This window comes from Gammaproteobacteria bacterium (assembly GCA_009845905.1).
GTDB lineage: Bacteria > Pseudomonadota > Gammaproteobacteria > Steroidobacterales > Foliamicaceae > Foliamicus.
The window spans coordinates 344,314-459,656 of the sequence record VXYS01000009.1; the positions used below are offsets into that span (position 1 = coordinate 344,314).

A 115,343-nucleotide genomic window follows, 5' to 3' on the forward strand; every position below is an offset into this window, starting at 1 on the left:
AACGCTGGTGGTGATTGGCTTCCGGCGCGTCATCCACTGCCCGTAAACCGGTGCTCAGGGTGTATTCGGCCCCGGGCGTGGCGCTCAAAAGCCGCACCTTTGCCGCGTCGTCGTCCTTGTCAACCGGGTAGTCCAGGAGGATCGCTTCGACCAGATCGCCGCCCACCTTGCTGATGGACAGGTCGAACACGTCGGTGACCACCCGCACAGCCGGCGGCGCGGCGGAAAGGCGGGCGGGCGATTCCGCCCGGTCCTCCCCGGGCTCGGCGCCTGAAACCGAGGGAAGAGCCGGCAGGTCCGTCTCGACGGGCGCGGCCGGTGAAGACGGCGCCGGCAGGTCTCCGGAAACCGGCGCCGGCTCGGCGGCGCGGCGCAGCTGGTCCTGGTTCCACGCCTGCCAGCTGAACAACAGCATGGCGCCGAACATGATCCAGAGCGGGAACCTCAGTCTTTCCATTTGCCCTCCGCTTCGGCCGCCCGCACAACCTCGCTCCAAAGGCGCGGCAACCTGGGCCGGAGATCAATCGCCCCGCCGGCAGGGGGCCGGGAGAGGCTCACGACGATATCCAGCCCCTCCAGACGGTGCTGATTGACCCGGAAGCTCTCCCTGACCTGGCGCCGGACCCGGTTGCGGACCACGGCCTTGCGGGTGGCCTTCAGGCTCACCGCCAGCCCCAGGCGGGCGCGCCCCCTTTCGTTGGGGCGAAGACGGGCATGCAGGAGGCCGGCCCGGGCCCGGCGACCCGTGCGAAATACGGCGCGAAACTCGGTCGCCTTGAGCAGGCGGGCTTCGCGGGTGAAACGCAGCCGTTCTGGTGTCATGCCGTGCAAATGCCGTGGGAACCGCAAAGTGTTGATTTTCCGGCGATTCTATCGCTTGCTACCGGCCCGCCCAAAATGCCGGCAACCGCTAGCCGCCGGTTGCGGCGACTAGTGCGACAGCCTGGCCCGTCCCTTGCTCCTCCGCCTTTTCAGAACCAGCCGGCCGGCCCTCGTCGACATGCGGGCGCGAAAGCCGTGAGTACGCTTGCGTTTGATGCGGCTGGGCTGGTACGTGCGCTTCATTGCTCTTCAATGAAATCGCGGCGGTCACCGCCGCCGCACAAGGGGCGCTCAGCATAGCCTCTGGCAGGCGCAAAGTCAATGAAAGCAAGGGGTTTGATTCCGGCGGCGAGTTGTGGAATAAAGTGCCTTACGAGGCTCATCCGGGACCCCTTCGACCACCAAGCCCATGCCTGGCGCAACGCGTGAGAAAACTGATTTCTGGCACGAGGTTTGTCGGGAACTCAGACCCCTCCTGGCGGAGGAAAAGTACAACACCTACATCCAGCCCCTCGAGGCGCAGTTCGACAACGGCAGGCTGAGGCTCATAGCCCCCAACCGCTTCGTTCGCGGCTGGATCGAATCCAACTGCATGGACCTCCTCGCCGAGGCCTGCGAGCGGCAGGGCGCCGAGGCCGATGTGGAGCTCCTCGACCGGCCGATCCCGCGGCGGGCCCCCGCATCGGCGCCACCCGAGGCAGCGGCGCCGCCGCTGCCGGGTTCCAGGTTGACGTCCCACTTCACTTTCGATGCGTTCGTTACCGGGCCGACCAACCAGGTCGCCTACGATGCCGCCCGCCACGTGGCCCGCCACCGGGCCTACAACCCGCTGCTCATCTATGGCGGCGTCGGGCTGGGCAAGACCCATCTCATGCACGCTATCGGTCACCAGCTGCTGGCGGACCGGCGCGGGCTGCGCGTCGCCTATGTGCATTCGGACACCTTCATCAACGACTACCTGAGCGCCTTGCGCAAGGTGCGCGCGTCCTACGGCAGATCGGGCTCCGACCAGCTTGTCGAGCAATTCAAGCGCTCCTACCGCAGCGTGGACACGCTTCTTCTTGACGACGTGCAGTTCCTGGCCGGCAAGGAGAGTTCGCAGGAGCAGTTCTATCACACCCTCAACGTGCTGCTGCAGGACGGCCGGCAGATCGTTCTTACCTGCGACAAGCTTCCGCGCGAAGTGACCGGCCTGGAAACCCGCGTTATTTCGCGGCTCGGTTCCGGCCTGATGGTCAACATCGAACCGCCGGACCTGGAAACCCGCGCCGCCATCGTGCTTGCCAAGGCCGAAGCGGCCAGCGTGGATTGCCCCGAGGACGTGGCGATGTACATCGCGCAGCACGTCTTCTCCAGCGTCCGCGAACTGGAGGGCGCCTACCGCACCGTTGAAGCCATGTCGCGTTTCCGCGGCATGCCGATCGATCTCCAGTTGGCCAGGCAGGCCCTCAGGAATCACGTGGCTTCAGTGGCGCGCCGCATTACTCCGGAGGAAATTCAGAAGCTGGTCGCCAACTACTTTCAGATCCGTCCCTCCGACTTGCGGTCCGCCAGTCGCAAGCGGGCGATCGTGCGACCGCGGCAGATCGCAATGGTGCTGGCGCGTGAGTACACCGACTTGAGCTTGCCCGACATCGGCGAGGCCTTCGGCGGGCGGGACCACACGACCGTGATCAATGCGGTCCGCCGGATTCAGGAATTGCGAGGTTCAGACCACAATTTAGACCAGCAATACAAGAGTCTGGCCAGTATCCTTGCACAGTAGCTTCCGCATGGGAGTCGCCTGGGGACAAGGCCGGTCCTGTTTGTGGATGATTTGTTGAGCTGTCGTTCACCCACATTCCGCCCACAGGCGCCGCTACCGCAAGCACACCGATGCATCCACACCAATATGGAAATTAAGCTATTGATTTATAACATCTTTCTGGATATTCACACATATCCACCCACGTCATTATCATCATCGTCTTTATATATATGAGATGGTGATAAAGGAGGACTCATGAAACTCAGCATTCCGCAAGAGGGCCTGCACAGTCTTTTGCAATCGGTCACGAGTGCGGCACAAAGCCAGGCGGACACCATGGCAATTCTTCGCAATGCGCTGCTGGATGCGGCTGACGGGTTTCTGACCGCCACCTGCACAAACCTGGAGCTGACGCTGGTGGCGCGAGCGCAGTTGATCGACATCGCCACGGAAGGCTCGGTAACCGTGCCGGCGAAGCTGTTGCAGGGAATAAGCGCGTCCCTTCGCGGCGGCAGCAATATCGAGCTTGAGCTTGACGGAAACCAGCTATCGGTGAAGTGCGGACGCTATTCGGGCACGCTGGAGACCTTGCCTCCCGAGGATTTTCCGCGGCTGGATCCGGGAAACGATGTCGACGGAATCACGATGAAGTCCGCCGTGCTCGCGAAGATGCTGTCTGAAACCCACTTCGCCATGGCGCAATCCGATCCACGGTATTACCTCAATGGCATGCTGATCGAAATCTCGGAAGACGGCTTGCGGCTGGTGGCAACCGACGGCCATCGCCTGTCGTGCTCGGAAACGGCTGAATGCAAGGGATCCGGTGATACCGACTCAAGCAAGGGAATCGTCCCGCGCAACAGCATCAACGCGTTGCGGCCGCTGCTGGCGTTCAGCGACGACGTGGAGCTGGCGATTGGAGACAACCAGGTTCGATTCAGCCTGGGCGACCGGCACATGACGTCAAAGCTCATCGAGGGCCGTTACCCGGAATACCGGCGGGTCATTCCCGAGCGGCAGGAGAAACCCGTCGTGGCCAACCGCGAAGCGCTGGAATCGGCTCTGAGCCGCGTGGCGCTGGTGGCGCGCGAGAGCCGCGGGGTGAGGGATCAGCGTATACCGCTGGTGTCAGTACTCGTCAAGGAGAACATTGTGGGCATCAGCACCGAGGGAGGGCAGGGCGCACAGGCGCAGGACGAGATCGAGGCCAACTACCACGGCCCCGAGATCAAGGTGGGCTTCAACGCCATTTACCTGACGGACGTGCTGAGATCCCTGCAATCCGATGAGGTTGAGATTCATGTGCGCGACGGAAACAGCAGCGTGCTCGTCTGTGCGCCCGACGGAGAGGCCGTGCAGCACATCGTCATGCCCATGCGCCTGTAGCAGCCGGTGGCGAAAGCCGCCCGCACGCAGCGGGTGAGGCGTGGCGCAGCTGACGGAGCTTCAGGCGCGCAACCTGCGAGCCCTGGAAGACATTGACCTGGCCCCCGACGGGCGGGCCAACCTCGTCACGGGACACAACGGCGCCGGCAAGACAACCCTGCTTGAGGCAATCTACCTTCTGTCGCGAGGGCGCTCTTTCAGGGGCAGCGACTTGCGGCAACTCGTTGCACACGGGAAGCCGGCAGCAGCAATAAGCGGCACCGTGGCAGTGGGCGAGGCTGAGCGGCGACTTGGCCTGACGATTTCAGGACGGAGCGCGCGGGCGCGGTTGGACGGTGCGGACGCCGCCCGACGTCCGGAAATTGCCCGTTTGCTGCCGGTGCTGAACCTGGACGCGAGGCTCATGGACCTTGTGGACCGCGGCCCCGAGCGGCGCCGGCTGCTGCTGAACTGGGTGACGTTTCACGTGGAACCCGGATTTAACGCCGCCTGGAGGCGGTTTCGGCGCGCGTTGAGACAGCGGAACGCCAGTCTCAGGCAAGGCGCCGGAGCAAACGCCATTGCGGCCTGGGACGGCGAGTTTTGCAGGGCGGCGCTGGAAATGGAGGCGGTGCGGAAGGCAGTGGCGGAGCGGCTGAGGCCGCGGTTTGCAAAGATCGCGGCCAGGCTCACCGGAACGCCGGCGGATTGGGACTACCATCCGGGCTGGCCAAGGGAAGATTCTCTGGAGGAAATCCTCAGGGCGGGCCTGGACGGTGACCGCAAGCAGGGAAACACCCGCTTCGGCCCACAGCGGGCCGACCTGGTTCTGCGGCTGGGGTCCAGGCGGGCCCGGTACATTGCGTCGCGCGGACAACAGAAGCTGTTGGCCTCGTCACTGATGCTGGCGGCGGCGGAAGTGCTTGAAACGGAGGGCGCCAACAGGCCGGTTCTGCTGGTTGACGAGCCGTTGGTCGAGCTGGATGCGGACCACGGGCAGGAATTGCTCAAAGCGTTTGTCGAACGGGGCGCACAACTGTTCATCGCTGCGGTCGAAACGACCCCATACCGGCGTTGGATGGAAGCGCGGGAAATTCGCCTGAAAGAGGGCGCGCTGGTATAATTTCACACGTGCCGAGTGTCGTCTCCCGCCCGCTTGTGCAGGGCGATTCCTACGCTGCCATCGGCCGCTTTGCGGTCCACGGCTTCAGGGTCGACACTTTTTCCGCGGAACGCGCCGATGCCAGGCTCTAAGCGCCGGCAGGAACACCGCAGCAGCCCTGTCAAGGAAGATTTTCTTAGCCGATGACCATGCAAGAGCCCGCCGAAGAACGCACCATGCCCACGGGGCAAGCCCAGGGGGATGCTTCCGAATCGTACGGCGCGGACCAGATCGAAGTCCTGGAGGACCGGGAGTCGGTGCGCAAGTTGCCCGGGATGTATATCGGGGACACGGACGACGGCACCGGCCTGCATCACCTGATTTACGAGGTTGTCGATAACTCCGTAGACGAAGCCCTGGCCGGTTACTGCAGCAGGATCACCGTTCGCCTGCTTGCGGATGGCGGAGCGGAGATCAGCGACGACGGCCGGGGAATTCCCGTGGACAAGCATGCCAAGACCGGCCGCTCCGCAGCGGAATTGATCATGACGACGCTTCACGCAGGCGGTAAATTCGATGAAAGCGTGTACAAGGTGTCGGGCGGCCTGCACGGAGTGGGCGTATCGGTCGTGAATTTTCTTTCCGCAAATCTGGAGCTCGTGGTCCACCGAGGTGGCCGGCAATACCGTCAGAGCTATTCGACCGGTATTCCGGACGGCGCGCTGGAGGACGTCGGTGAGAGCGATCGGAGCGGCACCGTCATCCGCTTCCGTCCGGATCCGCAGGTTTTCGCCAGCCTGGAATTTGACGCCGGCACCCTGACCGGGAGGTTGAGGGAACTTGCCTTTCTGAACAGCGGCATCACGATCGAGTTCGCGGACGAGCGCGAGGGCGGAGAGCAGCGGACTTTCCATGCGGAAGGAGGAATCCGCGAATTCGTGCAATGGCTGAATCAATCCCGCGAACCCTTGCATGCGCAGGTGTTTCACGTGAAACGTGCGCAGATCGTGGAAATCGCGCGCCGCGAGGAAGGCGACGGCAACGGCGAGAACAGGGAGACTTCCACGGAGATGGAGGTCGAGGCGGCGATGCAATGGAACGCGGGATACCAGGAGCACAGTTCGTTCTTCACCAATAACATTCCCCAGAACCATGGCGGGACGCACCAGGAGGGCTTTCGCACGGCCCTAACCCGAACGCTCAACACGTATCTCGAGCAGCATGGCGGAAAAAGGGCCAAGGACCTTACGCTTCGGGGCGAGGATGTGCGCGAAGGTTTGACCGCCGTCGTTTCGGTAAAGATGCGGGATCCCAAGTTTTCCTCCCAGACCAAGGAAAGGCTGGTGTCATCGGAAGCCAAGACCGCGGTCGAGCGGTCCGTGGCCGAAGCCTTGCGAGAGTTCCTGCTTGAGAATCCCAAGCAGGCCCGGTCGATTACGGAGAAGATTGTCGACGCGGCGACGGCGCGCGAGGCCGCCCGGAAGGCCCGCGACATTGCCCGAAAGAAGAGCGACGTGGGCGGCCTGCCCGGAAAATTGGCCGATTGCCAGGAGAAGGACGCGAGCAAGCGCGAGATCTTCCTGGTCGAGGGCGATTCTGCCGGGGGCTCCGCCAAGCAGGCGCGCGACCGGCGCACTCAGGCGGTGTTGCCGTTGCGGGGAAAGATCCTCAACGTGGAAAAGGCGCGCCAGGACAAGATGTTTTCCTCCGACGAGGTGGCCACGCTGATCGCGGCGCTGGGATGCGGGGTTGGCCGCGATGAGGAGAACTTCGACGCGGAGAAACTGCGCTATGAACGAGTCATCATCATGACCGACGCGGACGTGGACGGTTCGCACATACGCACGCTGCTGCTGACTTTCTTTTTCCGCTACATGCCCGCCTTGATCGAACGCGGACACGTCTATATCGCCCAGCCGCCGCTCTACAAGGTAACGCGCGGGCGGAAGGAGCAGTACCTGAAGGACGATGACGAATTGCGCGAATGGACGCTGGAAGCGGCATTGAAGGACGCAAGCCTGCTTGCGGCCGGTCGCAATGCGCCCGTGCACGCGGAGGAATTGCGGCAACTGGCGCAGCGGTGCCTGCAGGCGCGAAGCTCCCTGGAAGGGTTTCGCGGAAAGGCCGACGAGCGAGTCCTGGCCTGCCTTATCGAGTTGCCGCCGGTCGACCACGAGCGCCTGGACGACTCGCGCTACATGGCCGACTGGGGTACGCAGTTCGAGGCAGCCTTGGCGAAGCACGATGCGCAGGCAGCCTGGAAGGTCTCGGTACAGGCCAACGGACGGACACCGGCCGCATTCTCCGTGGTGAGGACCGAAAATGGCGTGGACGAAGAGAGCGCGCTTGAGTTTTCGCTGTTCGACACCGCCGAATACCAGTCCGTAAGAGGCCTGGCGGCCGAACTGAGCAAGCTGATGGCGGGCGGCGCCGCCGCGCGCCGCGCTTCTTCAAGTCGGGAGGTGGGACTGTTCGGGCAGGCGCTGGACTGGTTCATGGACCAGGGCCGCCGGGGCGTTACGCTGCAAAGATACAAGGGCCTGGGCGAAATGAACGCGGCGCAGTTGTGGGAGACCACGGTGAATCCGGAGACCCGCCGGCTGGTGCGGGTGGAAGTGGCCAGCGAATTCGAGACCAGCGCCACCAGTAAGCTGTTTGCAACGCTGATGGGCGAGAAAGTCGAACCCCGGCGTGCATTCATAGAAGACAACGCGCTGAACGTCGTCAATCTGGATATATAGCGACCTCTAATATCCGCTATATTCCTTTATATACTAGCTATAATCCCTTATCTGATCTTATCTGATCTTATCTGTCTTACTTCGGATTCGATCCAGCTCTTCGCTTCCTCGGTAATTTTTCGGGCCCCGGCGCCGGTGGTGGCCAAGGGGCGCCCGATAACGATGCGTATGGCGCCGGGTTGCTTGGTTGCGGTGCGCCGGGGCCAATGGTCGCCCGCGTTATGGGCTACCGGAACCACGGGACAACCGGCGGCCGAAGCGATCATGGCGCCGCCGGGCGCGTAATGACCCACCTCTCCCGGGGCCACCCGGGTTCCTTCGGGAAACACGATGACCCACAGGCCCTCGTCCCTGATTCGCCCCTGGCCCTGGCGCACGACCGAGCGAATGCCCTTCGCCCCCCTGGCCCGATCGACGCCGATGGCGCGCATGCTCGCCAGTCCCCAGCCGAAAATCGGCACGAACATAAGTTCCCGCTTCAGCATCCAGGTTTGCCGGGGGAACAGCAGCGTCTGGACGATCGTGTCGAAAGCCGACGAGTGTTTCATCAGCACGACGCACGGGCCGGTCGGCAGGTTTTCCCGTCCGCTTGCCTCCCAGGAAACGCCGCACAGGACCCGCAGCAACCACAGGTTCGCCAGGGCCCAGCAACGCACCGCGAAGAAGTAGCGTACGCGGTGGGGCAGCGGCCACAGAACGACCGCCCATAGGCTGCCGGCAACGGTGTTGGCGACCAGCAGTGCGGTGAAAAGCAGGCCGGAAAGCCGTTTCATTCCACGGACCGAAGGAGCCACCCGGTAAATTCCGCCAGGTCGTCGAATACCGGAACCGCGCCTCCGGGAGGCAGCCGCTGCTCGGTGGCCGCCCCGAAGCCGGTGCGCACCAACGCCGGCCGGGCGCCAGCCGCGGAGGCGGCTTCAAGGTCGCGCATCGAATCGCCCACCATGTACTCACCGGCAACGGGCAGTCCCACGTCGGACTCGATCCGTTCCAGCAGGCCCGGGAGCGGCTTGCGGCAGCGGCAGCGGTCGGCCGGCGTGTGCGGGCAATGGAATACTCCGGCCAGCCCGCCGCCGGCCTCGCAAACCGCGGCTTCCATCCGGGCGTGAATGGCTTCGAGTTCGCCGGCGGTCAGGTATCCTCGGCCGACGCCCGACTGGTTGGTGGCCACGGCCACGGCAAGTCCCGCACGACACAGGCTGGCGATCGCTTCAAGGCTGCCCGGCAGCGGACGCCATTGGTCGACCGTGCGTATGTAGTCCAGGCGCTCTTCGTTGATCACCCCGTCGCGGTCGAGGATTACCAGCCGGTGACGCATCGGGACACGGCGCTAGCTTCGGCCGGGAAGATGCGAGAAATCGGCGAGCTGCAGCAGTGTCTCGCGGATGCCGGCCAGCAGGGCAAGACGGTTGGCCCTCAATGCGTCATCCTCGCTCATCACCATGACCTTGTCGAAGAAGGCAGCCAGCGGTCCCCGCAAGGAGGCCAGCAGTTCCAGCGCCCCGGCGTAATCGAAGTCGTCCAGCCGCTGCCGGTACTGAGGCAGCAGCAGCAGGAACGAAGCACGCAGCGTCTGTTCTTCCGGTTCGCGCAGCAGCGAGGCGTCGACGCCTCCGGAGCCGGCGCCGGAGGCGGAGCGAAGGATATTCGCGATCCGCTTGTTGGCGGACGACAGGTCGGCGGCCGCCGGCCTCGCGAGAAACGCCTGCAGCGCCAGCAGGCGGCGGTGGAAATCCAGCGGCGAAGCCGGTGACCGGGCTCGAACTGCCGCAAACAGTTCGGCGCTTACTTCGACGGTATCGGCCTCGGGGTGCAATCCGTCGAGATACCAGGCCCGCAGACGCTCCATGACAAAGCCGTAGAGTTCATCGACCAGACCCTTGGGGGCCTCGCTCCCGGCCGGCTGTAAGGCCAGGGCCTCGCCGAGCCGCGCCGGCAGGTTCAGGTCGATCCCACCCTCGATGCAGATTCGAAGCGTCGCCAGGGCGGCGCGTCGCAGACCGAAAGGATCGCTTGCCCCCTTCGGGCGTCGGCCGATAGCGAAAAGCCCGGCCAGCATGTCCAGCCGGTCGGCCAGCGCCAGCGCCCTCCCGCCCGGGCTGACCGGAATGGCGTCACGGGCATGGCGCGGCGCGTAGTGTTCGCCGATGGCGCTGAATATGTCCTCGTCTTCGCCGTCGTGACGGGCGTAGTGCTCGCCCATGACACCCTGCAGGCCGGGAAACTCGCCCACCATCCCGGTCAGAAGGTCCGCCTTGCACAACAGCGCCCCCCGCTGGGCAGTGGCGACTTCCGCGCCGGTATCGGCGGCCAGCTCCGCCGCCAGCTTCACCAGCCTCCCGGTCCGGTCGCCCAGCGAACCCAGGCCCTGCTGGTAGCGGACCCTGTCCAGGCCTTCGATCCGCCCGGCCAGCGGTTCGGAGCAGTCTCGTTCGAAAAAGAAATCGGCGTCCTTCAGGCGCGCCCGGACCACGCGCTCCGCGCCCGCGCTGACCGCCGCAGGATCGCGGCTCTCCAGATTACTGATGAGCACGAAGCCCGCTGCCAATGCGCCGGAATCGTCGCGCACGGGAAAGAAGCGCAAGTGCTCCTGCAGGGAAGCCACGATCACTTCGTCGGGGAGATTCAGGAAGCGCTCCTCGAAACGGCCGGTCAGGGCCACCGGCCATTCCACCAGGCCGGCGATTTCGTCCAGCAGTTCCGCGCTGCTCACCAGCGCCCCGCCGAGCCGGGCGGCTTCTTCCTCGGCCAGACGCACTATCGCGTCCCGGCGTTGGGCGAAGCCTGCGATCACCTTGCCCTGGTCGCGCAGCACGGCGGCGTAGTCAGTCGCCGACGGCAGGCTCAGCCGCTTCCGCCCCATGAAGCGATGGCCGCTGCTGCGCCGGCCGCTGCGCCGGCCGAGCAGCTGGCCCGGAACGACCCGCTTGCCGTGCAGCATGACGACCCAGTGCACCGGCCGAACGAACTCTTCGTCTCCGGACCCCCAGCGCATGGCCCTGCCCACCGGCAGCCGTTTCAGGGCGCGCGCGGCGATTCCGGGCAGCAGCGACGCGGCCGGCTCGCCGGCCCGGCGCCCGCGATACAAGAGCCACTCGCCCTTGTCGGTGCGCAGTGTCTCGAGGTCCTCCGGGCGGCAGCCGCAGGATTCGGCAAAGCCCTTTGCGGCCCGGCTCCAGTCACCGCCGGGGTCGCGCGCCCCGGTCAGCGGCGGTCCGCGCTTCTCCACGGCCCGTGCCGGTTGGCGCGCCGCAAGCTCCCGCGCCACGACCGCCAGCCTGCGCGGCGTGGCGAACGAATCCACTCTATCGAACTCGAGACCGGACTCCTCCAGGCCCTTTCGAATTTCACTGCGCAAGGCCCTGTCCAGCCCGCGCAGGGCCTTGGGCGGCAGTTCCTCTACGCCAATCTCCAGCAGAAAGTCGGACCGCGCGGTCACGGCCGCCTACTCCCCGGACCCAATCAAGGGGAAGCCCAAGGTTTCCCGAGAGGCGACGTAGCCTTGCGCGACCGCACCGGCCATATCCCGGACCCTGAGGATGTAGCGTTGCCGCTCGCTCGTGGATATGGCGCGTCGCGCATCGAGAAGATTGAAGGTGTGTGAAGCCTCCAGCACCTGTTCGTAGGCGGCGAGCGGAAGCCGTTCGGCGGTCAGCCGCGCGCACTCGCGCTCGCAGCTCTCGAAGCGCCCGAAGAGCAGGTCGATATCGGCCAGTTCGAAATTGAACTTCGACATCTCCACCTCGTTCTGGTGATAGACGTCCCGGTACAGCACTTTCCGCCCACGGGCCGACCACAAGAGGTCGAAGACGCTGTCCACGCCCTGCAGATACATGGCCAGGCGCTCCAGTCCATAGGTGATCTCGCCGGTTACCGGCCGGCAGTCCAGTCCGCCGGCCTGCTGGAAATAGGTGAACTGCGTGACCTCCATGCCGTTCAGCCAGACTTCCCAGCCCAGCCCCCAGGCGCCCAGCGTCGGCGATTCCCAGTTGTCCTCCACGAAGCGCACGTCCTCGGTATTCAGGTCGATGCCCAGGTGGCTCAAGGATTCGAGGTACCAATCCTGAAACTTCTCGGGAGACGGCTTCATGACAACCTGGTACTGGTAGTAATGCTGCAGCCGGAAGGGGTTGTCCCCGTATCGGCCGTCGGTCGGCCGCCGGCTGGGCTGCACGTAGGCGCTGTTCCAGGGCTCCGGGCCGAGCGCTCGCAGGAAAGTGGCCGGGTGGAATGTGCCGGCGCCCACCGGTTGGTCGAGCGGCTGCATGATGACGCAGCCGCGCCTGGCCCAGTACGCCTCCAGTTTCTGGATCAGCGTCTGGAAATCTGCCGGCCGCTTCGGCGGCACGACGCTAATCGCTTCGTCCGAAGACCGCCACGCTCACCACGCAGCGGGCCGGCTCGCCACCCAGGTTGTGGGTCAGGCCCAGGGTGGGCGACGGCAGTTGCCGGTCGCCGGCGCGGCCCAGAAGTTGCAGATACACCTCGTAGGCCATGCGCAGTCCCGATGCGCCGATCGGGTGCCCGAAGCACTTCAGCCCCCCGTCGATCTGGCACGGAGTGGCGCCATCGCGATCGAAGGCGCCGTCGAGGACGGTCCGCCAACCCTGGCCCTCTTCGGCGAAGCCCAGATCTTCCATCGTGACCAGTTCGGTAATCGAAAAACAGTCGTGGACCTCCATGAGGTCGATCTCGTCAGGGGCGCTGCGCACGCCGGCTTCCTCCAGCGCCCGCTGTCCGGCCAGGCGGCCGCAGTGGATGTAGCTTCCGTTCCATCCTCCATGGCCCGCCTCCGAGCCATTGCTCACCGCAAGCTGCAGGGCCTTGACCGTGACGATCTCGGTCCTGCCCAGTTCGCGGGCGATTTCGGGACGCGTGACGATCGCGCAGGCGGCGCCGTCGCTGACGCCGCAGCAATCGAACAGTCCCAGCGGCTCCGCCACCATGGGGGCGCCGATGATGGTGTCGAGATCGACCGCCCGGCGCAGGTGCGCCTTGGGATTGATGGCGCCGTTCCGGTGACTCTTCCAGGACACGTGCGCCATCGCGCGCTTCAGGTCCTCGCCCTTCACCCGGTGTTCGGCCCGGTAGGCCGAGGCCAGTTGGGCGAAGGAGCCGGGCGAGCTGGTGTTGGGGCGCCATTGCTCGGTAAAGGTGCCAGGCGTGCCGACCGGCAGGCCGCCGTAGCCGGTGTCCTTGAGTTTTTCCACACCCAGGGCCAGGGCGATGTCGCAGGCTCCCGCGGCAACCGCGTAGACCGCGCCCCGCAGCGCCTCGGTGCCCGTGGCGCACATGTTTTCCACCCGGGTGACCGGAATGTTCTTCAGTCTCAGGGCGTTGGCCAGCGGCAGGGCCGACTTGCCCACGCTGGCGTCGTCGAAATAGCAACCGAACCAGGCGGCGTCAAGGTCACCTGCCTCCACGCCGGCGTCCGCCGAGGCCTCCCGGAACGCTTCCAGCATCAGGTCCTCGGCGTCGCAATCCCAGCGCTCGCCGAATCGCGAGCAGCCCATGCCCACGATCGCCACCTTGTCGCATATGCCCGTCATGAAGCGCTCTCCTCAGTCGGCGCCGGCGCGCCCTTCCAGAAATACCGCCGGTAGCCTCTGTGCGAGTCTATCGCGTGAATCCGGAACACGAACCTCAGGCGCAAGCCTACCTGCATCTGCTTCAGCGGGCACTCGGTGAACTCCATCAGCACCCGCGCGCCGCTTTCCGTCGACGCCAGACCGTACTGCAGCGGCGGATGCGGGGTATAGGCCAGCCAGTCCTGCGTAAAAGAGGTGACGGTGCCCGGTTCGTCGGCAAGCAGCACCACTTCCTGCTCACCCTCGGCATTGCAGTCCGGGTTAACGCAGCGCTCGCTGCGCGGGAACTGGACCGTATTGCAGACGGGGCAGCGGCCCCCCGCAAACCCGGTCAGCTCGGCACGGTGCCGGTCGAAGACGCTGAGCTGGGTCTTGGCGTCCGCTTCGGCCCGCATGCCGAAATCCATCGGCAGCAGGCCGCTGAAATTCAGGTACTTGGTGTAGGCGCTCTCCGGCCGTGGCGGCGACAGCGCCAGACGGTGGGCGTTGCGCTGCTGCCACTGGGGCAGGTTTCCGGTGGTCTTCAGCAGCAGGGCGATTCCGCCCTGGGCAAAACCGATTACCAGCACCAGGTCGCCCGGCCGCGATTCCGCCAGCGCATCCACCATGAGCAGAAGCGGGTGCGGGGCGCCGGTGTCGCCGACATCGCCGAGCCGGCCATCCTGCACCGCTTCAGGCGGCAGGCCCAGCGCCTTCGCCATCGCGGCGGTCATTCGCGGCGGCGCAGCCGGCAGGACCAGGCGGGCCAGGTCTCCAGGCGATGTTCCGGCTTTCTTCAGAACGCCCTGAACCAGCCCGGGAACAATCTCGCGCAAGCCCCGGTCGCGGATCCAGCGCTCTTCCCAGCGGTAATCGAAGTCTTCCCCGCTGCCGCGGAACTGGTCCACGAAGTCCTGCGTCAGCCGGTACTCGGCCACGACGTCGGCGATGACGCCTTCGCGGCCCAGCAGCAGCGCCGCCGAACCGTGCCCGTATTGCAGTTCCTGGACGCTGGCGGGCTTTGCCCGGCGCGCGTCCGCGGCAACCACGATAGCCTGCCCGTCACCCCGCAGCGCTTCGCACAAGGCCTGCATCCCGGCGTTGCGGGAGTTTCCGAGGTCCACCGCGGCCAGTTGTCCGGACAGGTTCAGCGCTTCTCCGATAACGGTTGCGCTTTGCCTGTCCGCGAAGGGGGGCGTCGTTGAGGCGAAGTACAAGCGCCTGACGTCGTCCGGCGAGCGGCCGGCCAGGCAACGGCGTGCCGCCTCGACGCCCATGGTGAGGCTGTCCTCGTCCCAGTTGCAAATGCTGCGCGACCCTCTCGCCAGTCCCCTGAGCGCCGGGTTGGCCCAGGAATTGGCGGCGAAGATGGCGCCCCGGTCGAGCCGCATGGACGGCACATAGGCGGCCGCATCGACGATGCCCAGCCTGTTCACGACGGTCAGCCGCTCCCGGACGAGGTCTATCGCGCCCAGCCGCTAGCCGAAGGAAGCGGGGTTGGCCGTCAATTGTCCCGGGAACAGCCGGTCGGCGCGCTCGCGATAGGCTTCGGACACCTCGTCCACCGAATTCAGCTTGCAGCCGGACGAATGCCATATGAGGTGGCCGGGCTGGTCCTGCATGCCCATCCAGCGGAGCCAGGGCGAAAAGTAGGTCGAGGAAAAACTGCTGCGCAGGCTCTCGATGCCGGGATCGGCGAAGTCCTCCCTGCGGCAGAACATGGTCATCGCCTCCAGCCATGGTTGCGGCGCATGCGTCATTCCCCGGCTCGCCATGAGCCATACGTGCGGGCCGGATGCCTTCCAGTCCCAGTTCCAGCGCCGAAGTTCGCCGGAGGGATCGATATGCTCAGCGAAGATCATTCCCTCCTTCGTGTAGCGGGCGCCGTCGGGACCGCCCAGGATGTTGGGGCTGACTTCAATTGTCTGGCCGGTATACGGGTTCGTGAACTCGTCGAGCATTTCGTCGGTGGCGGGGTCCTTGAAGAAAGTCAGGGTGCGGCTGCTGATCGAATACTCGCCGTTGCCGAGCGGACGGGGCCAGTAGATTTCCGTGCCCTCCAGGTTCAGGATGTGGTTGGGGCGTTCCTCGCCCACCTGGGCGTAAATCCGTCCCATGTACCACCAGGGCGAGTCCTGCTCCCCGAGGCTCGCCTGAACGCGCAACCAAGCCTTCAGCCAGCCCTCCCTGTCGTCGGCCGCGGGGAAAAATCCGCCCCCGTCGTCAGCGCCCGCCTCGATGCTCAGCGCGCTGGCCAGGCCAAGCCCTCCCAGCCCTCCGATCATTGCGCGCCGGGACAGGGCGCAGGGCGCAGTTGAATTGTCGTGATTCATCCGGATTCTCCGCCGGCCTCCAGTACGGGCCGCGCGGCGCCAATGATATAGCCGCCTACTCGGTGATCGGGGGGACGCCGGAGGGCGCCATTCCCTCGTGGTGATGCACGATGCGCCAGCCGTTCGGCGTGCGCACAAGCACGTCGGTTATGCGAACCCGTCCTGAAGTCGCGTTGGGCGGCTCGTATGTGAATTCCAGCCAGTAGCGCGCGACGGCGACGTCGTCGTATACGTCCAGCTTCAGGGGATCGATGACGATGCTCAGGCCGCCTCGCGCCATCGACTGCGTCTTGTCGCGCTCATGAAAGGCTTCGCGCTCTTCCTTGCCCTCGATCAACTCGGGCTCGAACAGGTCCCAGAGCGTGCAATCGTCGTGCAGCAAGTCTTCCATGCCCTGTACGTCGCGCCCGGCAAAGGAGTCGAATACCCCCTGGATCAGGTTCCAGATCTCATGCTGTCCCGCTCGCCTGTTCATCTGAGCTCTCCGGTCCGCAAAGCAAGTCTAACCTCCACCGCCCGGTGCCGCAGCACGCAAGTTCTTCGCCGAAACACTAGACCTGGCGGGGTCAAACCCGCTACAATAGCGGGCCGTGCCGCGGGAGGGAGCCCCCGGCGCTGGTTTCGGTCTGTCCCCAGGTTTCTTCAGGCGCATTCTGGCGCGCCAATCAGGTGTGGGTGTGGGCGACCGGCGCGGGGCAAACTGCCGCTCCCCTGGAGAAACTTATCCGGCGTTTGGGGGCCGAATCGCAATGAAACCATCCGATGTTCTTAAATTGATAGAAGAAAAGGGCGTGAGGTTTATCGACCTCCGCTTTACCGACACACGCGGCAAGGAGCAGCACGTCAGCGTGCCCGCGAGCGTCGTCAATGAGGAGTTCTTTGTTTCAGGGAAGATGTTCGACGGGTCTTCCATCGCCGGGTGGCGGGGAATCGACGAGTCCGACATGGTCCTGATACCCGAGGCGGCAACGGCCGTCGTCGACGTATTCGCCGAGGACACCACGCTGCTGCTGCGCTGCGACGTATACGAACCGGTCACCATGCAGGCCTACGCGCGCTGTCCGCGGCTGACCGCGAAGCGGGCGATCGAATACCTACGCTCCACCGGCATAGGCGACGATGCCAATTTCGGGCCGGAGAACGAGTTCTTCATCTTCGACGACGTGCGCTACGGCAGTTCGCTGGAAAGCGCCTCGTATTACGTGGACTCGATCGAGGGAAGCTGGAATTCCACGCGCGAATTCGAGGAAGGCAATTACGGCCACCGGCCGGGCGTGAAAGGCGGTTATTTCCCGGTGCCCCCGGTGGATTCGCTGCAGGACATCCGCTCCACCATCTGCCTGGCGCTCGAGGACCTGGGCCTGCCCGTGGAAGTGCATCACCACGAAGTGGCCACGGCCGGCCAGGGCGAGATCGGGGTGCGTTTCAACAGCCTCGTGACCAAGGCCGACCAGGTGCAGATTCTGAAGTACGCAGTCATGAACACGGCCCATCAGTTCGGCAAGACGGCCACTTTCATGCCCAAGCCGCTGGTCGGCGACAACGGGAACGGCATGCACGTTCACCAGTCGGTCGTCAAGGACGGCAACAACGTCTTTACGGGCGACGGCTACGGCGGGCTGTCCGAGGCCGGCATGTATTACATCGGCGGGATCCTCAAGCATGCGCGCGCGCTGAACGCTTTCACCAACCCGGCCACCAACAGCTACAAGCGGCTGGTGAAGGGCTTCGAAGCACCGACGCTGCTGGCCTACTCGGCACGCAACCGCTCGGCCGCGGTGCGTATCCCATTTGTGGCCGATTCCCGGGCGCGCCGGGTTGAAGTGCGGTTCCCGGACAGCATGGCCAACCCGTACCTCGCGTTCGCGGCCATGCTGATGGCGGGCATCGACGGCATTCAGAACAAGATTCATCCGGGCGACCCGGTGGACAAGGACTTGTACGACCTGCCCCCCGAGGAAGAGGCGGGGCTGCCGACCGTGGCGTTTTCGCTGGAGGAGGCGCTCGACGCACTGCGCGCCGACAACGATTTCCTCAAGGCCGGCGACGTCTTTACGGACGACCTGCTGGAAGGCTATATGGAACTCAAGGACGAGGAGTGCACCCGCTTGCGGGCCACCACCCATCCGGTCGAGTTCGAGATGTACTACAGCCTGTAGTTCCTGTCGGAACGCTACACGACGGAGTCCAGGGAGGACCATGAAGACAGGGTTGGCAGGCCTGCTGTTGATGGCGGGCCTGCCGCCCGCATTGCAGGCGCAGGAAATCTGGTGCCATGTCGATGAGCGCGGTTCCGTGCGTTATGCGGACCGGCCCTTTGCGGGGGCTGTTCCGGCGGAATTGCCCGAGGCGTCCCGCTGGGCCGGGCGAGAAGCAGATGCGTCCGGCAATGAGCAGCGTGGGCCGAAGGCGGTCGGATCGCGAGCAGGTGCAGGACCCGAACTTGCGATCGTGCAGCCTGCTCCTGAAGAGACGGTCCGGGGACCCGACGGCGCGCTCGACGTCATGATCGCAGCAGGCCGGGAGTTCGAGCCCCGCAGCCGCCTGGTGCTGGAACTGAACGGCGTCGAGACCGCATGGCGCGGCGAGCCGCCGAAAGTGACGCTAAGCGAGGTCTGGCGGGGCGAACATCGCTTGCGCGCCCGTCTGCTTGACGCACGGGGCAGGGAACTTGCCTCCAGCGAGGAAATCCGCTTCTACAAGCGGGAAGCATCGGTGATCAAGCCGGGGGAGCAGGCCCGCGGAGACAGACAGCTGTTTCCGCCCGAAAGCCGGAACGCGAAGTTCTAGAACAGAACGCGCAGGACGGTCGTTCGCATGTCGATCAGCCGGACAGCGGACTGTCCTCGACATCCGGTTGCAGCTTGAGCGCTCCGGTGAGTTCACTCACGTTGCCGATCCCGTGCTCGTCGAGGTATTCGGCGATGCCCGCGTTGATCTTCCTGCACACCAGAGGATCGTAGAACAGAGCGGTCCCCACGCCGACCGTGGTGGCGCCGGCCAGCAGAAACTCGATTGCGTCGGCGGCATTCATGACGCCGCCCTGGCCGATGATCGGTGCGTCGTACTTTCGCGCCACCTGATACGTCTGGTAGACCTTCAGCAGCGCCAGCGGCTTGATGGCCGGTCCCGACAGGCCACCCTGCACGTTTCCGATCACCGGGCGGCGGCTTTGCGCGTCGATCGCCATGCCCATCAACGTATTGATCACGGCCAGGCCGTCGGCGCCCGCTTCCAGGCAGCGTCGCGCATTTTCGGCGATATCGGTCTGGTTGGGCGAGAGCTTTGCGATCAGTGGCTTGGAGGTCGCGGCCCGGCACGCCTCCACCACCCTCGCGGACATGTCCGGATCGTTGCCGAAAGCCACGCCGCCTTCGCGCACGTTGGGACAGGAGATATTGATCTCCATGCCCTGCATCGGCGTATCGTCAAACCGCCGCGTCACTTCGGCGTACTCTTCGACCGTGCTGCCGCAGATGTTCGCGAACCAGCAGGTTTCGTCGTAGTCGAGTCCGGGCGCAATGTCGCGAACGACCGCGTCCACACCCGGATTCTGAAGACCGATGGCGTTGAGCATCCCGCCGGGGGTTTCCCAGAGGCGGTGGCCCCTGTTCCCCAGGCGCGGCTCCAGCGTCGTTCCCTTGCACACGATGGCTCCCGCGTCGGCGTTGGAGAAACCTTCGACGCGGGTGTACTCGTCGCCGAAGCCCACGCAGCCGGACAACAGCACGATCGGCGAGTTGAGCCGCAGGCCGCAAAAGTCGACGGAGAGCGCGGATTTGCTCATGCTCCCGCCACCGGCACTTCGTCCTCGGATTTCAGCGGCCGGCTCAAGAGCGCCTTGAGCACCGTTCCAGGGTCCCGTCCCCGGTGCAGCACCTGGTAGACCTGTTCCGAAATCGGCAGGTCAAGCTTGAGGCGGCGCGACAGACGATGCACGGCATCGGCGGCATAAAGCCCTTCGGCGACCTGTCCGAGTTCCTCCAGCGCCTGCTCGACCGGTGTGCCGCGGGCTACCTTCAGCCCCAGTCGCCGGTTGCGGGACTGATCGTCGGAGCAGGTAAGCGCCAGGTCGCCGAGGCCCGCCAGGCCCATGAAACTGCCGGCGCGCCCCCCCAGCGCCACGCCCAGGCGCACGATCTCCGCCAGGCCGCGGCAAAGCAGCGCGGCCCGGGCATTGGCGCCGTAACCCAGGCCGTCCGACAGGCCGGCCCCGATCGCAATCACGTTCTTTGTGGCGCCGCCCACCTCGACGCCGGTCAGGTCGCCGGAAACATAGGCCCGCACCGCGCCCGAGTTGAGCTTTCGGGCCAGCCAGCGGGCCAGTTCGGCGCTCCCGGAAGCCACCGTAATCGCGGCAGGACGACCGGCGGCGACTTCGGTGGCGAACGTGGGGCCTGAGACCGCCGCCAGCGGGAAATCGGGGCCAAGCTCGTCGGCCGCCACCTGGTGCGTGAGCAGCCCGCTTTCGACCTCCAGGCCCTTGGAGGCGCAGCACAGCCGCGTGCCGCGAGCGAGCAGTGGCTTGAGGCGGCGGAAAGTCGCCCGCAAGGCCGAGCTGGGCGTCACCAGCAAGACGCACTCGGCGCCCCGGACGGCGGTTTCCAGTTCCTCCACGGGCTGCACGCAGCGCGGGAGGGAAACGCCGGGAAGGTATCGCTTGTTTTCCCGGTGCGACAGGAGATTCGCGATGTGCCCGCGGTCAATGTCCCAGAGCTTCCCGGGGCAGCCTGCCTTGCCCAGGTGAACCGCCAGCGCCGTGCCCCATGCGCCGGCGCCGATTATCGCGAACATGGAATTCGGCGGACTATTTCCGCCGGCCCCGCCCAACGATCACCGGCAGGTTGTCCCGCTGCCAGGCGGCCAGCCCGCCCTTCAGGCAGAACACCTGTTCGGAACCCTTCTTGCGCAGATCCTGGGCCAGCCGACCGCTGGCCGAGCCGTTGTCGCACACCAGCAGCACCGTCTTGCCGGACTTGAACTTCGGCGCCGCCGGCACGTCCACGGCGCGAATATTGCGGGCATTGGGAATATGGCCCTGGCCGAAGGCTTGCGGCTCCCGCAAATCGAATATGGCCGCGCCCTTGTTGATGGCCTGTACCGCAACGTCGGGGGTGAGTGCGCTCACGCCCAGGGCCCGCAGGCGCACTTCGTTGAACAGCGCGGCCAGCAGAGTGCCCACCACGCCCAGGCTGAGCCAGGGGTGGGCGGTTGCGAATTCGATCAGGCGTCCCATTTCGGCGGAGAAATTATAACGAGACCGATATAATTTCCGCGCCTCCCCTCCCCATTCCGCAGCAAACGCCTCATCGCCAAGCCGAGTCCCTACGCCGCAATGAGAGGCGCCATCGCAGGCCTTCTCGCCGTTCCGCTCCTGGCCGCCGCACAGGATGCCGGCGGGGACCGGGAACTGGCCGAACTGCTCGGGCGCATTGAGGTGATCGAGCAGGAGCTCGACCGGGACATGCGGGCGAAAGGTCAGGCGGAAGCCGAACTCAGGGATGCGGAAACCGAAATCATGCGCTTGCGGGAAGAGTCCGCTGAAGTGGAGCGGCAACTCGCGGCCAGCCGACAGAAACAGTCCCGGCTGGAAGCCGACCTGACCCGCAACGTAGACGATCGCCGCCAGGCCCGGCAGGCCTTGACAGCCTCAATGCGCCTTGCCTGGCGCTCCGGCAGGCAGGAAGAGTTGAAGGCGCTGCTGAGCGGCGAGAGCGCCGGAGAAGTGGACCGCCGGCTGGCCTGGGCCGGCATGCTGGTCCGGTCCTGGGCGCGGCGGGCCGGAGATTCGGCCCGATTGGCGGGAGAGAGACGTTCATTGACCGAGGAATCGGGCAGCGTGGAACAGGAGCTGGCGGGCTTGCAAGCGCGACGTGCCGGACAGATTCGCAGGCTGGAACAGGCCGCGGCCCGGCGCAGGGCCACTGTTGCGGAGCTCGCTAGGCGTATAGGCGCGGCCGGGGACGAGATCGGGAGGCTCAGGAGCCGGGCGGCCACGCTGGCTTCCCTGGTCGAGAATCTGGGAGAAGCGATAGAGGCGCACCCGCCGGCTGCGCTGCCCTCGATCATCGCGGCGCGCGGTCAACTGTCCTGGCCGGTGGACGGCTCCGTCGTGCGGCGTTTCGGGGCCGGGCTGGGCGCGGGCCGCGCCAGCTGGGACGGCATCCTTCTCGAGGCTTCGGAGGGCGCCGAGGTGCGGGCACCGCATGCCGGTCGCGTGGTGTTCGCGGACTGGGTGCGCGGACTGGGATTTCTGCTGGTGCTGGATCACGGAGAGAACGTCCTGAGCCTGTATGCATACAATGACCGGCTCGTGGGCAGGAAGGGCGAAACGGTGGACAAGGGACAGGTAATCGCCCATGCCGGAAGCTCCGGGGGGCGTCCGCAACCCGGCCTGTATTTCGAGATACGCCGTAACGGCAAACCCGAGGACCCGATCCGGTGGCTGAGCAGGTAAGCGCGGGAGGAATGACCGGCTGGGAACAGGCCGTCGGCCTGTACACCATTCTCCGCAAGGAAGCGCGCCGCATCCTGCGGATCTGGGTGCAGACGATCGTCCCGCCCGCCATCACGATGTCGCTGTACTTCATCATCTTCGGGCAACTGCGTGAGCGCATCGGTTCCATGTCCGGCTTCGACTACACCCAGTTCATCGCGCCCGGGCTGATCCTGATGTCGGTGATAACCAATTCCTACGGCAACGTCGTGTCCTCGTTTTTCAGCGCCAAGTTTCAGCGCCACCTTGAGGAAATGCTGGTCTCGCCCCTGCCCAACTACGTGATCATCCTGGGGCACGCCGCCGGCGGCGTGATGCGGGGCCTGATCGTGGGCCTGATCGTAACGACCGTCGCCATGGGTTTTACCGATCTCGAGATCCGTTCTCCCGTGATCGTCGTGTTCACCCTTTTCTGCACTGCAATCACGTTTTCGCTGGGCGGCATGATCAACGCCATCTTCGCGCGCAAGTTCGACGATGTGTCTCTGATTCCCGCTTTCGTCCTCACACCGCTGACCTACCTGGGCGGCGTGTTCTACTCGGTGGACCTCCTCCCGGGGATATGGCGCACGCTCAGCCTCTTCAACCCCATCCTGTACATGATCAACGCCTTCCGCTACGGCATGATCGGCACGACGGATGTCGATCTGAACACCGCCTTCATCATGATGGGCGTGTTCGTGTTCGTGCTGTTCGGGGTGTGCGCCGTGCTGATCCGCAAGGGCGTGGGCATCCGCGACTAGACTGCAGCTTCAGGCAGCCCGGGTCTCAGGGGCCGGGCGGACAGGCAGTGCCGGGATGGCGGCGGCGAGCAGAGCTCCGGGACCGGCGTGGGCGCTCACGACCGCGCCCAGTTCGGTCACGTAGCTCGACACGAGGTTCGGGACGCTTTCCACCAGCAGTTCGTGCAGTCGTTGCCCCGATTCCGGGCGGTTGGCGTGCGCGACCGCAATCCGCAACGGCTGGTGAGTGGGAAAGCGCTTGAGCACGTACCGCGCAAAGCGTTTGACCCGGTCGCCCGACCGGCGCTGCACGCCGCATGCCTTCACGGTTCCGTTGCGGCCGATGCCGAGCAGGGCGTCCACCTTGAGCAAGTCACTGAGTTGCTTGATGCGTGGCGAAATGCGTCCGCCGCGCACGCCGTGGGAAAGGTCCTCGATCACACCGAAGGTTCGGGCGGCTTCCAGCAAGGGCGGCAGTGCCGCGATGATTTCGTCCGCGCCCGCCCCCTGCCGCGCCCATTCGGCTGCGTGCTGAACGATGAGGCCATGGCCGATCGAAACGTTGACGCTGTCCACGACCCGTACTTTCCCGCCGGTCATTTCCGAAGCCACGCTGCGCGATACATCGGCGGTGCCGCTCACCGCGCCGGCCAGCGTGATCCACACGGACTCGGGGAAATGTCCGGCCAGAAATCCCATTACCCGTTCCATGTCGCCGCGCGGCGGCGTGGCGGTCTGCGCCCTCTCGCCATGATCCTCCATCGCCCGCCACAGCCAGTCCGCCGGCAGCCCCAACTCGTCGAGATAGCCTTGCTCGCCCAGGTGGATGCGCAGCGGCGCCGTCGTGATCCGCAGGTCCCTGACCAGTTCCGCGGGGATGTCCGCGCCGCTGTCGCAACCGATGGGAACTCTCGAGCCGTTCAGCAGCGCGAATTGCACGTGCATGTCGTCGGCCTTCTCGCTGCTGACTTCACCGTGCTCCTGTGCAACGGCGAATACCTCATGCGGCCTGTCCGTGTGTATGTGCAGGCGCACGATGCGGGCGCCGCCCGCCACGACGATGGAATCGCCCAACGGCTGGATTTCCTCGCGTATGCCGGCCGGCGTCAGGTCCTGGCCGGAGATCATGCACTCGGTGCAATAGCGGAATTCGGATTCCTCGCCCAGATCGTGCGCGTGCGCGGTGCCCGCCAGGGCTCTTGCCGCGCCGGCAAACTCGCCCGCCTCGGCGCCCCGCCCTGTCCTGACGAGCTGCTCGATGCCGCCCAGCAGCTGCGCCAGGCCGGCGCCGCCGGCATCGACCACGCCGGCGCGCCGAAGCACTTCGAGCTGTTCCGGGGTTTTCTGCACCGCGTCGTCGGCCGCTTCCCGAGCGGCCGACAGGAGGGCGGTGAGCTCTCCCTCGGGCGAAACGTCAAGCGCGCCGATGCCGACCGCGCTCATCACGCTCAGGATGGTCCCCTCGCGTGGATTGCTCAGGCCGTTGCGGGCGGACTCGGCCGCCGCCTTCAACCCCAGTGCGACGTCGCGCGTATCCAGGCGCGCCTTGTCCTCCCAGGCCTCGGCCAGTCCGTGCAGGAACTGAGCCAGGATCACGCCGGAATTCCCGCGCGCGCCGTATAACGCTCCCCTGGCCGCGGACTGGGCCACTTCGCCGGCGCTCCGCGACGGTGACTCGGCCAGCGCAAGGATCACGGCTTGCGCCGTATGCGCCATATTCAGGCCGGTGTCGCCGTCCGCCACCGGAAACACGTTGATACGGTCCAGCTCCTCGCGGCTGTTTTGAAGCTGCAGCATGCCGGCAGTGATGGCGCGCGCCAGCCGCCGTCCATCGAGATAGTGAATGCCCTTCATCGATCCATTGCCAGAAGGACGTTCTTCCCCTGATAGGCCAGAATCACGCCGTGAGGGGCTATTTCCAGCACCTCCGGACCGTCCTCCAGGCGTTCGCCCACGCGATAGTTCCGCCCATTGATCTGCACGAAACTGCGACCGCCTTCCGGGCCGTAGAAGAGCATCTGCAGGGTGAGTTCCGGCCAGTCCGGCGGCGCCATTTCCAGCGGAAGTTCTTCCGCCGGCAGCAAGGTAGGCGTCGCAGGCGCCGGCTCGGCCGCGGTGGCGGGGATCGGGGCCTCGAGCGAAGGCTGTTCCTCTACGATCGAAGCAGACGGGCCGCCAGGGGCTGCCGGGCCGAGGCCGCGGGACATCTCCAGGCCGTTGATCGTGTCGGGGCGCGTCGCGTCGGGTTCGGTTGCCGCGGACATGTTGGTGTTGTCGGCCGGCGCGGGGAGTGGAGCCGGAGACGGAGGAGCTACCAGGCGCCACGCCAGGAAGACGCCGGCAATGATCGGGGCGGCCGCGAGCACGGCAATCCAGCGCCTCCGCCTGCCGATCCGATGTGCGGGAGGAGGATGGGCGTACACCGGCCGGGCGAATCGGGACCGACGCTTCTCGGAAAGCTTGAGTGCGTCGAGGACGAAAGACATCGGATCAGCCGGTCGCGCCGCTCCAGAGCGCCCCTGCCGGTGCGCCCTGGCGCCCGTAAATCTCGCGCGCCGCCAGCCGCACCAGCTGCGGACCGATCTCATGTTCCCTGCGAACGAAAGCCCCCAGCAGGGCGCGGTCGGCCACGACGTTGATGATCCTGGGAATTCCGCGGGATATCCGGTACAAGCGGCGTCTTGCGCGGGAATTGAATACCTCACGGCTTGAACCGGCCACCTTCAGCCTGTGCCGGAGGTACTCGCCGGTTTCCGCGCGCGACAACGGCCCCAGGTGGCAGCGCGCCGTGATGCGTTGCGCCAGTTGTCGCAGGTCCCGCCTCGCCAGCGTTTCGTGCAACTCCGGCTGGCCCACCAGCACGATACCCAGCAACTTGTGCCGGGCAGTCTCGAGATTGGTCAACCGCCGCACCTGCTCCAGCAGGTCCGCGCCCAGCGCCTGGGCCTCGTCCACGATCAGTATCGTCCGCCTTCCGGCGGCATAGGTTCGCAGCAGCTTGCGATTGAGCGCCGCGCCCAGGGAGGAGGGATTCTCCGCCCAGCGGGGCGTGCGCATTCGCAATTCACGGCAGATGGTTTGCAGGAACTCGATGCGGGTAGCGGGCGGGTCCAGCACGATCGCGGTGTCGGTCCGTTCCGGCAAGCGTTCCAGCAGGCACCGGACCAGCATGGTCTTGCCGGTACCCACCTCGCCGGTCAGTTGGGTGAAGCCGCCGTTCTCACGCACCCCGTACAACAGGTGGGCGAGGGCCTCGGCGTGGCGCGTGCTCAGGTACAGGTAGCGCGGGTCGGGCGTAATGCTGAAAGGCCTTTCGCTCAAGCCGTGAAATTGCTCGTACATGGCCCCCAGGATCCGCCTTGGTGTTCCTCTTCGCGCTATTTCATTGTAGAGGCGGAGTGCGTGCCGCGCATGAAGCCGATCAGCCACTGCAGTCCGCCCGCCCGATCCCCGAAATCCTCGCATGCGGAGCGCATGATCGCCGTCAACTCCCCAATCCGCTCTCGCGCCGCCTGCGTCCCGAAACGCTGCACCCAGGAAGGCAGGTTGGCTCCGCCGCCTTGTGGTTGCTGCCGCCGATCGGTATCCCGGTCCGCCAGGTCGTCGCGTATCTGGAACGCCAGGCCGAGGGCGTCGGCGAACACTTCCAGCGAATGCCTCTGGCGCACCGCCAGATCGGGGCGCACGCAAGCCGGCGCCAGCGCCGCGGCGCGGAAAAGAGCTCCGGTCTTGGTGCGATACGCGTGTTCCAGTTCCGCTACATCGGGTCGATCGCCGCCGCTCAGATCCAGGTCCTGCCCGCCCGCCATGCCCACCGATCCGGCGCATTCCGTCAGCAGATCCATCAGGCGCACCCGGGCGCCGTCGTGGCCGTTCAACGAGGAGTGGGTTGCCAGGACCTGCCAGGCCAGGGTCTGCAGCGCGTCGCCGACCAGCAGCGCGGTGTCCTCGCCGTACATCTTGTGAATGCTGGGCTTGCCGCGCCGGAAGTCGTCGTCGTCCATGCAGGGCATGTCGTCGTGCACCAGCGAATAGCAATGAATCAGTTCGATTGCGGCGGCCGGCGCATCGACGAGCGAGTCGGGGACGCCGGCTGCTTCGGCGGCTGCATAGCAGACCAGCGGCCTCAGGCGCTTTCCGCCGCGCATGACCGCTTCGCGCATTGCGCCGTGCAATCGCATGGGCGTCGTCGCCGCGCTCGGCAGCACGCGCTCGAGCAAGGCGTTGACGCGAGCCTGGTAGCCGGCCCGCCTGTGTTCAAAGTTCTCGCTTGAGTCCATGCTGGCGTCGGGTGATCATGTCGCGCGCTGCCCGCCGCCACGGGGCGGCTGCTGAGGAAGGAACGAATTTTATGTCGCGCCCGCCCGGTGTTCTCCTAAAATCCCGCAAGGAGATTCTCGGCCGAGGTAGCGCCGTGTCAAGCGAGGACATCATGCAGGGCAGCGCCATCGCGCACCCCAACGTAGCGCTGGTGAAATACTGGGGCAAGCGGCCGGCCCGCGGCAACCTGCCGGCCATGGGGTCGCTGTCGCTGACGCTGGGGTTCCTGGCGACCCGCACGACGGTGCGCTTCGACCCGGCCGGGGGTCGGGACGCGCTGACGCTGAACGGCCGGCGAAACTCCAGGGACCTCAAACGGATGCAGGACTGCCTTGCGCCCCTGCGCCAACGGGCCGCCGAGTCCGGGTCCGCGACGGTGGAATCGCGCAACGATTTTCCTACCGGCGCGGGCCTGGCTTCGTCCGCCTCCGGGATGGCGGCGCTGGCCGTGGCCGGCGCATCGGCGCTTGGCCTGGCCGAAGAACTTGACCTCGTCGGGCGGTCGGCAATGGCGGGTTCGGGGTCCGCGCCCCGCTCACTGCATGGCGGAGTCGTGTTGCTGTCGATCGATCCCCAGGGAAACTGGTCCTGCACGTCAGTGCTTGCGCCGGAGGAATGGCCGCTTAAGGTGGTTGTGGCGGTTACGCAAACCGGGCTCAAGCAAACGGACTCCCGCTCGGGCATGGAACTCACCCGGCGCTCGTCGCCCTTCTACAAGGCCTGGCTCAAAAGCCAGAAGGCCGACCTGGAGGATGCCGGCCGCGCCGTGGCGCAACGTGATTTCGAGCGTCTTGCCGAACTGTCCGAAGGCAATTGCCTGAGAATGCATGCCACCGCCATGGGCGCTTCGCCACCCCTGATGTATTTCAATGGCGCCACCATCGAGTGCATGCACCGGGTCAAGGCCCTGGCGCGCGACGGCCGGCCGGTGTTCTTTACCGTGGACGCGGGACCCCAGGTCAAGGCGGTCTGTCTCCCGGACGTGCTCGACGAAGTATGCGATGCGCTGGGCCAGGTTCCCGGAGTGCAACAGGTGCTCAGCGGCGATCTGGGCGGCGGAGCTCGGCTCGTCCCGGGCTAGCTGGCCTCGATGCCGGTATCCAGGATCCAGGCCCGGGCCCCGGGCAAGCTGTTTCTTTCCGGCGAGTACGCGGTGCTGCTGGGCGCGCCGGCCGTTGCCTGCGCCATTGGCAGGCATGTCGATGCGCGCTTCCTGTCCGGCGATTCCGCCGAGGATCCCGAAGCCGCGCGCTGGCGGCTGGCGGCCGGCGAGATTCTGCTCCGGCACGGTCTGGATCCGGCGCCGGCCGGCCGGCCGCTTGAGATCGACAGCAAGGCGCTGTACTCGGACGGCGGAATCAAGCTGGGTTTCGGATCCAGCGCCGCCGTGGCCGTAGCGGTAACCGGCTTGCTGCTTGCTTCGCAGGACCGGGGCCGCCGGTCTCCCTCCATCGACCGGTTGCGCATCGCCGATGACCTGCACAGGGAACTTCAGGGCCCGGGAGGGAGCGGCGTTGACGTGGCGGCGAGCCTGCACGGCGGAGTGATTGCGGTAGAGGGTGATCGGGTCGAGAGCCTTCACTGGCCCGAAGGCCTTCATTGCGAGGTGATCTTCACCGGCCGCGATGCGGACACCGCCCATGCCATCGGGCGATTCCGGGAAGCGCTGCAGGGCGGGAAGGGCGCGCACTTCAGCGCGCTGTGCGCCGCCGCGGAAGCGGCCCGGCGGGTCTGGGATCGAAGCCCGGATGCGATCGTCGCGGCGGTGCAGGAATACGCGGCGGCCTGGCGGAAACTGGATCGCTCGGCCGGGTTGGGCGTATACAGCCGCGAGCATCTGCGATTGGAAAGTCTGGCGCGCGCAGCCGACTGCGTGTACAAGCCGTCCGGGTCCGGCGGCGGCGACTGCGGCCTGGCCTTCTCGACCGACCGGGGGAAACTGCTCGCCTTGCGCGAGGCCGTCCGGGAAGCGGGGTTCCCGCCGCTGGCGGTCGATCTCGGCGTGGAGGGCTTGCGGGTCCGGCGTCAGTCCGACCGCGCGTAGCGCTTCACGCCCTAGTTCGTCACCTCAACCGTAATGACTTCGGACATTACCGGCGGCTCGTGGGGGATGTGCAGGTCGTCGCCCAGCAGCAACTGCAGCGTATGGGTGCCTGGTTCCAACGACAGCTCGACGCTGGTCTGGGCCAGGCCGAAGTGCATGTGGGCGTCGTCGGTGATGATTGGCAGGTCCATGCGCGGCAATGGGGTGTTCACCAGCAGGTGATGATGTCCGGTGTGCTCCCCGATCTCTCCGGCGGGCAGCAACTCCATGCCCTCCAGCCCGAACTCCACCGTGAACGGGGAAGTCAGCACGGCGCCGTCCCCGGGGGAGACGAACCATACGCTCGCGCCTTCGGGCGAGGGCTTGCGCGGAGGCAGTGCGACTTCAGGCGCCAGCGCCGGCGCGCTCGCCGCATCCGCGTCCGGCGCGGCCTCTTCCTGCTGCCCGGGGCTTCCGCAGGAACACAGAAGCGCCGCTGCCAGCAGCGTTGCGAAAGTGGTTCTGTTCATGGACAAAGCGCTTGCCTTGGATAAATCGATCATAGCCTGACCTCCCGGGCCATGGGGTACTACAACATGAGATCGCTTGCCGCCGCCCGCTCGTCAAGCAATTCCTCGCCCGTGATGCGTATTTTCTCCTGCGAGAAATCGTCCAGGTCCAAGCCCCGCACAATTTCCCAGTCGCCGTCCTCGCAGCGAACGGGATAGGAGAAGAACACCCCTTCGGGCGAATCGTAACTGCCGTCGCCGGGCACCGCCATGCTTACCCAGTCGCCCTCGGGCGTGCCCTGTGACCAGTCGCGCATGTGCTCGATGGCGGCGTTGGCGGCCGAGGCGGCGCTGGACGTGCCGCGCGCCTTGATTACGCTGGCGCCCCTCTGCTGCACGGTGGTTATGAATTCACCCCGCGCCCAGTCCCTGTCGACGAGTTCTGCAGCCGCCTTGCCGTCAACGGTCGCCTGCGACAGGTCCGGATACTGGGTGGCGGAATGGTTGCCCCAGATGGTCATCCGCCTGACGGCGCTGACGTGGTGGCCCGTGCGCGCCGCCAGTTGCGCGCAGGCGCGGTTGTGGTCCAGTCGGGTCATGGCCGAAAAATTGCGCGGATTCATGTCCGGTGCGTTCGACGACGCGATCAGCGCGTTGGTGTTGGCGGGGTTACCCACCACCAGCACCCTGGCGTGCTCGTCGGCATGCTCGTTGAGCGCCGCTCCCTGCCTTGAGAATATGCGCGCGTTCTCGGTCAGGAGGTCGGAGCGCTCCATGCCGGGTCCACGTGGCTTTGCGCCGACGAGGAAAACATAGTCGGCGCCGCGGAAACCCTCCTCCAGGCGGTCCGTGGCGACCACCGCCTCAAGCGAGCCGAAGGCGCAGTCTTCGAGCTCCATCGCGACGCCCTCGAGCGCCTGCATTGCGGGAGCGATTTCAATCAGCCGCAACGTGATCGACTGGCCATGGCCGAGGAGTTGCCCCGAAGCGATGCGGAACGCGAGCTGGTAGCCGATCTGACCGGCCGCCCCGGTGATGGCGATCTGCGTGGATGCTGACATTTCTCTAAGGCTTCAGTCGGAGGACGGGCATTGTATCGCCGACGCATCCATTTGGGGGTCGGGCGGCATCTATGTAGCGAGTTTGGAACACGGCACGAAGCCCTGAACAAGGGCCGCCGTCGACACAGAGGAGCACAGCGATGACTTACGGTACGGCATTTTTCTCCGCCCTGGCTTGCGCGTTCGCCCTTGCCGCGAGTCCGGCGGGCGCCGGGGTGGCTTCGGACGCCGGAACGGCAATGGGAACGGAACGGATCTCAAGCGACGAGATCGGGGAACTCAAGGAACTGCTGGTGGCCCACGGGATACCCCCGGCGCGCCACCTGGCCGCGGAAATCAGCCGGGAAATAACCGGGAGCAATCGCGAGGCTGCAACGGCGGCGCTGTTCCGCCCGCCCGTCGTGCAAACGCCGGGAGCCGCGCCGGCGCCCGCCGCGGTCGCCCAGGCCGGAAAAGCCGGAGGCGCTGAGCCCGCCCGTGCAGGCACGCCGAGCGGTACCCAATCGCCTGTTCGCAACTTGCTGCGAAGGGTCCTGCGCTTCCTGAATTTTTCGAACTAGAATGCGAGGCGCCGCGAGGGACGTGACGTGCCCTCGCTCCCGCGTGTTCCGGGCTGGCTCAGTCGTCGCTCTGGTTGATTTCGTTCCACAGGCGGATCTGCTCGTTCATCTGGTCCGCCAGTTGCTGCTCACGGTCCACGGAACCGTCATAACGCCTGACAAACAGCTCCCTGCGTTCGTCGGTCTTGGAGTCCTCGTCCAGAGATTCGAAGTCGTCCTCAAGACACTTCCGATAACCTTCCAGCGCAGTCTGGAATTCCCGGAACTCGGCGATCGCGGACCTGAATTCATCGATAGTCATTTCCTCCGCATTCGGCGTCGTGGGCTCGTCGGGATAGTCGCACCCGGCCCAGGCCGCTCCGCCTGCCAGAACCAGAGTCATTACGGAAAGTGTGGCGATACGTTGCATTGTTTCCTCCTTCGGACTACCCGCTCTTGCCGCGGGCCGCGCAGCACTGTCTGTGGGCCGATGGGCCATCAGAGGGCCGCTGCCCGGCCCATTATGCCCGAAGCCCGGGCGCCGCAAACCTGACCCGACACCTGTCCCGGTGCGCTTACAATTGGCTGCCGCACAGCGCCGCCATCGCGTGGATACACCGACAGGTCACCCCTCGAAATGCAACCTCATCTTCCCAGCGCGGCGCCCTCCCGGTAGGTCCGTCTCACGGAGCGCGGAGCGCCAATGCAAGGCGCAGTCATCAGGCAACGAATAAGTCGGCTTACCCGGCAGCAGCTTTCGGGCGGGCTCAGGGGCGTCGAGAGGGAATGCCTGCGCGTCACCCCGGCCGGCCGGGTCGCGCCCACGCCGCATGGCGAGGATCTCGGGTCGGCCCTGACCCACCGCTATATCACCACGGACTTTGCCGAGGCGCTGCTGGAACTGATAACTCCTCCCGTCAAATCCACCCACGACGTCAGCGACTGGCTGGCGGCGCTGCACGAATTCGTCCTGGCGCAACTGGACGGCGAACAGCTTTGGACGCCCAGCATGCCGCCCGCGATTTCCTCCGACCGGCAACTTTTGCCGGCCCGGTACGGAAGCTCCAATATCGGCATGCTCAAGCATATTTACCGTCTCGGGCTGGCCAACCGCTATGGCCCGCGCATGCAGGCCATCGTCGGCATCCATTTCAATTACTCGCCGCCGCCCGATCTATGGAGGTCGCTGCCGCACCTTGAGAGCCCGCCCTCCGGAATCGTCGCGAAGCGCTCCGCCTGGATCATGGGCCAGATGCGCAACGTGCGGCGGCTGGCCTGGCTGCCCACGTATCTGCTTGGCGCTTCGCCGGCGTTTCACGACACCCTTTCACAGGTGCGCACCGCCGACCTGAAGAAGGGGCGCAAGGGAACGCTCTATGCGCCCGATGCGACATCGCTGAGAATGAGCAGCCTGGGCTATACCAGCGCGCTGCAGGCGGGCCTTGTGATTTCCGCCAACAGCGTTCACGAGTACGTTCGCGACCTGGAGGCGGCGGTCCATGCCCGGCATGCCGAGTACAGCAAGATCGGCGTGCGCGTGCGCGGCCGGTACCGGCAATTGTCCGACAGCGTCCTGCAGGTGGAGAACGAGTACTACTCGGCGGCGCGGCCCAAGCGCCGGATTCGCAGGGGCGAGCGCGCGGCAACGGCGTTGCGCAGGCGGGGAGCGGAGTATCTCGAATTGCGGCTGGTCGATGCCGATCCGTTCGAGCCGCTGGGCGTCAGCGAAGCCTCCATGCGTTTCCTGGAGGCTTTTCTTCTTTACTGCCTGCTGGAGGAAAGTCCTCCGATGGCTGCCGACGAATACCTGGCCTGCGTGTCGAACCTCGACCAGACCGCCTGGCGCGGGCGCGCCAGGGGCGTCCGCCTGATCCGCAAGCGGCGACGGATTAGACTCGACAACTGGGGCCTGGAGGTGTGCAGGGCGATGAGGCCGGTGTGCGAAGCGCTGGACGGCGGGGCGGGAGGCGAATATTCGTCCGCGCTCAAGGCGGCCAGGGCTTCCCTGCGCGATCCGGGGCTTACCCCGGCGGCCAGGGTGCTGGACGAGCTCGGCGATGCGGGCTGGGACCATCAGGCCTGGGGCATGGAGAAGGCCCGACTGGCCTCGCGCCCGCCACGGGCTCGGCCCAATGCCGCCAGGCGACGGGCCCTTAAGGACGAGGCGCCGGCCTCGCTAGCGAGGCTGCTGGCCATGGAATCCGCGCCCGAACCCCCGTTCGACGAGTTCCTGGCCCGATACCTGGACCAGGGCTGATCCGATGACCCCGCAGGCCAGCCGCAAGCGCCACCCGGCCTCGCTGCCGGCCGACAAGCGGCGCAATATCCGCTTTTCCAAGACGGAAGTTTCCTTACGGCAGGACGTGCATCAGCTCGGCGGCCTGATCGGCGCCATGATCCAGGATCGGGGCGGCGCGGAACTTTTCGATGCCGTTGAATCGGCGCGCAGCCTGGCGATTGCACGCCGCAATGGCGACGCCGGCGCGCACGACCGTCTGCAGGAATTGCTCGCGGGGCTGGACGACCGCCGGGCCCAGGACGTTTCACGCGCCTTCGCCACCTGGTTTCAGGCCACGAATACGGCCGAGCAACTGCACCGCGTTCGCCGCCGCCGTGCCTACCTGTACGACGCCAGCCAACCGCAACGGGGCGGCCCCGAAGCGGTATTTCAGCGGCTTCGCAAGGACGGGACGAATCTGGCGGGCGCCGTCGGACTTCTGAACACGATCCGGCTGCATCCGGTGTTTACCGGCCATCCGACGGAGCCCACGCCCACCGCGGTGCTGCGTCAGCAGCGTGAAATCGCATTGAACCTTGAGGAACTCAAGAATTCCGACGCCGCTCCCCGGCAGGTCGATGCCCTGTTGCGGTCGATGCAGCAAAAGATCACCGCGATCTGGCACTGCGAGGAACATCCGCACGAGGAAACCACGATTGCGGCGGAGCTGCAGCAGTTGCTCTATTTCGTGACCGAAGTGATCTACCCTGCGTTGCCGGACTTCTACGACTCGTTGACGGAGGCCATGGCGATCGCTTTCGGGGAACAGGCCCGGGACGCGCACATCTCGAGCCTGCTTCGCTTTCATTCGGCCATCGGCGGGGACCTCGAAGCGGACGTGGAAATCACGCCACGCTTCATCCGGCAGCTCTTCGACCGTCAGCGGCTGGCGGTTCTGAACCTGTACCGCGAAGAGTGCCTGCAGCTTGCCGAGACACTTACCCATTCGGCCCGGCGCATCGACCCAGGGGGAGAAATCCGGCGCCGGATCAGGGTTTATCGGGAGCATTTCCCGGACATATACGCGGAACTCGGACCGGACCAGCGGGACATGCCCTATCGGCTCCTGTTGCTGCTGATGGCGGCGCGCCTGGAGGCTACTGCGCTGGACAGCGCTTTCCACTACGACTACGAGCATGAGTTGCTTGACGACCTGGAGGTGCTCACGGACAGCCTCATCGAGCAGGGAGGAATGTTCGCCGGAAGCCGGGGCGTGCAGCGGCTGGTCCGGCGCGTGGAAACCTTCGGTTTTCACCTGCTGTCGGTGGAATTTCGCCAGCGGGCCGTGGTCCTGCGCCGTGTTCTGGGGAAGGCGTTCGGCGGTAAACGGTGGGAGACTCCCGCGTCGCGGCTGAAATGCCTGCGCCTGGCGCTGGAGCAGGATCTGGGCCGTCCGGAGGGTCTCGGCAACGAGGGCTTGCGCGCACTGGCGGTGTTCGACGCCCTTCGTTACCTGAGGGGGCGCTACGGCAGGAAAGCGTTGGGCGGGCTGCTGCTGGGCGGCGTCAAGGAGCCGGCGGACGTGCTCGGCGCGTTGCTGCTGGCGCGCTGGGCCGGATTTGAACGGGCCGACGGACACACGCCCCTGGACCTGATTCCGGTGTTCGAAAGCGATATGGACGCCCGCCAGTGCGCTCGCGTGCTCGGTCAGTTGCTGAAGGAACCTGCGTATCGCCGACACCTGGAGAGGCGAAACCGGCGGCAGTTCTTGATGGTGGATCACGCCCGCTCAAGGCTGGTGTTCGATCTTCCGTCCGAGCAATGGTCGATCCGCGGGCTGCAGAAGGCCGCGGTGGGGGCGGTGGCGAATTCGGGAATTACGCCGGTGCTGCTGCAGGCGCGGGGAAGCGCCTATGAACGCAGCGGCCGCCGCAGCCTGCTGGCCGACATTCCGTCCGAGCAGCTTCGGCAACCCTTCCGGTACGCCGAGGCGGGAGAACGGGCGGGACTGCGCTATGGCATGCGGGGTATCGTCCTGCGGTCGCTGGAGCTTGCGATCGGGGAATTGTTGCTGGCCCGGGCCGGCCGCGAGGGAAAAGAGACGGCCCGGCGAGCGGAGGAATTGCTGGAATGCCTGGCCAAGGCGAGCGTGCGGGCCCACAGCGAGTTCCCCGGCGGCCCGCGCGGCATGGCCGATTATTTCGAACTTGCCACGCCGGCGGACCTGCTGGCGCGCATGCCCACCACGGCCAGGCGCAGCGGCATGCGCGAGGGAACGGCCGTGGAACTGCCCCGTCCGCTGGTGACCTTCTGCTGGGCCCAGAGCCGCAATCTGTTGCCGGGCTGGTACGGGTTCGGCGCCGGTTTTGTTGACGCCATCGAAGAATTCGGCCTCAAATTCATTCGCGGATTGGCCCGCGACTGGCCCTATCTGCAAGGCATGCTCCGCGACCTGGAACTGGTACTGGCCCGGTCCGATCTCGAAATTGCCATAGGCTATTCGCGTCTGGCCGGGGATTTGCACGAAGCCTGTTTCGCCGCGATACAGCAGGAGCATGAACGAACGCTGGACGGCCTGATGAACATACTTGGGCAGAAAGTCCTGCTTGAGGACCAGCCCGCCTTGCGGCGTTCGATCCGGTTGAGGAATCCCTACGTGGATCCCATCAACCTGCTGCAGGTGCGGCTTTTGTCCCGCTGGCGGGCGAACGGCCGAGTCTGTTCCGGGGAACTCTACGCGGCGCTCAAGTCCACCGTTTACGGCATCGCCCGCGGCGTGCAGGAAGCCACCTGACCGGTCAGTCGCCGCGCAGTACGCTCATCAGGGGGGCGTTGAGGGCGCCGCGCACGGCAAGCATTCCGGCCAGACCGATCAGGACGGCGCCCGCCGCCACGCCGGAGGCCAGCAGCAGGGGATCGAGGCTGTAGTCGAGTTCGAATACGCGGTCGGCCAGCAATAGCCCCAGCACGCTGGCGGCGCCTGCTCCCAGCAGCCCGGCCACGGCGCCCAGCACGCCGAACTCCACGGCCAGGCTCCGCAGTATGACGCCTCTGCGCCCGCCGAGGGTTCGCAGCACGGCCGTTTCCACCGACCGCTCACCGCGATTCGAGCGAACCGCCGCAAGCACCACGACCACGGCCGCCAGCAGGCTGAAGGCGAACACAAATTGCACCGCCAGGCCGGCGCGGTCCAGTATCCGCCGCGCCTGACCGATGATGGCGTCCAGGTCGATGATGGTCACCCCGGGATAGCGCTTGAGCAGGGCCATCAGAATCTGCCCCTCCTCCTGCGGGATGTAGGCGCTGGCGATCATCGTATGCGGCAGATCGGCGGCGTCCGGCGAGAGCATGAGCTGAAAATTCGGATCGAAGGTGTCCCAATCGACGCTGCGCAGGTTGCTGAGTTCCGCCTGCAGGGCCACACCGCCGACGTCGAAGGTCAGGCGATCCCCAAGGTCCACTCCCAGGCGGGCCGCGGTCTGCGAATCGGCCGACAATTCCGGCGGTCCGGCGTGCGCTTCGTCCCACCACTCCCCGCGTATTACGCGGTCGCCCTTCGGGATGCCGGCCGACCAGGAAACGTTGGAGGCGCGCTCGATGAAGCGGCGGCCTTCGGGGTTCGGCAAGGGCCACTCTGCGGCGGGGATGCCGTTGATTTCCGTAAGCCGCGCCCTGATGAAGGGCAGCGCTTCGGACAGGTCCGGGACTCTTTCGCCGAGCAGATCGCGCATGCCCGGCCATTCCTCGGGCGCGATATTGATGAAGAAGTAGTTGGGTGCGTCTTCCGGCATGGATTGACGCCAGGCGTCCAGGAGATCGGTGCGCATGAGGCCCAGCAGCAGCACGGCCATCAGGCCGAGGCCGAACCCCGCGACCTGCGCCACGCTCTCTCCACCGCCGCGGCGGATATTGGCCAGGCCGTGCCGCCAGGCCACCCCGCCGGCGCCCCGCACCGCCGACAGCGCCCGAACGAGCAGCCAGCCGAGCAGCATGCCGGCCCCCGCCGTCAGCGTCAGGCCCAGGCTCATCCACAACGCCAGTTCAGCATCGCCGGCCAGAAGCGCGACGATGAGCAGGATGACCGCAATCGGCGCGCCCTGGCGCAGCAGCGGTCCCGGCCCGCGCATGGGCAGGTCCTGCCGAAGAACGCGCAGCGGCGAAGTCCTCGCCAGGCTGCGCAGCCAGGGGACGACGCAGGCGCCGGTGACCGCAATGGCGATCGCCGCGCCGGGCAGCAGGCTGCGCAGGCTGGCCGGAGGCAGGCTCAGGTTGATGACTTCACGCGCGTAGGCCGAAAGCGCGAGGTGGGCGGCGTAGCCGGCAATGCTGCCCATGCCGATACCCAGCGCCGACACGATGAGTACCGGGATCAGGGAACGCCGAAAGACCTGGCCCTGCGTGGCGCCGAGGCATTTCTCCAGCGCCGCGGTCACCAGCCGTCGGCGGGTATAGCTGCGCGCGGCGAGGACCGTGGCGACGGCCGACAGGATCACGCTCACAAGCGCGGCCAGCGCCAGGAAGCTTCCCGCCCGGTCCACGGCGGAAGCGAGGGTCTGACTCGCCTCCTCAAGGTTCTGGATGCGCTCGTCGGAACGCAGGCCGGGCTCCTCGGCCGCGCGGAATTCAAGCACCCGGTCCTTTTGCCCGGCGAACAACTGACGGTAGGAGACCCGGCTGCCCGGGCGCACCACGTCCATCTCGGGAACGTCCGACAGGTTGGCCAGCACCGTCGGGCCGAGCTGCTGAAAGCCGGTTCCGGGATCCGGCCGATAGCGCAACACGCGCGTCGCGCGCAGGTCCCTGGAGCCGACCCGCATGATCGCTCCCACGTCGATGTCCAGTTGTGCAAGCAGGGCAGCGTCCACCCATGCTTCCCCCGGCGGCGGGATGCCTTCCGCGACGCTGTCGGCGCCATAGGGTTCCGCCGAAGTGCGGACCTCGCCGCGCAGCGGATAGTCGCCGGTAACCGCCACCACCGAACTCAAGGCGGTCATTTCATCGGCCACCGCGACCGTGGCGAAGGACCAGGTCTCGGCGCTTTGCAGAGAATAGGCGCCCGCTCGCTCGAGCCGGCCGGGGTCGGGCCGCACCGGGGCGGCGACGGCGAGGTCGGCCGCAAGCACTTCCGCCGCCTGCTGCCGCACGGCCGCGCCTATGCGCTCGGTCAGGAAACTCACCGCGGCGACAGCCGCCACCGAAACGGTGAGCGCCGAGAGCATCACGGTGAATTCGCCGGCGCGGAGTTCGCGCAGCCATCTCCGCCATCGCGTTGAGTGTGCAATGGTCATCGCGGCGGGAACTTTCGCATATACTGCACGCCCGCTCAAGGCAAAGCCGCAAGTTCAGGGGCCCTCGCGCCAAGTGAAAGTCCATTTCCTGCCCTGCCTGGCCGTGGCCGCGCTTACCGCCTGCGCTGCCGAGGACTCGCAAATGTCCGAAGACCAGACACCCGTCGAGCCGCCGGTCGCGGACCGCCGTCCCCACTCCTACAGCCATCACGGCGTCACCATCGAGGACCCCTACCACTGGCTGAGGGACCGGAGTTACCCACAGGTGGACGATCCGGACATCCTGGCGTACCTGGAGGCGGAAAACGCCTACTTCGAGAGCGTGATGGCGCCCCGCGGGGAGCTGGTGGATACCCTGTTCGAGGAAATCAAGGCTCGCCAGAAGACCGACGACGCCGGCGTTCCCTTCAAGGACGGGGACTGGCGCTACCAGTGGCGTTTCGAGGAAGGCGGGCAATACCGCATCTGGCAGCGCTGGCCGGCGGGGGACGCCGAATCGACGGACTCTCCCGGCGCCAACGCCGAAACCCTGTTGAACGAACCGGAGCTGGCGGCCGGGCATGATTACTTCCGCCTCGGCGCGCTGTCGGTCAGCCACGGCGGCGACCTGCTCGCCTACAGCACCGATACCGACGGCTCGGAGCGTTACCGGCTGTTCGTCAAGGACCTGAAGACCGGCGAGTTGCTGGAGGACGCCATCGAGAACACCCTGGGCGGCGCGGTCTGGGCGGCGGACGATTCCGCGTTGCTGTATGTGGTCGTGGACGAGAACTGGCGTCCCTACCAGGTGCGCAGGCATGTGCTGGGCCAGCCCGTGGAAAGCGACTCCGTCGTTTACGAAGAGCACGATCCCGGCTTCTTCGTGCGCCTGTCGGAATCGGCCTCCGAGCATTACATATTGATCCACACCACCGGGCATACGTCGTCCGAGGCCTACGTCATTCCCGCCGATGCAAGCGACGCGGAACCGCTGCCGGTGGCGCCCCGGCGCGCCGACCACGAGTACTTCGTGGACCACCAGGAGGACCGGTTCGTGATCCGTACCAACGACCGGCACAGGAACTTCCGCCTGGTGATCGCTGCCGGCGACGATCCATCCGAGGAAAACTGGACGTCGCTGCTTGAAGGAACCGCGGAGCTCTACATTCGCGGTTTCGACGTTTTTGCCGATTTCGTCGCAGTGGTGGAGCGAACCAACGGCCTGAACGCCATCCGGCTCATCGGCAGGGACGGGACCACGACCCGCGTGGAACTGCCGGAAACCGTCTGCTCTGTGGTCCTGGGCGACAACGCGGAGTACCGGACGGGAACGTTGCGGCTGGAGTACTCGTCCATGATCACGCCACCCACCGTATTCGACTACCGGGTCGATTCAGGCGAGCTCAAGACCCTCAAAGTTCGCGAGATTCCCAGCGGCTACGCGAAGGAGCTATATCTGACCGAACGGCTCATGGCGCCGGCCCGCGACGGCGCTGAGATTCCCGTATCGCTCGTGCGCCGCAAGGACACCCCGGCCGAGGGCGCCGCGCCTTTGTACCTGTACGGATACGGTGCGTACGGGTTTGCCGTTCCGCCCTCATTCTCCACCAGCCGGCTGTCGCTTCTCGACCGGGGCTTCATCTTTGCGATCGCCCACATTCGCGGCGGCGACGATCTCGGCTACCACTGGTACGAAGCCGGCAAGCTGGATCGGCGCGTCAACACCTTCAACGATTTCGTGGACGTGGCGCGCTTTCTGATCGACGCCGGCCACGCAGGGAAAGGCCGCATCGCCATAGCCGGCGGCAGCGCCGGCGGTGAACTCATGGGCGCGGTCGTCAACCAGGCCCCCGAGCTGTGGGGCGCGGTGGCGGCTCACGTGCCGTTCGTTGACGTGCTCAATACCATGCTGGACGAATCCCTGCCGCTTACGCCCACGGAATGGCCGGAGTGGGGCAATCCGATCGAGGACAAGGCCGCGTTCGAGCTCATCCGGTCCTATTCCCCGTACGACCAGTTGGTCGCCCGCGAGTATCCGCCGATGCTGGTGACTGCCGGCCTGAACGATCCGCGGGTGACCTACTGGGAACCGGCCAAGTACGTCGCCAGGCTCAGGCGGCTGAAGACCGGCGACAGCCCGTTGTTGCTGAAGACCAACATGGGCGCCGGGCATGGCGGCAGGTCCGGCCGCTATGACTCCCTCTACGAGGTTGCCGAGGAATACGCTTTCATGCTCTGGTCGCTGGGGCTGGCCGACTAGGGACTGGCGCGGCGCTTGACGCCGGTTTCGCTCAGTATGGTGCTGGAGATTTCCTCGATGGAGCGATGCGTCGTGTCGATGTAGCTGATGCCGTGCTGCCTGAACATTCTCTCGGCGCTGCGCAGTTCGAAACGAACCTGCCTCGATGAGGAATAGCTGCCGTCCGGCCGCCGTTCGCGGCGGATCTGGATCAGGCGGTCCACCGAAATCGTGAGCCCGTACAGCTTTCCGCGGTGCTTGAGCAGTGGCTTGGGCAGCCGGCCCGATTCCATGTCGTCCTCGGTGAGAGGGTAGTTGGCGGCAAAGACGCCGTATTGCAGCGCCAGGTACAGGCAGGTGGGCGTCTTTCCCGACCGGGAAACTCCGGTAAGTATCAGGTCGGCCTCGTCGTAGTGGATGATTCCGTGGCCGTCGTCGGAATCCATTGCGAAGTGGGTTGCGTCAATCCGGGAGTTGTAGCTGGTCGCGTCCGACATCCCGTGCGTTCGCCCCAGTGTGTGCGAGGACTTGACCCCGAGTTCCTCCTCCAGCGGCGCCAGGAATTCCGCGAAATAGTCCAGAACCAGACCCCTGGAGCGCAGCAATGGCGCGCGGTTGGCGTTATGCACGAAACTGGTGAAGACGATCGGCCGGCAGCCCGTGCGTTCGGCTTCCCAGTCGATTCGCCTCGCCACCTGGACCGCCTTCTCGACGCTGTCGATGAACGGAACCGTAATCGGCACGAAGGTGATTCCGTCGAACTGCGTAAGGAGGCTGTGGCCCAGCGTCTCAGCGGTGACGCCGGTGCGGTCGGACACGAAAAATACCGTGCGCTCTGCCATACTACGCTATCGGGTTTGGGGGCGAGCGGGAGTATAGCTTGCGCGAGTACGTAATCGGCCTTTCGGCCATCGGGAAGGACGATCTGGAGCGCGTCGGCGGGAAGAACGCGTCTTTGGGCGAAATGATCGCCCACCTCGAAGAACTGGACATACGCGTTCCCGACGGCTTCGCCACGACATCGGACGCATTCTCGGAATTTCTTTATCAGGACGGGCTGGGCGAGGCCATCCACGGCATGCTGGACGGCCTGGACGTGGAAGATGTGGAGACGCTCGGCCGCACCGGCGCTCATATACGCGAACTGATCGGCAAGGCGCCGCTGCCTGGCGGCCTCGAGCGGTCGGTCCGATCGGCTTTCGAGCGGCTTTGCGATGGCGCGGAGATCGGTGTCGCGGTCCGGTCCTCGGCAACGGCGGAGGACTTGCCCGAAGCGTCATTCGCCGGACAGCAGGACACCCTGCTCAACGTGCGCGGGCCGGACCACGTCGTTGCGGGAATTCGCGAGATTTACGCCTCGCTGTTCAATGACCGGGCCATCGCCTATCGGGTCCACCAGGGATTCGATCACCGCCGGGTTTCGCTTTCGGTGGCCGTCCAGCGCATGGTCCGCAGCGACCTGGCCAGTTCCGGCGTGCTCTTCACGCTGGATACCGAGTCGGGGTTCCGCGACCTGGTGCTGATTTCCTCGAGCTACGGACTGGGCGAAACCGTAGTGCAGGGCGCGGTCAACCCGGACGAGTTTTACGTCTACAAGCCGGGTCTTGCCCGTGGCCGCAAGGCGGTGATCCGGCGCAACCTGGGCAGCAAGGCACTGAAGATGGTCTATTCCGACGGCGACGGCGGGCGCGTTTCCACCGTGGAAGTACCGAGGGAGCAGCGCGACCGGTTTTCGCTCTCCGACGCGGACGCCGAGGAACTGGCCAGGCAGGCGGTGGCGATCGAGCGGCACTACGGCCGGCCCATGGACATCGAGTGGGGCAAGGACGGCGAAGACGGCCATCTTTACATCCTGCAGGCGCGCCCGGAGACGGTGAAGAGCCGGGCGGACCAGACCCTGGTGCGGTTCGAACTCAAGGAGCGTTCAAAGGTGCTGAGCAGCGGGCGCAGCATAGGCCAGCGCGTGGGGGCCGGCGTCGCGAGGATCGTATCCAGCGTGGAGCGGATGAATCTCATTCAGCCCGGGGACGTGCTGGTGGCGGACATGACCGACCCCGACTGGGAGCCGGTCATGAAGCGGGCGGCGGCGATTGTGACCAACCGCGGCGGGCGCACATGCCACGCTGCGATCATTGCCCGCGAACTGGGCATTCCGGCGGTCGTGGGTTGCGGGAACGCGACCAGCGATATTCCGGACGGGACGGAAGTAACGGTTTCCTGCGCCGAAGGCGACGAGGGATTCGTCTACCGGGGCAGGCTGCCTTACGAGGAACGGTCCATGCGGCTGGGCCGACTTCCGGAAATCCCGGTGCGGTTGGCCATGAACGTGGGCAACCCCGATCGCGCTTTTGCCTTCGCGGCCATTCCCAATCACGGTGTGGGCCTTGCCAGGCTGGAATTCATCGTCAACCGGATGATCGGCGTGCATCCCAATGCCATCCTCGAATTCGACCGGCAGGACCCGGATGTGCGGGAACTGATCGTAGAGCAGATGGCGGGTTACGCCGATCCCGTTTCCTTCTACGTGGAGAAATTGGCCGAAGGCATTGCCTGTATCGCCGCGGCCTTTGCTCCCGAGCCGGTCATCGTGCGGCTGTCGGATTTCAAGTCCAACGAGTACGCCAACCTGATCGGCGGCGCGCGCTACGAGCCGGTGGAGGAAAATCCCATGCTCGGCTTTCGCGGCGCCGCGCGCTACGTGGACGAGCATTTCAAACCCTGCTTTGAACTGGAGTGCCGGGCGCTGTTGAAGGTTCGCCGGGACATGGGACTGGAGAACGTCCAGGTGATGGCGCCCTTCGTGCGCACGGTTAAACAGGCGCGCGAAGTGGTCGGGTTGCTGGCCGCGAACGGCCTTGAGCGCGGTGTGGACGGTCTGAAACTCATCATGATGTGCGAGCTGCCCGGCAACGCCCTGCTGGCCGGGCAGTACCTCGAATTCTTCGATGGCATGTCGATCGGCTCCAACGACCTGACCCAGCTCACGCTCGGCCTGGACCGCGACTCGGGACGGATAGCGTCGCTGTTCGACGAGCGGGACGAGGCCGTCAGGCGCCTCCTGGAGATGGCCATCGATGCTTGCCGGGCGCAGGACAAGTACGTGGGCATTTGCGGCCAGGGGCCGTCGGACCATCCGGATCTGGCCCGCTGGCTGGTGGAAAAAGGAATCGACAGCCTTTCGCTGAATCCCGATTCGGTACTGGATACCTGGCTCCACCTGGCCGAGGCGGAGTCTGGGAATGGAAAAGCCTCGCGCTAGAGGCGGCCGCCGTTAAGGCGGCAGATGCGGTCGCAGCGTCCGGCCAGCTTCTGATCGTGGGTAGCGAGCAGCAGCGTGGCGCCGGCCAGCTCGTTCATCTCGAACAGGATGTCGCCGACCCTCCGGCCGGTATCGGCGTCGAGGTTGCCGGTCGGCTCGTCCGCCATGAGCACCTGGGGGCGGGTCACGAAGGCGCGCGCGATGGCGACGCGCTGGCGCTCGCCTCCGGAGAGATGGCGCGGATAGTGGCGCCGCCGTTCGGAAAGTCCGACGCGGCCAAGGGCCTCGTCGGCCGCCTTGCGCGCTCCCCGGCCGCCGTTCAGTTCCAGTGGCAGCATGACGTTCTCGATCGCGGTCAGGGATTCGACCAGGTGGAAGGACTGGAACACGAAACCCAGGTGCTGTCCGCGCAAGCGGGCCCGTCCGTCCTCGTCGAGCCGGGAAAGGTCCTGGCCGCACAGCACGACCCGGCCTTCGGTGGGATGGTCGAGTCCGGCCAGGAGCGCCAGCAGCGTCGTCTTGCCCGCTCCGGACGGACCCATGAGCGCGCAGGACTCGCCACTTTCGAGGCGCAGGTTGATATCCTTGAGAATCTCAAGGTCCCCCTCGGGGCTGGACACGGTCATGCCCAGGTTCTCAGCGCTTAAGACTTCAGTCATTCGTTGCCTTACAGCGGTCGCCTTGTGCCTTGTGTTTGCCGGCGCAGCCGCCAGGGATGCGCCCGTATTGCTGGTTTTAGGCGACAGCTTGAGCGCCGCCTACGGAATGCCCCTGAGCCGGGGCTGGGTAAGTTTACTAGAGCAACGCCTCGGTAATGCGAACCGGCCCTGGCGAGTGGTCAATGCCAGCATCTCCGGCGATACCACCTCGGGCGCCCTGAAACGCCTGCCGAAGCTGCTGGATCTGCATGCGCCGGAAGTGGTGATTATCGAACTGGGCGGGAACGACGGCCTGCAGGGCAAGCCGCTGGACGCTATCGAGTCCAACCTGAGTGGCCTGATCGGCGTTGTACGCGGTGCGGGCGCGCAACCGGCGCTGGTCGGCATGCGGATTCCGCCCAACTACGGCCGCTACTACACCGGTGAGTTCGAACGGCTGTACGAGCAAATTGCGGAAAGGGAGGAGGTTCCTCTGCTGCGGTTCGACCTGGAGGGGCTGGCGAGCACCGAAGGCATGATGCAGGAGGACGGAATTCATCCGGCGCCGGAAGCGCAGGGACGGATGCTGGACTCGCTGTGGCCGGACCTGAACGCCCGGCTGCTCAGCCTGGAGCGGGACCGCCAGTCCCGGGAACAAGGCCCCGGCTCATGAATCAAGCGCCAGGGCCCGGCAACGCCGGCTGGCGTAACGGTCCGTCATTCCCGCGATGTAGTCGGCTACCGCCCGCGCCAGCGCTCCGGCGCCGCACTCCCGGTCCGGCGAATGCCTGCCGGGCATTTGGTCCGGGTGGTTGATGTAGTGGTTGAACAAGGCGTCGACCACGGCGCCTCCCCTCGCGTACTCCTGCTGCATGCGAGGGTGATGGTATAGCCGCTCGGTCAGGAAGCGGGCCAGCTCCCGGTGACGTTTGTCGGCCGGGTCGCTCAAGCCCACCAGCGGCATCGAACGGCTGCGGACCGCATCCGCGTCCTCGGGCATGGCCTCTTTCAGATTGGCGCTGGTGGTCTCGATCAGGTCCGAGACCACCCGGTCGATCATTCCCCGTATGGCTTCCGACGCCAGCGAGCCGCCGTCGGCGGTGGGAAATCTGCCGGCCGCTTCGTCACGGGATTCGCGGAACAGGCGCACGTCCATCAGCTCGCCGGGGTCCAGCAGGCCGCTGCGCAAACCGTCGTCGAGATCGTGATGGTTGTACGCGATCTCGTCGGCCACATTGGCCAGTTGCGCCTCCAGGCTGGGCTGGCTGCGCCGGATAAACCGTTCGCCCAGGTCTCCGAGCGCGCGGGCCTGGCGTCGCGAGCAGCGCTTGAGCAGGCCTTCGCGCGTTTCCCAGCACAGGTTCAGTCCCGGGAACCCCGGGTATCGGTGCTCCAGCATGTCGACAATGCGCAGGGCCTGCAGATTGTGTTCGAAGCCTCCATGGTCGGCCATGCAACGGTTCAGCGCAGTCTGCCCGGCGTGGCCGAACGGCGGATGCCCCAGATCGTGTCCCAGGCAGATCGCTTCCGTTAGATCCTGATTGAGGCGCAGGCAGGCCGCGACGGTGCGCGCGATCTGGGCCACCTCCATCGTGTGCGTAAGCCGCGTGCGGAAGTGATCGCCTTCGCCGGCGACGAACACCTGGGTCTTGTGCATCAGCCGCCGGAAAGCCCGGCAGTGGATGATCCGGTCGCGGTCCCGCTGAAAAGGGCTCCTGTAGGGGTGGCCGGGTTCGGCGTGAACGCGGCCGCGCGTCTGCTCATCGCGGACCGCCCAGGGGGCAAGAGTCGTGTCGCGCCCTCGCCACGCCGCGGCCGTCGTCAAGGCGTGCGTCCCGACAGCACGACGTCCAGCGCATCCATCGAGAAGTCTCCGGTCAGGTGCGCGTCGCCCAGGCCGCGGGGCAGGATCAGCCGGATCCGCCCTCCGGCATTCTTCTTGTCGCCGAGCATCGCCCTCTTGAGGTCTCCGGCGTCCAGATCGCCCGCATTCACCGGCAGCCCCAGACGCGTCAGAAGAGCCTCCAGGCGCCGTTGTTCCCCGCGCTGCAATTTGCCTTCGGCCACCGCCAGCCTGGCGGCCATGCACATTCCGGTGGCCACGGCCTCGCCATGCAGCCAGCGTCCGTAACCTGCCGTGTGCTCGATTGCATGCCCGAAGCTGTGGCCGAAATTCAGCACGGCGCGCCGTCCGCTGCGGTCGTGCTCGTCCTCGCCGACGATCGCGGCCTTGATTTCTATCGAGCGCCGAACCGCATGACGCAGGCAGTCCGGATCGCGAGTCAGCAGCGCGCCAGCATTGTTTTCCAGCCACCCGAGAAACTCCTCGTCGGCAATTGCGCCGTATTTCACGACTTCCGCCAGCCCGGCCTTCAGTTCCCGGTCGGGCAATGTGTCGAGAACGCCGGTGTCGCAGATTACCGCCCGCGGCTGGTGAAAGGCGCCGACCAGGTTCTTGCCCCACTCCGTATTGATGGCGGTCTTTCCGCCTACGGAAGAGTCCACCTGCGCGAGCAGCGTGGTGGGAAGCTGGAGGTAATCCACGCCGCGGTGATAGCAGGCGGCGGCAAAGCCGGTAACGTCGCCCACACAGCCGCCGCCCAGCGAAATCAGCGTGCAGCCGCGATCCAGCCCCAGGCGGGTCATACGGTGCAGGATTCGCTGCCAGTGCCTGATGTCCTTGGCTTCTTCCCCGTCGGGAAGGACCAGGGACTCGAAGCGATCCCCGCCCGCAAGCACGGGCAGGCGATCCAGATACAGGTCCGCGACAGTGCGGCTGGTCACCGCGAGCACGCCCCCGTCCCCGACCCATTCGTCCAGGATTCCGGGACGGGAGAGGAGGCCCTGGCCCACCAGCACGGGGTACGTGCCGGATGCCGCCTGAACTTCTATTCGATCGACGTTCATGCCTGCTTTGACGCGATGCCGCGTTCCTGGTTTTCCTTCAACAACTGCAGGATATCCTGTCCGACCTGCCTGACCCGGCGCCCGGTGGTATCCACGACGTGGCTGGCCACCTCAAGGTACAGCGGGCCGCGTTGCAGCATCAGATCCTTCAGAATGTCACGTTTCGGGCCCGAGGCCAATAGCGGACGATTGCGGATGTCGCGGGTCCGGCGCACCTGCTCGTCCAGGCCGCACTTGAGGTAGACCACGCTGCCGCCGGCCCGCAGTGCTTCGCGGTTGCTCTCGCGGAGAACGGCGCCTCCGCCCGTGGCCAGAACAATGTTCCGCTGTGCGCACAAGTGCTCGAGCGCCTTCTCCTCGCGAGCCCGGAACCCTTCCTCGCCCTCGATTTCGAATATCAGCGCGATGTCCACGCCGGTCTGTTCCTCGATATACCGGTCGCTGTCGGCGAATTGCAAACTGAGGCGCCCGGCCAGCCAGCTTCCGACCGCGGACTTGCCCGATCCCATGGGACCTACCAGAAATATGTTTCGCGACGTTGGCATGGCTTGTGGTCGTCCCGGCGCAGGAGATTGCGGGATTGGCCGCAAATGGTACCCACAAACCGCTTTGCTATTGCTGCGGCTCGATGATTGTCGGTGTTACGAAAACGAGGAGTTCAGTCTCGTTGGAGGAATTGATGCTTGAGCGGAACAGACGTCCGAGCCCGGGAACGGACCCGAGCCAGGGCACGCTGGATTGGGTGTCGGCATTCTCGGTTTCCCGAATTCCACCCAGCACGAGGGTCTGGCCGTCCTGCACCAGAACTTCGGTTTCGATCCGGCGCGTATCGATGGACGGAACGGCGCCCCCGCGCTCGGTGGCGACGATCTTTCCCACGCTGTCCTTGGTTACGAGCAGACGGAGGATGACCCGGCCGTTGGGCGTAATCCGGGGCGTGACCGTGAGCCCCAGCGCGGCGTGCTTGAAATGTGTAGTTGTGGCGCCGCTGGAAGCCGCTTCCTGGTAGGGGATTTCCACGCCCTGGCGGATGCTCGCTTCGCGCTGGTCGGAAGCGAGCACGCGGGGCGCGGATATGAGCCGGCCATGGCCCTCGGCCTGCATCGCCGCCAGTTCGAGGTCCAGCATGTAGTCGGGATGCAGCAGTGCAAGGGAAAACCTTCCGGCGGCCCCCGCAACCGGCAGATTGACGCTGTAGCGGTCGGCGACATCCGCGGCGGTCAATGCTCCTTGCCCGCCCTCGGGGTTTTCCAGCGTTTCGGCGATGCGGCTGGTGGCTTCCCCGGTTCCGGAAAGCACGAGCGAGCGGCCCTCGCCGCGGCGGTCCGCCGCCGTAACGCCCCAGCGCAAGCCCAGGTTGCGTCCGTAATTCCGGTTGGCGACCACCACGCGCGACTCGATCAGCACCTGCCTGGCTGGCAGGTCCAGTTCGGCCAGCAATTGCGCCAGCTTCTCCAGGCGGTGCGGAGTATCGTGAGCGATCAGGCTATTGGTCCGCTCGTCCACCTGTATCGTCCCCCGTTCCGAAAGCAGCGTAAACTGACCGCCGGCGATCACGGTGGCCAGTTCGGAGGCCGCGGCGTAATTCACCCTGAACTGGCGCAACTGCAACGTCGCCAGGGATTCCTGCGCACGCTCGGCATCGCGGCGGGCGGAGTCCCGCGCGAGGAACTCTTCGGGGGTGGCCACCACCCAGACGCCGCGGTTCATGCGCGCCTTCAGCCCCCGGGTGTCAAGTACCAGCGCGAGCGCGTCGTCATGGGCCATATCGGCGATTTCCAGGGTGATGTTGCCCGTCACGGAATCGGACACCAGCATTTGCATTTCTCCGGCCTCCGCCAGAAGCTGCAGGGCGGCGCGGACGGGCAGTTCCCTGAAGCTCAGGGATATGCGCCCGGCTTCGTCCGCCTGCGAGAGACCGGCGCAGGCGATCGACAAGACCGCAAGCAGCCCGTGGCCGGCGGCGCGCCACCGGCGCGTTGCTCCCCGCTGCATTCGCCCGCGCCCGGTCATGGCGTGTCCGGTTGCAGACGCGGCCGGCCCTCGGGGTCGTCCACGATCCGGTAACGTCGGTCGCCCACCCGTATGAAGCCGCTTTCCCGTAGCGGCTCCCGCTCTTGCCCGCCGACGTCCGCAGCGAGGTCGCCGTTCTCCCGTGGCAGCGCGCCGAAGGGAGAGGGGAGGCCCACACTCGTGGGCGGTGCTTGCGGCCCTGTCGTCTCGCCCGCGCCGATGTCGGGAAGCCAGTCGGCGCTTCTCGCTTCGGCAAAGTAGGCCAGCAGACGCGCGTCGGCGCGCAAGCGGCTATTGTCCGGACTGCCGTCCGATTCGATCGTGAACTCGACCAGTTCACGCAGTTCTCCGGCCGTGAGAACATGGCCGATGGCGCCGATGATCTGTCCGTATTCGCCGGCCAACTGCATTTCCGCGCCGAGGTGCGGGAACCGGCGGGACAATTCACCAGGCGGCTCCCAGGGCCGTACTTCCTCCACGGGCGACCCGGCCCAGGCAGCCGCAAGCGACACCGCCAGGTCCACAGACCCGGCGCCGCGCGGTATCCTGACCCCTGTTTGCCGAAGCTGCTCTTCGAGTTGTTCCAGTTCCATGCGCAGCAGTTGCGATCGCCGCTGCGCACGGCGCGCTTCCTGCAACCTTTCTTCCAGATCGGGAAGAGTCTCCGCAGTCCCGGACAACTGCGGCAGCAGCTTCCCCCGTACGCGGACCTGAAGCCCGACTGCCGTTATCAGTATCAGGAGGGAGCACGCCAGCGTGACGCTTACCCGCCTGCTCCACTGGCCCGGCTTTCCGGGCTCCACGTTGCGCAGTTCATCAAGCAGCGTCATTCCGCGAACACTCCCGTAAGCGCGAATTCGCGTGCCTGGCCCGATTCGCTGCGTAAATGTTCAATGCGGGATTCCGATACGGTGGGCATGGCCCGGATCGTTTGAAGCAGTTGCGCCGCCGGTTCCAGGTTGCCGGCCACGCCCTGCAATTCCCAAACCGTTCCTTTGATCGAGAGCCGCGTCAGGCGCAATTCGGGAGGGACCGCTTCGGGCAATTCCTCCAGCCAGGCCCGCACGGCCCGGTTGTGGCGACGGACTCGCTGCATTTCGGTCAGCACTGCGCCCATGTCGGCATTTCTTGCCTGCAGGTTTCGCTGTTCGGCGGCGGTTCCCCGGTGAACGGCGATGGCGGCCTGCAATTGCGCCGCCCGGCGCTCGACTTCGCGCAATTTCCGGGCGAAATGGAACTCGGTTGCGGCCACGACCGCCATTCCGGCGACAAGCCCGCAGAGCAGGGCGGTCCAGGCGTCGCGCCGCCGCGTCCTTTGCATCCGGTCGCGCCAGGGAAGCAGGTTCAGCGAACGCATCGCCCTTTCTACGCTCAGGGTAGCCATGCTTGCCGCTCAGGCGTGATCATTTAGCGCCAGGGCATACGCCCCGAACAATGCGGGCGCGAATTCCTTCGCGCCGTCGCCGGTGCCGCAAACCGGGGGCCCAATTGCTTCAACGGGCAGGTCCAGTTCCTCGCTCAGGGCGGTGCATGCGCCGTGAAGCAAGGCGGCGCCGCCCCAGAGAAGCATCCTCCGGGGCGGCGCGGTGTTTGGTCGCGCAGCCTGATGCAGTTGCATCGCGCGCGCGGCATGCCGGGCGAGGTCCTTGAGGAACGACTCCCTGATCCGGGCGGCGCTCCCGCCGGGCAGGGCGCATTCCGCAAGCGCCTTGTGCGTGTCGCTGTCCGACAGCCCGTAGGCGCTGCTCAGGCGGCCGGCCAATTGAGCGCAGCCGAAGGGCTGGCTGTGCTGAAAGACGGACTCGCCTCCCGAGTGGACCGTCAGGCGCAATTGCCGGTGGCCTCCGTCAAGGACCGCCAGCGGCGCATCCCGGCCGGCCATCGCCGCAATCGCGGCCTGGACCGCGAACGTCGTGACGTCCACTGCGGCGACGGACATGCCGGCCTGCGCGACTGCCCGGCACAGCGCGTCTACGGTTGCCGAGCGCGCGATCGCCATCCGGAAACCCTGCGTCTGTCGGCCTGCCGTTTCCGCCACGTAATCGAAGGCGGCCTCGCCGAGAGGAAAGGGTGCGGCCTGGCCGGCCTGCAGGCGTGCCTGCTCTTCCGCTTCCGCGGGCGGAAGGTCTTTCGGCAGGTTGAAGCGGTGCACGATGACGTCGGCGTCATCGAGACCGACCACGGCCCGCCGGGCGCGCGGGGCGGTCCTGCGCAGGGCGTCCTTTATCACGCCTGCATGGGAATCGTGCGAGGAGTCCTCCGCGTGCGAGCGAAGCGAGAGGGCGCAGGATCGTATGGCCCCCCGGCTGAGTTCGACCACCTTGACCGCGCCCGCGCCGATGTCCAGCCCCAGCACTGCACGTGTTGGCCGCAATCCCTGCATGGTCGCCTGATGTATTGAAACCGTCCGGGTCGAGGGAGATTCGTGCGGGCTGCCTATAATGGACAGTCGAGTCCCGCACAGCCTGGAACGTATCCTGTGATTACGCGGCTTCTACAGTCCAGATCGTTTATCAACGCATTCGTGAAGATATGCGTCCTGGGCGCATCGGGCGCCATCATGGGACTGATTGCGCTGGGCATGCTGATCGCCGGCGCGTATTTCTACCTCGCCCCGGGCCTGCCAAGCGTGGAGAGCATCCGCGAGGTGCCGCTGGAGATTCCCCTGCAGGCGAACACCCGGGACGGACGGATGATCGGCGAAGTCGGCGAGAGGTTCAGGACTCCGGTTGACCTTGAGGATGTGCCGGATCTGCTCTGGCAGGCCTTTATCGCCGCCGAGGACGACCGCTTCTTTGAGCATCCGGGCTACGACTACCAAGGCCTGGCGCGCGCCGCCCTGAACATGATCCTTACGCAATCCCGCAGCCAGGGGGGCAGCACCATTACCCAGTTGCTCGCCCGCGAGTACAACTACGTGGGGCGTGAACGCACGTTCGTCCGCAAGGCCAGGGAGCTGTTCCTTGCCCGGCGGCTTGAGCGCGAACTGAGCAAGGAAGAGATACTCGAGCTGTATCTCAACAAGGCTTTCCTCGGCCAACGCGCCTATGGCGTAGCGGCCGCCGCCCAGGTGTATTTCGGCAAGAACCTCGATGAGCTGAATATTGCCGAGACAGCCACGCTCGCAGCATTGCCCAAGGCGCCGTCGGCCATCAATCCGGTAAGGAACCCTCGCCGCGCCACGACTCGACGGGCGTATGTCCTGCGCAGGCTCAGGGAACTGGACTTCATTTCGGAAGCGGAGCGAAGGGAGGCCCTGGCGGTGCCCATGGAGTCCAATCGTCACGGCCCGCGCCAGGAGGTCGGGGCCCCCTGGGTCCTGGAGATGGTGCGCAAGGAAGCGATTGCCCGCTATGGAATGGAAGCGCTGACCGGCGGATACCGGGTAACGACCACGATCGATGCCCGCATGCAGGCCGCGGCCGAACGGGCCGTGCGCCGCGGTTTGCGGGAGTACGATCGCCGGCACGGATACCGTGGCCCGGTGCAGGCCGATCTGCTGCGCGATCTGCGGGCCGAGGGGCTGCGGACGGACGCGGAACTGCTGGAATACCTGGATTCCCTGCCGCAGGTCGCGGATGCGCGGCCCGCTCTTGTGATGTCCTTCGGCGAGGCAGGCGAGGTCGAGGTCCTGGTCCAGGGTGCGGCCCGCGCCGAGCTGCCGTGGGAGCGGGTGCGCCGTCGGCCCTACGTCTCGGAGAATGAAGTCGGCCCGCAGCCCGACGGGCCCGCGGACATGTTTGCCGTGGGAGACCTGATACTGGTTCGCAATGCCGACGAAGGGGGCCTGGAGCTGACCCAGCGGCCGGAAGTCCAGGGCGCCCTGGTGGCCATCAATCCGCACGATGGCGGAATCGTGGCGCTTGTTGGCGGCTACGACTTCCGCCACAGCAAGTTCAATCGGGCCGTGGACGCCCTGCGTCAGCCCGGCTCCGTGTTCAAGCCGTTCATTTACTCGGCCGCTCTGGATCACGGACTGACCGCCGCCACGGTCGTGAACGACGCCCCCGTGGTCATACAGGACCCCACTTCCGAGACGGTTTGGCGCCCCAAGAACAATTCGGGAAGTTTCAACGGCCCTACCCGTTTGCGCGAAGCTCTCGTGCGTTCGATGAACCTCGTGTCGGTTCGCGTTCTCCAACGCGTGGGCCTGAGCGACACCATCGGCCACATCGGCGCTTTCGGCCTGCCGGATTCCTCGCTGCCGGAAAGCTATTCCCTGGCGCTGGGCTCCGGCGGCGTCCCTCCACTTGAAATTGCCCGCGGCTACGCTGTTCTGGCCAATGGCGGATATCGCGTCGAGCCCTGGCTGATCGAGCGCGTGGAGCAGGACGGCCTTCGCTACCAGGCCGATGCGGCCGTTGCCTGCCGATTCTGTGAATTGAAGGCGGAACACGTGGGTACAGGGTCGGCCGGCGCCGCCGAGTGGCTGAACGGTGGCGAACCGCGTATGCCGACCCGCCTGGCGTATACGTTTGCCCGGGTCGATCGGCTTGCGGCGCTTTACCCCGTCGCCGAGGACTCTTTCGATCCCTACGAATCGGTGGCCCAGATGCAGGCGGCGATCCTGCAGCGCAATCCGGACGTGTCCGACAGGCCCGAACTGTTCGCGGACCAGAAACTGGCCCCGCGCGTGGTGAGCGCCGAGAACGCCTACATCGTCTACGACATGATGCGCGATGTGGTTCTGCGCGGTACCGGCAGAAGGGCGCGTGCGCTTGAGCGGCAGGACCTGGCCGGAAAGACCGGCACGTCGAACGACAACCGGGACGCCTGGTTCAGCGGCTTCAACGGGGACCTGCTGGCGACCGTGTGGGTGGGCTTCGACCAGGAACGGTCGCTGGGACGCTTCGAGGAAGGCGGGCGTACTGCCTTGCCGATCTGGATCTACTTCATGGAGGAGGCGCTGGAAGGGGCGCCCGAAGCACCCCTGCCGCGCCCGCGGCGTATCGTTTCCGCCCGGGTTTCGCCCGAGACCGGTTTGCTGGCGCCGCCGGGAGAGGCCGATGCGATCTTTGAACTGTTCAGGGAGAATGCCCTTCCCGGCGCTTCGAGGGGAACATCATCCACCGACGCCGACGAAGAAGAAGAGGAACTCTTCTAAGCCTTCAGCGTTCCTCCAATGGAGCGTAGCTACGCGCCGTGGGCCCGAGATAAAGCTGGCGGGGCCGGCCGATCCGGGACTCGGAGTCCCCGTGCATTTCGCACCAGTGCGCCGCCCAGCCCGCGGTCCTGCCGATCGCGAACATGGGCGTAAACATGGTCGCCGGCAGCCCCAGCGCGCGGTAGATGATGCCGGAATAAAAATCCACGTTGGGATACAGGCGCCGGTCCTTGAAGTAGCTGTCGCTCAGGGCGATCTCCTCCAGTTGCCGCGCCAGCGTGAACAGCCGCCCCTTGCCGGTCTTGAGCTCCTGCAGCACTTCATGGCAGATGCCCCGGATGATGGTCGCGCGCGGGTCGAAATTCTTGTAGACCCGGTGGCCGAAGCCCATCAGTCGGAAAGAATCTCCCGGGTTCTTGGCCTTTGCTACGTATTCCCCGATATTCTCCGGGGTGCCGATCTCTTCCAGCATCTGGATAACGGCCTCGTTGGCGCCGCCGTGCGCGGGACCCCACAGCGCTATGCACCCGGCGGCGAGCGCCGAGAACGGATTGACCCCGGAACTCCCGGCCATGCGCACGGTGGAGGTCGAGCAGTTCTGCTCGTGGTCCGCATGGAGCACCAGCAGCGTGTCGAGCGCCCTGGCCGCCACAGGATTGGGCTCTTCGCCGAACATCATGTAGAGCAGGTTGGCGGCGTAGCCGAGATCCTTGCGCGGCGCTATGGCCGGCTCGCCGATTGCGTTCCGGTAGGCCGCCGCCGCCACGGTCGCGATATTGGCGATTGCCCGGTGGCTGAAGCGCTGCCTGTGATTGGCGTCGCCCGGGTTGGCGCACTCGGGATATACGGCCGGCATCACCGACAGCGCGACCGTCAGGGTGCTCATCGGATGGGCGCCGGCGGGCATCGCGGCGATCGCATCGAGCACTTCCGGGGCGCAGTCCCGCAGGTTTGCCAATTCCTCCGAAAACGAAGCCAGTTCCCTCTGCGACGGCAATTCTCCGTTCAGGAGCAGCCAGGACACCTCAGTGAAGTTGCTGTGCTGCGCCAGGTCGTCCGCGGCGTAACCGCGATACATGAGCACGCCCTTTTCGCCGTCGACGTACGTGATCCGGCTGGTGCAACTGGCGGTGGACGCGAAACCCGGGTCGTAACTGTAGGCGCCGGTCGCCGGTGGGACGGCTTTCAGTTCCAGCGCGTCGGCGCCGAGCACGCCCGCACGGCGTGGAAGGGACACGGAGTGCCCGTCGCGGCTTACAAGTCTGTCGCCCGAATCGGTCATGCAACTGCCTTGTTCCAACCCGGCAGGACGGATGGCGCAGGCGTCACGAAACCGGCTCTCCGAACACCGGGATTGGCGCTCCGTTGGGGGGTGACGCCAGCCTAGGAAAGACGCGGCCCAGAATCTGGGCGTTCGCGCCACAAACCGATATTATAGCCCAGCCGCCCGATTGGCGAAAAACCAGCTTGTATGAAGGGTTTAAGCGGACTTTCCTGAACCGTACCGGCGGCGGAACTTCTCGATCTGACCGGCCGATTCCATGATTCTCTGCGAACCGGTAAAGAACGGGTGGCAGGCAGAACATACTTCCACCCGAATGTCCTCACTCAAGGTCGAGCGAGTGACCAGTTCCCGGCCACAACTGCAAGTGACCTTGATCTCGTTGTACTTTGGATGTATTCCGGACTTCACGGATTGCGGCCCCGGCCGACGGCACGAGCGGGGTGGAAGCATAACCGAATAGCGGCCCGTCTTCAATCCGGCCGGACCTGCCGGAGGAGCGCGCATCATCGCGCCATTGCTGCGCTATGGTATGTTTATTTTCCTGCATCGAATTGAATAAGACCGCGAAACGCAAGGCCCGCAGCGCAAGGCGAACTTGAGGAATGAACAGAGAATCCGAACAAATCCGGCAGGCGCCGATTGAGGTTCCGGCCCATCTGGGCAGCCTCGAGGCGGTCAGGCATGAAGTGCTGGGCTCACTTCTGACGGGCTGTCCGCCGGCAGGCGTTTCGCAAGCCATATTCGCCCTGGGCTGTTTCTGGGGAGCGGAGCGCAGGTTCTGGCAAACGCAGGGCGTGCACGGCACGGCCGTGGGATACACCGGCGGACATCAGGCCGATCCGGACTACTATTCCGTTTGCTCCGGGGTTACCGGTCACACCGAAGCCGTGCTGGTGAGCTACGACGTGTCCTCGGTCAGCTACGAGGCGCTCCTCGCCGTGTTCTGGGAAGCGCATGACCCAACCCAGGGAATGCGCCAGGGCAACGATATCGGCACCCAGTACCGTTCCGGCATCTATACCCTCGGCGCCGACCAGCAGGGCCTGGCGCTGGCGAGCCGGGAGGCCTACGGAAACGCGCTCCGGGCGTCGGGTTTCGGTCCGATTACCACGGAGATTGGCCCCGCGGGCGTGTTCTATCTTGCCGAGGAATACCATCAGCAGTACCTGGCCAAGAATCCCGGGGGCTATTGCGGTCTTGGCGGAACCGGCGTGGCATGCGAACTCGGATCCGGTTTGCTTGAGAGGGCGGCGTTGGCGGAATGATCATGAAGCCCCTGGCATTGATCTTCATCCTGGTGCTGGGCGTCCCGTCGGCTTTCGCTTCGGGGGTGGCGCCCGACGCCTCCACGGAAAGGAACCAGGTGTGGCTGGCCGAGCAGCGCCGCATGAATCAGCGCTTCGTGGAATTATTCAGGGAGCGGCGTTACGAGGAAGGCGAAGAACTTGCCCAGTCCCTGCTGCTCAGGGCCGAGGAGAACTACGGCTACGATGCCACCGAGTTGCTTGCGCCGCTCATCAACCTGGCGACGGTGCAGCGTGTGCAGGGGCGCTACAGCGATGCGCTTTTTCACTACGAGCGGCATATCGCGATCGCTGGACGCAGGCTGGGCTACGACGCACTCGAACTTCTCAACCCGCTGCATGGAATAGCACGGACACACATTCGAATGGGCGATTACGAGGCCGCGATCGAACCGCTTGCCCGCGCATTACGGATTACGCATGCCAATTCCGGCATCTACAGTCTGGAGCAGGGCGCGACGCGCGACCTCCTGAGTGACCTGGCGCTGGCCGAAGGCGACCTGGAGCAGGCAAATCTGCACCAGCGCGTCCAGGTCCGGGCGCACGAGCGGCGCTACGGCCCGGGCGATCTGCGCACGGTGCCGGCTCTCTACAAGCTGGGCGAGTGGTATGAACGCACGCGCCAGACGGCACTCCAGCGCCGTGCCTATGCGGCGGCCGACCGCATCATCCAGTCGGCGAGCGGCGAGGGCAGCCTGGAGCGGGTGCAGGCGCTTCGCGGGCAAGCCAGCAGTTTCCTGAGGGAGTCACGGCGCGAAAAGGCCGAAGAGTTCTTCAGGAGAGCCTTGAGCATCGTTCGCGCCCACCCGATTCAGGACATTCTGCAGCAGGCCAGGCTGCTGATCGACATCGGAGACACGCACACGATCTTCAATCGCCTGCCCAACGCGCGGGAGACCTACCGGGAGGCCTGGGAGCTGTTGAGCGCGGATGACGAGGCGCTGGATTTGCGTGCAGAACTCCTGCAAAACCCTGTGATCCCGCTCCGCAGCGCAAGACTTCCCGTGCAAGTGCCCCGCGAAATGTCCAACTCGTCAAGATACGAATCCCAACCGCGGGCGGGGTCCGTTGTGCTGCAGTTGACGATCGAGCAGGATGGGACCGTTTCGGGGGCGCAGGTCATGGAATCCGAACCCTCCGGCATGATCGACGATCTCGTGGTTGCCCTGATCAAGGGCGCCAAGTTCCGCCCCCAGATGCGGGACGGCGAGCCCGTGCGCGCGGAGGAGGTCCTCTACCGGCATCGCTTCCGCTGGTACAAGCGGCGCGACCCGGAACCTGACGAGGGTATGCCCGCGCCGTCGGAGCCGGTGGATGAGGAACGGCCGCTTGAAGTTCCGGGCGCGGCCGAAACGTAGCCTTTTCGGCGTTTCCTCGCCCTTCGTTCGTCCCCCTCCTCTTGGGAGACGCCATCCTGGCTCGATTCTCGCTGTCCTGCTCCAACGCTCCCAAGAGAAGGGGGACGAACGAAGGGCTTTAGCTGGCGCCGCCCGGGCTGTTCGGCCCGTCGGCAGCTTTAGTTGGCTGCCTTCTGCTGAGCGAAGGCGGCCTTTCCTTCGGCGATAGTATCGAGCACCAGGCGTGATTGTCCGCCCACAGCTCGGGCGAGTTCCTCCGGCACATGGTCCACCGCGGCCGCCCACTGGTCGCGTTCGGCCCGTTCCGGCCAGCGTGGCGTAATGCCGAAGCTCTGCGCGTTTTCAAGATCGCGCTGTGCTTCCTCCCGCGTGCCCCTGCGGGTTTCGGCGATGCTGGGGTAGGCGTGGGCGATGATCTCGCGGTCCGCATCCGCCAGTCCGTCCCACCAGACTTTGTCCGCCAGGATGAACGACATGCCGAAGCAGTGCGCGGTGAGCGTAACGTGCGACGCCTCGCCCGAAGTTCCGGTTCGCACATACAGGGTCAGGGAATTTTCGCCTGCCTCGATCAGCCCGGTTTGCAGCGAGGGTACGATTTCTCCAAAGCCCAGCGGTATGACGTCCGCGCCCAGCGCTTCGCCAAACAGTCGCGAGGCGTCGCTCGCCGAAACGCGGAAACGGCGCCCCCGCATGTCGGCCGGCGACAGCACCGGCGTGACCGAGTAGATGTGGTGGAAACCGATTTCGCTCCAGGACACCAGGTGCAAGTCCTGTACCGCCAGCAGCGACGAAAACACGTCGGTCAGGAAGTGGTCATAAACAAAATCCGCTTCTTCCTCGGATTCGAACAGAAACGGCGCGTACAGCATTGCGGCTTCCGGCACCAGCGTGGAGGTCATCGTCGCCGACAGGTTGCCGATCTGCACCCGGCCGCGCCGCAGCCCGGCCGCAATCTGCTCCTCGGAAAATTGCCCATGCACCAGCATGCGGACCCTGAACCGTCCCTGAGTGCCTTCCTCCACCTTGCGCTGGAACGTGAACCAGTGCGTTTCGCCGATCGTGTTCGGAAATGCCGTGCCGGCCGCCGTGATTTCCGTAACTTCGGCCGCTTCGTCCGCTTCCCGCGGCGCGTCGGCGGGCGGCCCGCAACCCGCGGCGACAGCCAGCGCCGCGCAGCAAGCAAGAAGCAGGCCCCGCATCATGCCCTTTGCCGCCGCATCAGCACGTACACGCACACCACCGCGATTGCGCATAGCACCATCATTACGGTGAAGCCGGCGGTGAACGATGCGAATTCGTCGGCGGACCAGGCCAGGAAAACCCCGCCGATGGAGCCCGCTAGGGAGTCGATCAGGAGGAAGATGCCCAGGTAAACGCCGTAGTTGCGCCCGGCGTAGTACTCGGCGATCATCAGTTGAATCATCGTGAACGCACCGGCGTATCCCACGCCATAAACGATGGCGTAGGCGAGCGGCCAGGTCACGTCGCCGGGGACCGCCAGGAACAGCAGCGCCAGGCCGAGGGCAAGGTTCAGCACGCTGGCCATCATGACCTTCAGCTTGTCGAATTTGTCGGCCAGGTAGCCGAACAGCACCTTGCCGACGATGGCGGCGAAAAAGAAACTGCTGTAAATCCCCGTGGTGCTGGTGTCGTCCAGCAGCATTTCCTGGCGGAAGAAAAGCGCCTGGTTGTTGAGCATGGCCACGATGCAGAACCAGAGCGTGCCGGTGGCAAAAGCCAGCAGGTAGAAGAGCGGCGAGCGCAGAAGGTTCATCAGCACCTTGTCGAACCGGTCGGGCCTGGGTCTGACCTCCGGTTCGGGATCGGCTACACCGTCCGCGGCCAGTCCCTTGTCCCTCGGATAATTGCTGACCATAAACAGCGTCGGCAGGACCATCATCGCGCCGCCCAGCACGGCGAGCACCCACACCGCCAGCCGCCAATCGGGCAGGAAGTAATTGACCAGCCAGGGGAAGGCCGCGCCGCCCAGGCTGGAGGCCATCATCAGAATTCCGAACGCCAGTCCGCGATAGCGCACGAACCAGCGCGACAGCAGCATCAGGCTGGGGCTTAGTCCGGCCAGCGAGAGCGAGAACGCAAACAGCACGTAGAGCGCCATTAGCTGCCAAAGTTCCGCCACCATCGGGAACAGGGCCAGCACAACGGTTATTCCCACGGTGCCGATCAGCATCAGGCGTCGTATGGAGTAACGGTCCAGCAGCCATCCGGCCACCGGATTCAGGAACGCGACGAGCGCGAAGAACATGTTCGCAGGCCGCGTGACCTGCTCGTTGGTCCAGCCGAATTCGGTCGCCAGGTTAGGGAAGATTCGCGGCATCGTGTTGAGGAGGATGCCGTTGGAGGCGGCGTAGATCAGAAACAACCCGACGAGCACCCACCAGCCGTAGAAGATCCGGCCGCGCAAAGAAACTTCCTGCATTGTTATCCTCCCCGTAACAGCCGGCCCTTCAGGGGCGACCACCAAAAGCGCAAGCCCAGCAAGAGGGCGAGAATGGCGCAATATACCAGCGGCTCGATCGTGTCGGCCTTGACCTGCCAGTAGAAATGCCAGCAGGCCAGGATAGCGGCCGGGTAAATCAGTCGGTGCAACCGGTTCCAGCGCCGGCCCAGTCGCCGCTGCCAGCCCCGGGTGGAGGTGATCGCCAGAGGGATCAGCAACAGCACCGCGCCCATGCCCACGGTGATGAAGGTCCGCTTGAGCAGGTCCTCGCCCAGGTGGGCGAAATCGAGCTGCAGATCAAGGAGGAAATAGGCCAGCGGGTGCAGCGTGCAGTAGAAGAAGGCAAACAGGCCCAGCATCCGGCGGAAGCGGTACAGCCGCGGCTTCTTCAGCAAACGCGCCGCGGGCGTAACGCACAGCGTCACCAGCAACAGCCGCAGCGCCCATAGGCCGAGTTCGTCCTGAATTTCCTCGGCGGGATTCGCGCCCAGTCCCGGTTCGACCACTCCGGCTATGCGCAGCACAAGCCAGGTCACGGGCAGCAGGCAGGCGGCGAACAGCAGCGGCTTGTACACCCGCACATTCATCGATCAATCACGCTTTTCCTTGTCCCCTGCCACCGGGGGACGCATAAATCCATCCATGGAGCTCTGTTCCGCCATCCTTGGCTCACAAGCCCCCGGAGGCAGGGGACAAGGAAAAGCTCGGCATCGAAAAAGCGAGGTTGGGTCAGTAATTGCGGCGCAGGTCCAGACCGGAATACAGGTGGGCCACCTGCTCGCCGTATCCGTTGAACATCTGCGTCGGGATGCGGCGCGCGAACAGCCCGGAAAAACCGGAGCCGATCTGCCGCTCGGTTGCCTGGCTCCAGCGGGGATGGTCCACTTCCGGATTGACGTTGGCGTAGAAGCCGTATTCCTGCGGGGCGGCGATGTTCCAACTGGTGGGCGGTCGCCGTTCCTGCAGGCGGATGCTCACGATCGACTTGATGCCCTTGAAACCGTACTTCCACGGTGCGATCAGCCGCAGCGGGGCGCCGTTCTGGTTGGGCAGCGTGACCCCGTATACGCCCACCGTCAGCAAAGTCAACGGATTGGTCGCCTCTTCGATCGTCAGGCCCTCCACGTACGGCCAGCGGAGAACGCGACGCCGCTGTCCCGGCATTTCGTCGGGACGTAAAACCGTCTGGAACGCGACATATTTCGCGCGGGACGTCGGGCGGAAGCGCTTGAGCACTTCGCCCAGCGGCACGCCCACCCACGGGATGATCATCGACCAGGCTTCGACGCAACGCATGCGGTAGACCCGCTCTTCAAGTCCGATGCCCGAAAGCAGGCCCTCGACATCGAACTCTCCGGTCACTTCCGCTTCGCCTTCCACCCGAACGGTCCACGGCTGGGGCTGGAAATCTCCCGAGTTACGGTGCGGGTCGTCCTTGCCGGTCCCGAACTCGTAGTAATTGTTGTAGGTGGTGATGTCCTCGTAGCTGTTGGGCGGCTCGTCGGTGCTGAAGGGGCCGGACGTTACGCCCGGCAATTCCTTCTGACCGGTGCCGGCCGCGAGATTGGCGGGCGCCGCGCGGGCCGTGCCCACCAAGCCTGCCGCGGCGAGGCCGGCGATGACGGAACGGCGATTGAGGTAGGTGCTTTCGGAGGTTATTTCCGAGGATGGAATATCGGTCTTATTGCGTATCAACATCCCACAATACTAACGCAGGAAATGGCCTCCTGCGCTTGCGCTGCTGCCGGCATCTCCCGTCCGGAAGACGCATGAACCCGTCCATGGGGCTTTGTTCCGCCATCCCTGGCTCACAAACTCCCGGACGGGAGATGCCGGCAGCAGCGCCCACCCAGCCAACCCCGTTCTCGTGGAGTTTGTAAGCCGGGGAAAAGGGATTAGCGGCTGTAGCCGCGCTCTTCGTGCTGGGTGAGATCCAGACCCTCGATTTCGTCCTCTTCGCTCACGCGCAGCGGCGTGATGAGTCCGACGACCTTGAGGATGACCCAGGTGGCCACCGCGGTCCATGCGAATGTCGCCACCAGGCCTATCGCCTGGACGCCGAGTTGCGAACCCAGATTCATGCCCTCCGCATAGCCGGCGCCGCCCAGGTTGGCATTGACGAACACGGCGCAGAGCAGCAGTCCCAGGGACCCGCCCACACCGTGGACCGGGAACACGTCCAGCGAATCGTCGATCACCAGCACCCGCTTGATGATGCGCGTCGCATAGAAGCACACGACGCCCGCGGCCAGGCCGATGATCATGGCGCCGATCGGGCCGACGAAGCCGGAGGCCGGCGTGATCGTGCCCAGCCCCGCGACCATGCCGGTCACGACGCCCAGCACGCTGGGCTTGCCGAACTTGATCCACTCCATCGCCATCCAGCCCATGGCGCCGGCCGATGCGCCGATATGGGTCACGAGCAGGGCCATCGCCGCGGCGCCGTCCGCAGCCAGCGCGCTGCCTCCGTTGAATCCGAACCAGCCGACCCAGAGCATGCCGGCACCGGCTACCGTGAGCGGCAGACTATGCGGCGGCATCGGCTTTTGCGGAAAGCCTGTTCGCGAGCCCAGCACCATGGCGGCAACCAGCGCTCCGACGCCCGCGGTCAGATGCACGACCGCGCCGCCGGCGAAGTCCAGGAATCCCATGTCGGCCAGCCAGCCGCCACCCCAGACCCAGTGACAGATCGGGGCATAGACGAGCAGCGACCAGAGTATCGAGAACAGCACCATTGCGGAAAACTGCATGCGCTCGGCGAATCCGCCCACTATCAGGGCGCAGGTGATGATCGCAAAGGTGAGCTGGAAAGCGATGAAGATCGTTTCAGGCGCGGTGCCGCTGAGCGAATCAACGGTCACTCCGGCCAGAAACGCGCTGCCGAAGCCGCCCACCCACTGATTCATGGCGCCGCCGTCGCTGAACGCCAGGCTGTATTGCACGATGACCCAAAGGAACGTGACGATCCCGGCGATCGTGAAGCATTGCATCAGCACCGACAACACGTTGCGACGGCCCACCAGACCGCCGTAGAACAACGCCAGCCCCGGCAGCGTCATGAACAGGACCAGGGCCGTGGAAGTCAGCAACCATGCGGTGTCTGCCTTGTCCAGCGTGTCGGCGCTCGCCACGCCCGACACCAGCAACCCGGCCACAGCGATCAATATCGCTCTCTTCATAGAAAATTCCTCTTTTGAAGGGACGCCGGCTACCCGCCGGGGCCCCGATAAGCTACGCCCGCTACAGCGCCGAGTCACCGCTCTCCCCGGTGCGGACCCGGAAGGCCTCCTCAAGATCCATCACGAAGACTTTGCCGTCTCCGACCTTGCCGGTCTTTCCGGAGTCCATGATGGCCTCCACCACCCGCTCGGCCAATTCGTCGGTACACGCAACCTCGATCTTGGTCTTGGGGATGAAGTCCACCATGTATTCGGCGCCCCGATACAGCTCCGTATGGCCACGTTGTCGCCCGAAGCCCTGCACCTCGGAGACGGTCATGCCGTTGATTCCAAGGTCGGACAAGGTGTTGCGTACATGATCCAGCCTGAACGGCTTGATGATGGCCATTACTAGTTTCATTGAAGCCTTCCTTGCGGCTTGGCGCGGCAGTGAATTGCCGGGCGCGGATTCTATCAATGCCGGCTCAGCGATGTCAAAAGTTGGCCGTGCGCTTCCTCGCCCGGACCCTTGGCCGCCAGGGGGTGCTCGAGCAGCGCAACGACGGCGAGGCGGCGGCCGCTGTCGGCCAGGACATAGCCGGCGATTGCCGACACTCCATTTAGGCTGCCGGTCTTGATGTGCGCTCGCCCGCCGAACGCAGTGTCGCTGTAGGTTTTCGTAAGAGTGCCGTCGCGCCCGGCGATCGGGAGGGAGGCGGCGAGTTCGGGGAACCGGGGGCCCTGGCCGGCATGCACCAGCAGTCTTCCCAGGTCGGCGGCGGATATCCGGGAAACCCGCGACAGGCCGGACCCGTTGTCCAGAATCAGGCTTGGAAGTTCCAGTCCTTCACGTTTCAGGATCTCGCCGGCAGCCTTACGCGCCTTGTCCAGCGTTGCAGGCGGCCCGAACATCTCCGCACCCAGCGTCAGCAACAACTGGCGCGCCATCACGTTGTTGCTGTGCTTGTTCATGAATCGCACCGCCTGGAACGCGAACTCCGACTTGAACTCCAGCCAGGGCTCGGCGTCCTGCGGCGCACTGCCCAGGCGATATCCGCCCGAAATTTCGCCGCCCCCTTCCCGCCACAAGGCCTCGAACAGCCCGTGGGCGTAGGCCGGACCGGAAAGCGCCCGACGCGAAATCGAGTAGCTGTTGCAGCGGCGGCTGTAGTTCCCGTCCAACTCGACGCGGCTGTCGCCTTCGCCGGCGATGCGCACTGCCACTCCGCGCTGAAATCCGCCGCATCGTCCGCTGCTCAGCCGTAGCCGGTTGACCAGTTCCAACCCGGACAGCGGTGGCTCCACCCGGGCATGAACGCGGCCCCGGGCGTGGTCCGGTTCAACGATTACCCGGATCGCCTGAAAGTTCATCAGCAGCGCGTAGGGAGATGCGCTGAAGGAGCGGTGACGGTCGGCTTCGAAGCCGGCAACCGGCGAATCATCGGCCGGCAGCCACCGATCGTCGAGCACCAGCGGTCCGTCGATCCGGCGCAGGCCTTTTTGCTTCAACTGCTGCAGCAGCAGCCAGACGCGTTCCATGACCAGGTGCGGATCCCCACGCCCTTCCAGAATCAATGGGCCGTCAAGCACGCCGTCGCGCAGTTCGCCGCCCAGATGGACGCGCGTGATCCAGCGGTATTCCGGCCCGAGCCCCTCCAGAGCCAGCCAGCCGGTCAGCAGCTTGATTACCGATGCCGGCTTTCTCGGAACGTCCGCATGGTGACTCAGCAAAGGCTGGTCCTCACCCATGTCCCGGACCCAGACGGAGTAGTTTTCGCGCGGGATGCCGTAGTGCGCGAGGACGCGATCGACCGCGGCCGGGAGGGCGTCCTGGGCACCCCCTGCCGGCGGCCAGCACAGCAGCGCGCTCAGCGCCAGAGCGCGGACTGACTTGCTAGGCAGAAGCACGAATGCGCCCGCGAGCCGGCGATCCGATGACTTCCCAGCCCTTTTCGCCCGCGATCGCCGCCAGCGCCGATTCCGGATTGACCGCGACCGGAAGGCCGCAGGCGCCCAGCAGCGGCAGGTCGCTCAGCGAGTTTCCGTAAGCCACGGCATCCGCAAGGCTGGTTTCGAACCGCGCACAGAGGTCGCGCGCCGAGGCCAACTTGGCTTCGCCCACGCGATGCACGATCGGTGGCGCGAAGCCGTAGCGTCCGGCGCGCACCGCGCATTCGGTTGCGACGACGTTGCCGACGCCCAGTCTTCCGGCGATCGCGTCGGCGAGGACGCTCGGCGTTCCCGATAGCAGCACGACGATATCGCCTTCTTGTTGATGCGCCCGCAGGCGTTCAAGGCACGGTCCATAGAGCGCCCTGTCCAGCCCGTCGGCGGCCCACTCGCGCGCCAGCTTTTCCGCGCTGCCCACTGTGCGCCGCCAGAGCAGCGACTTGTTCTTGGCGAACACTCCCAGCCCGTATCGGGGATAGTGCCGCAGGGCAAACAGGGCGTAGGCCAGCAGCCTGACCGGGCCGATCCGTCCCTTGAGGAAGAGCCAGAGCATGAAGCGCTTTTCGCTGCTGGGCTCGTTCAGCAGCGTGCCGTCGATATCGAACAGCGCGAGACGCGGCACGGACTTGGCGCCATTCATGGAGTTCCGCGATTGCGGGAGAACAGGGACCGCCGCTCTTCGGCCAGAAATTCCATGATCACCGGCATGCCCCGCAACAGGCACAGCGCAACGGCAAGGTAAGTGAAAGCCATGGCCAGCCACTCCCAAATCGGTTGGAGCAACGCCCAGATTTCCGTCAGCGAAGGCAGCAGCGATTCCACTCCAACGGGCAGCGGCTCGATCATGAACAGGCCGACAAACGCGCAAGCCTTGATCGTGGCGTAAAACCCGCGCATGAAGCGGCCCGCGACCAGCCACCGGGCCGCGGGCGAGTTCAGCAGCGCAAGAGGGCTGCGCCGGTCGGCCTGGACCTGGCTGGCCCGGATGGCGTCCACCAGCACGCCGCGCACCACGAACACGATCGGAATCCAGATCGGTATGAGGTCGAGGTCCGCCAGCACGATCCACAGCGTGAGTTCGACGATGCGATCGACGGCGATATCGAAAAGCGCCCCGAACAGGCTTTCCTCGCCTCTGCGCCGGGCGACCCAGCCGTCCAGCCCATCGGATATGAAGACCACGGCGAGAATGGGCCACAGCCACAATTGCAATGGTGAAACCGGCCGGTAGGCGATGACCACCACGACGAGCAACAGGACAAGGCGGCTCAGCGTTATCAGGTTCGCCATGGCCGAATTATAGACAGCGGAAGCCGATCTTATAATTGCCGCCTTCGTCGCGGGCTTCGGGTAAATGGGCGCAATTTCTTTTCTGCTTGGCACGGTCGCGGACCTGTACATGTTGTGCTTCGTGATTCGTCTGGCGCTGTACTGGCACGGCTCCGATCCGCGTAATCCCGTGGCCGCAGTGGTGCTGCGCCTGACCAATCCGGTGGTTCTGCCGTTCAGATTGCTCGTGAAGCCTTCGCAACGGCTGGAGACGCATGTACTGCTGACGTTTCTGACGCTGCAATGCCTGCTGGTGTGGCTTACGGTCAACGCGGGGTGCCTGGTCGAGCCCTCGCTGTTCCAGCTCGTGGGCTTCGGCCTGATCCGCGCCATGCGCCTGGTCCTGTGGTTCTATCTGCTGGCGGTGGTCGCCTGGGCCCTGCTGAGCTGGTTCTCGCCGAGCGGATACAACCCGGTCGTGGGCGTGCTGCATCGGATCTGCACGCCCGCGCTGGCGCCGATCCGGCGCATTCTCCCAGGGATGGGCGGCATCGACTTCAGCCCGCTGGTGTTCATCCTGGGCGTGCAGTTCGTGCTGGCCTTTCTGCCGGGCGCGGAAGTGGCGCGGGCCCTGAGTTGCACCCCGGGCTTCTCGCCTATCTAGTGGTCCATCCCGGTGCCGCGGAAAACCGGCGATCCCGAACGCACAATGAAACGCGCGATCTTCGGTGCCGTACTGGCCATCGTGCTCGGAGCGGCGACTGCCTTTGCGCAGGACCCTCTGCCACGCGCCCAACCCGCCGATGTGGGGATGAAGGGGTCGGGTCTGGACGCGCTGGCGGCGTCCATGCGCGGTCTGGTCGACGAAGGCCGCCGCGCCGGTGTCGTGTGGGGCGTGGCTAAAGACGGCAAGCTGGTGCAACTGGAAGCGTACGGATACCGCGACCGCGAAGCAGGCCTTCCGATGGAGGCGGACACCGTGTTCCGGATCTATTCCCAAAGCCGGGCGGTCACCGGCGCCGCCATCCTCACGCTGGTGGACGACGGGGCCATGGGTCTGGACGACCCCGTTGCCGATTACCTGCCGGAGATCGCCGCCATGCCGGTGATTGCGGAACTGCGCCGTAACCGGGTCGTTCGCACCGTGCCGCAGGACCCACCCATGACCATCCGGCACCTGTTCAATTACACTGCCGGACTTGGCTATGCCGTCAGCTGGCCCGCCGGCGTCGGCATCGAACAGCGGGAAATTCTGTCACTCGAGCACACGCTGGAGGCCATGGTCGACAAGTTGTCCACTTATCCGCTCCTGGCCCAGCCCGGCGAGAAGTGGATTTACGGCTTCCATTCCGATGTGCTCGGAGCCCTGGCGGAAGAAGTGTCGGGAAGCGACCTCAACGAGTTCCTCGACCGTCGCATGTTCACGCCCCTGGGTATGAAGGACACGGGGTATTGGGTCCGCCGGGGATCCAATGACCGCCTGGCCATGGTGTATGGGCCCGACGACACCGGCGCCCTGGTGCGCCGCGATGCTCCGCCCTCCAGTTCCTACACGGAACCGGGAATCTTTTTCTCTGCCGGCGGCGGCCTCGTTTCGACGGTGCCCGATTATCTCCGTTTCGGTCAGATGATCCTGAACGGCGGCGAGCTGGACGGGGAACGCATTCTCAAGGCCGGGACCGTGGCGGAAATGGGAACCAACGCCCTGGGACCGACCCAGGGGACGGTTTCCTTCGGCGACGGTTTCGACCCGCCCAAACCCTTTGCCGGATACGGCTGGGGCCTGGCCATTGGCGTGCGCCTGGCCGACGGCGTGCACACGGTGCCCGGATCGCCGGGGGACCTGATCTGGGGCGGTCTGGCCAACACCACCTTTTTCTTCGATCCGGTCGAGAACATCGTCGCCGTGGCCATGACGCAGTACCTCGGGCCCGACTCCGCCGAGCTGGTCTTCCGCCTGCGCGAAGGGGTTTACGGTGCGCTCGCGGATTAGGTTCGTTGAGGAGCGGATCATGAAGCACCTGCTTAAAACTCTCGCGCTTGTCTGCGCTCTTGCCGCGACAGGCGTTTCCGTGGCGATGGAGCCGGCGGACCCGCGGGACGTGGGCCTTTCTCCGTTGGCCCTGGACCACCTCGAGAAGGCCATGACCGCGCTGGTGGAGACCGAGCGGCGCGCCGGCGTGGTCTGGGCCGTGGCCAAGGACGGCAAACTGGTCACCCTCAAGGCGGCAGGGTTTCGCAACAAGGAAGAAGGCCTGCCCATGGAGACGGACTCCCTGTTTCGCTATTACTCCATGACGCGCACCATCACAACGGTCGCCGCGATGATCAATTACGAAGAGGGCCGGTTCGACCTCGACGATCCGGTTTCAAAGTACATCCCGGCCTTCGCCGACACGCCGGTGCTGAAGGACCGCAAGGGCACGGAGACCCAACCCCAGGCCACGCCGCTGACCATCTATCACCTGCTGACCTACACGTCCGGTCTAGGTTATCCCTTCGACTACGACCCCTCTCTCGAAGTGACGTTCGAGAAAACGTTGTGGCCCGGGTTGACCATCCAGGAGGGCGTGGACTATCTCGCCACCCGTCCGCTGCTGTTTCAGCCGGGCGCCCGCTGGTACTACGGTTATTCCAGCGACGTGCTCGGGCGGTTGGTGGAGATCTGGTCGGGTCGGCCCTACGACGAATTTCTGCAGGAACGGGTGTTCGATCCCCTCGGCCTGACAGACATGGGTTTCACGGTGTCCGATGACGACTGGCACCGCATGGCCGAGGTTTACGCTCCCGGCGAAGACGGCGGACTGGTGAACGCCACGGCGCGCGTGCCCAACATCAATTCCTTCCGCGACGGTGAAACCATGTTCTCAGGCGGCGGCGGTCTCGCCGGGACCGCCATGGACTACCTCCGCGTGGCGCAAATGCTGCTGAACGGGGGCGATCTCGACGGCGCGCGCCTCCTCAAGACCGAGACCGTTGCGTTGATGACCCGCAACCACCTTACCCCGGACCAGGGCCCGCTCAACTGGTACGCCCAGGGACGCTTTGCCGACAACGACCCGTGGAGCCGGCTCAACGGCTATGGCTGGGGCCTGAGCGTCGGCGTGCGCGCCGAGGGAGGCGATCACGCCATCGCCGGCGGGCAGGGCGAATTCAAATGGGACGGTCTCGCCAACACCACGTATTTCGTCGATCCGGAAAATGCCATCGTTGCGGTTGCGCTCACCCAGTACCTTGGCCCTGGCCAGGATGATCTGGAGATGGCCCTGCGCACATCCTTGTACGGAGCGGTACTGGATTAGAGTTCCGTCCCGCGCACATGCTGCTGCGCGCGGTGCAAGATCCGGGCTGGACGAAGGACGTCTTACTCGGCTTCGGCTTCGGTTTCGGGGTTGTCCGGCGGGGGCAATTCCAGCCCCTCGATCGTTTCCATCACCACGTCGTCAAGCGGGATCAGCGCTTCCGGCGCAGGCAGCACTATTTCGCCTTCCGCCGCCTCGCCGATCGGAGCGAGGGGATCGGTACTGACCACGATAGGAGTGTCGGGACGAATCGAAGGCAGCGGGTCCGGAATGGGGCCCTGGGCTTCGGCCTGGGCCACCTCCTCGGGGGTGGCGAGACGCACGGCAAAGTTCACGATGCGCACGAAACCTTCTTCGTATTCCTCCTGGAACATTGCGCCGAGGATCAGCATGGCCAGCACGACGAAACTGGCGATGACGGCCGAGAAGCCGAAGCGGATCGCGGTGCGCTGCTTGCGCCTGGCTTCGCGCGCGCGGCCGTCGTCCGGCTGGGGAGGCTTGAGGTGCTTCACGCCTTGCTGAACCGCAGCGACGCGGAGTTGATGCAGTAGCGCATGCCGGTGGGCCGGGGCCCGTCTGGAAAGACGTGGCCTAAGTGGGCGCCGCAATTCGAGCAGACGACTTCGACCCGCTGCATGCCGTGGCTGCTGTCGACGTGCTCGGCCACCGAGCCGTCGGAGGCGGGCTGGAAGAAGCTTGGCCAGCCCGTCCCGGAGTCGAACTTGGAGTCGGAACGAAACAATTCATGTCCGCAGCAAACGCACTCGTAGGCGCCGGTTTCCTTGTTGTAGAGCAACTCCCCCGTAAACGGGCGCTCGGTGCCCTTCTCCTGCGTGACGTGGTACTGCTCCGGCGTCAGTCGCGTCTTGAGTTCATTGTTCTTCGGGGCCTTGTGCATGGGGTGATTGTAGACCCAATGGCCCCGCACCCGGTCAGGCTTCGAGCAGGCGGTTTACGCGGCGGACGAACTCGCCCGGGTTGTCGAGATCTCTCCCCTGGGTCAGGACTGCCTGCTCGTGCAGCAGGCGGGTAAGGTCCTCGAACAGATCGGCGTCGCCTTCGCGCAAGGCCAGGCGCCTGAACAGGCCGTGGCGGGTATTGATCTCCAGGACCGGTTTGGTTTCCGGAAGCTCCTGGCCGCTGGCGCGCAATATTCGCTGCATCTGCACGCCCATCTCGTATTCTCCCAGCGCCAGGCAGGACGGCGAGTCCGTCAGCCGCGAGGTGGAGCGCACGTCGGAGACTTCGTCGCCCAGCACGCTCTTCATCCGCTGCAGTAAGGTATTGGCATCCTCGCCGTCAATGCCGTCCGCCGTCTCGACCGGCGCCGTTCCCGGCAACTCGTTCGCAGCCATTGCGCCGCGGGTGATGTCGCGGAATCGCAGTCCTTCGTACTCGCCCAGATGCCCCACGACCCATTCGTCGATCGGGTCAGACAACAGAAGCACTTCCAGGCCGCGCTGGGTGAACACCTCGAGCTGCGGGCTGGAACGCGCCGCCGCGGGGCCGGCCGCGGCAATGTAGTAGATCTCCTTCTGATCGTCCGGCTTGCGTTTGACGTAGTCCTCGAGAGTTTCGGTCTGCCGGTCGTCTTTCGAGTCCGTGGAGGCAAAGCGCAGCAGGGCCAGGATCCGGTCCCGGTTGCCCGGATCCTCGACCACGCCCTCCTTGAACACGCGGCCGAATTCGTCCCAGAAAACCTGGTAGTTGTCGGCGTCGTCCCCGGCAAGCCTGTCCAGCATGTCCAGCACCCGGCGCGCCAGCGCCTGGCGCATTGCACGCACGTCGTCGTTCTGCTGGAGGAGTTCGCGCGAAACGTTAAGCGGCAGATCCTTGCTGTCGACTACGCCTCGGACAAACCTCAAGTACAAAGGCAGGAACTGCTCGGCGTCGTCCATGATGAAGACCCGCTGGACGTACAGCTTTACCCCCCGCGGCGACTCGCGGTTGAACAGGTCGAACGGCGCCCGCCGCGGCACGAACAGCAGGCTGGCGTATTCGCGGCGTCCCTCCACCTGGTTGTGCGCGTGACAGAGCGGATCCTCGGTGTCGCGGGCGATGTGCCGGTAGAACTCCTGGTACTCCTCGGGCTTGATGTCGCGCTTCGGTCGCGTCCAGAGCGCCTGGGCGGTGTTGACCACTTCCCGGGGCGGTTCGGCGTCCGTCTTGTCGTCCTGCTCCTCCCCGTCTGCCGTGCCTGGCATGGTCACGGGGAAGGCGATGTGGTCGGAGTAGCGGCGAATCAGCGAACGCAGGTAATGGGGTTCCGCGAATCCCTTCTCTTCCTCCTTGAGATAAAGCCGCACCGATGTACCGCGTTGTTCCTGCGGGGCCGAACGCACCGTGAACTTGCCCTGGCCTTCGGACGACCAGCTCACGCCCTCCTCGGAGTTCAGTCCCGCGCGCCGCGTGCGCACCTCCACGCGCGAGGCTACGATGAAGGACGAATAAAAACCCACTCCGAACTGGCCGATGAGCCGGGCGTCCTCCTGCTCGTCCCCGGACAGCCCGGCCAGGAAGTCGCTGGTGCCGGACTTGGCAATGGTTCCGAGTTGCTGGATTACCTCGTCCTCGGACATGCCGATGCCGTTGTCGCTGACTTCGACCCAGCCCTCGTCGGCATCGAAGTCCACCGCGATCGCGAGGTCGGTATCGTCGGCCAGGAGTTCCGGGTGGGAGATGGCCTCGAAACGCAAGCGGTCGCAGGCGTCGGAGGCGTTCGAGATCAGTTCGCGCAGGAATATCTCCTTGTGGCTGTACAAGGAGTGGATCATCAGCTTCAGGAGCTGGCGGACCTCGGCCTGAAAGCTGCGGGTGCGCGCCCTGCGGGTCTTCCTTGCAGAAGTGTCTTGCGCCATCTTCGGCTGCCCTAGGGTCTGATCGTGATCGGAGTGCCGATGCGGGTCATCATCCATATCTCCAGCATCGCGGCGTTGCTGACGGCGATGCAGCCGTCGGTCCAGTCACGCGTCGAGTAATAGTTGCGGTCCCGCCCGTTGGTGGGCCTGATCGGACGACCATGCACCATGATGAGTCCGCCGGCAGGCACCTCGGCCTGTTCGGCGCGGCTCCGGTCCGATTCGTTGGGATAGGAGATCTGCAGGGCCAGCATGAAACTGGAATCCGGCTTGCGGGCCGAAATGTGGTAATCGCCCTCGGGCGTGCGGTAGTCGCCCTCGCGCATCTTGTGGCCCCTGGGCGCCAAGCCCAGGGCGATCGGAAATGTGCGAACCGTTTCTCCATCCTTGATGAGATATAGCCGGCGTAGCGATTTATCAACCATGATCGAATCGATTACCGGCAGCACGGCGGGCTCGGCCGCCGGCGCCGCGGCGGCGCCGAGGCAGATTCCCAGCAGCAGACAGAACGCCAGACGCACCGCCGTAGCCCTTCCATACCCCCTGCCTCTGGGGGCGTCGGCGGCAGGAGCCGCCGCCGAGCCCCATGGATGGGTTAATGCGTCCCCCGGAGGCAGGGGGTATGGAAGGGCGGAATCGAAGTTCCAGCCGTTCATCGGTCAGGAGGGCGCCGGAGCGTTCTTCGCCTGCAGCCTGGGGAACATCAGTTCGGCGCCGACCTCCAGGGTGTCGGGATCCAGGCCCGGGTTGTACTGACGCAGCAGCCACATCGGCACGTCGTTGCGGCGCATGAGTTGCCAGACCGAATCCCCCCGTCGCACCCGGTACTCGCTGACCCCCACGACGTGGTAGTCGGAGAAGAACGCTTGCTGCAGTTCGTGGTGGAAAGCCACGCGGCGCTGAATGAACGTATCCCGGCTGACCTTGCTGAAGTCCAGGCGCAGGCGCTTGCCGATACTCACCGGCCTGCCGAAGCTCAAACCGTTCAGGTCCCGCAGGCGCTGCGTCCGCACTTCCAGCCAGTCGGCGTAGTGTCCCAGCGTTTCCGCGGCCTCCACCTGCACCCGATCGCCGTCCAGCACCGTATAGTCGTTGGGGTCGGCCAGGCTGACCACGCCGAAGGACGGGCCCGTGGGGGCGGGCTCCACCGCCGGCGCCGAAGCCACGATACCGTTGTCGTCGTCGGCTGCCGGTTCCGGCGCCTCCGCGGCCACCGGCGGCTGCGGAATCGGAAGATGTGCCGATGTCAGGCGAAGTTCCTGTCCCACGTATATCCGGTTCCTGTTCCCTATGTCGTTCAACGCAAGCAGCTCGTCCTCGGACAGGCCGGCCCGGCGGGCGATCCTGCCGACCGTGTCGCCGCGACGCACGCGGTAGGTTTCGGCGCTGTCGGGTATCGGTTCGCGCGCCGCCAGCCCCGGGATCTCCAGCGTCTGGCCGGCGCGGATGCGGTGCATGTTGCGCAGGTTGTTGGCTTGCATCAGCCTTGTCACGCTCGTCCCGTAGCGTTGCGCGATCAGCGACAGCGTGTCGCCGGGTTGTATGACGTAGTTGCGGTCGCGGATCTGGCTAGCGAATCGCTGATCGCTCGAGATCGCCGCGACGCGGACTTCGGCGTCCGCCATCGGGGGCACCCGCAGCAGGTAGTTTCTTGGAACGTATTTGGAATCGCCCAGCACCGGCTGACGCAGGCCGGGGTTCAGGCTCGCCAGCATGGAGGAATCCACGGACAGGGCGCCGGCCAGCGTGCTCAGGCGCATGTAGTCCGGCACCTGCACCATCGCGTATTCGATCGGCGGATCCAGGGTTACCGGCCCGAACAAGCGTTCGGCTTCCTCCTCCACCTCGATCGCGGCAATGAGTTCGACGTAGAAGTTGCGTCCGGCAAACTTGAAGGTCCGCCCCTTGTAGCGGCGGACCACGGTCTCGATGTCCTTGGTGCCCAGTTGTCTGGCCGCCCGCAGCATCGCGCCCACTCCCTGGTTGTAGGCGGTGATCGCCAGCGGCCAGCTGTCGAGCAAGCTGTGGTTGTAGGTCAGCAGTTGCGCGGCGGCGACGGTCGCCCGCCACGGATCCAGCCGTTCGTCCATGACGTTGTCGATGCGCATGAACCGTCGCCCGGTGGACCGGGTGAATTGCCACATCCCCAGGGCTGCCGCCGACGAGCGAGCATGCGGCTGAAACGAGGACTCCACGTGCGGCAAGGCGGCCACCCCCGCGGGCACGCCGTTTTCCTTGAGCGTCCTGAGAATGTGGTCGCGCCAGCGTCCCGATCGCACCAGGCCGTCCCTGAATTTCTCGGCCACTCCCTGCTGCACGCGGAGGCGCCCCGCCGCGGCCCTGAGCGTGGCGCGCGACGGGTCGGGACCCCAGGCGTCAAGAACCCGCTGTTCCTTTTCGCTGAGTTTTCCGGGCCTCCGGTCCGCCAGTCGCAGCAGCACATCGCGGTAGTCGCGCACGGCCGCCCGTATCGCGCTGCGCCGCGCGCGCGGCGAAAGGTCCTTCAGGGATACTTCGCCGTAAACGACGCCCACATACAGGTTGTCGTGCACCAGGCCCGTATCGCGGCCCGTGGCCCCGAATACCCGCTTCCAGAAGTCGATTTCGGTTCGCAGCCCCTCCGGAACCGGCAGGCCCCCGGCAGCGAATGCGGTTCCCGGGTGCAGGGCAAGAGCCAGCATCATGGCAAGCGCCGGCAGCACGGCGAGTGTTCTGGCTGGCGCCCTCATATTCGGGCAGACTTTCTACACGAAAGCCGCCAATTTCGCAATGCGCCGCGCCGGTTACGCACCCAGTCCCTGAGACATCTGCGCAAAGCTGGTCAGGGGAAATCCGCACCTCCGGTCCCAATCCGACTGGTCGATCACCGGCGCGTTGATCAGGCCGATCATTTCATCGAACTTGCTCAATGCGGCACAGCCCACGGCCGCCGGATCCGTGGCGCTTCGGTAGGTCGGCCAGGCGCGGTCCCGGGCGTGGCGCCAGAACGGGCTGTCGTACCGGGAACCGCAGCTGTAGTGCCACCCCACAAACAGGCCGCAGGTGAGCGTGTCGTTAATCAGGAAGCGGTTGACGACCGGCACGTCGTTTTCCTGGTATTCGGCAGGCCGGTTGAACCGCATCTGCAGAATCATCCCGACCTGCATCTCGGCCAGCCGGATCGCGGTGGCCTCCAGCGGTTCCATGAAGCCGCCCGCATTGCCGATGCGGGCCACCGCGCCGTCGTAGATCCGACGGTGGACGAAATTGGGAAAACGCAGTACGGCGCGTTTTTCGAATTCCGTCACGCCGTCCTGCGCCAGCAGTTCGTCGAAGTCCTTTTCGACTTCCTCCAGGCCGGATATGTCGCGGTTGAAGATATAACCGTATGACGTGTGCGCGGTTAGCGGGATAACGAACACCCATCCGTGCGGGCGCGCGATCGCGCGGGTGTAGGTGTGTTTGAGGACCGGCCCGTCGGGCGGTTCCTCGATGATCGCCGGACAGCGGCGGATCACCGCGGTATTCGTCGGGATGAAGGAGATTTCGATGTGCTCTGCGGGATCCAGTCGCTTGGGAAATCCGCGCGCGTCAAATACCAGGTCGTAGCGCTCGGGCGGCAGGTCCTCGAACTCCACCTGCGCTCCGCCGTCCACCCTCTTGATGTCCAGCACCCTGGCGTCGATGTGGCGGGCGCGCGTGCCCTCGCTCAGCAAATCGCCCATCACGTCGGCCGACAGGTGGTAGGCGTAGGATACTTCCTGCGGCGTGAAATAGTGAATGAACTCGCTCTTCCGCCGGCCCCATCCCTCGAACTGCACACCGTACTTGCGGGTCGCGTTCAGGCGCTGCTGAACCTTCTCGTGCGGCAATCCCGACAGCCGATGCAATTGCTGGACCAGGCTGGGCCAGCTTCCCTCGCCTACGCCGATGACCGGAATGCGCGAGTCGTAGATATGGTGCAGTTCATGGTCCTTGTCCGGGTGCAGCCGGGACACGCTGGCGGCGGCCAGGGCGCCCGCGGTCCCGCGCCCGACCACGGCGATCTTCCTGCACGAGTTACTGCCCGGCATCGTCACGGCTGGGGTCCCCCCGAAACCACCTATCTCAACATGCCCGAAGGCTGATTCTACTTGAGCGCGTGGAATCGGCCATCCGATGGACAATGACTGCCGGCCGACCCTATACTCGGCTGCATTCAATGGGGGTGGAATGAGCGGTTCTCGTCGCGAATCAATGCGTACGGCAGTGCTCGTGTTTCAGGTTCCGTGAGCGGGCCGGACGCGGGCAAGGGGCGATTCGAGACCCGATTTGCCGAATGGGTGGTCGCCTTTCGCTGGCGGGTCATCCTGGCCGCGCTGTTCCTGGTGGCGGTCGCGTCCAGCGGCATTCTGCGCCTCGGTTTCTCGGGCGACTATCGCATCTTTTTCGACGAGGACAATCCGCAGCTCCTGGCGCTGGAAGCGCTTGAGGGCACCTACGGCAAGAACGAAAACGTTGTATTCCTGATCGTCCCGGACGATGGAAACGCGACCTCGGAGACCGCGCTCTCGGCGGCAGTCTGGCTCACGGAAGCCGCCTGGCAGACACCGTATTCCCGACGGGTCGATTCGTTGACGAACTTCCAGTACACGACGGCGGAAGGCGACGACCTGTATGTGCGGGACCTCGTTGACCCGCAGCAACTGACCGATCCCGACGCGCGATCGCGCATACGTGCAATCGCCCTGGCCGATCCCCGTGTCGAGGGCAGCATCCTGGCGACCGGCGGCGACGTGAGCGTGGTGAACGTAACGGTGGAACTGCCCGACGGGGACCAGTTGGAGGCGGTCGCCGAAGTCGCAGGCTTTGCTCGCGAGATCGCCGCACAGGCGGAAGAACAGTTTGCCGGCATGGACCTTCGCGTGGTCGGCACGGTCATGATCAATCAGACCTTCCTGGAAGCATCGATCGAGAGCCAGATGATTTTCCTGCCCGCCAGCCTTGCGCTCATGGCCCTGATCCTGGGGGTCCTCATCCGCGGCATTGCGGGGGTAGCGGCGACCGGGACGGTGATCGTCTTTTCCATTCTCGCGTCGATCGGCCTGGGCGGTTGGGCCGGCCTGCCTTTTTCCCCGCCCATCTCGCCGGCGCCGACCATCGTGTTGATGATTGTCGTGGCCAACTGCGTTCACCTGCTGGTGACATTGCAGCAGCACATGCGCGCCGGGAACTCGAAGCGCGATGCCATCGTCCATTCCGTCAGCCTCAACCTGCACCCGGTGTTCCTGGCCAGCCTCACGACGGCGCTCGGATTCCTGAGCATGAACTTTTCGGAGGTCCCCCCCTACCGCCACCTCGGCAACTTCGTCGCTTTCGGGATCGGCATGTCCTTCGTTCTTTCCGTCACATTTCTGCCGGCCGTGCTTTCGCTGCTCCCGGTCCGACCCGGGTCGGACCGGCGCCTGGTCGGGCCGCTGCTTGGCTCCATGGCGGACTTTGCGCTGCGGAGAAGAAAGGTGCTGCTGTGGGGATGGGTGGTGGTGGTGATCGCAATGATCGTGGCCATTCCGCGCAATGAACTCAATGACGTGCTGGTCCATTTCTTCGATGAGAGCGTCGAGTTCAGACGCGACACCGATTTCATGGACGAGCGCCTGAGCGGCAACACCGTGCTCGATTACTCGCTGGAGGCGGCCGACGCGGGTGGCGTAACCGATCCCGAATTCCTCGTCGAGGTATCGGCCTTCGCCGAGTGGTTCCGCGAGCAGCCTTCCGTGCGCCATGTCTCGGTCATCACCGACACCTTTCGGCAACTCAACCAGAGCATGCACGGCGACGATCCCGCGTATTACCGGATCCCCGAGAGCCGGGAACTGGCGGCGCAGTACCTGTTGCTCTACGAGCTTTCACTGCCCCAGGGTCTGGATCTCAACAACCAGATGGACACGCTCCGATCGGCTACGCGCATGACGGTATCGTCCACGACGCTGTATTCGCAGGACCTGCTGGATCTGAACGCGCGTGCCGATGCCTGGCTCAAGGAAAACGCGCCTCGGATTGTCGGAGTCAACAGTTCCGGTCCCTCGGCGCTGTTCGCCTACATCGGCCAGCGCAATATCCGGGCCATGCTGCTGGGCACCATCGTCGTGCTTGTCGCGATTTCCGCCATTCTCCTGGCCGCCCTGCGTTCGCTGCGGCTCGGCCTGGTCAGCATCGTGCCCAATCTGCTCCCCGCCGTGATGGGTTTCGGTGTCTGGGGACTGACGGTCGGGCAGGTCGGGCTTTCGCTGTCCGTGGTGGTGGCCATGACGATCGGCATAGTCGTGGACGACACCGTGCATTTTCTCGCCAAGTACCGCCGTGCGCGGCGCGAATACGGCCGCGATCCCGAGCAGGCCGTGCACTATGCTTTCGAGACGGCAGGCCGGGCCCTGTTTACGACCACGGTCGTGCTGGTGGCCGGTTTTCTTATATTCGCATTCTCTCCGTTCCTTCCCACGGCCCAGGTGGGGATCCTCACCGCGATGGTTATCGGCTTCGCGCTTATCGCGGACCTGTCCCTGCTGCCCGCGCTGTTACTGGCAATCGACAAGCCGTCCGGCGGACAAATCGCGCACAAAAGCGCCCTCGTGCCATAATTTCGCCGGGTCACACCGGGCGCCGCCGTGTTCAACAATCCATTCGACTCCTTTCACAAGACCGTTGGCAAGGCCAAGAAAGAGCGCGAACGACTCGACCGGCTGCTGACCATTTCCACCCCGGGGGAACTTGCGCTGGTGGCGGTCACCGGGCTGGTGTTGCTCCTTTTCGTGGCGTGGCTGTTGTTCGGCAGCGTGGCCCGCAGCGTCACGGTTGAAGGCGTGCTTGTAGCTTCCGGCGAGCAAAATCCGGGTGACGGCTCGTCCCTGCAGGCGGTGGTATGGATCGAAACAGAGCTTGCGCGCCGGATCGAGTCCGGCATGCCGGCCTCGCTGGAAGTCGATATCGCCGATGGACGGGCACGCAGTCATCCGGGCGTGGTCTCGGGCCTCGCCGCCGTACTCCCGGCCGACGGGGCATCGCCGGTCGAGTCGGCGGCGCCGGTGACCATGCATCGCCTGGAGATCGCCCTCGACCAGGGCCGGGAATTCCCTTCCGCCGATGGGCCGGCGTGCCGGATCGTGATTGAGCTCGGCAGTCAATCGCCGCTGGCTTTTTTCGTACGGAGGCAATCCTGAAATGCCGCCGCGCGCCTCTACAGGGGCGAAAGCGAAGGCCGCATCGGCACCCCTAAAACGCAGGGTCACCACGCCGCTTCTGCTGCAGATGCACGCAACCGAGTGCGGCGCTGCCTGCCTGGGCAGCATCCTGGCCTATTACGGGCGCTGGGCGCCGCTTACCGAACTGCGCGAAAAATGCGAGGTGAGCCGTGACGGTTCCAGCGCCGCAAGCATCCTGCGCGCCGCCCGGCACTATGGTCTCAAGTGCAGCGGACTGAGCCTGACCAGCGAGGCGCTCAAGAAGGTGGAATTGCCCCTGATCCTGTTCTGGCAGTTTCACCATTTCCTGATTCTCGAAGGATTCGACAGAGACAATTTCTACCTCAACGATCCCGCCACCGGGCGCCGCACGGTTTCGGCCGAAGAGTTCGACAAGGGCTACAGCAACGTTGCCCTGAGATTCGAGCGTACGGCGGATTTCCGTCCGGGCGGCGAAAGACCGGGCCTGTTGAGGCAATTGACGGCCTGGCGCGCGGAATCCTGGGGCGTGGTTGCCGGGACGGTCGCCTGCGGACTGATGCTGGCGCTGCTGGCTCTCGTTATTCCCGCAAGCGTCAGTGTTTTCGTGGACCATGTTCTGGCAAACAACCGGCCCTGGGGGGGATTGGTGACGGCTTTTCTGGGCGCCGGCATCCTGGTTTACGTACTGTCCCTGCTCAAGCACCGTTTCCTGAACCGTCTGGCGATCCGCATCTCGGTGGTCGGCTTCAACAGCGGCTTGACGCGGCTGCTTCGCCTGCCGGTCGAGTTCTTCCAGCACAGGCTGGTGGGCGACCTGACCGACCGGGTCACCTCCATCGACCGGATCGCAAAGAACCTGACCGGCCAGCTTCTGGTGCTCATTATCGACATGGCGATGAGCGCGGTATTTCTGGTGGCGATGCTGGCCTACGATGTCTGGCTGGCGCTGACCGTGCTGGCTCTGGCGATCGTGAACGGAGTGCTGGCTTACTTCGTCAAGTCGCTGCGCGCCGATCGCAGCCATGCGATGAGGCGTGAGCAGGGAATGCTGATCGGCGTTGGCATGCAGATGCTGAGTCATGTGGACAACCTGCGCATGACGGCCACGGACGATCGGTTCTTTTCACGCTGGAGCGGCCAGCAGGCGCGCGAACTCGGTGCGCGCCGGCGCTATTCCGAATTGGGCTATCTCGACGCCGCGCTTCCGGGCCTCATCGCTGCGCTACGTGCCGCGGCGATCCTCGGCATCGGAGCCACCCGGGTGATGGCGGGAGACATCACGCTGGGCACGCTCGTCGGACTCTACATTCTGGCGGAGATGTTTCTGGCGCCTATCGGGCGCTTCCTGGAACTCACGGACAAGCGCCAGGCGCTCGAGACGGACATGCAAAGGCTGGAAGACATCTCCAGGGCGGAGGAAGATCCCGTTTTCGCCCGCCGCAGTCCCGAGTCCGAGTCGATCCCCACGTTCAATGGCCGACTGCAGCTTGCAGGCCGCGTCGAATTGCGGGAGGTCACCTTCGGCTACAACAAGGCCAGGCCGCCGTTGATCAAGGACTTCAACCTGGTAATCGGGCCGGGGCGCCGGGTGGCCGTGGTCGGCCCCAGCGGTTCCGGCAAATCCACCCTGTCGCGGCTGGTTGCGGGCATCTATCAGCCCTGGTCCGGCGAAATCCTGTTCGATGGCCATCCGCGGCATGAGATTCCCGAGGAAGTACTGCGGCGATCCGTTTCCATGGTGGATCAGGACGTGGTGCTTTTTTCCGCTTCCCTGCGCGACAACATCACCTTGTGGAACCCGGCCGTACCGGACGAAGCCGTCATCGCCGCGGCGCGGGATGCCTGCATCCACGACGAGATTCTTCGCCGGCCGCAAGGCTATGCCACCCGGGTCGAGGAAGCCGGCGTGAATTTCAGCGGCGGCCAGCGTCAGCGGCTGGAAATCGCCCGCGCGCTGGTGGGCAATCCGACCGTGCTCATTCTGGACGAGGCCACCAGCGCGCTGGATGCGGCCACGGAGGAATACGTAGATGATGCCTTGCGGCGCAGGGGCGTGAGCTGCCTGATTGTGGCGCACCGGCTGAGCACCGTCAGGGACTGCGACGAAATCATCGTGCTCGACAAGGGCGTCGAAGTGCAGCGTGGCAACCACGACCAGCTGATCGCGGACAGGGAAGGCACCTATTACAAGCTCGTCAAGGCTGGTTGAAGCGATGTCAGGTCCGGAATTCACGTCGATTGCGGAACTCGCCGGCCAACCCGTGCCCTGCGCCGGCAACATGCCGGTGAAGCTGGACGACCCGGACAGCGTCTGGTTCATCGATCAGGGCGCCGTCGATCTGTTCCTGATTGAATTCAAGGACGGTGTGGAGCAGACGGCGCCGCAGCATCTCTTGCGCGCGGAGGCCGGCGGCTTTCTGCCGGGCGTCGCGCCGGATGAGGACGACACGACGTTCAGCCTGATCGCGAAGGGATTGCCCGGTACGTTCCTGAAACGGCTGCCGGCGAGCATGCTCTCCAGGTTGGACCCGGCCGAACTGGCCGAACAGACCGATGCCTGGCTGAGCGGCGTTACCGACACGCTGTTCCGTTATGCAACCCACAGTCCGCGCCCCGATGCGCTGGTCGAACCGGATCAGACACGAACCCTGGGCCCGGGGACGGTGTCCGTCAGGCGTGGAGTCGTATGGGTATCCCAGCCGCCCGCAGGCGCCAGCCTTTTCATGGACCTGATCGACTGTGCGGAACTCAGCGGGGCAGGCGGCTCGCAAGAGGCCGTGATTCCGCTGACTCAAACCGGCTGGCTCACCCTGTCCGAAGCCGCGGAACTTTCCGCCAGATCATCCGAGACGCTGGCGGCGGAAGGCGCGCTGCTATCGGCGCTGGCTTCCTTTCACGCCGTTGCCTTTGCCCTTGAGCGGCTCAATCGCCGGCTCGCGGTAGTCGATAGCGCGAACCTGGAGCGCGCGCGGACGAGCAGCCGCCGCGTGGCCGAGGAAGTCGCCCGGCGCCGGCTGTTCAATATCTATGACCTGCCGGACGATCGGAGCGCGGACGCGGACGATACGGCTCTTGCCGATGCCGTGAAGATCGTCGGCCGCCGCGAGGGCATCGAATTCAGGGTTCCGGCGCGCTCCGGACCTTTCGATTCACCGGTCGGGCTGGCCGATATCCTTGATGCCTCCGGCGTACGTGCCCGGCGGGTGCGATTGAGCGCCGACGACAACTGGTGGCGGGGCGACAGCAATGCGATGCTGGCCTTCCGGGCCGAGGACGGCCGTCCCGTCGCGCTGCTGCCGGGAGCGTTCGGGCGCTACAGGGAAATCGATCCGGTCAGCAAGCGCAGCAGCAGGGTAACGGCGGAGCGCGCGGGCGCACTGCAGGACGATGCGTGGATGTTCTATCCGCCCTTGCCGCCGGGCAGCGCGGAACCGGCCGATCTTTTCCGCATCGGTCTGCGAGGATCGGGCGCGGATCTGGTGCGGCTGGTTTTTGCGGGACTGCCGGGCGGTCTGATCAAGCTGGCGCCGGCCTTCGCTCTCGGCTTCGTCGCGAACCATATCGTCCAGGGCGGAAGTCCCGGCGCGCTCTACGCGGTGGCCTTGGCGCTGGCGGGTCTGGGCCTGCTCGGCGCACTGCTGCACCTGCTTCAGGGTACGGCGATGATGCGGCTGGAGAACCGCTCGTCGTCGCGGATCGAGGCCGCCTTCTGGGACCGCCTTCTGCGGCTGCCCCGAAGCGTTTTGCGCCGCTACCCGGCCGGCGATCTGGCCATGTCGGGGATGACCTTCCAGAATCTGCGCGACGGATTGCAGGGAGCGCTCGCGGACAGCGTGTTGTCGCTCATTTTCCTGCTCCCCGTTTTTGGCGTCATTTTCTTTTACGACGCAACGCTCGGAATCATCGCCCTTGTCTTCAGCCTGACGTCGCTGCTGGTGACGGTAGCGCTCGGATCGGGTCAGGTTTCATCCCACGGCCGCATGGCCGGCGCAGTACGCCGCGCAACCGGGAACCTGTTCCAGATCATCAAGGGGATCGCCAAGCTGCGTGTCGAGAACGCGGAAGGGTCGGCTTTCGCCATGTCCGCCAGGGATTATCGCGAGCAAAAGCGCGCGGAGTACGATTTGGGCACGATGCAGGGGCATTTGCAGGCCTTCGGCGCCGCGCTCCCCTTCCTCGCGGGCGCGGCACTGCTTTTCGCGGTGGCGACGACCGGCGACCGGACTGTCCCGGTCAGCGATTTTCTCGTCGTTTACACAGTGTTCATTGCCTATCAGGTTGCCGTTGCCCGGCTGGGCGAGTCATTCGGCGTGATTGCCGGCATGCGGCCGGCGTTCGACCACATGCGCCCCCTGCTCGCCGCGGCTCCCGAGACCGCGGTCGAGGGCGAGCCGATCGAATACCTGGCCGGGGAGGTTCTGTTCGACCATATCTCCTTCCGCTACGATCCCGACGGCCCGCTGATTCTCGACGACGTCACGATACGCGCCCGTCCCGGAGAGTTCGTCGCCATTGCCGGCGAATCCGGGGCCGGCAAGAGCACGCTGTTCCGGCTTGCGCTGGGCGTGGACCAGCCATCCTCCGGATCGGTCTATTACGACGGACGCGACCTGCGGCGCCTGAACCTGAAACAGCTGCGCCGGAAAATAGGCGTGGTCCCCCAGTCGGTTCAACTTCATCCCCAGGACCTTTGGGACAACATCGTCGCCCACCACGACGAAGCGTCCACCGAGGAAGCATGGCAGGCGGCCCAGACCGCCGAAATCGAGCGCGAGATCAAGTCCATGCCCATGGGCATGATGACGCTGGTCGGCACCAGCGGCGCAGTCCTTTCAGGCGGGGAGAGTCAGCGCATCACGATCGCGCGCGCGCTGATGCGCGGACCCAGGATTCTGCTGCTGGACGAAGCGACCAACTGGCTCGACAACGAGAGTCAGGCCCAGGTCATGCAGAATCTGGCCGTGTTGACCTCGACCCGGATCGTCATCGCCCACCGCCTCTCGACGCTGGAACACGCCGACCGCATTTACGTGCTGCAGGCCGGCAAGGTCGTGCAAAGCGGCGCCTTTGGGGAACTCATGGAGGTGGACGGGGTATTCCGGGACCTGGTCAAGAGGCAGATCGCTTAAGCGGAATCCGTTGAAGAAACCCCTCAACGCAGCGAAATATCTCGTCGAAAAAGCCGGTTCCGATGGCCCGTTTCGCCAACGCCTGCTGGCGGCGCCGAAAGAAACGATCGAAACGGAGCTGGGCGTGACGATGGCCGACGGCCATGAGATACATGTTCACGAAAACACGAACACCGTCACGCATCTCGTCCTTCCGCCGCCGAGCAGGCTTAGCGAGGAAGAGCGCGAAGCGGCCAGGACCGGCGTGGCGTCGCTCGAGTATCTCCGGAAGACCATGTACGATCCCGCGCCCGACATTCGTCCGCCGGCCGGACAGCCGGCAACGATGCCGGGCGGCTCCCCTGCGTCCGGGACGCTTGCGGCAGCGGGCAGGGAGAGCATTCGCCGCGGCCTTGCGTTCCTGGATTCCGCAGTGGACTCAAATGGCGCCTGGCACTGCATCCGGTTCAGCACGGCCGACCCGGACATTCCGCGGCATTTCGAGAGGCCGGCTTTCGTATCCGCTTTCTGCGCGCTGGCTCTGGAAAGTTGCGGGGAGGCGGTAGCCAGGGCCATCTGCAGCCGCACGAGGCAGTATCTGGTCGACACTATCGAATACCCGGGATTGTGGCGTTACTACCGTCATCTGCCCCGGGACCTTGACAGCTCCAGTCTCTGTTCGCTCGTTATCGCGGACCACCCCTGGATTGTTCTTGGAAGGAACGTTTCCCGAATGCTGGCCAACCGCGACGAGCAGGGACGTTTCCTGACCTGGTTGCTGGAGGAAGGAGAACCTGATGTCGTTTCGCGCTTTCGCATCGAAGCCGACCCCGTGGTCAATGCGAATGTCATTGCCTGCCTGGGCGACCATCCCGAAACCAGGGACGCTCAAGCCTGGCTGACGGACCTGGTCACAGAGGGCCGTGTCGAGGGTTCGTCCAAGTGGTATCCCGACGCGGTTGCGACCTACTATGCAACCGCCCGGGCCCTGGTTCGCGCCCGGCCCGCTTTCGAGGGTCTGCGTCCGGTGCTTGCCGACGCCATCCTGAAACTGTGCGACGGGGAGGAAGGGTTCGGCAACGTCCTGCAGACCGCTCAGGCGGTGTCGGCGCTCCATAACATCGGATGCCTTGAAGCAGCGAACGTGAGACGCCTGGCGGAAAGGTTGATCGGATCACAGCACGAGGACGGCAGCTGGCCGGAACTGCTGGCATTTGGCGACCAGACGTTGAGGTGGGGCACGGTAGGGCAGATAGGACATGGCTCCGAGGCCATGACCACCGCGTTTTGCATCGAAGCATTGGAGCGCCTGATCGAAATCCTGGCCGGATGAAGGATTTGCGACGATGTCATGCGGTGCTAACATGAACCCCGATGTAAAGCGGGGGTGAACATCCCGTAGAGACGCTGCCATGCCGCAGGAAACAGCCGCAAGCGGTGGCTTTGGGCCACACAATGCCGATGTCTCAAAGCTGATCGAGCCTTCGATCCGAACGGCCCTGCCGCACTATCTGCCGCTGGGCGTATTTCCTCTGATTCTCGCCGCGGCGGCCTATGGAGGCTGGTGGTTATTGCCGCCGTTTCTGTTCTTTGCCGCCGCCACGCCGCTCGATCGGGCGTTGGGTCTCGACGGACGCAACATGGATCCGGCCAGAGCGCCGGGTCGCCGCCTGATCTGGCACAACCTGCCGGTCTGGTGCTGGGCGTTTCTTTGGCCTGTCACTCTGGTTTTCGGCCTGTGGCAGATTCTGGTTGCGAGTCCGTTTGCAATCTGGGAGAACGTGATACTGGCGATCATCCTGACGATGGAGGCGCAGGCGGTCTTCATTGTCGGTCACGAACTGGTTCACCGGCGCACTCCCTGGGAACGACGGTGGGGCGAATTCCTGCTTGCCTCGGCCTCCTATCCTCAATACGCCACGGAACATGTCTACATCCACCATGCGCAGGTGGGCACGCCGCACGATGTGGGGTCCGCACCCAAGGGCGAGAGTTTCTGGAGTTATTTTCCGAAGGAAATCGTGAGCAACCTCACCAACTCGTGGAAAATGGCAAGCCAGCTCCTGGCGCGCCGCCGCCTGCCCGTCTGGCATTACAGCAATCCGTTCTGGCGATACGGCGTCTATATTGCGTTCTGGTACGGACTGGTGTTCTGGATGGGCGGCATCTGGGCGGTCCTGGTCTTTGTCTTCCTCGGCTTTGGTTGCGTGTTCTCGATGAAGATCAGCAACTATCTGCAGCACTACGGTCTTCGCCGGGTCCTTCTTCCCAACGGCCGCTGGGAAAAGGTGGCGCCGCGCCATTCCTGGAGCGCCGACTGGAAGTTCAGCAACTGGATGTTCTTCAACATGCAGCGCCACGCGGACCATCATGCGCTGGCCAGCCGACCCTATCCGCTGCTGCAGATCACCGGGGCGGACGAATCGCCGTTCCTGCCGGGCACCTACAGCGACCTGATGAACATCGTGCTGCGGCCGAAGCGCTGGTTCGAGAAGATGGATCCGCTGGTGGATCAATGGCGCAAGCACTTCTACCCCGAAATTGACGACTGGAGCGCCTACGACAGCCCCGTTGCCGCAGCACGGCCCGAGCATCTGAGCGCAATCATTGAAATCTTCGGGTCCGCCCCGCGGCTGGCGCGATGGATCGAACGCAATCCCGAACTGCTGGACAATCTCAAGGATCCGGAATTCACCGATCTCGATCTGCCCAGGGGGTTCATGTCGGACCCCGAAGTCGAATCGATCGCGCGTCGCGGGCTGGCGCGAGTGTATTGGACTTTCGAGATGAGCGTCGAGGAAATGAAGGGCCTGATAGCCGAGATTCCGGCGACCGATGCGAATGACACCGCGGAAGTGGTGCGTAACTGGTCGAACGACAAGGCATTTCAGATCGGAATGCACGTGGTGCGCGGAAACCTGTCTGCGGACGAGGCCAGGACCGCGCTGTCCAACCTGGCCGAAGTCTCGATCGCGACCGTGCTGGCCTCGGTGGTCGCGGATTTTGTGGACCGGCGCGGGCCCGTGAGTGAAGGTGGGGCCGCCGCGATACTCCTGGGCGATCTCGCCGGCCGGGAGGCTCATCCGGGCGTTGCGGCCGATTTCCTGTTTGTGCATGACGGCCCGGGCGACGGCGGGCGGCTATGCGCGCTGTTTCTCGACAAGCTGACCGGTCTGACGCAGAACAGCCTGTTGTTTTCCCCGGTCCCGCACGGGACGGAGCGCTGTGTCGTGCTGCCGTCAAGCGATCTGGCCGAGCATTGCAGGAGTGTCGGCGCGGCCAGGGGGCCCGACTTGACCAGGGCGCGCTGCGTATTCGAGACCGGCGATTCGAGAATAGGGGGCCGCTTCGACGAAGTGCGGCGCGACGTTCTGTCCGAATGGGGCGCATCGACGGTGGCGGAAACCGCGCCCGACGCTGAAGCGGAACTCGACGCCTTTCTTACGCGCGCCTGAGGGCGTCCGTTGATCCAGACCCGAACGGAAACGCATAGCGTTAATACGCCCCAATGAAGAAGACGGCTGCCGACCGGGGCATCGTCAAGCTGCCCGCGCTTGCGCCGCACCTGGAATTCCACGTCATCGGCGAACAGCAGACCCTGCTGGTTTCGGAGTCGTTCAATACGCTGCTGCACGGTGAAATCTATTGCAAGCTGCTGCCCGTGCTCGATGGCCGGCGCGAGCAGGAAGAGATTGCCGCCGTCCTCAAGGCCGGACACACCGCCTCGGAAGTTCGCGCGGCCATCGCTTCACTTGCCGCCAGGGGCTACGTAGTCTCCGGCGGGCATGGAATGGACAGGAGCCGGGCGGCCTACTGGTCGTCGCTCGGCGCCTCGCCGTGCCGGGCGGAGCAGAGCCTGGCGGAATCGCGCATCGAAATTGTGGGTGACGAGGGCCGTCTGGCACGGCATATGGAAGAACTCGGCGTCACCGCAGGGACCGCCGCGCCCAAGCTCACCGTGATCGTTTGCGACGAGTATCTGCAAGAGCGCCTTGCGGAGGTGAATCGACACCGGCTTGAAACAGGTGTGCCGTGGATGCTGATGCGCCCCCGCGGCATACAGCCGCTGTTCGGTCCCGTATTTCGGGCGGATGGAGAAGGACCCTGCTGGGCCTGCCTGGCTTACCGGCTTGGCGGTCACCAGGAAGTGCATCAGTTTCTCAGAAATGTCGTGGGCGAGAAGGCCGCCTTCAAACCGTTTGCCGCCGACCCCGTGCTGCTGGATGCGCTGTACGGGCTGATTGCGGCGGAAATCGTCAAGTGGCTGGTGCTGGATGAGGCGGCGCCGTTGCACGAACAGGCGATGACGATGGACATCGGAACGTTCACGAGTTCGCGCCACCGCGTCATGCGCCGGCCGCAGTGCCCGGCCTGCGGCGACGAAGACCTTTTCCGTGCGGACCGGGCGCCCGTGGCCTTGCAGCTGAAGTCCAGCCCCAGGGCCGTCAGCAACAGCGGTGGCGCGCGCACCGTGGCCCCGGAAGCAACGCTGGCGAAATACCGCCACCTGGTAAGCCCGATCAGTGGCGTCGTGACCTGGCTGAAGCGCACTACCGACGAGGCCGATTCCTGGCTGCATGTCTATTGGGCGGGAAGCAATCTCGGCATGAGGAGCCGGACCCTGAGTTCGCTCCGACGCAGCCTGCGGAGCAAGAGCGCCGGCAAGGGCAGCACGCGCGAGCAGTCGGAGGTCAGCGCGCTGTGCGAAGCCCTCGAGCGATATTCGGGCTGCCTTCATGGTGACGAGATCCGCGCCCGCAGGCGATTCACCGATTTTTCGGATGATGATGAGGCAATACACCCCAACGATGCGCAACTCTTCAGCGATACCCAGCTTGACAACGCCGAGAGCATCAACGCGAAGGGGCACCCGTACAACATCGTGCCTCCACGCATGGATCCCGATGCCGAACTGGACTGGACGCCCGTCTGGTCGTTCACGCAGCAGCGCCATCGCTATCTGCCCACCTCGATGCTCTACAGCATGGCCCCCGAACAGCGCGCCGCCGGCGACCTGATTGCCGACTCCAATGGCTGCGCCGCGGGCAACACCCTGGAGGAGGCCATACTGCAGGGCTTCTACGAACTCGCCGAGCGCGACGCCTTTGCCATCTGGTGGTACAACAGACTCAAGGCGCCGGCAGTGGATCTCGCCAGTTTCGACGACGAGTACCTCGCAACGGCTGCGGGCTACTACGCACGGTTTGAGCGGGACCTGTGGATGCTCGACGTCACCTCCGATATCGGAATTCCCGCATTCGTTGCGCTCTCGCGACGGCCCGATGCGGAAACCGAGGACATCATCTACGGTGCCGGCGCCCATGCCGACCCGCGTATTGCGGCCCTGCGCGCGGTTTGCGAATTGAACCAGTGCCTTACCTGGCTGCCGCGCCCCGGAAGCCGCGACGGCCGGCCCATGATCGACGATCCGCTGGCGCTCTGGTGGTGGAAAACCGCCCGGCTGGCCGATTGTTCCTGGCTGGCGCCGGCGGAAGACGCGCCGCTGCGCAAGGCTTCGCATTACAGGGTGATCGAGACGGCCGACATGCGCGAGGATGTGGAATACTGCCGGACGCGAGTCGAGGCCGGAGGCATGGAGTTCCTGGTCCTGGACCAGACGCGGCCCGACATCGGCATGCCCGTGGTGCGCGTCATCGTGCCGGGCCTCCGCCATTTCTGGGAACGACTCGCTCCGGGGCGTTTGTATGACGTGCCGGTCAGCATGGGCCGCCGCAGCCGCCCGCTGGCCGAGGCCGACATCAATCCCGCACCGGTGATCGCCTGAGGAGACAGCTTGGACATTGACGAAGCAATAACGCGGACCCAGGACCGGCTTGCGGAAGAGGGCGGCACCATGGCCGATTTGCTCGGGCACCTGAGAAACAGGATTTCGGCGGTCCTTATCGGGGACCGGGAATGGCAGCGGGTGTTGGAATGCGCCGGAAGACTTCCGATAACGATGGCCGCCCTGCCGTTCGGCTTCGAACTGCCACTGCACGACCGCAGGCCGGAAGCGGATTTCGGAGCCTCTCTGGCAAGCGGAACCCGGGCGGGGGCCTGGTTCGAAGAAACTGCGCGGGGCGGACAAGCGGATGAAACGGCGAGAGCGGTCGTGCGCCTGTTCAGGGAAATGGAATCCGAAGGCTCGCCGCTGCGTGAAATCGTCGGGCGCAAGCTGATGCTGGAATACGACATAGGCTCGGCGAGCGGCGACGAGCATGCGCAACCCGGAATCTTCCTGCGGCCCGGCGAGCGTCCGATCGTTGGCGGGGGCCAGCTGAACGATGTGGGCACGGTGGTCGGCGCACTTGTTTCCTGCGTGGGCTGGAAGATGAACGATGCTCAGCGGAAGAGTCTCGAACGGGTTTACCGGGCGCAGCCCGAAGACACGCGAATGGATTCCTTCGGGGTATTCCCTTCCCGTTCACGCGCGATCCGCCTGGCGATCATGGGGTTCAAGTCGCAGCAGGAAATATGTTCCTTTCTTCGGGACACTGGCTGGCCGGGTCGGATTTCGGCCGTGGAGTCGGTGATTGCACGCTTCAGGGAACGGGCCAGCATCGTCAGGTCCGGCGCGAACATAGACGTTGAGGAAAATGGCGTGGGTTCAGCGCTCGGTCTCACGCTCATCGTCAAGCAGAGATATACGAAAGATGCGCGCTACTGGCTCGACGGGCTTACGGATTGGGACCCGTTTCTGGAAGCCCTCGGCCATGAGGATCTGGTAGTCCCGGAAAAGCTCGGTGCGCTTGCCGGCTGGGTGTCCAAACCCTCCATGCTGTTCGGAAAGACCGGGCGTTACGTACTGTTAAGAGGCATTCACCACATCAAGCTGGTCATCTCCGGGAACAAGCTTCGCAAGGCCAAGGCTTACGTGTTCATGGTGCTGTCCGGAGAGGTATCGGACCAGGGGGCTAGTTGACCCAATGCGCAGGACGTATATGCGCGAACCATCCCCCGCTCGTATTGAGCGGGGGACAGCTTTCAATGTCGAACCGGCGCGGAACCGCAGTTCCGCGACCTAGCCGGCGCTTGGCCGGCCGGTTCGGTTTACCAGCAGCAGCAGAGGCCGGCTGAGATGGCCTCGAGTTGCTCTTCGGTTATGTTCGGATCAGGAGGCAATGCGAGATGCACGGTCTGCATGTCGCTCTCATGAACCTGGATTGTCATCGAATCAGGAATCGAGATATCCAATTCCTTGCTGATGGTGCTTTTGGGATCTGCCAACAACTGTTGCCGGAATTCCGCGTCCAGAGCGGATTTCTCGACGATCTGCTGCAGCATCTGTTCTCCACTTCTCATAGTAAACCCCCGTCTTATTGAGTTGCTTCAGAGGCCTTCGCCACGTTTCCCGTTAAAGAATCGCAGCGTTGGTGAAGTTCATTGTATCAGACCATGCCGTACAATATTCACTGCGCGTTTTGCAGTCGGGGCGATGCCGTGGATCACAGCAAATTCAGCCGGACCGCACTTCGACGCGTGCGCTGATGCGATTCCGCGGCGTCTGTGCGGCTCTCGCGCTCATGGTTCCATGGGGCGCCGCTGCACAGACTCTTGATTTTTCCGGCGACCTGAGCCTGCAGACCCGCTGGTTTCCCGAAACGCCGGCCTTCGCGGGCCAGCGTGCGGGAAGCGGCGGCGTGGTCGTCGAGCCCACGCTTTACTGGGACATCACGGAAACGGCCAGCTTTACCTTTACCCCGCTTTACCGCTACGACAGCGCCGATTCGCGACGCACTCATGCGGACCTGCGCGAGGCCTACCTGCTGATGTACGGGGACTGGGGCGAAACTGCCTGGGAGCTTCGCCTGGGAGTTGATCGCGTGTTCTGGGGCGTGGTCGAGCTGCACAACCTCGTGGACGTCGTCAACCAGTTCGACCTGATCGAGCATCCGCGCGAAGAAGCCAAACTGGGTCAGCCCATGGCGTACCTGACGCTCTCCGGCGGCTGGGGCATGGCGGAGTGGCTGGTGCTGCCCTACCATCGCAAGCGCACGTTTCCGGGGTCTCACGGACGCTTTCGGGGCCCTGTGCCGCTTGTTGACGACGCCTTGTACGAAAGTGGCGGCGAAGAGCGCCACATCGATCTGGCCGCCCGTTACAGCAACACCGTCGGGCTGCTGGACTTTGGCCTGAGCGCGTTCGTGGGAACCAATCGTGAGCCCTTTTTCGTTCCGGCCCTCCCGCCCGGCCTGATTCCCGGCCCGGACACCCCCTTTATTCCCTACTACGAACAGATCCGGCAATTCGGCCTGGACGCGCAACTCACGACCGGGGACTGGATCTACAAGCTGGAAGCGATTCGCCGCAGCGGCGCCCGCAACCTCGCAGGCCTGGAGGAGAACTACCGCGCCTTCATTCTCGGCCTGGAGCGCAATTTCTACGGAGTCTTCGGCTCCGCGGCGGACATGATCGTGTTTGCGGAATGGCACGACGACAGTCGCGGTTCGCTGGCAACGACCGCGTGGGCCAATGACCTGTTTGTCGGGGCCTCGGTCGCTTTGAACGACGTGCAGAGCACCGAGTTCATCGTCGGCGTCCTGGGGGATTTGAGCCGCGATTACCGCGCATTGAACGTGGGAATGAATCGCCGCCTGACGGACAACTGGTCGATGCGCCTGGAAGTGATCGCGCAATTGCGGGTGGATCCGCTGGATATGACATACGCGGGTCGGCGAGACAGTTTCGTGGGGCTGGATATCACATACAGCTACTGATGGCGTTTACGGCTGGCGCATGAACGGACCGCCGGACAGGATGCAGGGGGCGCTGATCGAACGCCTCAAGGCGTACGGCGGGCTGATCCGCCTGGATCGTCCGGCAGGCACCCTGCTTTTGCTGTGGCCCACGTTGTTCGCACTGTGGCTGGCTTCCGGCGGCGATCCGCCGGCCCGCATCCTGCTTGTCTTTGTTGCGGGCACTTTCCTGATGCGTTCGGCCGGCTGTGCGGTGAACGACTACGCCGACCGCCGCGTGGACCGCCTGGTAAAGCGCACCCGCTCGCGGCCGCTGGCGACAGGAGCGATCAGGCCCGCGGAGGCCCTTGCAGTGGCCGGCCTGCTGACTGCCGGCGCAGCCTGGCTGGTTTTCAGCCTGCCGGCGCTGGTGATCGTGCTGGCTGTGATTGGCGCGGCTGTCGCCGGTTTCTATCCCTTCGCGAAGCGGATCATGCCGGCCCCCCAACTGGTATTGGGCGTGGCGTTTTCGTGGGGCGTTCCGATGGCGTACGCCGCCGTTTCGGATCTCGGCAATCCCTCACTGTGGATGCTTTGGCCGCTGACTTTCCTGTGGGTGGTGATTTACGACACCGTTTACGCCATGGTGGATCGGGATGACGATGAGCGGATCGGCGTGCCGTCAACGGCGATCCTCCTGGGCCGGCACGATGTGCTGTTCATCATCGTGGCGCATGCGGCGTACCTGGCCGGCATGTTCGGACTGGGATCGGCGGTCGGCCTTGGGCCGGCTTACTTCGCTGGCGTAGCCGGCGCGGCGCTGTGCGCAGGCCGGCAGATCGCGCTGGTTCGAGGCAGGGACCGCAAGCAGTGCTTTCGGGCCTTCAACAACAATTCGCTGCTCGGCTTCCTTCTCTTTGCCGGGCTGGCGCTGGACATGCTCTTCACCGCAGGTTGACGAGGTGTTCCCCGGGATGCGATACGGGGCTTTCTTTGTGATACGATCAGAAAGTCTGGTTGGACTTGCGGTAAATACAAGCGGGGCGTGGAGCCGTGATCACAAAGGCAGACAGGCATGTTGTCCGCTGAGGACATGCAGCGCCATCTTATTCAGAGGGCGGCTGACGATAGCGATTTCCGCCGGGGACTCATAGCGGACCCCAAGGGCACGCTGTACCAGGAATTCGGCATCGAGATTCCGGACCATATTGAGTTTCACGTGCACCAAAGCGACATGCGCACCGTGCATGTCGTTCTGCCGCCCGACCCGGTGCTGGACGAGGAGCAACTCGAGGCGATTTCGGCCGGCATGTGCTGCTGCGGAATCTGACCGGGTCCCGTATTGTCAGGTGGCTGGCCTGCCTGCCGGTCGGTATTGGCCTGATCGCCGCAGCGGCCGCGAGCGGCCAGTCCATTGAAGCGGCGCGCACCGCGCTGAACGAGGGCCGGTTCCTCGAGGCCGCGGAAATCGCCGAAGTCCTGGACACTTCCGACGGATACGCGCTGGCGGCCGAAGCGCTGGCGATACACGGGCATTATCTGGCGGCGGAAGAAACAAAAGCCGAACTGCTCGGCCGCGCAATGCAACTGGGACAGGAGGCCATTCGTAAGAATTCGGAGAATCCGGCAGCGCACCTTCAGCACGCCCATGCCATGGGGCGCTATACGCAGGCGGTGGGCACGCTGAAGGTCAAGCGCGACTATGCCGGACGGGTGCGGGCGGCGCTGGAGCGAGCGCTGTTCCTGAAACCGGGACTGGCCGAGGCGCATCTGAGCCTGGGAGCCTGGCATGCGGAGGCCATCCGGGGCGGAGGATTCATGGCCAGGGTGCTGTTCGGGGCCAGCGGAAATGAGGCTCGCGCGCACTACGACGCCGCGCTTGAGCTTGCGCCGGATGCGAAGATCGTTCACGCGGAATATGCCCTGGGCCTGTTGCTTCTCGACAGGCGCAAACACCGTGATGAAGCCCGCAGCCTTCTGGAGCGCGCCAGGGACCTGCCCTCCCGGAACGCCCACGATCGCATCGTTCATGATCGGGTGATTGCGAAACTGTCGGAGCTTGACGTTCGAACATAACGGTAGAATCCATCGACCGGACACTTGCAGGGCGGCGCCAGGGTTTTGACGAATAAGCCGATACTTGAGATTCCATCCGCCTACAGGGCCGGATACGAAAAAGCCCGTCTCGAGGATCAGGCAGCGGCCGACAACTACGTCCTGCACACGACCGTTGGCGATCCACAGTTGGACCCGGTGATGGAGGAAATATCCGATTTACCTCCTCCCGCACTGCATCGGTTCATCCACGCAGGGATAGAGCAGCAGCAGGACCAACTCAAGCAGGCGCCGAAGGTCATGCGCGATTTCTTTGAGGAAATCGAGCACCCTCCGGAGTGGTTCGACTACAAGGCGTGCAACGCGGGGATCCGCGCCTTTTATGCAAACGCGAATTTCGTTCTGGTCGCATTCGTCGCGGGCGTACTGATCGAAGGCTTTTCCTCGCTGATCGCCACTTCCTTCAATATCACATCGCGCACCGTGACCGGGCCCGGAGACCGACGGCTGAGACAAAACAACCGGCAATTGATGGAGATCTTCGTGCCGGGGGGTTTGCACCGTTTCGGCGACGGGTGGAAGCTCTCCGTGCGGGTCAGATTCGTTCACGCCCGCATCCGCAGCCTGCTGGCGAAAGCGGAGCCCTGGGATGCCCAGGCATGGGGCACCCCGCTGAGTGCGGCCCACCTCGGCTATGCGATCTGCGTATTCTCGATTCGTCTCGTGGAACAGGCAATATCGGTGGGCGCAAGGTTTGCCAAAGACGAGATCGCCAGTTTCCTGGCCTTGTGGCGGTTCGTCGGCCATCTCATGGGCATACCCGATTCCATTCTGTACGCCAATGAAGCCCAGGCACGGCATCTCATCAGGATCACCCTGATGTGCGAGCCCCCGCCCGGGCGACATTCCATCGAAATGGCCCAGGCGTTTGTGCACAACGTGCCCACGGTCGCGGGAATCGAGGATCCCAGGGAAGCCGATTCCGTGCGCGGCCTGGTCTTCCGGCTTTCCCGTGCGCTGATCGGCAACGATCTGGCCGACGCCCTGCAGTTTCCGAGAAGCAACCGACTGGGCACGCTCTATTTCTTCCGCATGAAGCAGATCGTTACGCGCATGCTCAAGGGCACCCGGTCGGCCCACCTGGCGGATTTCCTGCAGTTACTCGACGTTTCGCAATATGATGAGGAAGGCATGAGCTACGTGATGCCGGACCACTGGCACACGTCGAAGCAAAATCCCTGGTAAGCATGACCGTGATTTTCATCGAAGCACGCGAACCGGCCTGTCTCCGGAGCAACTGCGGGCCGGCGCGATGAATCCGGCGCTACTCGACCGGTATATCGCCGCGGTCCTGCGCTTCCGCTGGCTGATTGTTGCCGCCGCCACCCTGTTCATGCTGGCGATGGCGGCCGGCGGACGGTTCATCACGGTTTCCAACGACCATCGGATTCTGTTCGGCGAGGACAACCCGCAACTCGCCGCCTACGACGCCCTCGAGGACACCTACACGTCATCGAATACGGCGCTCATCGCCGTGTCGCCCAGCCAGGGCAACGTATTCACCCGCGAGACGCTCGGCGTAATCGAGAGGATGACGGAAGAGGCCTGGCAGGCGCCTTATTCGAGCCGCGTGGACTCGTTGACCAACTACAGCCACAGCGAGGCGCTGGGGGACGACCTGATCGTAGGACCTTTGGTGGAGGACGCCGCGTCCCTGACTGACGCCGACCTGGACCGGATCGAGGAAATCGCGAACGATTCCATCGAGCTTGTCGGTCGTATGCTGGCCGAAGACGGCAGGGTGGCCGGCCTGGCCATCAATTTCATACCGCCCAGCGAGACCCATGACGCCGCGGTCATGGAACTCAACGCGTACCTCGACCAAATGATGGCCCGGGCGCGCGCCGAGAGCCCGGAGATCGACTTCCATATCACCGGCGACATCGTGATGCAGCGAGCGTTTGCGCAGGCCACCCAGGACGACCTGGAGAGACTGACTCCGATCGTATTCCTCCTGATCGTTGCCGTGGCTTACCTGATCCTGCGTTCGATTTCGGGCGCCCTGAGCATGGTCGTGATGATCCTGTTCTCGGTAGGCACGGCGATGGGTCTGGCGGGGTGGAACCAGACGGTCTTCAGCCCCGTGAACGCCGGGGTGCCGATCATCGTCATGGCGATAACGGTTGCCCAGTCGGTGCATGTCACGACGATGACCCTGACGGCCATGCGCCGGGGACTGGACAAGATGGAGGCTGTTGCCGAATCGGTGCGCGTGAACGCCTTCCCGGTCTTCCTGGCTTCGCTCACGACCGTGATCGGGTTCCTGAGCCTCAATGCCTCCGATTCCCCGCCGTTTCACACGCTCGGAAACTACGTCGCCTTCGGCGTGGCCTGCACCTTCGTCTATTCCATGTCGCTGCTGCCGGCCCTGCTTTCCATACTGCCCCTGCGCGTGAAACCGTCGTCTGCCGGGGAAGTGACTTTCTTCGACCGCTTCGGGGAGTTCGTTGTCGCGCGGCGGAAACCGCTGCTGTGGCTGACCACGATTCCGACGCTGTTCCTGCTGATCGGCATTTTTCGCATCGAGCTCAACGACAGCCTGCCCAACTACTTCGGCGAGCGCTATGAATTCCGGCGGGATTCGGACTACATCATCGAGAACCTGACCGGGCTTGAATCGCAGGAATATTCGCTGGCCTCCCCGGGCGAGGGCGGCATCACCGGCCCCGAATACCTGCGCCAGATCGACGCCTTCGCCGAATGGTTCCGCAGCCAGCCGGAAGTGACCTATGTTCGCGTTTTTTCGGACACGATGAAACGCCTGAACAAGAACATGCACGAGGACGATCCGGCCTACTACCGGTTGCCGGAAGACCAGGCGCTGGCCACGCAGTATCTGTTGCTGTACGAGCTTTCCCTGCCGTTCGGGATGGATCTGAACGACCGCATCGACATCAGCAAGTCGTCCACCCGCATGTCGGTGGTGATGCGGAACATAACCAGCAACGAGCAGCAGGAGCTCGCGGAGCGGGCCCGCGGCTGGCTTGAGAAGAATGCCCCCGGGCTTACGACGGAAGCGACCGGACTCAGCGTCATCGTCTCGCACATCACCGAGCGAAACATCAAGTCCATGCTGCGGGGCACCGTAATCGCGATGGCGCTGATTTCGCTGGTCCTGGTCGTGGTCTTCAAGAGCCTGCGGTTCGGCCTGCTGAGCCTGATCCCCAACTTCATCCCCGCCGGCATGAGCTTCGGCCTTTGGGGGTACCTGGTCGGCAGAGTTGGGATCGCGGCCTCGGTGGTTACTGTCGTGGCCTTCGGCATCATCGTGGACGACACGATTCACTTCCTGACGAAGTACCTGAAAGTTCGTCGCGAGGGCCGTTCCGCTGCCGACGCGGTCCGTTATGCTTTCAGCACGGTGGGCAAGGCCCTGGGGACGACGACCGCGGTGTTGTCGGCCGGGTTCCTGGTGTTCGCCGCATCCGGATTCGAGGTCAGTTGGGCGCTCGGAATCCTGGTGGCCATGACGATCATGTTCGCCTTCCTCGCCGACTTCCTGCTTCTGCCACCCCTGCTGATGGCATTTGATCGGAGAAAACTATGATTCGTGTACCAAGCCGGGCGCGTCCCTTCCGTACCGCGGCCCGTTTCACCCTCTTGCTGGCGCTGACGGGCCTGGTATCGTCGCCCGCCCTTGCCCAGGATCCCTCGCCGGAGGAAATCGGTCTTGCGATCGCGTACGAGGCGGCCGCCCGCAACGATGGTTTCGGTAACTTCACGGCCAATCTGGCCATGATCCTGCGCAACCGTCAGGGTCAGGAGAGCCGCCGCCAGATCCGCTTCAAAGTCCTGGAAGTCGAGGGCGACGGCGACAAGAGCCTGTTCGTTTTCGACCAGCCGCGCGACGTCCAGGGGACGGCGCTGCTGACCCACGGTCATCTCACGGCCCAGGACGACCAGTGGCTGTATCTGCCGGCGTTGAAGCGGGTCAAGCGCATCAGTTCCTCGACCCGCACCGGGTCCTTCATGGGCAGCGAGTTCTCCTATGAGGACATGAGCAATCCGGAAGTCGAGAAATACACCTACCGTTTCCTGCGCGAGGAACCCTGCGGCGATTTGATCTGCACGGTCAACGAACAGGTGCCGGTGGACACGAAATCGAGCTACAGCCGCCAACTGGTTTGGCAGGACAAGGAGCACCTGCGCACCTGGCTGGTCCACTATTACGACCGCAAGAACTCACATCTGAAGACGCTGGTGTTCGCGGGGTACCGGCAGTACCTGGATCGATACTGGCGGGCTGGCGAAATGACGATGGAGAATCACCTGACCGGCAAGAGCACGGTGCTCAACTGGACGGACCTGGAGTTCGGCACCGATCTGGGCGACGGCGATTTCTCCCAGGCGGCCCTCAGGCGCGTGCGCTGACACGTATCGGCTGTTCGTGCTTGCTCGCCCGTCGTTGGTCCCCCTCCTCGTGGGAGACGCCATCCTGGCTCGATTCTCGCTGTCCCTGCTCCAACGCTCCCGCGAGTAGGGAGACCAACGACGGGCTTCAGTTGGCGTGCCTCTAAAAGCGCAGAGCTCTTAGCTGCCGTCTCTGTCGAGTTCGCTACGTAGGGCGCGGGCGGTCAGGCGGGCTATCAGGAAAATCAGCAGGGCGGTGACGACCAGCCCCGTGATGAACAGCGGCTGCGGAATCATCGGAGCGCCGGTCTGCTCCAGCGAAGCCAGGCTGCCCGCCACGGAGCCCAGGTAGACATAGAGAAAAATGGCCGGCAGCATGCCGACGACCGTGCCGAACAAGTAGGCTCCGAAGCTCACGTTGGTAAGCCCCAGGGCATAGTTCAGCAGGTTGTAGGGAATCACTACGGAAAGCCGCGCGAGCAGCACGATCAGCCAGCCCCTGCGGGCAACCGCGCGGTCCAGGGCGCGGAAGCGCGGCATGGCTTCCAGCCGGGATTCGACCCAGTCCCTCGCCAGAAACCTGCCTACAAGAAACGCGCAGCACGCGCCCAGAGTGGCCGCCAGGGATACGAGGGCCACGCCCAGTGCAACCCCGAAAAGCACGCCGGCCGCAAGGGTAAGAATGGAACCCGGAACCATGAATACAGCGGCCAGGATGTACGCGACAACAAAGCCGGCCCAGGCAATGCGCGGGTGCGCCTGCGCCCAGTCGGTCGACTGGATCAGCCACTCGCGCGCAGGCAGCATCCACACGGCGACGAGCAGCGCCGTCAGCGACAGTAGCAGTATCAGCGCTCGCCGCTTCATGCTGGTTGTTGTGACTCAATTACTGGCCACGGTTCCGCGCGACCCGCCGGTAGGCGGGCGCGCAGACCCGGAATATGGCAGCCGCGAGAGGCATGGTGCAGACGGCCATGGTCGCCAGCGCCAGGGGCAGTCGATCGGGCGAACCGAAAACCCGCTCGGTCAGCAGCGCCACGCCCACCGGACCCAGCGACAGGCCGAGCAGGTTTACGCAGAACAGATACACGGCGATGATTCGGGCCCGGAACCGATTCGGAGTCACCTCGTTAAGCGCTACCGGCGAGATGCCGAAGGGCATGCTGATCAGGCACTGCGTTACGCCGATCAGCGTCAGCGCCAGCGTTGCGGTGGACGCGAATGGAAAGGCCACGGCGAAGGGAAGGGCAATCAGGGCGATCGCGAACGCAACCCGGATTTCGGCGTCCCGCGGCCGGCGCCGGCGCAGCCGCTGCGCCGCCACACTGCCCAGGTAAACACCCAGCGGCGCGGTTACCAGCGTGACCGCGCCCAGGCCCAGGCCCGTCTGGGCCTGGGTCCAGCCGAATTCGCGGATCAGGAAAGACGGCGTCCAGGCACCGAAGCTGTACGAATAGGTGACCTGGCAGGTAAAGCCCAGAAAATGGGTCAGGTACAAGGTCCGTTGCGGCCCGCACAGAAATCGGACGAAGGACCTTGCGCTGATCCCGGCTTCGGGCGTCTCTCCGAAACGGGCCGTTTCGCGCACCGAGGCCAGCGTGAGCAAGCCGAGAAGAACGCCCGGCAGGCCCACTACGATGAAGACGATCTGCCAGCCCCTCAGCGCGCCAAGCACGGGCAGATTGGCGCTGCCTCCGCCCGCCACCCAGTTGATGACCAGTCCCCCGGTGAGCGTGGCCAGCCCGATGCCGAGGTACAGGCCCGTGGCATAAGTGGCGGTGGCCCGCAAACGGGCTCTTGGCGGGAAGTAATCGGCGATCAGCGAGTAGGCGGCGGGCGAGAGGGCCGCCTGGCCCACGCCGACCAGCATGCGCGCGGCGAACAGTTGCGCGTAGTTGCTTGCGAGTCCGCAGGCCGCGGTGGCCACGCTCCACAGTACGACTCCGGCGGCAATGACGGCGGGGCGGTTCCACAAGTCCGCCATCCCGGCGGCGAACAGGCCCAGCGTCGTGTAGAAGGCTGCGAACGCCAAGCCGTACAACATGCCGATCTCGACATCGTTCAGGTCGAGGTCGTGCTTCAGGGGTTCGACCAGCAGGGTGATGATGTTGCGGTCGAGGAACGAGCACAGGTACAGGACCGCCAGCAGGATCACGACGTACCATGCGTAGCCGCGCCGGGGCCAACGGGGCGTATCGGTCAGTCCGGTCAAGCTACCGTTCCCGGGTCATGTGGATAACTTTGTGGACAACATCGCCCGTAGCCCTTGGCTCTATTGGCTCTTGCAGTTTTCCACAGCGGGGGAAGATTTCAGCAGATTCCGGAAATACATGTAATATCAATAACTTGGTAGAGGTTCGCAAATGTGTTGTGCGAAAGTAGCCGCAATTTGAACTGCGCAATACGATTTTCCGCCGAGTGTGAATAACTGCCTTGCGGCGGGCATATTATCCCGCCCCTGCGCCCTGTAGTCCCAGCAGCCTCGCCAGCTTGCGGGCCGCCCGCCCGCGATGGCTTCTCCGGCCCTTTTCCCCGGCGCTCATCAGCGCCGCGCACTGGCCCGTTCGCCCGTCCAGGAACACCGGATCGTAACCAAATCCCCCGCGTCCTTCCTCCCTTTCGGCAATGCGCCCTTCCCAGACGCCCTCGGCAATCAGGGGAGCGTGTTCGTTATCGGGCGCGGCCAGGACCAGCACGCAGCGGAAGCGGGCGGTGCGGTTCCCGACCGGCACGCCCTCAAGGTCCTCAAGCAGTTTCCGAATGTTGGCGCGGGCGTTTCCTTCGTCTCCGGCGTAGCGGGAGGAGTAGATTCCCGGCGCCCCGGCCAGCGCGTCCACTTCCAGGCCGGAGTCGTCGCTGAGCGCCGGCATGCCCGATTGCCGGGCGGCGGCGAAGGCCTTCAGCCGGGCGTTTTCCTCAAAGCTTGAACCGGTTTCTTCCGCCGCCACAAGAGCGAGTTCCCGCATGTCAATCAGGCGGATTTGCCCCTTGAGCAATTCGCGCAGCTCGCGCAGCTTGCCGGCGTTGCCCGAGGCCAGTACGGCGCTTCGGATAGTGGACATTTCAGTGCGAGCAAGTTTAACGGCGGCCGGGTGCGATATTCTTTGCGCCCGACCGCCAGTTCCTGCAGGAAACGAACGCATGCCGGACCCCGCGACGCCTCCCGAGCATCGCTACCCCCACCTTTTCACTCCCATCTCGCTGGGGCCGGTGCGACTGGATCACCGCGTGATCATTCCGGGTCACTCGATGGTGCACGGGGATTCATCCGGCCTGATTACCGAGCGCTATCACGCCTACCTGGTGCGGCGGGCCCTGGGAGGGGCCGCTCTGGTGGGTATCGAGTCCGCCCCGGTGCATCCCGACAGCCTGACCTGGACCGGCCAGCTGGAGTTGTGGCGGGACGAGATCATCGACCCGTTGGCCCGCACCGCCGAGGCGGTCCATGAAGCCGGATCCAGGCTGTCCATCATCCTCTGGCACGGCGGCCACAACGTACCTTTCGGGCGCGGCGCGGTCGCGCTGGCCCCGTCGGCGATTCCTTCCGTGCAGATCGGCCAGGTGCCCAAGGCCATTTCCGTTGCCGAGATCAGGGACATGGTGGGCTATTACGCCGACGCGGCCGAGCGTTGCGCCAGGGCCGGGATCGATGTTATCGAGGTCCAGACCGCGTCCGATTACCTGCTCGGTTCGTTTCTAAGTCCGCAGCTCAACCACAGGTCAGACGGCTACGGCGGGTCGGTGCCGAACCGCTGCCGCTTTGTCATCGAGGTTCTTGAAGCCATACGAGAACGGGTAACCGGAAAGGTGGCCGTAGGTTTGCGCACCTCGGTATTCCACGCCATTCCGGGAGACCCGGACGGCTACGGCATCGAAGATTCCCTGGCCGCCATGGTGACGATTGCGGAGACGGGCGTTACCGATTACGTAAGCGTCATGAGCGGTTCGAACGCCAATTTTGCGGAGACCATTTCACCCATGGGCTATCCGCGGGCCCAACTGGCGGAGCAGTCGGCGCGCTTCACGGAAGCGCTGTCGGTGCCGGTCACCGTGGCCGGACGCATTCGTAGCCCGGATGAAGCTGAGGCCGTCGTTGCCAACGGCCAGGCGGACATCGTGGCCATGGCCCGCGCCTTCATCGCCGATCCCGACTGGGTCTTGAAGGTGCGCCGGGGCGAGGAGGAGCGCATCCGTCCCTGCATGTCCTGCAACCAGGTTTGTCTGGGATTCGCGACGCTCGCCCTGCCGGCCGGGTGCAACATCAACGCGGCGGCGGGAAGGGAGTTCGAACTGCCCCGCAGTGCGCCTGCACCGATCCACAAGCACATTGCCGTAGTGGGAGGCGGACCGGCCGGACTCGAATGCGCCCGCGTTGCGGCGCGCCGCGGCCACGCCGTTACCCTGTACGAAGCTACGGGGGAACTCGGCGGCGCGCTGCGCCTCGCGGCGTTGTGCCCGCACCGCGAGGAGATGCTGCCGGCGCTTCAGTGGTGGGAGAGGGAACTTGCCCGGCTGGGAGTTACGGTTCGGCTGAACAACGAGATTCTTGATCCGGGGGAACTGGATGCGGACGAGATCGTCTGGGCTACCGGCGGCTCGCCCGGCTGGACCTGGCTCTGGCGCAATCGGCCCCGCATGACCGACGGCATTCCGGGCGCAGAGCGGCTGCCTCACGGTCGGGACATCCTGGCCGGCAAGGAGTCGGTATCGGGAAGTGTCCTGGTGATCGACGAGGAAGGAAATTGGCCGGCGGTCAACCTGGTGGAATACCTGGCCGCGATGGATGGCGTTTCCGGCGTGACCGTCGTCACGGCCAGCGCCCTGTTCGGCGACCCGGAGCTGTCCCTTACCGGAGAACTGCCCCTGGTTGCGCGCCGCCTCGACTCCGCGGGCATCGAGATAAGCGGCGGTACCTACGTGAAAGAGGTGAGAGGCGACTCCGTCATAACGACGGCCGACGAGGCGTTGGGACCCTTCGATGCCCTGGTGCTGTCGATGGGCACGGTCGCCAACCCATCGCCGGACGGCGTGAGCGCAATAGGAGACTGCGTCGCTCCCCGGTCCATCTGGGCCGCGGTTCAGGACGGCGCCCGCCTGGCCCTGGAACTCTAGAGTGCCTCTTCCTGTGCCGTCAGGACCTGCTTGATGCCGTCGGCCGCAAGGTCGAGCATGCGGTCCAGTTCCTCGCGCAGAAATGCGTGGGCCTCGGCCGTGCCCTGCACCTCGATGATGCCCCCGGCCTCGTTCATCACCACGTTGATATCGGCCTCGGCCTCCGAGTCCTCGGCGTAGTCGAGATCCAGCACTTCCAACCCGCGATAAAGTCCGACGGAGACTGCCGCCACCTGCCCGTGCAGCGGGTAGCGGGCGAACCTGCGCCGCCACGAGCGCCGGCTGCAGGCCAGGCTCAGCGCCAGCCAGCCACCCGATATCGCGGCCGTACGCGTCCCGCCGTCGGCCTGTATTACATCGCAATCGACGACGATCGTATGTTCGCCGAGAGCTTCGAAATCCACGCAGGCGCGCAACGAGCGTCCGATCAGGCGCTGGATTTCCATCGTGCGGCCGGATTGCCGGCCGCTGCTTGCCTCCCGTCGGCTACGGGTGTGCGTGGCTCCCGGCAGCATTCCGTATTCCGCGGTTACCCAACCGCGGCCGCTGCCGCGCAGAAAGTGCGGCACCGTAGCGTCCACGCTGGCCGTGCAAAGCACGCGCGTTTCGCCGAACCGGGCGAGAACCGAGCCGCCGGGATGGCTCGTGTAGCCGGTCTCGAACGCGACAGCGCGCATACGGTCCGGTTCCCGGCCACTGGGACGGCGCACGGTGGAAGTGGATTTTGTGCGCATCTGTCCAAATATGTTAGCCCCGGCCGGGGTGTTTTGCATTCGGGCCTCGTTTCCGGCACCGGAGCGAAGCTAAAATTAGCCGGCATTGATTGGGCGGGGGCAGAAAAAGGCCGTTTCAATGATTCGCAGCATGACTGGCTATGCCAAAGAGGAGTACCGCAGCGAGAGTGGCTGGCTGCAGTGGGAATTGAAGTCGGTCAACCATCGCCATCTGGATGTCGAGGTTCGCATGCCCAGCGCGTTTCGCGAGATGGAGCCCGAGATACGCAATCTGCTGGCGACCCATGTCGGGCGCGGACACGTTGACGCTCGCCTGAGTTGGCGTCCGGCGGAAAAATTCGCCGACCGGATCAAGGTCAATACGGGCCTGGCGGTGCGGGTCATCGGATACGCGCGGGTCCTGGCGGAGCAGATGCGCCGTCCCGCGGCGGTCAGCCCGCTCGACGTCATGCGTTGGCCGGGGGTGATCGAAGAGCATTCCGCCGACCAGAGCCACATGTCCGGAGAGGTCCGCAAGTTGCTGCACAAGGCGGTCGACGCCCTGCGCGCCACGCAGGCCAGCGAAGGCAGGAAACTGAGGAAATCCATCGAGAGCCGCTGCTCCAAGATGGACAAGATCCTCAAGAAGTTCCGTTCCCGCACGCCCGAACTGAGAGAACGGGCCATGGTGCGCATGACGGAGCGTCTCGACGCGATCAGGGTGCGGGTCGATGCCGAGCGCCTGGAGAAGGAAGTGGCGCTGTTGCTTATGCGCTACGACATCAGCGAGGAGCTCGATCGGCTGGAAGCCCACCTGGTGGCGCTGCGGTCCGCGCTGAAGGACAGCGAACCGGCCGGAAAGCGGGTGAATTTCCTTCTCCAGGAAATCGGCCGTGAGACCAATACGCTGGCCGCCAAGTCGGGAGACGCGCGCGGAACGCACGAGGCCGTGGATATGCGGGTTCTCGTCGAGCAAATGCGCGAGCAGGCCCAGAATATCCTGTGACGCCCCGCCTGTTTGTCGTTTCCGCTCCCTCGGGCACCGGCAAGACCACGATCGTCAAGCGTTTGGTCGAGGAGAATCCGGGCGTCAGCCTGGCGGTTTCCCACACCACCCGCCCGCCCCGCGAACAGGAACAGGACCAGCGGGATTATTACTTTGTCAGCGATACCGCTTTCGACGATATCCGCGGCGATGACGGGTTTCTGGAACACGCAGACGTATTCGGCAACCGCTATGGCACCAGCCGGCGGGAAGTCAGGGAGAAACTTGCAAGCGGCCGCCAGGTAATTCTCGAAATCGACTGGCAGGGCGCCGAGCAGGTGCGCCGCGCGAAGCCCGATGCGCAGGGCATTTTCCTTCTGCCGCCTTCCCGCGACGAATTGGAGAAGCGCCTCAGGGGCCGCAACACCGACAAGCCGGAGGTGGTGGAGCGGAGGTTTTCCGAAGCGCGCCTCGACGTCAGGAAATGGACCGACTTTCACTATGTGCTCGTCAATGACGACATCGATGAGACCTGCCGCAGGATGTCGAAGATCCTCAAGGGCGACGGGGCGCAGTACGCGGTGTCCGACGAAAGGCACCGGGCCTGCGTCGAAGAACTTGTCGGGGCAGGCGACTGGTAGGACCTTGCGGCGGCAGGCATAGTGATGCAGAATTCCGGGTAAGGACTTCTCCACACAGCAAATGCAATGGCGCGAATTACCGTAGAAGACTGCCAGCAGCGGATCGAGAATATTTTCGACCTCGTCCGCGTGGCCGCTACGCGCGCGCGCAGGCTTGCCAACGGCGCCGAGCCCCTGGTTCCGCGCGAGAACGAAAAGCCCTCGGTGGTCGCGCTGCGCGAGATCGCGGCCGGGCTGGTTACGGAAGAGAGCCTCAACGAGCAGGAACGATCCGTCGAGGAAGCATTCGCGACTCCGGGAGAAGTTCGCGAGTATTAGGTCGGACGGCCGGCGCTTGTACCGGCAATCCAAGGTCCGAGCGTCCGCCATCCCGTAACCGGGGACACGGCACGAATCATGCAGCAGGCGGTTGTTCTGCCCGGCACGCAAAAAATCCGGGTATCCGGGGGCGGCATCCGCAGGCTGCTTGCCGATCTGGACTATCTGTCCGAGGACGAGCGCGATCAGGTTCGGCAGGCCTACGAATACGGCGCGCGCGCCCACCACGATCAGCGGCGGCGTTCCGGCGAGCCGTACATTTCCCATCCGGTCGCCGTGGCCACCATCCTCGCCCAGCTGCGGCTGGACTCGGAAACCATAATCGCCGCGCTGTTGCATGACGTAATCGAAGATACGCCCACGCTGCGGGTCAACCTGGAAGACCATTTCGGGCAGCAGGTCGCCGCAATCGTTGACGGCGTAACGAAGCTGACCCGCTTGAGGAAAGCCGGTCATTCGGAAACCCAGGCGGCCAGTTTCCGCAAGATGATGCTGGCCATGGTCGACGATATACGCGTCATCCTGGTCAAGCTGGCCGACCGCCTGCACAACATGCGCACACTGGACGCGCTGGACCGGGAACGACAGCAGCGCATCGCCCGCGAGACGCTGGAGATCTACGCGCCCATCGCCAACCGCCTGGGTATTCGCACGATTCGCCGGGAAATGGAGGACCTGGGTTTTCGCTACGCCTGGCCGCAACGTTACCGGGTGATCAACCGGCACCTGAACCAGCGGCCCAGGCACCCGCGCGCGGTGCTGAGGCGCGTATCGGACCGCCTGCGGCGTGCGCTCAAATCGGCCAACCTGGAAGGCAGCATTTCAGCCCGGGCCAAGTCCGCCTACAGCATATACAACAAGATGCGCGAGAAGCGGCTGACGTTCAAGGAAATCGCGGACGTATTCGGCCTGCGCGTTATCGTTCCGGACATCGATGCCTGTTATCGGTGCCTGGGCATTGCGCACCAGTTGTTCCGGCCGATGCCGGGCAGGTTCAAGGATTACATCGCGATCCCGCGCGTGAACGGCTACCAGTCACTGCACACGGTGCTGCTGGGCCCGGAAGGCATGCCGCTGGAATTCCAGATCCGCACGCCCGAGATGCATCGCGTGGCGGAAGGCGGCATCGCGGCCCACTGGCAGTACAAGGCCGAGGACAAGAGCGTGCTCCCTGGGCAGTTCCGAACGCAGGAATGGCTGCGGCGCATTACCGAAATGCAGGCCACGGCGCACGAGGAGGAGTTCTACGATCACGTAAAGGTGGACCTGTTCCCCGACAAGGTCTACGTGTTCACGCCCAAGGGCGAAATCCTTCGCCTGCCGCGAGGCGCCACCTGCCTGGATTTCGCCTATGCCGTGCATACCGACGTCGGGCACCGCTGCGTCGCGGCGCGGGTGGACGGACAGGTGACCCCGCTGCGCTCGCAGCTGAAGAACGGCCAGAACGTGCACATCCTCACGTCGCGCAACGCGCATCCGAACGCCGGCTGGCTGGAGTATGTCGCCACGGCCAAGGCCCGCTCGGCCATCCTCGATTACCTGAAGAACACCCAGACGAGGGAAGCCCGCGAGGTCGGCGCCGTGCTGCTGAACCAGGCGCTCGCCGACCGGGGATCTTCGCTGCGCAAGATGGGACGCGGCCCGCTTGAGGAAGCGCTCGAGGAACTCGGGGTAACGAGCCGCCAGGAACTCTACGAGCAGATCGGGCTCGGGGAACGCTTGGCGACGCTGGCGGCGGCCGTGGTCATGAATCCCGGTAAGAGCCGATCCGGCGACCGGCGCCGCAAGCTGACTCCCGTGGACATCGCCGGCGCCGAGGGCATGGTCGTGACCTACGGCAAATGCTGCTACCCCATTCCGGGCGACGAAGTGGTGGGACATACGTCCAGCGGGCGCGGATTCGTCATTCATCGCAACACCTGCGGCAATTTCCGCGCCGAGCGCAAGCACAAGGACCGCTGGATCCCGATCAACTGGAAGCGCCGCATCCGGCTGGAGTTTCCGGCCGGGCTGCGCATCCATATCGATCACCGGCCCGGCGTACTCGCGGAAGTCGCGGCCCGCGTGGCCGAGACCGGCCACAACATCGCCCAGGTGAACATGCAGGACCGTCCCGAGGAAAGCACCGAGTTGTTCCTGTCGGTGCTGGTCAAGGACAGGGACCGGCTGGCGCGGGTCATCCGGGCGATACGCACGCTGCCCAGCGTGCATCGCGTGCAGCGTGTTTAACACCCTGTCTGGCATATTATTGACCCCCGAGTCGCCCATGCAACGCACGCCCGTACACACGTCCCGCGCGCCGGCGGCGATCGGCCCCTATTCGCAGGCCATCGTCGCGGGCGGCTTCTGCTATCTGTCCGGCCAGATACCGCTGGACCCGGAGACCGGCGAAATGGTTGACGGCGACATCGGCGCACAGGTCAGGCAGGTTTTCGACAATCTGGCTGCGGTGGCCAAGGCCGCCGGCTGCGATCTCGGCAGGGACGCCGTGAAGATCACGGTCTTCCTGGTGGACCTGGCTCATTTCGGAGTGGTCAACGAGGTCATGTCCGGAATGTTTGCCCAGCCCTTTCCGGCCCGCGCCGCGATCGAGGTGGCGGGCCTGCCCAGGGGCGCGCAGGTAGAAGCCGACGCGGTTCTGGTCGTACCGTAGTACGGTCTCGCTAGCGGAACACGTCGCCCGTTGCCTGCCGATTCCGCCTCCCCGCCGGTCGAAGACAGCCCGAAACTCACCACGCTCACGGGCATCGGCCCGGCCATGGCCGGCAAGCTTGAGCGGCTGGGGCTGCGAACGGTCCGCGACCTGTTGTTCCTGCTGCCGATCCGCTACGAGGACCGCACCCGCACACGGCCCATCGTCGAGGTCAAACCCGGACAGCGGGCGCAGATCGAGGGAGTAGTCGCCCACGCCCGGGTCCTCATGGGGCGCCGCCGGAGCCTGCTCTGTGCGCTGCGCGACGAGACGGCGGAAATCACGCTGCGCTTCTTCCACTTCACCCGGCAGCAGCAGTCAGGCCTGAGCGCCGGGACTCGCCTGCTGTGCTACGGCGATGTCCGCCAGGGGCCCAGGGGATACGAGATCGTTCACCCCGAGTACCGAAGATTGCCGGGATCCGATCCCGCTCCCGTCCGGGATCGGCTCACGCCCGTCTATCCTTCCACCGAGGGCGTCACCCAGCCCCGGCTTCGCAAACTGACCGATCACGCGCTCGACAATGCACTGGACGACTTGCCGGACCTGATCCCGGCACGTTTTCTGGACGGGCTCGGTTTTCCGGATCTGCACGAGGCCCTGCGCACCGTGCATCGGCCGCCGAAAGGCATGGCGCTGGAGACGCTGCTGTCCGGAACGCATCCCGCCCGCAAGCGCATGGCGATTGAAGAAATACTGGCCTGGTATTTGGGCTTAAGAAGGATGCGGGAAGCGGGTCAACAGCGCGAGGCGTATCCGCTGACCGCCGACGGCCCGCTCCGCGAGGGTTTTCTGCGCCGGCTGCCTTTCGAGTTGACGCCGGGACAGCGGCAGGCGATCGAACAGCTCGATGCCGACCTGGTTCGCAACGTGCCGATGATGCGGTTGCTGCAGGGCGATGTCGGCTGCGGAAAGACGGTGGTGATCGCAGCGGCGGTACTGGCTGCCGTTCAGTCCGGGCGGCAGGCGGCAGTCATGGCGCCTACCGAATTGCTGGCGGAACAGCACATGCGCACGTTCTCGGAATGGCTTGCGCCGATGGGCGTTCGCCTGGCCTGGCTGGCCGGCGGCATGTCGCGCTCCGAACGCCGGGTATTCGAGGCCGAGCTTGCCGGCGGGGATGCCCAGATTGCGATCGGCACGCATGCCCTGTTCCAGGAAGGCGTCCGGTACCGGTCGCTGGGCCTGGTAGTGGTGGACGAACAGCATCGCTTCGGTGTCCATCAGCGGTTGAGCCTGGTTGAGAAGGGCTCCGTCGGCGGGCAGGCGCCGCACCAGTTGGTGACCACGGCCACGCCGATCCCTCGGTCGCTGGCCATGACTTTCTATGCCGGCCTTGACATTTCCTCCATCCGGGACATGCCGCCGGGACGCGAGCCGGTCAACACCGTGCTGATTTCCCAGGAGCGCCGCCACGAAGTCATCGAGAGAGTGGCTGCGGCCTGCGGCGCCGGACGCCAGGCCTATTGGGTGTGCCCGTTGATCGAGGAATCCGATTACATCGATTCCCAGGCCGCCGAGCCGACCCACCGCGAGTTGAGCGAAGCACTGCCTGGCATTCGGGTCGGCCTGCTGCACGGACGGGCGACGCCCAGCGAGCGCGATCGTGTGATGGGGGAGTTCGCCGCCGGCAGGCTGGGCGTGCTGGTGGCCACGACGGTCATCGAAGTGGGCGTGGACATTCCGAAGGCCAGCCTGATGATCGTGGAAAACGCCGAGCGCCTGGGTCTGGCGCAGTTGCACCAGTTACGGGGGCGCGTGGGCCGGGGCGCGGACCTGAGCCATTGCGTACTGATGTACCGGTCGCCGTTGGGTGCAATGGCCAGGGAAAGGCTCAATACGGTGCGAAACACCAACGACGGATTTGAAATCGCCCGCAAGGACCTGGAATTGCGCGGCGCCGGCGAGATCCTGGGCGTCCGCCAGACGGGCGCATTGCAGTTCCGCGTGGCCGACCTGGTGCGCGACGGGGACCTGGCCGAGCCGGCGCAGCGGATCGCCGACGAAATGCTGAGCACAAACGGCTCCGAAGTCACGCAGCTGATCCGCCGCTGGGTCGGCGAAGGCGGCCGCTACGCGGGCGTCTAGGCCTTTCGTGTATCGTGGCGCCAACTCATTGAGCCCTGAGGTGCGCTTCATGCGTGTGCCAATCATTGTTCTGCTCTGCTTCCTGGGGTCCGCTTGCGGCCGGGTGGGCGAGGAAGCCGTTCAATCGTGCGGTCCCGCGGCAACGGACGAGGCCCTGGCCTATGCGGACCAGGTCGCCCACCTGATTCGAGGCGAGGAGTTGCGGGCCGTGATCGCCGAACTGGCGAGCGATGACTACGAAGGCAGGGCGCCGGGCACCGCCGGCGACCTGAGGGCGCGGGAATGGATCGCGGCGCGACTCGCGGAGGCGAATATCGCACCGGGTGCGGACCAGGGCTATCAGCAGCCTTTCGAGCTGGTGTCCGTAACGACCGAACTGCCGGCCGTCTGGCCGTTTTCCACCGGCGCTTCCATTGCGCCGGGCACCGAATTCGTCGCCAACGTGGGCAATCAATCCTCCCTGGCATCGCTCGCCGGCGCCGAGCTCGTATTCGTAGGCTACGGCATCCAGGCGCCGGAATACGAATGGGACGATTACAAGTCGCAGGACGTGAGCGGCAAGGTGCTGGTGATGCTGAACAACGACCCCGAATGGGATCCCGGCCTGTTTGCAGGCGCGCGCCGCCTCTATTACGGACGATGGACCTACAAGTACGAGATGGCCGCCCGCCTGGGCGCGGCCGGCGCGATCATCATTCATACGACGCCTTCGGCGGGCTATCCCTGGCAGGTTGTAGAAACCTCGTGGACCGGTCCGCAGTACGAAATTCCGGCCGAAGGCGAGCCGCGCCTGGAAGTCGCCGCCTGGATCACCGAACCGGCGGCGAGAGCGTTGCTGGCCTCCGCCGGGCACGAACTGGACGCGCTTGTGCAGGCAGCCCGCAGCCGTGACTTCGCGCCTGTGCCGCTCGGGATTAGCACGAGCCTCGAACTCAAGGCTGGGCTTGAGCGCGTGGAGACCGCCAACGTCCTGGGCGTATTGCCCGGATGCGACGAGAATCTGAAGAACGAGGCCGTTGTCGTGACCGCGCACCACGACCACCTGGGCAAAGGCGTCGCCGCTTCCAAAGGCGAGGACGTGATCTACAACGGCGCCTTCGACAACGCGACCGGCGTGGCCGCGGTACTTTCGCTGGCAAAAGCGCTGGCGGGATTGCCTTCTCCGCCGCGGCGCTCGATCGTGTTCGCGCTGGTGGGGGCGGAAGAGCAGGGGCTGCTTGGATCGGCCTACTACGCGCGGCATCCTACCTTCCATCCGGGTCGCATCGCAGCCAACGTCAACTTCGATGGCGTGAGCATCTGGGGCGAGGCGCGCGACATGATCTTTATCGGCCTGGGGAAATCATCGCTCGACCGGATCGCCGCCGATGTGGCCTCGTACGTGGGAAGGACCCTGCAGGGCGACCAGTTTCCGGACCAGGGCTACTA

98 protein-coding genes (2 of these 98 only partly in view) are annotated in these 115,343 nt (G+C 65.0%); 45 read left to right on the forward strand and 53 right to left on the reverse strand.

All coding sequences use genetic code 11. The annotated features are described in order from the left end of the window. The 3 genes from yidC to rpmH all read right to left on the reverse strand — a co-directional run. Positions 1-457 carry the 5' portion of a membrane protein insertase YidC gene (gene yidC, locus F4036_09060; protein ID MYK37886.1) on the reverse strand. It extends 1,223 nt beyond the left edge of the window, so the window shows 457 of its 1,680 coding nt (coding positions 1-457); it begins with the start codon at positions 455-457; its stop codon lies beyond the left edge, outside the window. Beyond that, the gene (gene rnpA / locus F4036_09065) at positions 445-822 is read right to left on the reverse strand and encodes a ribonuclease P protein component (protein ID MYK37887.1); all 378 of its coding nucleotides are present in this window, start codon (positions 820-822) and stop codon (positions 445-447) included. Before rnpA ends, yidC begins: the two co-directional genes overlap by 13 nt. 108 nt (positions 823-930) lie before the next feature. Further along, the gene (gene rpmH / locus F4036_09070; protein ID MYK37888.1) at positions 931-1,065 is read right to left on the reverse strand and encodes a 50S ribosomal protein L34; all 135 of its coding nucleotides are present in this window, start codon (positions 1,063-1,065) and stop codon (positions 931-933) included. 166 nt (positions 1,066-1,231) lie between these two features. Between rpmH and dnaA the strand changes: the two genes are divergently transcribed. From dnaA to gyrB, 4 genes are all read left to right on the forward strand, one after another. Continuing rightward, a complete protein-coding gene (dnaA, locus tag F4036_09075) occupies positions 1,232-2,587 on the forward strand; it encodes a chromosomal replication initiator protein DnaA (GenBank protein MYK37889.1) in 1,356 nt (451 codons plus the stop codon). Between the two features lie 237 nt (positions 2,588-2,824). Beyond that, the gene (dnaN, locus tag F4036_09080; GenBank protein MYK37890.1) at positions 2,825-3,955 is read left to right on the forward strand and encodes a DNA polymerase III subunit beta; all 1,131 of its coding nucleotides are present in this window, start codon (positions 2,825-2,827) and stop codon (positions 3,953-3,955) included. A 40-nt stretch (positions 3,956-3,995) separates the two neighbouring features. Then, a complete protein-coding gene (recF, locus tag F4036_09085; protein ID MYK37891.1) occupies positions 3,996-5,057 on the forward strand; it encodes a DNA replication and repair protein RecF in 1,062 nt (353 codons plus the stop codon). A 215-nt stretch (positions 5,058-5,272) separates the two neighbouring features. Continuing rightward, positions 5,273-7,777, forward strand: coding sequence for a DNA topoisomerase (ATP-hydrolyzing) subunit B (gyrB, locus tag F4036_09090; GenBank protein ID MYK37892.1), 2,505 nt, complete (start codon positions 5,273-5,275; stop codon positions 7,775-7,777). Between the two features lie 47 nt (positions 7,778-7,824). Here gyrB and F4036_09095 read toward each other — a convergent pair whose 3' ends face one another. The 8 genes from F4036_09095 to F4036_09130 are packed head-to-tail and all read right to left on the reverse strand — an operon-like array spanning position 7,825 to position 16,152. Further along, positions 7,825-8,550, reverse strand: coding sequence for a 1-acyl-sn-glycerol-3-phosphate acyltransferase (locus F4036_09095; protein MYK37893.1), 726 nt, complete (start codon positions 8,548-8,550; stop codon positions 7,825-7,827). After that, complete coding sequence (gmhB, locus tag F4036_09100; GenBank protein ID MYK37894.1) at positions 8,547-9,095, reverse strand: D-glycero-beta-D-manno-heptose 1,7-bisphosphate 7-phosphatase; 549 nt, start codon at positions 9,093-9,095, stop codon at positions 8,547-8,549. Before gmhB ends, F4036_09095 begins: the two co-directional genes overlap by 4 nt. Positions 9,096-9,107: 12 nt before the next feature. Continuing rightward, a complete protein-coding gene (locus F4036_09105; protein MYK37895.1) occupies positions 9,108-11,216 on the reverse strand; it encodes a glycine--tRNA ligase subunit beta in 2,109 nt (702 codons plus the stop codon). A gap of 6 nt (positions 11,217-11,222) precedes the next feature. Beyond that, a complete protein-coding gene (glyQ, locus tag F4036_09110; protein MYK37896.1) occupies positions 11,223-12,125 on the reverse strand; it encodes a glycine--tRNA ligase subunit alpha in 903 nt (300 codons plus the stop codon). Between the two features lie 4 nt (positions 12,126-12,129). Beyond that, entirely contained in the window at positions 12,130-13,326 is a 1,197-nt protein-coding gene (locus F4036_09115) for an acetyl-CoA acetyltransferase (protein ID MYK37897.1), read from the reverse strand. Further along, positions 13,323-14,780 (reverse strand): hypothetical protein, encoded by a 1,458-nt coding sequence (locus F4036_09120; protein MYK37898.1) that lies wholly within the window; start codon positions 14,778-14,780, stop codon positions 13,323-13,325. Before F4036_09120 ends, F4036_09115 begins: the two co-directional genes overlap by 4 nt. A gap of 42 nt (positions 14,781-14,822) precedes the next feature. After that, a complete protein-coding gene (locus F4036_09125) occupies positions 14,823-15,677 on the reverse strand; it encodes a DUF1838 domain-containing protein (protein ID MYK37899.1) in 855 nt (284 codons plus the stop codon). Between the two features lie 55 nt (positions 15,678-15,732). Further along, a complete protein-coding gene (locus tag F4036_09130; protein MYK37900.1) occupies positions 15,733-16,152 on the reverse strand; it encodes a nuclear transport factor 2 family protein in 420 nt (139 codons plus the stop codon). Between the two features lie 274 nt (positions 16,153-16,426). On the opposite strand from F4036_09130, the gene glnA reads away from it, so the two are divergent. Beyond that, complete coding sequence (gene glnA, locus F4036_09135; protein ID MYK37901.1) at positions 16,427-17,836, forward strand: type I glutamate--ammonia ligase; 1,410 nt, start codon at positions 16,427-16,429, stop codon at positions 17,834-17,836. A 40-nt stretch (positions 17,837-17,876) separates the two neighbouring features. Beyond that, positions 17,877-18,467, forward strand: coding sequence for a DUF4124 domain-containing protein (locus F4036_09140; protein MYK37902.1), 591 nt, complete (start codon positions 17,877-17,879; stop codon positions 18,465-18,467). A gap of 34 nt (positions 18,468-18,501) precedes the next feature. Here F4036_09140 and F4036_09145 read toward each other — a convergent pair whose 3' ends face one another. From F4036_09145 to F4036_09155, 3 genes are read right to left on the reverse strand one after another with little or no spacing between them, the layout of a single operon-like run. After that, a complete protein-coding gene (locus F4036_09145; GenBank protein MYK37903.1) occupies positions 18,502-19,464 on the reverse strand; it encodes a dihydroorotate dehydrogenase in 963 nt (320 codons plus the stop codon). Beyond that, positions 19,461-20,471, reverse strand: coding sequence for an NAD(P)-dependent glycerol-3-phosphate dehydrogenase (locus F4036_09150; protein MYK37904.1), 1,011 nt, complete (start codon positions 20,469-20,471; stop codon positions 19,461-19,463). The genes F4036_09145 and F4036_09150 overlap by 4 nt, the downstream gene beginning before the upstream one ends. A 13-nt stretch (positions 20,472-20,484) precedes the next feature. Next, entirely contained in the window at positions 20,485-20,913 is a 429-nt protein-coding gene (locus tag F4036_09155) for a rhodanese-like domain-containing protein (GenBank protein ID MYK37905.1), read from the reverse strand. A gap of 99 nt (positions 20,914-21,012) precedes the next feature. Here F4036_09155 and F4036_09160 point away from each other — a divergent pair, with 99 nt between their 5' ends. Next, positions 21,013-22,134 (forward strand): peptidoglycan DD-metalloendopeptidase family protein, encoded by a 1,122-nt coding sequence (locus F4036_09160; protein MYK37906.1) that lies wholly within the window; start codon positions 21,013-21,015, stop codon positions 22,132-22,134. Positions 22,135-22,145: 11 nt separating this feature from the next. Beyond that, entirely contained in the window at positions 22,146-22,916 is a 771-nt protein-coding gene (locus tag F4036_09165) for an ABC transporter permease (GenBank protein ID MYK37907.1), read from the forward strand. Between the two features lie 9 nt (positions 22,917-22,925). Here F4036_09165 and F4036_09170 read toward each other — a convergent pair whose 3' ends face one another. From F4036_09170 to F4036_09185, 4 genes are read right to left on the reverse strand one after another with little or no spacing between them, the layout of a single operon-like run. Next, positions 22,926-24,749 carry a DegV family EDD domain-containing protein gene (locus F4036_09170; protein ID MYK37908.1) on the reverse strand — a complete coding sequence of 608 codons (1,824 nt, stop codon included), beginning with the start codon at positions 24,747-24,749 and terminating at the stop codon, positions 22,926-22,928. Then, positions 24,746-25,483, reverse strand: a complete 738-nt coding sequence (locus F4036_09175; GenBank protein ID MYK37909.1) for a hypothetical protein — start codon at positions 25,481-25,483, stop codon at positions 24,746-24,748. Before F4036_09175 ends, F4036_09170 begins: the two co-directional genes overlap by 4 nt. Beyond that, positions 25,386-26,360 (reverse strand): AAA family ATPase, encoded by a 975-nt coding sequence (locus F4036_09180; protein ID MYK37910.1) that lies wholly within the window; start codon positions 26,358-26,360, stop codon positions 25,386-25,388. The genes F4036_09175 and F4036_09180 overlap by 98 nt, the downstream gene beginning before the upstream one ends. Next, positions 26,273-27,175 (reverse strand): polyprenyl synthetase family protein, encoded by a 903-nt coding sequence (locus tag F4036_09185; protein ID MYK37911.1) that lies wholly within the window; start codon positions 27,173-27,175, stop codon positions 26,273-26,275. The genes F4036_09180 and F4036_09185 overlap by 88 nt, the downstream gene beginning before the upstream one ends. Before the next feature lie 152 nt (positions 27,176-27,327). On the opposite strand from F4036_09185, the gene mvaD reads away from it, so the two are divergent. Further along, on the forward strand, positions 27,328-28,296 hold the full coding sequence (gene mvaD / locus F4036_09190) for a diphosphomevalonate decarboxylase (GenBank protein MYK37912.1): 969 nt from the start codon (positions 27,328-27,330) through the stop codon (positions 28,294-28,296). A 9-nt stretch (positions 28,297-28,305) separates the two neighbouring features. Continuing rightward, the gene (locus F4036_09195) at positions 28,306-29,259 is read left to right on the forward strand and encodes a hypothetical protein (GenBank protein ID MYK37913.1); all 954 of its coding nucleotides are present in this window, start codon (positions 28,306-28,308) and stop codon (positions 29,257-29,259) included. 11 nt (positions 29,260-29,270) lie between these two features. Here F4036_09195 and F4036_09200 read toward each other — a convergent pair whose 3' ends face one another. Together F4036_09200 and F4036_09205 are read right to left on the reverse strand one after the other, a co-directional pair. Further along, positions 29,271-29,801, reverse strand: a complete 531-nt coding sequence (locus F4036_09200; protein ID MYK37914.1) for a DUF4399 domain-containing protein — start codon at positions 29,799-29,801, stop codon at positions 29,271-29,273. Positions 29,802-29,827: 26 nt separating this feature from the next. Further along, the gene (locus tag F4036_09205) at positions 29,828-30,808 is read right to left on the reverse strand and encodes a malate dehydrogenase (protein MYK37915.1); all 981 of its coding nucleotides are present in this window, start codon (positions 30,806-30,808) and stop codon (positions 29,828-29,830) included. A 140-nt stretch (positions 30,809-30,948) separates the two neighbouring features. Here F4036_09205 and F4036_09210 point away from each other — a divergent pair, with 140 nt between their 5' ends. Then, positions 30,949-31,368 (forward strand): hypothetical protein, encoded by a 420-nt coding sequence (locus F4036_09210; protein MYK37916.1) that lies wholly within the window; start codon positions 30,949-30,951, stop codon positions 31,366-31,368. Between the two features lie 58 nt (positions 31,369-31,426). Here F4036_09210 and F4036_09215 read toward each other — a convergent pair whose 3' ends face one another. Then, positions 31,427-31,777, reverse strand: a complete 351-nt coding sequence (locus tag F4036_09215) for a hypothetical protein (protein ID MYK37917.1) — start codon at positions 31,775-31,777, stop codon at positions 31,427-31,429. Between the two features lie 273 nt (positions 31,778-32,050). On the opposite strand from F4036_09215, the gene gshA reads away from it, so the two are divergent. Both gshA and F4036_09225 read left to right on the forward strand, forming a co-directional pair. Beyond that, the gene (gene gshA, locus F4036_09220; protein ID MYK37918.1) at positions 32,051-33,604 is read left to right on the forward strand and encodes a glutamate--cysteine ligase; all 1,554 of its coding nucleotides are present in this window, start codon (positions 32,051-32,053) and stop codon (positions 33,602-33,604) included. Between the two features lie 4 nt (positions 33,605-33,608). Next, positions 33,609-36,359, forward strand: a complete 2,751-nt coding sequence (locus F4036_09225) for a phosphoenolpyruvate carboxylase (GenBank protein MYK37919.1) — start codon at positions 33,609-33,611, stop codon at positions 36,357-36,359. 4 nt (positions 36,360-36,363) lie between these two features. Here F4036_09225 and F4036_09230 read toward each other — a convergent pair whose 3' ends face one another. Next, the gene (locus F4036_09230; protein ID MYK37920.1) at positions 36,364-38,853 is read right to left on the reverse strand and encodes an FtsX-like permease family protein; all 2,490 of its coding nucleotides are present in this window, start codon (positions 38,851-38,853) and stop codon (positions 36,364-36,366) included. 142 nt (positions 38,854-38,995) lie between these two features. Here F4036_09230 and F4036_09235 point away from each other — a divergent pair, with 142 nt between their 5' ends. Beyond that, positions 38,996-41,092 carry a S9 family peptidase gene (locus F4036_09235; protein MYK37921.1) on the forward strand — a complete coding sequence of 699 codons (2,097 nt, stop codon included), beginning with the start codon at positions 38,996-38,998 and terminating at the stop codon, positions 41,090-41,092. On the opposite strand, the gene F4036_09240 is transcribed toward F4036_09235, so the two are convergent. Continuing rightward, positions 41,089-41,913, reverse strand: a complete 825-nt coding sequence (locus F4036_09240) for a kinase/pyrophosphorylase (protein MYK37922.1) — start codon at positions 41,911-41,913, stop codon at positions 41,089-41,091. The two genes, F4036_09235 and F4036_09240, sit on opposite strands and share 4 nt — an antisense overlap. A gap of 38 nt (positions 41,914-41,951) precedes the next feature. On the opposite strand from F4036_09240, the gene ppsA reads away from it, so the two are divergent. After that, a complete protein-coding gene (ppsA, locus tag F4036_09245; GenBank protein ID MYK37923.1) occupies positions 41,952-44,330 on the forward strand; it encodes a phosphoenolpyruvate synthase in 2,379 nt (792 codons plus the stop codon). Here the strand turns inward: ppsA and F4036_09250 are convergent. Then, positions 44,327-44,989 (reverse strand): ABC transporter ATP-binding protein, encoded by a 663-nt coding sequence (locus F4036_09250; GenBank protein MYK37924.1) that lies wholly within the window; start codon positions 44,987-44,989, stop codon positions 44,327-44,329. The genes ppsA and F4036_09250 overlap by 4 nt on opposite strands. Here F4036_09250 and F4036_09255 point away from each other — a divergent pair. Beyond that, on the forward strand, positions 44,955-45,641 hold the full coding sequence (locus F4036_09255; GenBank protein MYK37925.1) for an arylesterase: 687 nt from the start codon (positions 44,955-44,957) through the stop codon (positions 45,639-45,641). The two genes, F4036_09250 and F4036_09255, sit on opposite strands and share 35 nt — an antisense overlap. On the opposite strand, the gene F4036_09260 is transcribed toward F4036_09255, so the two are convergent. From F4036_09260 to F4036_09290, 7 genes are all read right to left on the reverse strand, one after another. Further along, positions 45,636-46,793, reverse strand: a complete 1,158-nt coding sequence (locus F4036_09260) for a deoxyguanosinetriphosphate triphosphohydrolase (protein ID MYK37926.1) — start codon at positions 46,791-46,793, stop codon at positions 45,636-45,638. The genes F4036_09255 and F4036_09260 overlap by 6 nt on opposite strands. Beyond that, positions 46,790-47,875 (reverse strand): 3-dehydroquinate synthase, encoded by a 1,086-nt coding sequence (gene aroB, locus F4036_09265; protein MYK37927.1) that lies wholly within the window; start codon positions 47,873-47,875, stop codon positions 46,790-46,792. Before aroB ends, F4036_09260 begins: the two co-directional genes overlap by 4 nt. Continuing rightward, positions 47,872-48,420 (reverse strand): shikimate kinase, encoded by a 549-nt coding sequence (locus tag F4036_09270; protein ID MYK37928.1) that lies wholly within the window; start codon positions 48,418-48,420, stop codon positions 47,872-47,874. The genes aroB and F4036_09270 overlap by 4 nt, the downstream gene beginning before the upstream one ends. Positions 48,421-48,487: 67 nt before the next feature. Then, positions 48,488-49,888 carry a type IV pilus secretin PilQ gene (pilQ, locus tag F4036_09275; protein ID MYK37929.1) on the reverse strand — a complete coding sequence of 467 codons (1,401 nt, stop codon included), beginning with the start codon at positions 49,886-49,888 and terminating at the stop codon, positions 48,488-48,490. Continuing rightward, the gene (locus F4036_09280) at positions 49,885-50,718 is read right to left on the reverse strand and encodes a hypothetical protein (protein ID MYK37930.1); all 834 of its coding nucleotides are present in this window, start codon (positions 50,716-50,718) and stop codon (positions 49,885-49,887) included. Before F4036_09280 ends, pilQ begins: the two co-directional genes overlap by 4 nt. Further along, positions 50,715-51,272: a hypothetical protein gene (locus F4036_09285; GenBank protein MYK37931.1), complete on the reverse strand. Its 558-nt coding sequence runs from the start codon at positions 51,270-51,272 to the stop codon at positions 50,715-50,717. Before F4036_09285 ends, F4036_09280 begins: the two co-directional genes overlap by 4 nt. A gap of 9 nt (positions 51,273-51,281) precedes the next feature. Then, positions 51,282-52,271 carry a hypothetical protein gene (locus F4036_09290; GenBank protein MYK37932.1) on the reverse strand — a complete coding sequence of 330 codons (990 nt, stop codon included), beginning with the start codon at positions 52,269-52,271 and terminating at the stop codon, positions 51,282-51,284. 141 nt (positions 52,272-52,412) lie between these two features. Here F4036_09290 and F4036_09295 point away from each other — a divergent pair, with 141 nt between their 5' ends. After that, a complete protein-coding gene (locus tag F4036_09295; GenBank protein ID MYK37933.1) occupies positions 52,413-54,992 on the forward strand; it encodes a peptidase in 2,580 nt (859 codons plus the stop codon). Positions 54,993-54,996: 4 nt separating this feature from the next. Here F4036_09295 and F4036_09300 read toward each other — a convergent pair whose 3' ends face one another. Then, positions 54,997-56,274, reverse strand: coding sequence for a citrate synthase (locus tag F4036_09300; protein ID MYK37934.1), 1,278 nt, complete (start codon positions 56,272-56,274; stop codon positions 54,997-54,999). Between the two features lie 198 nt (positions 56,275-56,472). Next, entirely contained in the window at positions 56,473-56,685 is a 213-nt protein-coding gene (gene rpmE, locus F4036_09305; protein ID MYK37935.1) for a 50S ribosomal protein L31, read from the reverse strand. Positions 56,686-56,879: 194 nt separating this feature from the next. On the opposite strand from rpmE, the gene msrA reads away from it, so the two are divergent. Together msrA and F4036_09315 are read left to right on the forward strand one after the other, a co-directional pair. Continuing rightward, a complete protein-coding gene (gene msrA, locus F4036_09310; GenBank protein MYK37936.1) occupies positions 56,880-57,542 on the forward strand; it encodes a peptide-methionine (S)-S-oxide reductase MsrA in 663 nt (220 codons plus the stop codon). Next, positions 57,539-58,939 (forward strand): TonB family protein, encoded by a 1,401-nt coding sequence (locus F4036_09315; GenBank protein ID MYK37937.1) that lies wholly within the window; start codon positions 57,539-57,541, stop codon positions 58,937-58,939. Before msrA ends, F4036_09315 begins: the two co-directional genes overlap by 4 nt. A 158-nt stretch (positions 58,940-59,097) precedes the next feature. On the opposite strand, the gene F4036_09320 is transcribed toward F4036_09315, so the two are convergent. The 9 genes from F4036_09320 to F4036_09360 form a co-directional block, all read right to left on the reverse strand. Further along, positions 59,098-60,192: a TRAP transporter substrate-binding protein gene (locus F4036_09320; protein ID MYK37938.1), complete on the reverse strand. Its 1,095-nt coding sequence runs from the start codon at positions 60,190-60,192 to the stop codon at positions 59,098-59,100. Further along, positions 60,138-61,379 (reverse strand): MFS transporter, encoded by a 1,242-nt coding sequence (locus F4036_09325; protein MYK37939.1) that lies wholly within the window; start codon positions 61,377-61,379, stop codon positions 60,138-60,140. The genes F4036_09320 and F4036_09325 overlap by 55 nt, the downstream gene beginning before the upstream one ends. Positions 61,380-61,381: 2 nt before the next feature. Beyond that, on the reverse strand, positions 61,382-61,987 hold the full coding sequence (locus F4036_09330) for a sulfoxide reductase heme-binding subunit YedZ (GenBank protein ID MYK37940.1): 606 nt from the start codon (positions 61,985-61,987) through the stop codon (positions 61,382-61,384). Between the two features lie 142 nt (positions 61,988-62,129). Next, a complete protein-coding gene (gene msrP, locus F4036_09335; protein MYK37941.1) occupies positions 62,130-63,098 on the reverse strand; it encodes a protein-methionine-sulfoxide reductase catalytic subunit MsrP in 969 nt (322 codons plus the stop codon). A gap of 197 nt (positions 63,099-63,295) precedes the next feature. Then, positions 63,296-64,579, reverse strand: a complete 1,284-nt coding sequence (locus F4036_09340; protein ID MYK37942.1) for an ammonium transporter — start codon at positions 64,577-64,579, stop codon at positions 63,296-63,298. Between the two features lie 61 nt (positions 64,580-64,640). Next, positions 64,641-64,979: a P-II family nitrogen regulator gene (locus tag F4036_09345; GenBank protein MYK37943.1), complete on the reverse strand. Its 339-nt coding sequence runs from the start codon at positions 64,977-64,979 to the stop codon at positions 64,641-64,643. 53 nt (positions 64,980-65,032) lie between these two features. Further along, complete coding sequence (gene dacB, locus F4036_09350) at positions 65,033-66,544, reverse strand: D-alanyl-D-alanine carboxypeptidase/D-alanyl-D-alanine-endopeptidase (protein MYK37944.1); 1,512 nt, start codon at positions 66,542-66,544, stop codon at positions 65,033-65,035. Then, positions 66,453-67,148 carry an HAD-IB family phosphatase gene (locus tag F4036_09355; GenBank protein ID MYK37945.1) on the reverse strand — a complete coding sequence of 232 codons (696 nt, stop codon included), beginning with the start codon at positions 67,146-67,148 and terminating at the stop codon, positions 66,453-66,455. Before F4036_09355 ends, dacB begins: the two co-directional genes overlap by 92 nt. Then, entirely contained in the window at positions 67,145-67,909 is a 765-nt protein-coding gene (locus F4036_09360) for a CDP-alcohol phosphatidyltransferase family protein (GenBank protein ID MYK37946.1), read from the reverse strand. The genes F4036_09355 and F4036_09360 overlap by 4 nt, the downstream gene beginning before the upstream one ends. Between F4036_09360 and F4036_09365 the strand changes: the two genes are divergently transcribed. Genes F4036_09365 through F4036_09375 form a run of 3 tightly spaced genes read left to right on the forward strand, consistent with a single transcriptional unit; the run spans position 67,863 to position 71,079 of the window. Continuing rightward, positions 67,863-68,441, forward strand: coding sequence for a YggT family protein (locus tag F4036_09365; protein ID MYK37947.1), 579 nt, complete (start codon positions 67,863-67,865; stop codon positions 68,439-68,441). The two genes, F4036_09360 and F4036_09365, sit on opposite strands and share 47 nt — an antisense overlap. Before the next feature lie 45 nt (positions 68,442-68,486). Next, positions 68,487-69,770, forward strand: a complete 1,284-nt coding sequence (locus F4036_09370; GenBank protein ID MYK37948.1) for a beta-lactamase family protein — start codon at positions 68,487-68,489, stop codon at positions 69,768-69,770. A 19-nt stretch (positions 69,771-69,789) separates the two neighbouring features. After that, positions 69,790-71,079, forward strand: coding sequence for a beta-lactamase family protein (locus tag F4036_09375; GenBank protein ID MYK37949.1), 1,290 nt, complete (start codon positions 69,790-69,792; stop codon positions 71,077-71,079). Between the two features lie 62 nt (positions 71,080-71,141). Here the strand turns inward: F4036_09375 and F4036_09380 are convergent, their stop codons facing one another. The 6 genes from F4036_09380 to F4036_09405 are packed head-to-tail and all read right to left on the reverse strand — an operon-like array spanning position 71,142 to position 77,989. Beyond that, the gene (locus F4036_09380; GenBank protein ID MYK37950.1) at positions 71,142-71,591 is read right to left on the reverse strand and encodes a hypothetical protein; all 450 of its coding nucleotides are present in this window, start codon (positions 71,589-71,591) and stop codon (positions 71,142-71,144) included. Then, entirely contained in the window at positions 71,588-71,977 is a 390-nt protein-coding gene (gene msrB / locus F4036_09385; protein MYK37951.1) for a peptide-methionine (R)-S-oxide reductase MsrB, read from the reverse strand. The genes F4036_09380 and msrB overlap by 4 nt, the downstream gene beginning before the upstream one ends. A 34-nt stretch (positions 71,978-72,011) precedes the next feature. Beyond that, the gene (gene htpG / locus F4036_09390) at positions 72,012-73,937 is read right to left on the reverse strand and encodes a molecular chaperone HtpG (protein MYK37952.1); all 1,926 of its coding nucleotides are present in this window, start codon (positions 73,935-73,937) and stop codon (positions 72,012-72,014) included. Between the two features lie 11 nt (positions 73,938-73,948). Further along, positions 73,949-74,593: a L,D-transpeptidase family protein gene (locus F4036_09395; protein MYK37953.1), complete on the reverse strand. Its 645-nt coding sequence runs from the start codon at positions 74,591-74,593 to the stop codon at positions 73,949-73,951. A gap of 3 nt (positions 74,594-74,596) precedes the next feature. Next, a complete protein-coding gene (locus F4036_09400; GenBank protein ID MYK37954.1) occupies positions 74,597-76,666 on the reverse strand; it encodes a LysM peptidoglycan-binding domain-containing protein in 2,070 nt (689 codons plus the stop codon). Between the two features lie 54 nt (positions 76,667-76,720). Then, entirely contained in the window at positions 76,721-77,989 is a 1,269-nt protein-coding gene (locus F4036_09405; GenBank protein ID MYK37955.1) for a tryptophan 7-halogenase, read from the reverse strand. A 195-nt stretch (positions 77,990-78,184) separates the two neighbouring features. Between F4036_09405 and F4036_09410 the strand changes: the two genes are divergently transcribed. The 8 genes from F4036_09410 to F4036_09445 all read left to right on the forward strand — a co-directional run bounded on the left by F4036_09410 (position 78,185) and on the right by F4036_09445 (position 93,148). Beyond that, the gene (locus F4036_09410; GenBank protein ID MYK37956.1) at positions 78,185-80,536 is read left to right on the forward strand and encodes an MMPL family transporter; all 2,352 of its coding nucleotides are present in this window, start codon (positions 78,185-78,187) and stop codon (positions 80,534-80,536) included. 27 nt (positions 80,537-80,563) lie between these two features. Further along, positions 80,564-81,115 (forward strand): hypothetical protein, encoded by a 552-nt coding sequence (locus tag F4036_09415; protein MYK37957.1) that lies wholly within the window; start codon positions 80,564-80,566, stop codon positions 81,113-81,115. Position 81,116: 1 nt separating this feature from the next. Beyond that, positions 81,117-83,327, forward strand: a complete 2,211-nt coding sequence (locus tag F4036_09420) for an NHLP family bacteriocin export ABC transporter peptidase/permease/ATPase subunit (GenBank protein ID MYK37958.1) — start codon at positions 81,117-81,119, stop codon at positions 83,325-83,327. A gap of 4 nt (positions 83,328-83,331) precedes the next feature. Then, positions 83,332-86,247, forward strand: a complete 2,916-nt coding sequence (locus F4036_09425; GenBank protein ID MYK37959.1) for an ATP-binding cassette domain-containing protein — start codon at positions 83,332-83,334, stop codon at positions 86,245-86,247. 10 nt (positions 86,248-86,257) lie between these two features. Beyond that, positions 86,258-87,559, forward strand: a complete 1,302-nt coding sequence (locus F4036_09430; GenBank protein ID MYK37960.1) for a hypothetical protein — start codon at positions 86,258-86,260, stop codon at positions 87,557-87,559. 79 nt (positions 87,560-87,638) lie between these two features. Beyond that, the gene (locus F4036_09435) at positions 87,639-89,681 is read left to right on the forward strand and encodes a hypothetical protein (GenBank protein MYK37961.1); all 2,043 of its coding nucleotides are present in this window, start codon (positions 87,639-87,641) and stop codon (positions 89,679-89,681) included. A gap of 53 nt (positions 89,682-89,734) precedes the next feature. Next, positions 89,735-92,011 (forward strand): TOMM precursor leader peptide-binding protein, encoded by a 2,277-nt coding sequence (locus tag F4036_09440; GenBank protein ID MYK37962.1) that lies wholly within the window; start codon positions 89,735-89,737, stop codon positions 92,009-92,011. Positions 92,012-92,020: 9 nt separating this feature from the next. Next, complete coding sequence (locus tag F4036_09445; protein MYK37963.1) at positions 92,021-93,148, forward strand: hypothetical protein; 1,128 nt, start codon at positions 92,021-92,023, stop codon at positions 93,146-93,148. A gap of 128 nt (positions 93,149-93,276) precedes the next feature. Here the strand turns inward: F4036_09445 and F4036_09450 are convergent, their stop codons facing one another. Beyond that, the gene (locus F4036_09450) at positions 93,277-93,528 is read right to left on the reverse strand and encodes an NHLP leader peptide family natural product precursor (GenBank protein ID MYK37964.1); all 252 of its coding nucleotides are present in this window, start codon (positions 93,526-93,528) and stop codon (positions 93,277-93,279) included. A 185-nt stretch (positions 93,529-93,713) separates the two neighbouring features. Between F4036_09450 and F4036_09455 the strand changes: the two genes are divergently transcribed. The 7 genes from F4036_09455 (at position 93,714) to F4036_09485 (ending at position 101,387) form a co-directional block, all read left to right on the forward strand. Beyond that, positions 93,714-94,943, forward strand: coding sequence for a hypothetical protein (locus F4036_09455; protein ID MYK37965.1), 1,230 nt, complete (start codon positions 93,714-93,716; stop codon positions 94,941-94,943). A gap of 40 nt (positions 94,944-94,983) precedes the next feature. After that, a complete protein-coding gene (locus tag F4036_09460) occupies positions 94,984-95,859 on the forward strand; it encodes a 4-hydroxybenzoate octaprenyltransferase (protein MYK37966.1) in 876 nt (291 codons plus the stop codon). A 117-nt stretch (positions 95,860-95,976) separates the two neighbouring features. Next, a complete protein-coding gene (locus F4036_09465; protein ID MYK37967.1) occupies positions 95,977-96,231 on the forward strand; it encodes an NHLP leader peptide family natural product precursor in 255 nt (84 codons plus the stop codon). Next, positions 96,213-96,977 (forward strand): hypothetical protein, encoded by a 765-nt coding sequence (locus F4036_09470; protein ID MYK37968.1) that lies wholly within the window; start codon positions 96,213-96,215, stop codon positions 96,975-96,977. The genes F4036_09465 and F4036_09470 overlap by 19 nt, the downstream gene beginning before the upstream one ends. A 45-nt stretch (positions 96,978-97,022) precedes the next feature. Further along, entirely contained in the window at positions 97,023-98,201 is a 1,179-nt protein-coding gene (locus F4036_09475; GenBank protein MYK37969.1) for a DUF2236 domain-containing protein, read from the forward strand. Positions 98,202-98,268: 67 nt separating this feature from the next. Continuing rightward, a complete protein-coding gene (locus tag F4036_09480) occupies positions 98,269-100,563 on the forward strand; it encodes an MMPL family transporter (GenBank protein ID MYK37970.1) in 2,295 nt (764 codons plus the stop codon). Continuing rightward, the gene (locus F4036_09485) at positions 100,560-101,387 is read left to right on the forward strand and encodes an outer membrane lipoprotein-sorting protein (GenBank protein ID MYK37971.1); all 828 of its coding nucleotides are present in this window, start codon (positions 100,560-100,562) and stop codon (positions 101,385-101,387) included. The genes F4036_09480 and F4036_09485 overlap by 4 nt, the downstream gene beginning before the upstream one ends. Before the next feature lie 159 nt (positions 101,388-101,546). On the opposite strand, the gene F4036_09490 is transcribed toward F4036_09485, so the two are convergent. The 3 genes from F4036_09490 to rdgB form a co-directional block, all read right to left on the reverse strand. Then, entirely contained in the window at positions 101,547-102,233 is a 687-nt protein-coding gene (locus tag F4036_09490; GenBank protein MYK37972.1) for a TVP38/TMEM64 family protein, read from the reverse strand. A 19-nt stretch (positions 102,234-102,252) separates the two neighbouring features. Continuing rightward, a complete protein-coding gene (locus F4036_09495) occupies positions 102,253-103,578 on the reverse strand; it encodes an MFS transporter (GenBank protein MYK37973.1) in 1,326 nt (441 codons plus the stop codon). 235 nt (positions 103,579-103,813) lie between these two features. Next, a complete protein-coding gene (rdgB, locus tag F4036_09500; protein MYK37974.1) occupies positions 103,814-104,428 on the reverse strand; it encodes an RdgB/HAM1 family non-canonical purine NTP pyrophosphatase in 615 nt (204 codons plus the stop codon). On the opposite strand from rdgB, the gene F4036_09505 reads away from it, so the two are divergent. Further along, positions 104,331-106,478, forward strand: a complete 2,148-nt coding sequence (locus F4036_09505) for an NAD(P)-binding protein (GenBank protein MYK37975.1) — start codon at positions 104,331-104,333, stop codon at positions 106,476-106,478. The two genes, rdgB and F4036_09505, sit on opposite strands and share 98 nt — an antisense overlap. Here F4036_09505 and F4036_09510 read toward each other — a convergent pair. After that, positions 106,475-107,212 carry a ribonuclease PH gene (locus tag F4036_09510; protein MYK37976.1) on the reverse strand — a complete coding sequence of 246 codons (738 nt, stop codon included), beginning with the start codon at positions 107,210-107,212 and terminating at the stop codon, positions 106,475-106,477. The two genes, F4036_09505 and F4036_09510, sit on opposite strands and share 4 nt — an antisense overlap. Positions 107,213-107,330: 118 nt before the next feature. Here F4036_09510 and F4036_09515 point away from each other — a divergent pair, with 118 nt between their 5' ends. From F4036_09515 to F4036_09545, 7 genes are all read left to right on the forward strand, one after another. Further along, on the forward strand, positions 107,331-108,197 hold the full coding sequence (locus F4036_09515) for a YicC family protein (protein MYK37977.1): 867 nt from the start codon (positions 107,331-107,333) through the stop codon (positions 108,195-108,197). After that, on the forward strand, positions 108,194-108,817 hold the full coding sequence (locus tag F4036_09520; GenBank protein ID MYK37978.1) for a guanylate kinase: 624 nt from the start codon (positions 108,194-108,196) through the stop codon (positions 108,815-108,817). The genes F4036_09515 and F4036_09520 overlap by 4 nt, the downstream gene beginning before the upstream one ends. Before the next feature lie 66 nt (positions 108,818-108,883). Beyond that, positions 108,884-109,135, forward strand: coding sequence for a DNA-directed RNA polymerase subunit omega (rpoZ, locus tag F4036_09525; protein ID MYK37979.1), 252 nt, complete (start codon positions 108,884-108,886; stop codon positions 109,133-109,135). Between the two features lie 78 nt (positions 109,136-109,213). After that, positions 109,214-111,364 carry a bifunctional (p)ppGpp synthetase/guanosine-3',5'-bis(diphosphate) 3'-pyrophosphohydrolase gene (locus tag F4036_09530; GenBank protein ID MYK37980.1) on the forward strand — a complete coding sequence of 717 codons (2,151 nt, stop codon included), beginning with the start codon at positions 109,214-109,216 and terminating at the stop codon, positions 111,362-111,364. A gap of 37 nt (positions 111,365-111,401) precedes the next feature. After that, a complete protein-coding gene (locus F4036_09535) occupies positions 111,402-111,788 on the forward strand; it encodes a RidA family protein (GenBank protein MYK37981.1) in 387 nt (128 codons plus the stop codon). 30 nt (positions 111,789-111,818) lie between these two features. After that, on the forward strand, positions 111,819-113,915 hold the full coding sequence (gene recG, locus F4036_09540; protein ID MYK37982.1) for an ATP-dependent DNA helicase RecG: 2,097 nt from the start codon (positions 111,819-111,821) through the stop codon (positions 113,913-113,915). A gap of 49 nt (positions 113,916-113,964) precedes the next feature. Further along, a protein-coding gene (locus F4036_09545) for a M28 family peptidase (GenBank protein ID MYK37983.1) crosses the window boundary here: on the forward strand, positions 113,965-115,343 show its 5' portion. The gene runs 334 nt beyond the window's last position; 1,379 of the gene's 1,713 nt are visible here — the first part of the coding sequence; its start codon is at positions 113,965-113,967; its stop codon lies beyond the right edge, outside the window.

Excerpts from the sequence above, each read along its gene's own strand:
- rnpA (MYK37887.1), bottom strand. The coding sequence starts at position 822 with ATGACACCAGAACGGCTGCGTTTCACCCGCGAAGCCCGCCTGCTCAAG.
- rpmH (MYK37888.1), bottom strand. The coding sequence starts at position 1,065 with ATGAAGCGCACGTACCAGCCCAGCCGCATCAAACGCAAGCGTACTCAC.
- dnaA (MYK37889.1), top strand. The coding sequence starts at position 1,232 with ATGCCTGGCGCAACGCGTGAGAAAACTGATTTCTGGCACGAGGTTTGT.
- dnaN (MYK37890.1), top strand. The coding sequence starts at position 2,825 with ATGAAACTCAGCATTCCGCAAGAGGGCCTGCACAGTCTTTTGCAATCG.
- gyrB (MYK37892.1), top strand. The coding sequence starts at position 5,273 with ATGCCCACGGGGCAAGCCCAGGGGGATGCTTCCGAATCGTACGGCGCG.
- F4036_09095 (MYK37893.1), bottom strand. The coding sequence starts at position 8,550 with ATGAAACGGCTTTCCGGCCTGCTTTTCACCGCACTGCTGGTCGCCAAC.
- gmhB (MYK37894.1), bottom strand. The coding sequence starts at position 9,095 with ATGCGTCACCGGCTGGTAATCCTCGACCGCGACGGGGTGATCAACGAA.
- F4036_09115 (MYK37897.1), bottom strand. The coding sequence starts at position 13,326 with ATGACGGGCATATGCGACAAGGTGGCGATCGTGGGCATGGGCTGCTCG.
- F4036_09125 (MYK37899.1), bottom strand. The coding sequence starts at position 15,677 with ATGAATCACGACAATTCAACTGCGCCCTGCGCCCTGTCCCGGCGCGCA.
- F4036_09130 (MYK37900.1), bottom strand. The coding sequence starts at position 16,152 with ATGAACAGGCGAGCGGGACAGCATGAGATCTGGAACCTGATCCAGGGG.
- glnA (MYK37901.1), top strand. The coding sequence starts at position 16,427 with ATGAAACCATCCGATGTTCTTAAATTGATAGAAGAAAAGGGCGTGAGG.
- F4036_09140 (MYK37902.1), top strand. The coding sequence starts at position 17,877 with ATGAAGACAGGGTTGGCAGGCCTGCTGTTGATGGCGGGCCTGCCGCCC.
- F4036_09145 (MYK37903.1), bottom strand. The coding sequence starts at position 19,464 with ATGAGCAAATCCGCGCTCTCCGTCGACTTTTGCGGCCTGCGGCTCAAC.
- F4036_09150 (MYK37904.1), bottom strand. The coding sequence starts at position 20,471 with ATGTTCGCGATAATCGGCGCCGGCGCATGGGGCACGGCGCTGGCGGTT.
- F4036_09155 (MYK37905.1), bottom strand. The coding sequence starts at position 20,913 with ATGGGACGCCTGATCGAATTCGCAACCGCCCACCCCTGGCTCAGCCTG.
- F4036_09160 (MYK37906.1), top strand. The coding sequence starts at position 21,013 with ATGAGAGGCGCCATCGCAGGCCTTCTCGCCGTTCCGCTCCTGGCCGCC.
- F4036_09165 (MYK37907.1), top strand. The coding sequence starts at position 22,146 with ATGACCGGCTGGGAACAGGCCGTCGGCCTGTACACCATTCTCCGCAAG.
- F4036_09170 (MYK37908.1), bottom strand. The coding sequence starts at position 24,749 with ATGAAGGGCATTCACTATCTCGATGGACGGCGGCTGGCGCGCGCCATC.
- F4036_09175 (MYK37909.1), bottom strand. The coding sequence starts at position 25,483 with ATGAGATCGGTCCGCAGCTGGTGCGGCTGGCGGCGCGCGAGATTTACG.
- F4036_09180 (MYK37910.1), bottom strand. The coding sequence starts at position 26,360 with ATGCGAGGATTTCGGGGATCGGGCGGGCGGACTGCAGTGGCTGATCGG.
- F4036_09185 (MYK37911.1), bottom strand. The coding sequence starts at position 27,175 with ATGGACTCAAGCGAGAACTTTGAACACAGGCGGGCCGGCTACCAGGCT.
- mvaD (MYK37912.1), top strand. The coding sequence starts at position 27,328 with ATGCAGGGCAGCGCCATCGCGCACCCCAACGTAGCGCTGGTGAAATAC.
- F4036_09195 (MYK37913.1), top strand. The coding sequence starts at position 28,306 with ATGCCGGTATCCAGGATCCAGGCCCGGGCCCCGGGCAAGCTGTTTCTT.
- F4036_09200 (MYK37914.1), bottom strand. The coding sequence starts at position 29,801 with ATGATCGATTTATCCAAGGCAAGCGCTTTGTCCATGAACAGAACCACT.
- F4036_09205 (MYK37915.1), bottom strand. The coding sequence starts at position 30,808 with ATGTCAGCATCCACGCAGATCGCCATCACCGGGGCGGCCGGTCAGATC.
- F4036_09210 (MYK37916.1), top strand. The coding sequence starts at position 30,949 with ATGACTTACGGTACGGCATTTTTCTCCGCCCTGGCTTGCGCGTTCGCC.
- F4036_09215 (MYK37917.1), bottom strand. The coding sequence starts at position 31,777 with ATGCAACGTATCGCCACACTTTCCGTAATGACTCTGGTTCTGGCAGGC.
- gshA (MYK37918.1), top strand. The coding sequence starts at position 32,051 with ATGCAAGGCGCAGTCATCAGGCAACGAATAAGTCGGCTTACCCGGCAG.
- F4036_09225 (MYK37919.1), top strand. The coding sequence starts at position 33,609 with ATGACCCCGCAGGCCAGCCGCAAGCGCCACCCGGCCTCGCTGCCGGCC.
- F4036_09230 (MYK37920.1), bottom strand. The coding sequence starts at position 38,853 with ATGACCATTGCACACTCAACGCGATGGCGGAGATGGCTGCGCGAACTC.
- F4036_09235 (MYK37921.1), top strand. The coding sequence starts at position 38,996 with ATGTCCGAAGACCAGACACCCGTCGAGCCGCCGGTCGCGGACCGCCGT.
- F4036_09240 (MYK37922.1), bottom strand. The coding sequence starts at position 41,913 with ATGGCAGAGCGCACGGTATTTTTCGTGTCCGACCGCACCGGCGTCACC.
- F4036_09255 (MYK37925.1), top strand. The coding sequence starts at position 44,955 with ATGCCCAGGTTCTCAGCGCTTAAGACTTCAGTCATTCGTTGCCTTACA.
- F4036_09250 (MYK37924.1), bottom strand. The coding sequence starts at position 44,989 with ATGACTGAAGTCTTAAGCGCTGAGAACCTGGGCATGACCGTGTCCAGC.
- aroB (MYK37927.1), bottom strand. The coding sequence starts at position 47,875 with ATGAACGTCGATCGAATAGAAGTTCAGGCGGCATCCGGCACGTACCCC.
- F4036_09270 (MYK37928.1), bottom strand. The coding sequence starts at position 48,420 with ATGCCAACGTCGCGAAACATATTTCTGGTAGGTCCCATGGGATCGGGC.
- pilQ (MYK37929.1), bottom strand. The coding sequence starts at position 49,888 with ATGACCGGGCGCGGGCGAATGCAGCGGGGAGCAACGCGCCGGTGGCGC.
- F4036_09280 (MYK37930.1), bottom strand. The coding sequence starts at position 50,718 with ATGACGCTGCTTGATGAACTGCGCAACGTGGAGCCCGGAAAGCCGGGC.
- F4036_09285 (MYK37931.1), bottom strand. The coding sequence starts at position 51,272 with ATGGCTACCCTGAGCGTAGAAAGGGCGATGCGTTCGCTGAACCTGCTT.
- F4036_09290 (MYK37932.1), bottom strand. The coding sequence starts at position 52,271 with ATGCAGGGATTGCGGCCAACACGTGCAGTGCTGGGGCTGGACATCGGC.
- F4036_09300 (MYK37934.1), bottom strand. The coding sequence starts at position 56,274 with ATGACCGATTCGGGCGACAGACTTGTAAGCCGCGACGGGCACTCCGTG.
- msrA (MYK37936.1), top strand. The coding sequence starts at position 56,880 with ATGAACAGAGAATCCGAACAAATCCGGCAGGCGCCGATTGAGGTTCCG.
- F4036_09315 (MYK37937.1), top strand. The coding sequence starts at position 57,539 with ATGATCATGAAGCCCCTGGCATTGATCTTCATCCTGGTGCTGGGCGTC.
- F4036_09320 (MYK37938.1), bottom strand. The coding sequence starts at position 60,192 with ATGCGCAATCGCGGTGGTGTGCGTGTACGTGCTGATGCGGCGGCAAAG.
- F4036_09325 (MYK37939.1), bottom strand. The coding sequence starts at position 61,379 with ATGCAGGAAGTTTCTTTGCGCGGCCGGATCTTCTACGGCTGGTGGGTG.
- F4036_09330 (MYK37940.1), bottom strand. The coding sequence starts at position 61,987 with ATGAATGTGCGGGTGTACAAGCCGCTGCTGTTCGCCGCCTGCCTGCTG.
- msrP (MYK37941.1), bottom strand. The coding sequence starts at position 63,098 with ATGTTGATACGCAATAAGACCGATATTCCATCCTCGGAAATAACCTCC.
- F4036_09340 (MYK37942.1), bottom strand. The coding sequence starts at position 64,579 with ATGAAGAGAGCGATATTGATCGCTGTGGCCGGGTTGCTGGTGTCGGGC.
- F4036_09345 (MYK37943.1), bottom strand. The coding sequence starts at position 64,979 with ATGAAACTAGTAATGGCCATCATCAAGCCGTTCAGGCTGGATCATGTA.
- F4036_09355 (MYK37945.1), bottom strand. The coding sequence starts at position 67,148 with ATGAATGGCGCCAAGTCCGTGCCGCGTCTCGCGCTGTTCGATATCGAC.
- F4036_09365 (MYK37947.1), top strand. The coding sequence starts at position 67,863 with ATGGGCGCAATTTCTTTTCTGCTTGGCACGGTCGCGGACCTGTACATG.
- F4036_09360 (MYK37946.1), bottom strand. The coding sequence starts at position 67,909 with ATGTACAGGTCCGCGACCGTGCCAAGCAGAAAAGAAATTGCGCCCATT.
- F4036_09370 (MYK37948.1), top strand. The coding sequence starts at position 68,487 with ATGAAACGCGCGATCTTCGGTGCCGTACTGGCCATCGTGCTCGGAGCG.
- F4036_09375 (MYK37949.1), top strand. The coding sequence starts at position 69,790 with ATGAAGCACCTGCTTAAAACTCTCGCGCTTGTCTGCGCTCTTGCCGCG.
- msrB (MYK37951.1), bottom strand. The coding sequence starts at position 71,977 with ATGCACAAGGCCCCGAAGAACAATGAACTCAAGACGCGACTGACGCCG.
- htpG (MYK37952.1), bottom strand. The coding sequence starts at position 73,937 with ATGGCGCAAGACACTTCTGCAAGGAAGACCCGCAGGGCGCGCACCCGC.
- F4036_09395 (MYK37953.1), bottom strand. The coding sequence starts at position 74,593 with ATGAACGGCTGGAACTTCGATTCCGCCCTTCCATACCCCCTGCCTCCG.
- F4036_09400 (MYK37954.1), bottom strand. The coding sequence starts at position 76,666 with ATGAGGGCGCCAGCCAGAACACTCGCCGTGCTGCCGGCGCTTGCCATG.
- F4036_09405 (MYK37955.1), bottom strand. The coding sequence starts at position 77,989 with ATGCCGGGCAGTAACTCGTGCAGGAAGATCGCCGTGGTCGGGCGCGGG.
- F4036_09420 (MYK37958.1), top strand. The coding sequence starts at position 81,117 with ATGCCGCCGCGCGCCTCTACAGGGGCGAAAGCGAAGGCCGCATCGGCA.
- F4036_09425 (MYK37959.1), top strand. The coding sequence starts at position 83,332 with ATGTCAGGTCCGGAATTCACGTCGATTGCGGAACTCGCCGGCCAACCC.
- F4036_09435 (MYK37961.1), top strand. The coding sequence starts at position 87,639 with ATGCCGCAGGAAACAGCCGCAAGCGGTGGCTTTGGGCCACACAATGCC.
- F4036_09440 (MYK37962.1), top strand. The coding sequence starts at position 89,735 with ATGAAGAAGACGGCTGCCGACCGGGGCATCGTCAAGCTGCCCGCGCTT.
- F4036_09450 (MYK37964.1), bottom strand. The coding sequence starts at position 93,528 with ATGAGAAGTGGAGAACAGATGCTGCAGCAGATCGTCGAGAAATCCGCT.
- F4036_09455 (MYK37965.1), top strand. The coding sequence starts at position 93,714 with ATGCGATTCCGCGGCGTCTGTGCGGCTCTCGCGCTCATGGTTCCATGG.
- F4036_09460 (MYK37966.1), top strand. The coding sequence starts at position 94,984 with ATGCAGGGGGCGCTGATCGAACGCCTCAAGGCGTACGGCGGGCTGATC.
- F4036_09465 (MYK37967.1), top strand. The coding sequence starts at position 95,977 with ATGTTGTCCGCTGAGGACATGCAGCGCCATCTTATTCAGAGGGCGGCT.
- F4036_09480 (MYK37970.1), top strand. The coding sequence starts at position 98,269 with ATGAATCCGGCGCTACTCGACCGGTATATCGCCGCGGTCCTGCGCTTC.
- F4036_09485 (MYK37971.1), top strand. The coding sequence starts at position 100,560 with ATGATTCGTGTACCAAGCCGGGCGCGTCCCTTCCGTACCGCGGCCCGT.
- F4036_09490 (MYK37972.1), bottom strand. The coding sequence starts at position 102,233 with ATGAAGCGGCGAGCGCTGATACTGCTACTGTCGCTGACGGCGCTGCTC.
- F4036_09505 (MYK37975.1), top strand. The coding sequence starts at position 104,331 with ATGTCAATCAGGCGGATTTGCCCCTTGAGCAATTCGCGCAGCTCGCGC.
- rdgB (MYK37974.1), bottom strand. The coding sequence starts at position 104,428 with ATGTCCACTATCCGAAGCGCCGTACTGGCCTCGGGCAACGCCGGCAAG.
- F4036_09510 (MYK37976.1), bottom strand. The coding sequence starts at position 107,212 with ATGCGCACAAAATCCACTTCCACCGTGCGCCGTCCCAGTGGCCGGGAA.
- F4036_09515 (MYK37977.1), top strand. The coding sequence starts at position 107,331 with ATGATTCGCAGCATGACTGGCTATGCCAAAGAGGAGTACCGCAGCGAG.
- rpoZ (MYK37979.1), top strand. The coding sequence starts at position 108,884 with ATGGCGCGAATTACCGTAGAAGACTGCCAGCAGCGGATCGAGAATATT.
- F4036_09530 (MYK37980.1), top strand. The coding sequence starts at position 109,214 with ATGCAGCAGGCGGTTGTTCTGCCCGGCACGCAAAAAATCCGGGTATCC.
- F4036_09535 (MYK37981.1), top strand. The coding sequence starts at position 111,402 with ATGCAACGCACGCCCGTACACACGTCCCGCGCGCCGGCGGCGATCGGC.